At 70.9% G+C, this 112,471-nt stretch carries 111 protein-coding genes (2 of these 111 cut by a window edge); 56 read left to right on the plus strand and 55 right to left on the minus strand.

The genetic code is table 11. The annotated features are described in order from the left end of the window. The 6 genes from glgB to AB0C33_RS17755 form a co-directional block, all read left to right on the plus strand. Window positions 1–1,544, plus strand: the 3' portion of a protein-coding gene (gene glgB / locus AB0C33_RS17730) for a 1,4-alpha-glucan branching protein GlgB (RefSeq protein WP_358288760.1). The gene continues 652 nt to the left of window position 1, outside the view; the window shows 1,544 of its 2,196 coding nt (coding positions 653–2,196); the start codon falls outside the window, past its left edge; the stop codon is at window positions 1,542–1,544. Window positions 1,545–1,641: 97 nt separating this feature from the next. Beyond that, a complete protein-coding gene (locus AB0C33_RS17735; RefSeq protein WP_358288763.1) occupies window positions 1,642–3,531 on the plus strand; it encodes a S8 family serine peptidase in 1,890 nt (629 codons plus the stop codon). 162 nt (window positions 3,532–3,693) lie between these two features. Then, complete coding sequence (locus AB0C33_RS17740; protein ID WP_358288766.1) at window positions 3,694–5,073, plus strand: S8 family serine peptidase; 1,380 nt, start codon at window positions 3,694–3,696, stop codon at window positions 5,071–5,073. 162 nt (window positions 5,074–5,235) lie between these two features. Beyond that, on the plus strand, window positions 5,236–6,585 hold the full coding sequence (locus AB0C33_RS17745) for a S8 family serine peptidase (protein ID WP_358289069.1): 1,350 nt from the start codon (window positions 5,236–5,238) through the stop codon (window positions 6,583–6,585). A 98-nt stretch (window positions 6,586–6,683) separates the two neighbouring features. Then, window positions 6,684–8,381 carry a signal peptide peptidase SppA gene (gene sppA / locus AB0C33_RS17750; RefSeq protein WP_358288769.1) on the plus strand — a complete coding sequence of 566 codons (1,698 nt, stop codon included), beginning with the start codon at window positions 6,684–6,686 and terminating at the stop codon, window positions 8,379–8,381. 115 nt (window positions 8,382–8,496) lie between these two features. Then, window positions 8,497–8,901 carry a hypothetical protein gene (locus AB0C33_RS17755; RefSeq protein ID WP_358288772.1) on the plus strand — a complete coding sequence of 135 codons (405 nt, stop codon included), beginning with the start codon at window positions 8,497–8,499 and terminating at the stop codon, window positions 8,899–8,901. On the opposite strand, the gene AB0C33_RS17760 is transcribed toward AB0C33_RS17755, so the two are convergent. From AB0C33_RS17760 to AB0C33_RS17785, 6 genes are read right to left on the minus strand one after another with little or no spacing between them, the layout of a single operon-like run. Beyond that, on the minus strand, window positions 8,849–9,436 hold the full coding sequence (locus AB0C33_RS17760) for an NAD(P)H-dependent oxidoreductase (protein ID WP_358288775.1): 588 nt from the start codon (window positions 9,434–9,436) through the stop codon (window positions 8,849–8,851). The genes AB0C33_RS17755 and AB0C33_RS17760 overlap by 53 nt on opposite strands. Continuing rightward, window positions 9,437–9,919 (minus strand): flavin reductase family protein, encoded by a 483-nt coding sequence (locus tag AB0C33_RS17765; protein ID WP_352352263.1) that lies wholly within the window; start codon window positions 9,917–9,919, stop codon window positions 9,437–9,439. It abuts the gene before it with no gap. 37 nt (window positions 9,920–9,956) lie between these two features. Continuing rightward, window positions 9,957–10,883, minus strand: coding sequence for an ABC transporter substrate-binding protein (locus AB0C33_RS17770; RefSeq protein ID WP_357973381.1), 927 nt, complete (start codon window positions 10,881–10,883; stop codon window positions 9,957–9,959). A 40-nt stretch (window positions 10,884–10,923) separates the two neighbouring features. After that, window positions 10,924–11,616 (minus strand): ABC transporter permease subunit, encoded by a 693-nt coding sequence (locus AB0C33_RS17775; protein WP_352352265.1) that lies wholly within the window; start codon window positions 11,614–11,616, stop codon window positions 10,924–10,926. Next, a complete protein-coding gene (locus tag AB0C33_RS17780; protein WP_352322038.1) occupies window positions 11,613–12,290 on the minus strand; it encodes an ABC transporter permease subunit in 678 nt (225 codons plus the stop codon). The genes AB0C33_RS17775 and AB0C33_RS17780 overlap by 4 nt, the downstream gene beginning before the upstream one ends. After that, on the minus strand, window positions 12,283–13,335 hold the full coding sequence (locus AB0C33_RS17785) for an ABC transporter ATP-binding protein (RefSeq protein ID WP_352352266.1): 1,053 nt from the start codon (window positions 13,333–13,335) through the stop codon (window positions 12,283–12,285). Before AB0C33_RS17785 ends, AB0C33_RS17780 begins: the two co-directional genes overlap by 8 nt. Window positions 13,336–13,598: 263 nt before the next feature. On the opposite strand from AB0C33_RS17785, the gene AB0C33_RS17790 reads away from it, so the two are divergent. Beyond that, a complete protein-coding gene (locus tag AB0C33_RS17790) occupies window positions 13,599–15,245 on the plus strand; it encodes a sigma factor-like helix-turn-helix DNA-binding protein (protein ID WP_358288779.1) in 1,647 nt (548 codons plus the stop codon). 4 nt (window positions 15,246–15,249) lie between these two features. On the opposite strand, the gene AB0C33_RS17795 is transcribed toward AB0C33_RS17790, so the two are convergent. From AB0C33_RS17795 to AB0C33_RS17825, 7 genes are read right to left on the minus strand one after another with little or no spacing between them, the layout of a single operon-like run. Next, window positions 15,250–15,975 (minus strand): DUF981 family protein, encoded by a 726-nt coding sequence (locus tag AB0C33_RS17795; protein ID WP_358288782.1) that lies wholly within the window; start codon window positions 15,973–15,975, stop codon window positions 15,250–15,252. A gap of 40 nt (window positions 15,976–16,015) precedes the next feature. Further along, window positions 16,016–17,182: a lipid-transfer protein gene (locus tag AB0C33_RS17800; RefSeq protein WP_357973396.1), complete on the minus strand. Its 1,167-nt coding sequence runs from the start codon at window positions 17,180–17,182 to the stop codon at window positions 16,016–16,018. Beyond that, complete coding sequence (locus AB0C33_RS17805) at window positions 17,182–17,577, minus strand: MaoC/PaaZ C-terminal domain-containing protein (RefSeq protein WP_358288785.1); 396 nt, start codon at window positions 17,575–17,577, stop codon at window positions 17,182–17,184. The genes AB0C33_RS17800 and AB0C33_RS17805 overlap by 1 nt, the downstream gene beginning before the upstream one ends. Further along, the gene (locus AB0C33_RS17810; RefSeq protein ID WP_358288787.1) at window positions 17,574–18,536 is read right to left on the minus strand and encodes a bifunctional MaoC family dehydratase N-terminal/OB-fold nucleic acid binding domain-containing protein; all 963 of its coding nucleotides are present in this window, start codon (window positions 18,534–18,536) and stop codon (window positions 17,574–17,576) included. The genes AB0C33_RS17805 and AB0C33_RS17810 overlap by 4 nt, the downstream gene beginning before the upstream one ends. After that, a complete protein-coding gene (locus AB0C33_RS17815; protein WP_358288789.1) occupies window positions 18,533–19,687 on the minus strand; it encodes an acyl-CoA dehydrogenase family protein in 1,155 nt (384 codons plus the stop codon). Before AB0C33_RS17815 ends, AB0C33_RS17810 begins: the two co-directional genes overlap by 4 nt. Continuing rightward, window positions 19,687–20,700 (minus strand): acyl-CoA dehydrogenase family protein, encoded by a 1,014-nt coding sequence (locus AB0C33_RS17820; protein WP_358288792.1) that lies wholly within the window; start codon window positions 20,698–20,700, stop codon window positions 19,687–19,689. Before AB0C33_RS17820 ends, AB0C33_RS17815 begins: the two co-directional genes overlap by 1 nt. Further along, window positions 20,700–22,304: an AMP-binding protein gene (locus AB0C33_RS17825; protein WP_358288795.1), complete on the minus strand. Its 1,605-nt coding sequence runs from the start codon at window positions 22,302–22,304 to the stop codon at window positions 20,700–20,702. The genes AB0C33_RS17820 and AB0C33_RS17825 overlap by 1 nt, the downstream gene beginning before the upstream one ends. 187 nt (window positions 22,305–22,491) lie before the next feature. Between AB0C33_RS17825 and AB0C33_RS17830 the strand changes: the two genes are divergently transcribed. The 7 genes from AB0C33_RS17830 (at window position 22,492) to AB0C33_RS17860 (ending at window position 29,490) form a co-directional block, all read left to right on the plus strand. Then, a complete protein-coding gene (locus tag AB0C33_RS17830) occupies window positions 22,492–23,142 on the plus strand; it encodes a TetR family transcriptional regulator (RefSeq protein WP_358288798.1) in 651 nt (216 codons plus the stop codon). A gap of 67 nt (window positions 23,143–23,209) precedes the next feature. Continuing rightward, on the plus strand, window positions 23,210–24,214 hold the full coding sequence (locus AB0C33_RS17835; protein ID WP_358288801.1) for a sigma-70 family RNA polymerase sigma factor: 1,005 nt from the start codon (window positions 23,210–23,212) through the stop codon (window positions 24,212–24,214). A gap of 43 nt (window positions 24,215–24,257) precedes the next feature. Next, entirely contained in the window at window positions 24,258–25,373 is a 1,116-nt protein-coding gene (locus AB0C33_RS17840; protein WP_358288804.1) for a steroid 3-ketoacyl-CoA thiolase, read from the plus strand. Between the two features lie 38 nt (window positions 25,374–25,411). Next, window positions 25,412–26,437, plus strand: coding sequence for an MBL fold metallo-hydrolase (locus AB0C33_RS17845; protein ID WP_358288807.1), 1,026 nt, complete (start codon window positions 25,412–25,414; stop codon window positions 26,435–26,437). A 25-nt stretch (window positions 26,438–26,462) separates the two neighbouring features. Beyond that, window positions 26,463–27,137, plus strand: coding sequence for a FadR/GntR family transcriptional regulator (locus AB0C33_RS17850; protein ID WP_352322012.1), 675 nt, complete (start codon window positions 26,463–26,465; stop codon window positions 27,135–27,137). A 32-nt stretch (window positions 27,138–27,169) separates the two neighbouring features. Continuing rightward, on the plus strand, window positions 27,170–28,117 hold the full coding sequence (locus tag AB0C33_RS17855; RefSeq protein WP_358288810.1) for a DNA polymerase ligase N-terminal domain-containing protein: 948 nt from the start codon (window positions 27,170–27,172) through the stop codon (window positions 28,115–28,117). A gap of 101 nt (window positions 28,118–28,218) precedes the next feature. Then, window positions 28,219–29,490, plus strand: coding sequence for a S1 family peptidase (locus AB0C33_RS17860; RefSeq protein WP_358288813.1), 1,272 nt, complete (start codon window positions 28,219–28,221; stop codon window positions 29,488–29,490). Between the two features lie 35 nt (window positions 29,491–29,525). Here AB0C33_RS17860 and AB0C33_RS17865 read toward each other — a convergent pair whose 3' ends face one another. Genes AB0C33_RS17865 through AB0C33_RS17900 form a run of 8 tightly spaced genes read right to left on the minus strand, consistent with a single transcriptional unit; the run spans window position 29,526 to window position 37,133 of the window. Then, window positions 29,526–30,443 carry an aldo/keto reductase gene (locus AB0C33_RS17865; protein ID WP_358288815.1) on the minus strand — a complete coding sequence of 306 codons (918 nt, stop codon included), beginning with the start codon at window positions 30,441–30,443 and terminating at the stop codon, window positions 29,526–29,528. Further along, a complete protein-coding gene (locus AB0C33_RS17870) occupies window positions 30,440–30,745 on the minus strand; it encodes an L-rhamnose mutarotase (protein ID WP_358288817.1) in 306 nt (101 codons plus the stop codon). The genes AB0C33_RS17865 and AB0C33_RS17870 overlap by 4 nt, the downstream gene beginning before the upstream one ends. Continuing rightward, window positions 30,745–31,734, minus strand: a complete 990-nt coding sequence (locus AB0C33_RS17875; RefSeq protein ID WP_352352283.1) for an ABC transporter permease — start codon at window positions 31,732–31,734, stop codon at window positions 30,745–30,747. The genes AB0C33_RS17870 and AB0C33_RS17875 overlap by 1 nt, the downstream gene beginning before the upstream one ends. After that, a complete protein-coding gene (locus AB0C33_RS17880) occupies window positions 31,731–33,212 on the minus strand; it encodes a sugar ABC transporter ATP-binding protein (protein WP_358288820.1) in 1,482 nt (493 codons plus the stop codon). The genes AB0C33_RS17875 and AB0C33_RS17880 overlap by 4 nt, the downstream gene beginning before the upstream one ends. After that, on the minus strand, window positions 33,212–34,252 hold the full coding sequence (locus AB0C33_RS17885) for a sugar ABC transporter substrate-binding protein (RefSeq protein ID WP_358288823.1): 1,041 nt from the start codon (window positions 34,250–34,252) through the stop codon (window positions 33,212–33,214). Before AB0C33_RS17885 ends, AB0C33_RS17880 begins: the two co-directional genes overlap by 1 nt. Before the next feature lie 6 nt (window positions 34,253–34,258). Then, window positions 34,259–35,002, minus strand: a complete 744-nt coding sequence (locus AB0C33_RS17890; RefSeq protein ID WP_358288826.1) for an SDR family oxidoreductase — start codon at window positions 35,000–35,002, stop codon at window positions 34,259–34,261. Then, window positions 34,999–36,288 (minus strand): L-fuconate dehydratase, encoded by a 1,290-nt coding sequence (locus AB0C33_RS17895; protein ID WP_358288828.1) that lies wholly within the window; start codon window positions 36,286–36,288, stop codon window positions 34,999–35,001. The genes AB0C33_RS17890 and AB0C33_RS17895 overlap by 4 nt, the downstream gene beginning before the upstream one ends. Continuing rightward, window positions 36,288–37,133, minus strand: coding sequence for a fumarylacetoacetate hydrolase family protein (locus AB0C33_RS17900; RefSeq protein ID WP_358288831.1), 846 nt, complete (start codon window positions 37,131–37,133; stop codon window positions 36,288–36,290). The genes AB0C33_RS17895 and AB0C33_RS17900 overlap by 1 nt, the downstream gene beginning before the upstream one ends. Window positions 37,134–37,841: 708 nt before the next feature. On the opposite strand from AB0C33_RS17900, the gene AB0C33_RS17905 reads away from it, so the two are divergent. Continuing rightward, complete coding sequence (locus tag AB0C33_RS17905; RefSeq protein WP_358288833.1) at window positions 37,842–39,026, plus strand: cytochrome P450; 1,185 nt, start codon at window positions 37,842–37,844, stop codon at window positions 39,024–39,026. Between the two features lie 35 nt (window positions 39,027–39,061). Here the strand turns inward: AB0C33_RS17905 and AB0C33_RS17910 are convergent, their stop codons facing one another. The 4 genes from AB0C33_RS17910 to AB0C33_RS17925 all read right to left on the minus strand — a co-directional run bounded on the left by AB0C33_RS17910 (window position 39,062) and on the right by AB0C33_RS17925 (window position 42,399). Continuing rightward, window positions 39,062–39,883, minus strand: a complete 822-nt coding sequence (locus tag AB0C33_RS17910; RefSeq protein ID WP_358288835.1) for a DUF559 domain-containing protein — start codon at window positions 39,881–39,883, stop codon at window positions 39,062–39,064. A 164-nt stretch (window positions 39,884–40,047) separates the two neighbouring features. Continuing rightward, the gene (locus AB0C33_RS17915) at window positions 40,048–40,896 is read right to left on the minus strand and encodes a CU044_5270 family protein (RefSeq protein WP_358288838.1); all 849 of its coding nucleotides are present in this window, start codon (window positions 40,894–40,896) and stop codon (window positions 40,048–40,050) included. Beyond that, complete coding sequence (locus AB0C33_RS17920; RefSeq protein ID WP_358288841.1) at window positions 40,889–41,461, minus strand: RNA polymerase sigma factor; 573 nt, start codon at window positions 41,459–41,461, stop codon at window positions 40,889–40,891. Before AB0C33_RS17920 ends, AB0C33_RS17915 begins: the two co-directional genes overlap by 8 nt. A 98-nt stretch (window positions 41,462–41,559) precedes the next feature. Beyond that, window positions 41,560–42,399 carry an LLM class flavin-dependent oxidoreductase gene (locus AB0C33_RS17925; RefSeq protein WP_358288844.1) on the minus strand — a complete coding sequence of 280 codons (840 nt, stop codon included), beginning with the start codon at window positions 42,397–42,399 and terminating at the stop codon, window positions 41,560–41,562. Between the two features lie 76 nt (window positions 42,400–42,475). Here AB0C33_RS17925 and AB0C33_RS17930 point away from each other — a divergent pair, with 76 nt between their 5' ends. Next, window positions 42,476–42,958 carry a MarR family winged helix-turn-helix transcriptional regulator gene (locus AB0C33_RS17930; RefSeq protein ID WP_358288847.1) on the plus strand — a complete coding sequence of 161 codons (483 nt, stop codon included), beginning with the start codon at window positions 42,476–42,478 and terminating at the stop codon, window positions 42,956–42,958. A 10-nt stretch (window positions 42,959–42,968) separates the two neighbouring features. On the opposite strand, the gene AB0C33_RS17935 is transcribed toward AB0C33_RS17930, so the two are convergent. The 3 genes from AB0C33_RS17935 to AB0C33_RS17945 form a co-directional block, all read right to left on the minus strand. After that, the gene (locus tag AB0C33_RS17935) at window positions 42,969–43,805 is read right to left on the minus strand and encodes an SRPBCC family protein (RefSeq protein WP_358288849.1); all 837 of its coding nucleotides are present in this window, start codon (window positions 43,803–43,805) and stop codon (window positions 42,969–42,971) included. Further along, complete coding sequence (locus tag AB0C33_RS17940; protein WP_352324016.1) at window positions 43,798–44,355, minus strand: helix-turn-helix domain-containing protein; 558 nt, start codon at window positions 44,353–44,355, stop codon at window positions 43,798–43,800. The genes AB0C33_RS17935 and AB0C33_RS17940 overlap by 8 nt, the downstream gene beginning before the upstream one ends. 116 nt (window positions 44,356–44,471) lie before the next feature. Then, window positions 44,472–45,500 (minus strand): GDP-mannose 4,6-dehydratase, encoded by a 1,029-nt coding sequence (locus AB0C33_RS17945; protein ID WP_358288852.1) that lies wholly within the window; start codon window positions 45,498–45,500, stop codon window positions 44,472–44,474. 266 nt (window positions 45,501–45,766) lie between these two features. Between AB0C33_RS17945 and AB0C33_RS17950 the strand changes: the two genes are divergently transcribed. The 4 genes from AB0C33_RS17950 to AB0C33_RS17965 all read left to right on the plus strand — a co-directional run bounded on the left by AB0C33_RS17950 (window position 45,767) and on the right by AB0C33_RS17965 (window position 49,971). Then, window positions 45,767–47,038, plus strand: coding sequence for a glycosyltransferase family 4 protein (locus AB0C33_RS17950; RefSeq protein WP_358288855.1), 1,272 nt, complete (start codon window positions 45,767–45,769; stop codon window positions 47,036–47,038). 46 nt (window positions 47,039–47,084) lie between these two features. Then, window positions 47,085–47,795 carry a methyltransferase domain-containing protein gene (locus AB0C33_RS17955; RefSeq protein WP_352324013.1) on the plus strand — a complete coding sequence of 237 codons (711 nt, stop codon included), beginning with the start codon at window positions 47,085–47,087 and terminating at the stop codon, window positions 47,793–47,795. Continuing rightward, entirely contained in the window at window positions 47,792–48,847 is a 1,056-nt protein-coding gene (locus tag AB0C33_RS17960) for a prenyltransferase (protein WP_358288858.1), read from the plus strand. Before AB0C33_RS17955 ends, AB0C33_RS17960 begins: the two co-directional genes overlap by 4 nt. Before the next feature lie 155 nt (window positions 48,848–49,002). Then, window positions 49,003–49,971 carry a DUF1702 family protein gene (locus AB0C33_RS17965; RefSeq protein ID WP_358288861.1) on the plus strand — a complete coding sequence of 323 codons (969 nt, stop codon included), beginning with the start codon at window positions 49,003–49,005 and terminating at the stop codon, window positions 49,969–49,971. On the opposite strand, the gene AB0C33_RS17970 is transcribed toward AB0C33_RS17965, so the two are convergent. Continuing rightward, window positions 49,968–50,597 (minus strand): class I SAM-dependent methyltransferase, encoded by a 630-nt coding sequence (locus AB0C33_RS17970; protein ID WP_358289072.1) that lies wholly within the window; start codon window positions 50,595–50,597, stop codon window positions 49,968–49,970. The genes AB0C33_RS17965 and AB0C33_RS17970 overlap by 4 nt on opposite strands. 85 nt (window positions 50,598–50,682) lie before the next feature. Between AB0C33_RS17970 and AB0C33_RS17975 the strand changes: the two genes are divergently transcribed. The 4 genes from AB0C33_RS17975 (at window position 50,683) to AB0C33_RS17990 (ending at window position 52,916) form a co-directional block, all read left to right on the plus strand. Further along, a complete protein-coding gene (locus AB0C33_RS17975) occupies window positions 50,683–51,135 on the plus strand; it encodes a pyridoxamine 5'-phosphate oxidase family protein (protein WP_352324010.1) in 453 nt (150 codons plus the stop codon). Beyond that, window positions 51,132–51,323 carry a ferredoxin gene (locus AB0C33_RS17980; RefSeq protein ID WP_352324009.1) on the plus strand — a complete coding sequence of 64 codons (192 nt, stop codon included), beginning with the start codon at window positions 51,132–51,134 and terminating at the stop codon, window positions 51,321–51,323. The genes AB0C33_RS17975 and AB0C33_RS17980 overlap by 4 nt, the downstream gene beginning before the upstream one ends. 22 nt (window positions 51,324–51,345) lie before the next feature. Further along, window positions 51,346–52,434: a Zn-dependent alcohol dehydrogenase gene (locus AB0C33_RS17985; RefSeq protein WP_358288864.1), complete on the plus strand. Its 1,089-nt coding sequence runs from the start codon at window positions 51,346–51,348 to the stop codon at window positions 52,432–52,434. Window positions 52,435–52,595: 161 nt separating this feature from the next. Continuing rightward, entirely contained in the window at window positions 52,596–52,916 is a 321-nt protein-coding gene (locus tag AB0C33_RS17990) for a hypothetical protein (RefSeq protein WP_358288867.1), read from the plus strand. Window positions 52,917–52,965: 49 nt separating this feature from the next. Here AB0C33_RS17990 and AB0C33_RS17995 read toward each other — a convergent pair whose 3' ends face one another. From AB0C33_RS17995 to AB0C33_RS18005, 3 genes are all read right to left on the minus strand, one after another. Then, window positions 52,966–54,189 (minus strand): FAD-dependent oxidoreductase, encoded by a 1,224-nt coding sequence (locus tag AB0C33_RS17995; RefSeq protein WP_358288870.1) that lies wholly within the window; start codon window positions 54,187–54,189, stop codon window positions 52,966–52,968. Window positions 54,190–54,249: 60 nt separating this feature from the next. Further along, window positions 54,250–54,696, minus strand: coding sequence for a hypothetical protein (locus AB0C33_RS18000; RefSeq protein ID WP_358288873.1), 447 nt, complete (start codon window positions 54,694–54,696; stop codon window positions 54,250–54,252). Window positions 54,697–54,760: 64 nt separating this feature from the next. Then, complete coding sequence (locus AB0C33_RS18005) at window positions 54,761–55,279, minus strand: DUF2231 domain-containing protein (RefSeq protein WP_358288876.1); 519 nt, start codon at window positions 55,277–55,279, stop codon at window positions 54,761–54,763. A 118-nt stretch (window positions 55,280–55,397) separates the two neighbouring features. Between AB0C33_RS18005 and AB0C33_RS18010 the strand changes: the two genes are divergently transcribed. Both AB0C33_RS18010 and AB0C33_RS18015 read left to right on the plus strand, forming a co-directional pair. After that, on the plus strand, window positions 55,398–56,183 hold the full coding sequence (locus AB0C33_RS18010) for a helix-turn-helix domain-containing protein (protein ID WP_358288879.1): 786 nt from the start codon (window positions 55,398–55,400) through the stop codon (window positions 56,181–56,183). 98 nt (window positions 56,184–56,281) lie between these two features. Further along, window positions 56,282–56,770: a hypothetical protein gene (locus AB0C33_RS18015; protein WP_358288882.1), complete on the plus strand. Its 489-nt coding sequence runs from the start codon at window positions 56,282–56,284 to the stop codon at window positions 56,768–56,770. 40 nt (window positions 56,771–56,810) lie between these two features. On the opposite strand, the gene AB0C33_RS18020 is transcribed toward AB0C33_RS18015, so the two are convergent. The 8 genes from AB0C33_RS18020 to AB0C33_RS18055 form a co-directional block, all read right to left on the minus strand. After that, complete coding sequence (locus AB0C33_RS18020; protein WP_358289075.1) at window positions 56,811–57,818, minus strand: sugar phosphate isomerase/epimerase family protein; 1,008 nt, start codon at window positions 57,816–57,818, stop codon at window positions 56,811–56,813. Continuing rightward, window positions 57,815–58,966, minus strand: a complete 1,152-nt coding sequence (locus AB0C33_RS18025; RefSeq protein ID WP_358288885.1) for a Gfo/Idh/MocA family oxidoreductase — start codon at window positions 58,964–58,966, stop codon at window positions 57,815–57,817. Before AB0C33_RS18025 ends, AB0C33_RS18020 begins: the two co-directional genes overlap by 4 nt. Window positions 58,967–58,977: 11 nt before the next feature. Beyond that, entirely contained in the window at window positions 58,978–60,024 is a 1,047-nt protein-coding gene (locus tag AB0C33_RS18030) for an ABC transporter substrate-binding protein (protein WP_358288888.1), read from the minus strand. Further along, entirely contained in the window at window positions 60,021–61,028 is a 1,008-nt protein-coding gene (locus AB0C33_RS18035; RefSeq protein ID WP_358288891.1) for an ABC transporter permease, read from the minus strand. The genes AB0C33_RS18030 and AB0C33_RS18035 overlap by 4 nt, the downstream gene beginning before the upstream one ends. Then, a complete protein-coding gene (locus tag AB0C33_RS18040) occupies window positions 61,028–62,512 on the minus strand; it encodes a sugar ABC transporter ATP-binding protein (RefSeq protein WP_358288894.1) in 1,485 nt (494 codons plus the stop codon). Before AB0C33_RS18040 ends, AB0C33_RS18035 begins: the two co-directional genes overlap by 1 nt. A gap of 11 nt (window positions 62,513–62,523) precedes the next feature. After that, on the minus strand, window positions 62,524–63,681 hold the full coding sequence (locus tag AB0C33_RS18045; RefSeq protein WP_358288897.1) for an ROK family transcriptional regulator: 1,158 nt from the start codon (window positions 63,679–63,681) through the stop codon (window positions 62,524–62,526). Between the two features lie 178 nt (window positions 63,682–63,859). Next, window positions 63,860–64,732 carry an SDR family oxidoreductase gene (locus AB0C33_RS18050; protein ID WP_352352311.1) on the minus strand — a complete coding sequence of 291 codons (873 nt, stop codon included), beginning with the start codon at window positions 64,730–64,732 and terminating at the stop codon, window positions 63,860–63,862. 55 nt (window positions 64,733–64,787) lie between these two features. Further along, a complete protein-coding gene (locus AB0C33_RS18055; protein WP_358288900.1) occupies window positions 64,788–65,846 on the minus strand; it encodes an MBL fold metallo-hydrolase in 1,059 nt (352 codons plus the stop codon). A 46-nt stretch (window positions 65,847–65,892) separates the two neighbouring features. Here AB0C33_RS18055 and AB0C33_RS18060 point away from each other — a divergent pair, with 46 nt between their 5' ends. Next, window positions 65,893–66,738 carry a glutathione S-transferase C-terminal domain-containing protein gene (locus AB0C33_RS18060; protein ID WP_358288903.1) on the plus strand — a complete coding sequence of 282 codons (846 nt, stop codon included), beginning with the start codon at window positions 65,893–65,895 and terminating at the stop codon, window positions 66,736–66,738. On the opposite strand, the gene AB0C33_RS18065 is transcribed toward AB0C33_RS18060, so the two are convergent. Further along, window positions 66,686–67,975 (minus strand): MFS transporter, encoded by a 1,290-nt coding sequence (locus tag AB0C33_RS18065; RefSeq protein WP_358288906.1) that lies wholly within the window; start codon window positions 67,973–67,975, stop codon window positions 66,686–66,688. The genes AB0C33_RS18060 and AB0C33_RS18065 overlap by 53 nt on opposite strands. Continuing rightward, window positions 67,972–68,613 (minus strand): helix-turn-helix domain-containing protein, encoded by a 642-nt coding sequence (locus tag AB0C33_RS18070; RefSeq protein ID WP_358288908.1) that lies wholly within the window; start codon window positions 68,611–68,613, stop codon window positions 67,972–67,974. Before AB0C33_RS18070 ends, AB0C33_RS18065 begins: the two co-directional genes overlap by 4 nt. 75 nt (window positions 68,614–68,688) lie before the next feature. On the opposite strand from AB0C33_RS18070, the gene AB0C33_RS18075 reads away from it, so the two are divergent. The 5 genes from AB0C33_RS18075 to AB0C33_RS18095 all read left to right on the plus strand — a co-directional run bounded on the left by AB0C33_RS18075 (window position 68,689) and on the right by AB0C33_RS18095 (window position 75,075). Continuing rightward, entirely contained in the window at window positions 68,689–69,333 is a 645-nt protein-coding gene (locus tag AB0C33_RS18075) for a phenylalanine--tRNA ligase beta subunit-related protein (protein WP_358288911.1), read from the plus strand. A 204-nt stretch (window positions 69,334–69,537) separates the two neighbouring features. Further along, window positions 69,538–73,176 (plus strand): multifunctional oxoglutarate decarboxylase/oxoglutarate dehydrogenase thiamine pyrophosphate-binding subunit/dihydrolipoyllysine-residue succinyltransferase subunit, encoded by a 3,639-nt coding sequence (locus AB0C33_RS18080; RefSeq protein ID WP_358288914.1) that lies wholly within the window; start codon window positions 69,538–69,540, stop codon window positions 73,174–73,176. 91 nt (window positions 73,177–73,267) lie between these two features. Continuing rightward, window positions 73,268–73,447, plus strand: a complete 180-nt coding sequence (locus AB0C33_RS18085) for a DUF6104 family protein (protein ID WP_352323532.1) — start codon at window positions 73,268–73,270, stop codon at window positions 73,445–73,447. Between the two features lie 99 nt (window positions 73,448–73,546). Beyond that, on the plus strand, window positions 73,547–74,350 hold the full coding sequence (locus AB0C33_RS18090) for a DUF4097 family beta strand repeat-containing protein (protein WP_358288917.1): 804 nt from the start codon (window positions 73,547–73,549) through the stop codon (window positions 74,348–74,350). Next, entirely contained in the window at window positions 74,347–75,075 is a 729-nt protein-coding gene (locus AB0C33_RS18095) for a helix-turn-helix transcriptional regulator (protein ID WP_358288920.1), read from the plus strand. The genes AB0C33_RS18090 and AB0C33_RS18095 overlap by 4 nt, the downstream gene beginning before the upstream one ends. Window positions 75,076–75,093: 18 nt before the next feature. On the opposite strand, the gene AB0C33_RS18100 is transcribed toward AB0C33_RS18095, so the two are convergent. The 4 genes from AB0C33_RS18100 to AB0C33_RS18115 all read right to left on the minus strand — a co-directional run bounded on the left by AB0C33_RS18100 (window position 75,094) and on the right by AB0C33_RS18115 (window position 79,513). Continuing rightward, entirely contained in the window at window positions 75,094–75,960 is an 867-nt protein-coding gene (locus AB0C33_RS18100) for an oxygenase MpaB family protein (RefSeq protein WP_358288923.1), read from the minus strand. A 76-nt stretch (window positions 75,961–76,036) separates the two neighbouring features. Then, window positions 76,037–76,993, minus strand: coding sequence for a zinc-binding dehydrogenase (locus tag AB0C33_RS18105; RefSeq protein ID WP_358288926.1), 957 nt, complete (start codon window positions 76,991–76,993; stop codon window positions 76,037–76,039). A 71-nt stretch (window positions 76,994–77,064) separates the two neighbouring features. Next, entirely contained in the window at window positions 77,065–77,943 is an 879-nt protein-coding gene (locus tag AB0C33_RS18110; protein WP_358288929.1) for a hypothetical protein, read from the minus strand. Between the two features lie 130 nt (window positions 77,944–78,073). Then, complete coding sequence (locus AB0C33_RS18115) at window positions 78,074–79,513, minus strand: acetyl-CoA synthetase (protein WP_358288932.1); 1,440 nt, start codon at window positions 79,511–79,513, stop codon at window positions 78,074–78,076. Between the two features lie 283 nt (window positions 79,514–79,796). On the opposite strand from AB0C33_RS18115, the gene AB0C33_RS18120 reads away from it, so the two are divergent. After that, window positions 79,797–80,927: a serine protease gene (locus tag AB0C33_RS18120; RefSeq protein ID WP_358288935.1), complete on the plus strand. Its 1,131-nt coding sequence runs from the start codon at window positions 79,797–79,799 to the stop codon at window positions 80,925–80,927. 96 nt (window positions 80,928–81,023) lie between these two features. Here the strand turns inward: AB0C33_RS18120 and AB0C33_RS18125 are convergent, their stop codons facing one another. Next, window positions 81,024–81,266 (minus strand): SSI family serine proteinase inhibitor, encoded by a 243-nt coding sequence (locus AB0C33_RS18125; RefSeq protein ID WP_352323540.1) that lies wholly within the window; start codon window positions 81,264–81,266, stop codon window positions 81,024–81,026. Between the two features lie 346 nt (window positions 81,267–81,612). Between AB0C33_RS18125 and AB0C33_RS18130 the strand changes: the two genes are divergently transcribed. The 3 genes from AB0C33_RS18130 to AB0C33_RS18140 all read left to right on the plus strand — a co-directional run bounded on the left by AB0C33_RS18130 (window position 81,613) and on the right by AB0C33_RS18140 (window position 84,579). Continuing rightward, entirely contained in the window at window positions 81,613–82,710 is a 1,098-nt protein-coding gene (locus tag AB0C33_RS18130; protein WP_358288938.1) for a hypothetical protein, read from the plus strand. A 198-nt stretch (window positions 82,711–82,908) separates the two neighbouring features. Then, a complete protein-coding gene (locus tag AB0C33_RS18135; protein ID WP_358288941.1) occupies window positions 82,909–84,069 on the plus strand; it encodes a hypothetical protein in 1,161 nt (386 codons plus the stop codon). Window positions 84,070–84,384: 315 nt separating this feature from the next. After that, window positions 84,385–84,579, plus strand: a complete 195-nt coding sequence (locus AB0C33_RS18140) for a hypothetical protein (protein WP_358288944.1) — start codon at window positions 84,385–84,387, stop codon at window positions 84,577–84,579. A gap of 195 nt (window positions 84,580–84,774) precedes the next feature. Here the strand turns inward: AB0C33_RS18140 and AB0C33_RS18145 are convergent, their stop codons facing one another. After that, window positions 84,775–85,035, minus strand: coding sequence for a GntR family transcriptional regulator (locus AB0C33_RS18145; RefSeq protein WP_358288947.1), 261 nt, complete (start codon window positions 85,033–85,035; stop codon window positions 84,775–84,777). A gap of 140 nt (window positions 85,036–85,175) precedes the next feature. Between AB0C33_RS18145 and AB0C33_RS18150 the strand changes: the two genes are divergently transcribed. From AB0C33_RS18150 to AB0C33_RS18170, 5 genes are all read left to right on the plus strand, one after another. Continuing rightward, entirely contained in the window at window positions 85,176–85,391 is a 216-nt protein-coding gene (locus AB0C33_RS18150; RefSeq protein ID WP_358288950.1) for a DUF397 domain-containing protein, read from the plus strand. A gap of 184 nt (window positions 85,392–85,575) precedes the next feature. After that, window positions 85,576–86,370 (plus strand): inositol monophosphatase family protein, encoded by a 795-nt coding sequence (locus AB0C33_RS18155; RefSeq protein ID WP_358288953.1) that lies wholly within the window; start codon window positions 85,576–85,578, stop codon window positions 86,368–86,370. Between the two features lie 496 nt (window positions 86,371–86,866). Continuing rightward, the gene (locus AB0C33_RS18160; RefSeq protein ID WP_358288955.1) at window positions 86,867–88,450 is read left to right on the plus strand and encodes a hypothetical protein; all 1,584 of its coding nucleotides are present in this window, start codon (window positions 86,867–86,869) and stop codon (window positions 88,448–88,450) included. Window positions 88,451–88,889: 439 nt separating this feature from the next. Further along, the gene (locus AB0C33_RS18165; RefSeq protein WP_358288957.1) at window positions 88,890–90,485 is read left to right on the plus strand and encodes a hypothetical protein; all 1,596 of its coding nucleotides are present in this window, start codon (window positions 88,890–88,892) and stop codon (window positions 90,483–90,485) included. 181 nt (window positions 90,486–90,666) lie between these two features. Beyond that, window positions 90,667–92,250, plus strand: coding sequence for a hypothetical protein (locus AB0C33_RS18170; protein ID WP_358288960.1), 1,584 nt, complete (start codon window positions 90,667–90,669; stop codon window positions 92,248–92,250). A gap of 103 nt (window positions 92,251–92,353) precedes the next feature. On the opposite strand, the gene AB0C33_RS18175 is transcribed toward AB0C33_RS18170, so the two are convergent. Continuing rightward, on the minus strand, window positions 92,354–93,712 hold the full coding sequence (locus AB0C33_RS18175) for a hypothetical protein (protein ID WP_358288963.1): 1,359 nt from the start codon (window positions 93,710–93,712) through the stop codon (window positions 92,354–92,356). A gap of 277 nt (window positions 93,713–93,989) precedes the next feature. After that, window positions 93,990–95,198, minus strand: a complete 1,209-nt coding sequence (locus tag AB0C33_RS18180; protein ID WP_358288964.1) for an NADP-dependent malic enzyme — start codon at window positions 95,196–95,198, stop codon at window positions 93,990–93,992. Between the two features lie 263 nt (window positions 95,199–95,461). Between AB0C33_RS18180 and AB0C33_RS18185 the strand changes: the two genes are divergently transcribed. The 4 genes from AB0C33_RS18185 to AB0C33_RS18200 are packed head-to-tail and all read left to right on the plus strand — an operon-like array spanning window position 95,462 to window position 98,374. Further along, window positions 95,462–96,319 carry an ABC transporter substrate-binding protein gene (locus AB0C33_RS18185; protein WP_358288966.1) on the plus strand — a complete coding sequence of 286 codons (858 nt, stop codon included), beginning with the start codon at window positions 95,462–95,464 and terminating at the stop codon, window positions 96,317–96,319. 3 nt (window positions 96,320–96,322) lie between these two features. Next, a complete protein-coding gene (locus tag AB0C33_RS18190) occupies window positions 96,323–97,150 on the plus strand; it encodes an amino acid ABC transporter permease (RefSeq protein WP_358288969.1) in 828 nt (275 codons plus the stop codon). Beyond that, entirely contained in the window at window positions 97,147–97,890 is a 744-nt protein-coding gene (locus AB0C33_RS18195; protein WP_352352340.1) for an amino acid ABC transporter ATP-binding protein, read from the plus strand. Before AB0C33_RS18190 ends, AB0C33_RS18195 begins: the two co-directional genes overlap by 4 nt. A gap of 55 nt (window positions 97,891–97,945) precedes the next feature. Continuing rightward, window positions 97,946–98,374, plus strand: coding sequence for a CGNR zinc finger domain-containing protein (locus tag AB0C33_RS18200; RefSeq protein ID WP_352331380.1), 429 nt, complete (start codon window positions 97,946–97,948; stop codon window positions 98,372–98,374). Window positions 98,375–98,390: 16 nt separating this feature from the next. Here AB0C33_RS18200 and AB0C33_RS18205 read toward each other — a convergent pair whose 3' ends face one another. Next, window positions 98,391–98,684, minus strand: coding sequence for a S24 family peptidase (locus tag AB0C33_RS18205; protein ID WP_352331378.1), 294 nt, complete (start codon window positions 98,682–98,684; stop codon window positions 98,391–98,393). 89 nt (window positions 98,685–98,773) lie between these two features. On the opposite strand from AB0C33_RS18205, the gene sodN reads away from it, so the two are divergent. The 3 genes from sodN to AB0C33_RS18220 all read left to right on the plus strand — a co-directional run bounded on the left by sodN (window position 98,774) and on the right by AB0C33_RS18220 (window position 100,524). After that, window positions 98,774–99,175 (plus strand): superoxide dismutase, Ni, encoded by a 402-nt coding sequence (gene sodN, locus AB0C33_RS18210; protein WP_352331376.1) that lies wholly within the window; start codon window positions 98,774–98,776, stop codon window positions 99,173–99,175. Between the two features lie 126 nt (window positions 99,176–99,301). After that, window positions 99,302–99,727 carry an anti-sigma factor gene (locus tag AB0C33_RS18215; protein ID WP_352352342.1) on the plus strand — a complete coding sequence of 142 codons (426 nt, stop codon included), beginning with the start codon at window positions 99,302–99,304 and terminating at the stop codon, window positions 99,725–99,727. Window positions 99,728–99,744: 17 nt separating this feature from the next. Beyond that, complete coding sequence (locus AB0C33_RS18220; RefSeq protein WP_352352343.1) at window positions 99,745–100,524, plus strand: RNA polymerase sigma factor SigF; 780 nt, start codon at window positions 99,745–99,747, stop codon at window positions 100,522–100,524. On the opposite strand, the gene AB0C33_RS18225 is transcribed toward AB0C33_RS18220, so the two are convergent. Then, on the minus strand, window positions 100,521–100,904 hold the full coding sequence (locus tag AB0C33_RS18225) for a hypothetical protein (protein ID WP_358288974.1): 384 nt from the start codon (window positions 100,902–100,904) through the stop codon (window positions 100,521–100,523). The genes AB0C33_RS18220 and AB0C33_RS18225 overlap by 4 nt on opposite strands. Before the next feature lie 89 nt (window positions 100,905–100,993). Here AB0C33_RS18225 and AB0C33_RS18230 point away from each other — a divergent pair, with 89 nt between their 5' ends. Both AB0C33_RS18230 and AB0C33_RS18235 read left to right on the plus strand, forming a co-directional pair. After that, complete coding sequence (locus AB0C33_RS18230) at window positions 100,994–101,959, plus strand: diacylglycerol kinase family protein (RefSeq protein ID WP_358288977.1); 966 nt, start codon at window positions 100,994–100,996, stop codon at window positions 101,957–101,959. 275 nt (window positions 101,960–102,234) lie between these two features. Next, window positions 102,235–102,489, plus strand: coding sequence for a WhiB family transcriptional regulator (locus tag AB0C33_RS18235; RefSeq protein ID WP_113705541.1), 255 nt, complete (start codon window positions 102,235–102,237; stop codon window positions 102,487–102,489). A gap of 197 nt (window positions 102,490–102,686) precedes the next feature. Here the strand turns inward: AB0C33_RS18235 and AB0C33_RS18240 are convergent, their stop codons facing one another. Continuing rightward, a complete protein-coding gene (locus AB0C33_RS18240; protein ID WP_357985039.1) occupies window positions 102,687–104,156 on the minus strand; it encodes a histidine kinase N-terminal domain-containing protein in 1,470 nt (489 codons plus the stop codon). A 463-nt stretch (window positions 104,157–104,619) separates the two neighbouring features. On the opposite strand from AB0C33_RS18240, the gene AB0C33_RS18245 reads away from it, so the two are divergent. Further along, window positions 104,620–105,339 (plus strand): GntR family transcriptional regulator, encoded by a 720-nt coding sequence (locus tag AB0C33_RS18245; protein ID WP_125648113.1) that lies wholly within the window; start codon window positions 104,620–104,622, stop codon window positions 105,337–105,339. A 35-nt stretch (window positions 105,340–105,374) separates the two neighbouring features. Then, a complete protein-coding gene (gene bioD, locus AB0C33_RS18250) occupies window positions 105,375–106,082 on the plus strand; it encodes a dethiobiotin synthase (protein ID WP_358288980.1) in 708 nt (235 codons plus the stop codon). Here bioD and AB0C33_RS18255 read toward each other — a convergent pair. Continuing rightward, window positions 106,079–106,654: a hypothetical protein gene (locus tag AB0C33_RS18255; protein WP_358288983.1), complete on the minus strand. Its 576-nt coding sequence runs from the start codon at window positions 106,652–106,654 to the stop codon at window positions 106,079–106,081. The genes bioD and AB0C33_RS18255 overlap by 4 nt on opposite strands. 135 nt (window positions 106,655–106,789) lie before the next feature. Here AB0C33_RS18255 and AB0C33_RS18260 point away from each other — a divergent pair, with 135 nt between their 5' ends. The 4 genes from AB0C33_RS18260 (at window position 106,790) to AB0C33_RS18275 (ending at window position 111,080) form a co-directional block, all read left to right on the plus strand. Continuing rightward, window positions 106,790–107,950, plus strand: a complete 1,161-nt coding sequence (locus AB0C33_RS18260; RefSeq protein ID WP_358288986.1) for a histidine kinase — start codon at window positions 106,790–106,792, stop codon at window positions 107,948–107,950. Beyond that, window positions 107,941–108,594: a response regulator transcription factor gene (locus AB0C33_RS18265; RefSeq protein WP_352366075.1), complete on the plus strand. Its 654-nt coding sequence runs from the start codon at window positions 107,941–107,943 to the stop codon at window positions 108,592–108,594. The genes AB0C33_RS18260 and AB0C33_RS18265 overlap by 10 nt, the downstream gene beginning before the upstream one ends. Further along, window positions 108,591–109,370 carry a DUF4097 family beta strand repeat-containing protein gene (locus AB0C33_RS18270; RefSeq protein ID WP_358288990.1) on the plus strand — a complete coding sequence of 260 codons (780 nt, stop codon included), beginning with the start codon at window positions 108,591–108,593 and terminating at the stop codon, window positions 109,368–109,370. The genes AB0C33_RS18265 and AB0C33_RS18270 overlap by 4 nt, the downstream gene beginning before the upstream one ends. A 63-nt stretch (window positions 109,371–109,433) precedes the next feature. Further along, window positions 109,434–111,080, plus strand: a complete 1,647-nt coding sequence (locus AB0C33_RS18275; protein ID WP_358288993.1) for an acetolactate synthase — start codon at window positions 109,434–109,436, stop codon at window positions 111,078–111,080. A 4-nt stretch (window positions 111,081–111,084) separates the two neighbouring features. Here AB0C33_RS18275 and AB0C33_RS18280 read toward each other — a convergent pair whose 3' ends face one another. Next, a protein-coding gene (locus AB0C33_RS18280; protein WP_358288995.1) for a serine/threonine protein kinase crosses the window boundary here: on the minus strand, window positions 111,085–112,471 show its 3' portion. Its footprint extends 344 nt past the window's final position; the window shows 1,387 of its 1,731 coding nt (coding positions 345–1,731); the start codon falls outside the window, past its right edge — the gene reads right to left on this strand; its stop codon occupies window positions 111,085–111,087.

Consider the following 112,471-nt stretch of genomic DNA (forward strand, 5'->3'; position numbering starts at 1 on the left):
ACACCTGGGACGACGACGACTGGATGGCCGCGCGGCGCGACCGGCCGGCGCAGCTCGGGCCGATGAGCGTCTACGAGGTGCACCTGGGCTCGTGGCGGCCGGGGCTGTCCTACCTGGAGCTGGCCGACCAGCTCTCCGAGTACGCGGCCGACATGGGGTTCACGCACGTCGAGCTGCTGCCGGTGGCCGAGCACCCGTTCGGCGGCTCGTGGGGCTACCAGGTGACCTCCTACTACGCGCCGACGGCCAGGTTCGGCACGCCCGACGAGTTCCGGCACTTCGTGGACCGCATGCACCAGCGCGGCATCGGCGTGCTGCTGGACTGGGTGCCGGCGCACTTCCCCATGGACGAGTGGGCCCTGGCCCGCTTCGACGGCACCCCGCTGTACGAGCACGCCGACCCGGCCAGGGGCGAGCACCCCGACTGGGGCACCTACGTCTTCGACTTCGGCCGCAGGGAGGTCAAGAACTTCCTGGTCGCGAACGCCCTCTACTGGCTGAAGGAGTTCCACGTGGACGGCCTGCGCGTGGACGCGGTCGCCTCGATGCTCTACCTCGACTACTCGCGCCGCGAGGGCGAGTGGACCCCCAACGTCTACGGCGGCCGGGAGAACCTCGACGCGGTCGAGTTCCTCAAGGAGATGAACTCCGTCTGCTACCGGGAGGCTCCGGGCATCTCGACCGTCGCCGAGGAGTCGACGGCCTGGCCGGGCGTCTCGCGGCCGGTGCACCTGGGCGGGCTCGGCTTCGGGTTCAAGTGGAACATGGGCTGGATGCACGACACGCTCGAATACCTGCGCCGCGAGCCGATCTTCCGCCAGTACCACCACCATCAGATGACGTTCTCCCTCATCTACGCCTATTCCGAGAACTACGTGCTGCCGCTGTCCCATGACGAGGTGGTGCACGGCAAGGGCTCGCTGCTCGGCAAGATGCCGGGGGACGAATGGCAGCGGTTCGCCCAGCTCAGGGCGTTGCTGGCGTTCATGTGGGCGCATCCGGGCAAGCAGTTGCTGTTCATGGGCGGCGAGTTCGGCCAGGGCTCGGAGTGGTCGGAGGAGCGCGGGCTCGACTGGTGGGTGCTGGAGTTCGACGGGCACAAGGGCGTGCAGCGGCTCGTCCGCGACCTCAACAGGCTCTACAAGGAGACCCCGGCGCTGTGGGAGCAGGACGCCAGGCCGGAGGGGTTCCGCTGGATCGACGCCGACGACGCGTCGGGGAACACGTTCTCGTTCGTCCGGTACGCGGCCGACGGGTCGGCGGCGGCCTGCGTGGTCAACTTCAGCGGCGGGGCGCACGAGAGCTACCGGCTCGGACTGCCCTACGGCGGCCACTGGGCGGAGGTCGTCAACACCGACGCCTACGACTACTGGGGCAGCGGCGTGGGCAACATGGGCGGGGTCGAGGCCGAGGCCGAGCCGTGGCACGGGCTGCCGTTCTCCACGACGTTGCGGGTGCCGCCGCTCGGCGCGGTGTGGCTGACCAAGGAGGCGCCGACGGAGCCTTCGGAGTCCGCGGGGCCGGATGGGTCGTTGAACGTTTGAGGTGCGTGCGCTGAAAGTTCGGTGAGAAACAGGGCCGGGCTCTGTGCTGGCGGGATAAATCGCCCTAAACTCCGAGATCATCCCCCTCGGAGGACGCGTGCGATTTCGCCCCCTGATCGTGTGCTCGATCGTGCTGGCCCTGTCATCGGCCTCCGTCCCGGCGTTCGCCGACGACCCCGCGGCGACGCCGACGCCGGCGCCCTCCCAGAGCAAGCTGGAGGAGGGCCTCGCGCTCGACGGCGACACCACCCGCGCCATCGTGGAGCTGACCGACGCCGCGCAGCACGAGCCGGTGGCCGGCGTGGCGGCGGCCCAGAGCGTCGACGTGCTGCTGCAGCCGCAGAGCCAGTCGTTCATGGTGGTGGAGGGCACCGCCGAGGAGCTGGCGAAGCTGGCCGAGGACCCGCGCGTCACCTCCATCCACCGCGACCGGACGTACGCGCCGGCCGAGGTGGGGTCCAACATCACCCAGATCGGCGCGGACAAGGCCCACGAGAAGAACCTCACCGGAGCGGGCCAGAACATCGTCGTCCTGGACACCGGGATCGACCGCGACCACCCGTACTTCGGGGGCAGGCTCGTGGGCGAGGCGTGCTTCTCTGCCGTGGAGAGCGGCGTGGAGTCGCTGTGCCCGAACGGGCAGCCCCAGCAGACCGGCGAGGGCGCGGCCGACGCCACCACCGCCAAGTGCCTGTCCGGCGGCGTGAACCTGTGCGAGCACGGCACGCACGTCGCCGGCATCGCGGCGGGCAGCGGCGGCGTGGCCCCGGGCGCCGGGATCATCGCGGTGCAGGTGTTCAGCCGGGTGAACGACGAGGACATCTGCACGGGCGAGTCGTCGTGCCTGCTGGCCTTCGAGTCGTCGCTGCGGCTGGCCATGGACTACGTGGCCACGCTCACCCAGCCCGTCGCGGCGGTGAACCTGAGCCTGGGCGGCGCGTTGTCGGAGACCGACTGCGACGCCACCGAGGAGGGCGCGGTCTTCAAGCCGAAGATCGACGCCCTGCTGGCCAAGGGCATCGCGACCGTGGTCGCCGCCGGGAACGAGTTCTTCGAGGGCGCCTCCTACCCCGCGTGCGTCTCCTCGGCGGTCGCGGTCGGCGCGAACGACGCCGCCGACGCCATCGCCGACTTCTCCAACCGGGGCTCGCTGGTCGACTTCTTCGCCCCCGGCGTGGACATCCAGTCCTCGGTGCCGGACAACCAGATGGCCACGCACAGCGGCACCTCGATGGCGACGCCGCACGTCGCCGGCGCGCTGGCGTTGATGAAGGCGGCCGCGCCGCAGACGCCCGTCGCCGACCTGATCAACACGCTGAAGACCACGGGCCGGCCCTACCAGTACGAGGCCAACGGCGCCCAGGTCACCACCCCCCGCCTGGACGTGGGCGCCGCCCTGGCCGGCACCGGCCCCCAGCCGCCGATCACGCAGTCGCCGACGACCGGCCCCACGGACGACCCCGAGCCCGACCCCACGGACGGCAGCGGCCCGACGCCCCAGCCCGACCCCGACGACGGGCAGCCCGCGCCGGCCCCGACGTCCTCGGTCACGCCGGTCCCGCTGCCCACGGTCACGGTGACGGTGACCGTCACGCCGACCCCGGCCCCGTCGGCCGCCGCCGTCTGCACGCGCGGCACGGCCGGCGCCAGGATGACGGCCGGCAAGTGGGCCGTGGAGATCCACCGCAGCAGCGGGACGATCCCCGACAACACGCTGAACTGCTACCTGAAGCTGATCGGCAAGGCCAGCAAGGTGTTCCCCGAGCTGACCAAGGCGTCGTCGCTGGGCAAGGCGTACCGGGTGCTGAAGGGCACGAAGACGTCCCGCGACAAGCTGGACAGCGCGCTGCTGACGGCCTGGCTCAACTGGGCGCACGGCAGGAACGGCACCACCGTGCTGACCGCCGCCGAGAAGGTGCGGCTGAGCGGCGCGGCGTCGAAGGCGGCGCTGAGGAAGGCGACGAAGAACGTGCTCAAGTCGCTCTGAGGCGGCTTCACCGACGGAAGGGCCGGCTGCCCTTCCGTCTTCCCCGCCGCATGGCAAAAACCCGCTCAGCTTTCACTGGTTTCACATAGGCCACCGACATCACACTTGTCACACCAGGGGATGGACACCTCACACCGGACGGTCTGACCCTCGGAGGACTAAGTGAGGCTACGGTCCCTGCTCGCCTGCGCTGCCGCGCTGGCCACGACATCCGCCGTGCTCTGCGCGGCGCCACCGCTGAGCGCCGACGCGCGTGACACCGGCGACCCGGTCATCAGCCCCGCCCTCGTCGCGGAGGTCCAGGCCAAGAGCAAGGTCCGGTCGATCATCCAGCTCAAGCCGGGGCAGAACGTGCAGGCCGTGGCCAAGGATCTCGAACAGGCCTCCGAGGGCAGCCGGGTGCTGGAGGCGGCGCAGTCGCCCCACTTCTTCGTCGCCGAGCTGGACGGCAAGACGCTGGCCCAGCTCAGGAAGGACGACCGCGTCCAGGCCGTCTACAAGGACGAGCTGCGCCCGGCCGTCCTGGACAGGAGCACCCGGATCATCGGCTCCGACCGGGCCAACGCGGCCGGCTGGACGGGCAGGGGCTTCACGGTGGCCGTCCTGGACACGGGCATCGACCGCGACCACCCGTTCTTCGCCGGCCGGATCGTGGACGAGGCGTGCTTCTCCTCCTCCGACGCCAGTGACGGCTCGGTCTCGCTCTGCCCGAACAACCAGCCGAGCCAGACCGGCCCGGGGTCCGCGGACGCCGAGACCGCCCAGTGCGTCGTGAACGGCGTCAACGCCTGCTCGCACGGCACGCACGTCGCGGGCATCGCCGCGGGCCGGATGACGACCGGCGCGCCCTCCGACGGCGTCGCGCCCGCCGCGGGCATCCTGCCGATCCAGGTGTTCAGCCGCATCGACAGCGCGATGACGTGCGCGGTCATCGGCACCCAGGCGCCCTGCTTCCTCAGCTACACCTCCGACCAGAAGCTGGCGCTGGAGTACGTCGCGCGGGTGGCCGCGGCCCGGCGCGTCGCGGCGGCGAACCTGAGCCTGGGCGGCGGCGGGCCGTACCGCGAGAACTGCGACTCCGACCCGAGCGCGGCGAGCCTCAAGCCGGACTTCGACACGCTGCTCTCCCTCGGGGTCGCGCCCGTGGTCGCGGCCGGCAACAACGGCTTCCCCGACGGCGTCTCGGCGCCCGCCTGCATCTCCTCCGCCGTCGCGGTGGGGGCCACCGACGACCGGGACGCGCTGGCCGACTTCTCCAACCGGGGCCCGCTGCTCGACCTGCTCGCGCCGGGGGTGGGCATCAGGTCGTCGGTGCCGGACGACAGCTACGCCGACAAGAGCGGCACGTCGATGGCCGCGCCGCACGTGGCGGGGGCGTTCGCGCTGATGCGGCAGGCGTACCCGGACTTCACGGTGGCGCAGAGCCTGCAGCGGTTGCAGGCCACGGGCCGCAGCATCGGCTACGCCGCCGGCGGCGCCCAGGCGCGCACGGCCCGCATCGACGTGTTCAGCGCCACGGCCCCGAGCACTCCCAAAGCCTGACAACAGCGTCCAGGAGAGGGCCGGATCCGACGATCCGGCCCTTTCGCTTACCAAGACAAGAAGCGATAACAGAACACAAGCGCCTCTCTGACATCTCTTGTCCAATATCTACACTTCTTTACACAAACGCCCCCTGACCCCCCGGAGGATCAGTTGAGACTCATGTCTCTGCTGGCCGGTGCGATCACCCTCGCCGCCACCGCTGCGTCGCTGGTCGCCACCCCCGCCCTGGCCGACCCCGAGTCCAAGATCGACCCGGCCGTCACCTCGACAGGCGAGCACCGCGTCATCGTCCGCGTCCGCCAGCCCGCCCAGGTGCAGTCGGCCCTGGCCGGCGCGGAAGGGGTCAGGCAGGACAGGCGCAACGTCGTGGCCACGCCGCCCGCCGAGCTGGCCGGCAAGCTCGACTTCTTCGTCTACCGCGGCACCCGCGCCGAGCTGGAGAAGGTCGCCGAGCAGGCGGACGTCGTCTCGATCCGCAAGGACCGGCTCAACGAGCCCTCGCTGGCGCAGAGCGTGCCGCTGATCGGCGCCGACCGGGCGCACCGGCAGGGCTTCACCGGCAAGGGCACCGCCGTCGCGATCATCGACTCCGGCATCGACAACGACCACCCGGCCTTCGGCCGGCGCATCGCGGCGCAGGCGTGCTTCTCCGCCACCGACCCGGCCGACGGCTCGACGCCGCTGTGCCCCAACGGCAGCCAGTTCCAGATCGGCGACGGCGCGGCCAGCTCCGAGACCGAGGCGTGCCTGCGCAACGCCCCCCGGCCCGAGTACGGCCTGTGCTACCACGGCACCCACGTCGCGGGCATCACCGCGGGCCAGGCCACCAAGGAGTTCCCGAACCCCGGCGTCGCCCCCAAGGCCAAGATCATCGCTATCCAGGTCTTCAGCCGCTTCGACAACTCCCCCTACTGCGGCGCCGCGGCGTCCTGCGTGCTCGCCTACGACTCCTCGGTCCTGACCGGCATGGCGTACGCGAACGTGCTGGCCGACCAGTACGACATCGCCGCGGTCAACCTGAGCCTGGGCGGCGGCAAGTACGACGCCTACTGCGACGAGGGCGACGGCGCCGACTTCAAGGCCGAGGTGGACCAGCTCCAGGCCAAGGGCGTGGCCACCGTCGTGGCCGCGGGCAACAACGGCTTCGACGCCTCCGTCTCCTGGCCCGCCTGCGTCTCCAACGTCGTGACCGTGGGCGCCACCGACAAGCAGGACGCCGTGGCCTCCTTCTCCAACCGGGGCGCCATGCTCGACCTGTTCGCGCCCGGCGTCTCGATCACGGCCGCCATCAGCGGCAACGCCTACGCCACGCTGAACGGCACCTCGATGGCCGCCCCGCACGTCGCCGGCTCGTTCGCGCTGCTGCGGCAGAAGCGCGCGCACGCCACCTCCGACCAGCTCCTCGACGCGTTGCGGCGCACCGGCAAGCCGATCACGTACGCCAGCGCCGGAACCCAGCTCACCACCCCCCGCATCAACGTCTACGCCGCCCTGCACCACCACCGCTGACCCGGCATCGGCCCAGGTTCCAGGCGGACGCCCCTACCCGGGCGGCCGCCTGGCCCTGTTCCGGGCCCGACACGAAATGTGTCGCTTAGGGTGGCTATATGGACGCAGGCAGGGCGATCTTCGAAACCGTCGACAAGCTTCGCCAGCGGCGCACCGGCCCGCTGGTCCTGGAGCTCGATCTCACCGAGGGCCTCACGGAAGGACCGCCGTCCGACCCGGTCGCCGCGGTGTTGTCCATGCGCAAGACCCGTCTGTCGGACGTGCTGTCCGGCCTCCGGCGGGCCGGCCGGGACTCCAGGGTCAAGGCGCTGGTGGTCAAGCTCGGCGGCAACCCCATGGGCCTGGCCATGGTCCAGGAGCTGCGCGAGGCCGTCACCCGCTTCCGCGCCTCCGGCAAGCTGACGGTGGCCTACGCCGAGACGTTCGGGGAGTTCAGCGGCGGCACGGTGCCCTACTACCTGGCCACCGCGTTCGAGCGGGTCTACCTCCAGCCCAGCGGCGACGTCGGGCTCACGGGGGTGGCGATGGAGCAGCGTTTCCTCAAAGGCGCGCTGACCAAGCTGGGCGTGGCGGTCGAGGCCGGGCAGCGGCACGAGTACAAGACCGCGGTCAACACCTTCACCCAGGACCACATGACCGAGCCCCACCGCGAGTCGATGACCCGCATCGTGGAGTCGGTCGCCGAGCAGCTCGTCCACGGCATCGCCGAGGGCCGCAGGCTCGACCCGGCCAAGGTGCGCGAACTGATCGACCGCGGCCCCTTCACCGCCTCCGAGGCGCAGGCGACCGGCCTGGTGGACGCCCTCGCCTACCGCGACGAGGTGTACGACGAGGTCCGACGGGCCACGGGCGGCGAGGCCCACCTGCTGTTCGTCTCCCGGTACGCCAGGAGCGCGGCGGTGCGGAAGCTGCCGCACCCCATGGCCGACGGCATCGCGCTCGTGCACGGCAGCGGGCAGATCAGGAGCGGCCGCAGCGGCCGCAGCCCGCTAGGCGGGGGCGGCGCGATGGGCTCCGACACGATCAGCGCGGCGCTGCGCGCGGCCCGCCGGGACGAGCACGTCAAGGCCGTGGTCTTCCGCGTGGACAGCCCCGGCGGCTCGTACGTGGCCTCCGACACGGTGTGGCGGGAGGTGACGCTGACCCGCCGGGTGAAGCCGGTGATCGTCTCCATGGGCGACCTGGCCGCGTCCGGCGGATACTTCGTGTCCATGGGCGCCGACGTGATCGTGGCCCAGCCCGGCACCCTGACCGGCTCGATCGGCGTTTATGGCGGCAAGCCCGTCATGACTGACTTGCTCCAAAAAATCGGGATAAATACTGAACTGGTCGCCGACGGGGTCAACGCCGGCATGTTCTCCACCGCCCGCGGCTTCTCCCCCGAGCAGTGGGACCGGGTGAACGGGTGGCTCGACCGCATCTACGACGACTTCGTGGGCAAGGTCGCCGAGAGCCGCGGCCTGACCCGCGAGCGCGCCCACGAGCTGGCCAGAGGCCGGGTCTGGACCGGCGCGGACGCCCACGCCAACGGCCTGGTCGACGAGCTGGGCGGCCTTGAGCACGCCCTCGGCCTGGCCCGCGAGCGCGCGGGGCTCGCCGACGACGCCCCCGTGCGCGTCTATCCCAGGATCAACCCGCTGGAGCGGCTGCGGGGGCCGGAGTCCAGCGAGGACAAGTCCGCCGCCCTGGCCAGGATGCGGCTCGACGCCTGGGGGCCGCTGGCCCGCCTGTCGGCCGAGCTGGGCCTGCCCGCCGCCGGTCCGCTCTCTTTGCCCGGTTGGTACGTCATCAGATAATTTGATCTTGTACGCTCCCTGATCCACGGGGATCGGAGGAGTACACGTGATCGTCAACCTCGCCGCCCCGGACGGCCAGTGGGCGTGGAACCCGGCCGAGCGCGCCTAAGCCCGGGTGGACGGCGCGGTCAGCGTCTCCCCGGACGAGCGCCGGCAGGTGAAGCCGGCCCACCACGCGGGCGGCGCGCCGAAGGTGACCTTCCTGGACCGCCGGTCGGGCAAGGAGAGCGAGGTCGAGCTGCCCGTGCCGGAGGACCCCAGGCAGGCGGGCCAGTACCTGCAGACGCTCTGGCCCACCTGGTCGCCGGACGGCCGCCGCCTGCTGCTCAACGTGTTCGAGCCGGGCGGCGAGCCGCGCCCGGTGTGGGGCCCGACGCTCGGCTGGTACGACGAGCGGCACCTGCTCGCCCCGGTCAAGGACGGCGTGGGCGTCGTCGACCTCACGGGCCGGGTCGTCGAGACGCTGGTCAAGGCCGGGACGAAGGCGACCCTGTATCCGCACTTCGAGCGCCGGGGCTGAAGAAGGCCGCGGCCCGCTCCAGGGCGCCGGTGTCGCGCAGGATGTCGCCGGGGCGGTTGGCGTAGCCGATGAGCGCGCCGCCCCACGACCCGAAGTACTCCGCCGACAGGCGCAGCGTGCCGATCAGCGGATCGGCCACCGACTCGTCCTCCTCGCTGATCGTGGTGACCGCCCAGACGGTCTTGCCCGCCATGCGCGCCTTGAAGTCGTAGCCGGGGACGCGCATCCAGGCCGACCAGTGGTCGAGGTAGAGCTTGGTGGTGGCCGAGACGCTGTACCAGTAGAGCGGGGAGACGATCACCAGGTCGGTGGCGTCGAGCGTGGCCTCGGCGAGCAGCTTCTCCGCGCCCTCGGGGACGGGGTAGAGGCCGTCGCCGGTGTGGCGGATGTCCCGGAAGGGCGGCAGCGGGTGGTCGTCGAGGCGCAGCCAGCGTTGCCCGGCGTCCGGCGGCAGCGCGGCGGCGGCGTGCCTGGCCAGGGTCTCGGTGTTGCCGTCACGGCGGTTGCCGCCCAGGAGGAAGAGGAAACTGCGCATTCAGCATCCCATCGGCCGGTAGCGGGCGCGCAGCCGTACCAGCGGCTGGAGCGCGGGGGTGACATAGGGGACGGCGAGCACCTGGGCGACGAAGAGCGTGTGGTCGCCGGCCGGGACGACCTGGGTCGTCTCGGCCTCCAGGGCCGCCACACCGCCCTCGACCACCAGCGCCTCGGTGTGCGCCCCCCGGTGGTGGGGGGTGCCCGCCAGCAGGAGGCGGGCGCTGGGGCGGCCGGCGGTGGCGAAGCGGCTGGCGATCGCGGCCTGGCCGGAGGACAGCAGCGAGGCCGCCCACCGGTCCTGCCGGAGCAGCACCTCGCAGAGGTAGCCGCGGGAGGCCAGGCTGATCAGCACGAGCGGCGGCTCGGCCGAGACCGACATCAGCGCCGACACGGTCACGCCCAGGTCGTCACGCCCGTCCCGGACGGTGATCACCGCGACGCCCGCGGCCAGTTGCGCCATCGCCTCCGTGAACTCGCTCACAGCGGAGACCTCCGGCCGGAGGCCCCCGCCGCGGGCGTCAGGCGAGGCCGTTGGAGGTCAGCCATTCCTTGGCCACCGTGGCGGGCTCGTCCTTGTTGACGGAGATCTTCTGCATCATGTCGAGCAGGGACTGGGTGCTCAGCTTGGCCGAGATGCCGTTGAGCGTGGTGCGGATCGTGTCGTTCGCGCCGGACTTGAACAGCAGCGGCGTGACGTTCTGGGCGGGGAAGATGTTCTTGGTGTCCTGGAGCGGCACCAGGTTGTTGGCCAGCATCTTGGGGTCCGTGGTGAACACGTTGCCGACCTGGATCGAGCCGTCCTTCAGGGCGTCGGCCGTGGCCGGGCCCTTCGGCTCCCACTGCTTGAACTCCAGCCCGTAGACCTCCTTGAAGCGCGCCTCCCACCGCTTCTTGAACTCGGGCGGGCCGCCGACGACCATGTTCTTGGAGACCTTGGCCAGGTCCTCGATGGTGTTCAGCGACTGCTTGGTCTGGGTGTCCTTGGTGACCGAGAGGCTGTCCTTGTCCTCGGCCGGGGAGGAGTCGAGCACTTCGAGCTCGGCCGGGAGCTTCTCCTTCAGCGCCGCGTTGACCTCGTCGGTCGTCGAGGCGGTGTTCTTCAGGTCGACGAAGGCCAGCAGGTTGCCGTTGTACTCCGGAACGATGGTCAGGCCGCCGTTCTTGACCTGGTCGTAGACCGCCTCGCGGCTGCCGATGCGCGGCTTCTCCTCGACCTGCACGCCCTTGGCCTCAAGGGCCTGGGCGTAGATCGACGCGAGCAGCACGCTCTCGTCGAAGTCGAAGGAGCCGATGACGGCCTTGCCCCCGGCCGCCGCGGCCGACCCGCTGGGCGCCGCGCTCGTGGTGTCGAGCGGGTTGCCCCCACCGCCGCTCCCGCCACCGCAGGCGGCCAGCGCCAGCGTCGCCGACACGAGCACCGCCGCGGTGCCGATCATGCGTCTCATCTGTCAATTTCCCTTCTAAAGCGGCAGGTAATACCGGAGACTATCGAACCTTCAGTCTCTGGCTCACCCCCGGCGAAACGGTCACCCTCTGGATGAGGGCGAACACGATCTGCACGACAAGCGCGAACAGCACAATCAGTACTGAACCCCCCACAACGCTCGCATAATCCTTGGTCGCGAAACCGTCGATCACGAACCGGCCGAGCCCGCCGAGCCCCGTGTACGCCGCGACCGTCGTGGTGGAGACCACCTGGATCGCCGACAGCCTGAGCCCGAGCAGGATCAGCGGCAGCGCCACCGGGACCAGCACCCGGCCGAGCACCTGCCCGCCGCGCAGCCCCATCCCGTACGCCGCGTCGCGCAGCTCCGGATCGACGCCCTTGATCCCCTCGTAGGTGTTGACCAGGATCGGCGGCACCGACAGCAGCACCAGCGGGATGATCACCGGCCAGATCGAGGACGTGCCGAGCAGCAGCACGAACAGCACCAGCAGGCCGAGCGTCGGCAGCGCCCTGGCCAGGTTCGCCGAGATGACGACCACGACCTCGCCCCTGCCGGTGTGGCCGATGGCCAGCCCCAGCGGCACCGCGATCAGCATCGCCAGCACCAGCGCCAGGGCCGAGAACTCCAGGTGCTCCAGCAGCCGCGCCGGGATGCCGTCGGGGCCGGCCCAGTTCGCCCCGGTGCCGAAGAAGTCGGCCAGCCAGCCGAAGAACGAGCCCAACCAGCTCACGACGTCCCCTTCCGCGCGCGCACCCAGGGGGTGAGCAGGCGCTGGGCCAGGACCAGCAGGCCGTCGGCGACCAGCGCCAGCGCGACGATCAGCACGATGCCGGTGACCACCGGCGGCATGAACGGGTTCTGGTAGGCCCGGGTGAACAGCCCGCCGAGCCCGCCCTGGCCGATCAGCGCGCCCACGCTGACCAGGCTGATGCTGGAGACCGCGACCACGCGCAGCCCGGCCAGCACCACCGGTGTGGCGATGGGCAGCTCGACCTGCAGCAGGCGGCGCATGGGCGTGAACCCCATCGCGACGGCCGACTGGCGCACGTGGTCGGGCACCGAGTTCAGCCCGTCGACCACGGCCGGGATGAGCACGGCCATGCCGTAGAAGGTCAGCGGGATGATCACGGTGGTCTGCGACAGCCCGGTCACCGAGATCAGCAGCATGAACACCGGCAGCGACGGCAGCGCGTAGACGACGTTCATCAGGCCCGAGGTGGGCTGGTAGAGCCAGCGCCAGCGCACGCAGGCCAGCCCGAGCGGCAACGCCAGCACCAGCGCGGCCAGGATCGGCACCAGGGACATGGTCAGGTGGTCGGTCAGCAGGTTCCTGATGCTGTCGGCGCGGCCGGTGTCCCAGTTGCGGGCGATCCACTCCCAGATGCTGGGCGGACCCTCACGCATCGGCGGCCTCCGCCAGCGCCTCGTCCAGGGCCTCCCTGGTGGCCACGCCGACGACCCTGCCGTCCTCGTCCACGGCGACCGAGCAGCCGGAGGGCGACAGCAGCGCCGCGTCCAGGGCCGAGCGCATCGAGTCGCGGCCGAGCACGAACGTCCCGTACGGCTCCAGCTCCTCGGGCCGCGACCCGGCGAACCAGCCCACGGGCCGGTCGTCGTCGGTCACGACCAGCAACCACGGCTCGTCGCTCGCCGCCCGTTCGCGCACGGTCAGGTCGGTACGCAGCCGCAGCCCCTTCGTGGAGATGAACTGCAGCCGCCGGATCCCCCGGTCGTGGCCCAGGAACTCGCGGACGAAGTCGTCGGCCGGCTCCGACAGCAGCGTCTTGGGGTCGGCGAGCTGGGCCAGCCGTCCGCCGACGCGCAGCACGGCCACCCGGTCGCCGAGCTTGATCGCCTCGTCGATGTCGTGGGTGACGAACACGATGGTCTTGTTCAGCTCGGCCTGCAGCCGCAGCAGCTCGTCCTGGAGGCTGGTGCGGACGATCGGGTCGACCGCGCTGAACGGCTCGTCCATGAGCAGCACGGGCGGGTCGGCGGCCAGCGCCCTGGCCACGCCCACGCGCTGCTGCTGCCCGCCGGAGAGCTGGAAGGGGTAGCGGCCGGCGAAGGCCGGGTCGAGGCCGACGCGTTCGAGCAGCTCCATCGCCCGCGCACGGGCCTTCTTCTTGTCCCAGCCCAGCAGGTACGGGACCGTCGCGATGTTGTCGACGATCTTCCGGTGCGGGAAGAGGCCGGCCTGCTGGATGACGTACCCGATGCCGCGGCGCAGCGTGGGCGGGTCGATGCCGCTCACGGGCACCCCGTCGAGGAGGATCTGTCCCTCGGAAGCGTCGATCATGCGATTGATCATCCGGAGGGACGTCGTCTTCCCGCAGCCCGAAGGGCCCACCAGCACGGTGATCTCGCCGGTGGGCGCCTCAAGGGAGAGGGCGTCCACGGCGGTGGTGCCGTCTGGATAGCGTTTGGTGACAGCGTCGAATGTGATCACGCGTGACCTCTCGCTCGATGGCAGGGCCGCGGCCCCCCTGCCACGACCGCCGCATGATCTCGGTGGCCCACAAGACTACGGCGACCCTCACCCCCGTGTCCCCACGGGGGACGGCTTAAACGTTTCACTGACCAGGGAGATTTACCGGAATTTCCGATCAAGTGGTGCGCCGAGCCTGGGTGAGTTGGCATGATTACCTCCACAAACTCCAGACGCGTACCCCTCACCTCAGCGTCCGCACATTTAGCAAGAGGATCGGCCCCGTGTCCCAGCCGCTCACCGGTCAGCGCCCCCGCACAGAACTGATCGCAGAGCTCTACGACCGCCATGCCGCCGGGCTGTTCGCGTACTGCGCCGACCAGCTCGGCGATCCGGGCACCGCGTCCGACGTCCTGGCGTCCGTGTTGTCCGGCGTCCCCGACGTCGCCCCGCCCCGTGCCGCCCTGTACGCCTACGCCCGCCGCCAGATCCGCCGGCGGGACGTCGTCTACGCCCCGCCCGTCGTGGACCCGCTCATCGACCCGGCCTCGGCGCTGGTCGAGCGCGTGCTGCGCGAGCTTCGCCCGCAGCAGCGCGAGGTGCTGGTGCTGTGCGCGGTGTGCGGGCTGAGCCGGGCCGAGCTGGCCTGGGTGCTCGACGTCGCCCCCGACACCGCCGACGAGCTCGCCTTCGGGGCGGGCCACCGCTTCCGCGAGGTCCTGGACATGGCCCTGACCGCGCTGGCCGGCGGGCGGGCGCCGAAGCCGGTCGCCGACGTGTACGGCGCGCTCGCGGTCGCGCCGCTGCGGGACGTCCTGGGACGTCTGCCCTGGCCGGAGCCGCCCGCGATCCTGCGGGTGCACTTCGCCGGATCGGTACCGGCCGAGCCGGGGCCGCTGTTCGTCAAGCCGCTCTGGCCCGCGCCGCCGCAGTGGCCGCTGCCGCTCGCCGAGTCCGACCCGGCGACCAGCACCGGGATCTTCCCGGCGGACCTGCTCACGCCGCCGCCCGCCGGACGGCCGTCCGTGCACGAGGCGACGACCGCCCCGATGCCCAAGCTGCGCGACCCGCTCGGGGCGCTGGACTCGATAGGCCCGCTGCGGGACCCGGCCGCGCGGGCTGCGGCCGTACGACCGTTCCTGTCCAAGCCCCCACAGCCCGCGCAGCCCCCGCAGCCGCTGCCTGAGTCCGTACGGCCGTTCAGCACGGGTGACTTCACCGCGCCGCCCGCCGTTCCCCCGCCCGGGGAGCGGGCCTTCTTCCTGGCCGCGCCCATCCCCGCGGACGTGCTGGACGACGAGCCCATCACCCAGGAGATGCCCGCGATCAGGGACGTCCCGGCGCATCAGGACCCGGGCCGCGCCGCCCGGCGTCCCCTGGCGGCGGAGCAGCCGGTCAAGGAGGCGGCGCCGCTGTTCACCCCGAGGTCCAGGGCCGCCGCCGAACCGGTCTACCGCATGCCCGCCCCCGACCCGGCCCGCGCTCCCGGCCTGTCCGACCCGGCCCCGTCCGACCCGGCCCTGCCCGACCCGGCCCTGTCCCACCCGGGCCGGTCCGCCTCCGCCCTGTCCGACCCTGCCGTGTCCGATGCGGCGCCGTCCGGGCGCAGCCGCGCGGCGGACTTCGCCGTCGAGCTCGCCCGCGAGCTGGAAGCCGACCGCGCGCGCTACCCGGACCCCGCGCGCGACCTCCAGGGCCCGTCCCGCCGCAAGCCCGGCGCCGAACCGGCCCGCTCGCCGGGGAGAGGCGGCGCCAAGCCCGGCGCCCGCAAGCAGCCGGCGGGCAAGAAGAAGGCCGCGGCCAGGAAGAAGGCGCTCAAGCGGCGCCGCGAGCGGCACTACGACTGGGCCTGGGAGTTGATCGGGTTCCTGATCTGCGTGGCCATCGCGATGATCGTGTTCTTCTCCGTGCCGATGTTCATGGGCCCGTGAGCGCCTACATGGTGTTGACGATCAACCCGATGTGGGTGAAGTAGTTCAGCGCGCCGAACAGCAGGAACGCCGCCCCCGCGATCCCCCAGCACACCCCGGTCACGGTCGTGACCGGGCCGCCCCTGGCCCGCAGCGCGAACGGGAACAGCACCGCGCCCACCCCGACCAGCACGTACAGGCCGGAGATGAAGGTGGCCTCCAGCAGCGGCAGACCGGCGAAGGCTCCCGAGATCGGCTCCTGCGGCGGCGCGGCGAACAGCGTGTACGTCCACCCCGCCGCCGCGATGCCGAAGCAGGCCAGCCCCATGCCGAAGACGAACAGCGAGATCGGCCCGGCCGTGCGCGCCACGAGCTTGCGCCGGTCGGGCGCCACGGTGATCACGCCCCAGCGTTTCCACAGGTAGAGCGCGGCGGCCAGCAGCAGCACGCCGAACGCCAGCGAGGGCTCCCCGAAGATGATGTTGTCGAACGGGAAGCCCTGCCCGGCCAGCGGCCAGGTGAGCGTCATGTGCAGCCCGGTGACCGCCAGGACGGCCCCGACCGCGCCGAACGCCAGCGCCCAGCCGTCCACGTGCTCCAGCGGGTCGCCTCTGAGCAGCCGGCGGCCGAAGGAGACCACGAGCAGCAACCCGACGCCGGCGGCGACCGCCATGATCGTGTTGTAGGTGGGCATCCTGGCCCAGTCGATCTTCAACTCCGGCTGTGCCAGGATCCCCCAGAATCCACTCATGCAGGGATGATTACCCTGAGTGCTCCTTGTTAACTGATCGTCACGACGCCGACAGGATCAGGCCGCTCGTCGGCACGCCGGTTCCCGCCGTGACCAGGACGTTCCGCGCCCCGGCCACCTGGTTGGCGGCCGTCCCCCTGATCTGCCGGACGGCCTCGGCGATGCCGTTCATGCCGTGGATGTACGCCTCGCCCAGCTGGCCGCCGTGCGGGTTGACGGGCAGGCGGCCGTCCAGCTCGATGCCGCCGTCCCGCAGGTAGTCAGGAGCCTCGCCGCGTCCGCAGAAGCCCAGCTCCTCAAGCTGGGCCAGGACGAACGGGGTGAAGTGGTCGTACAGGATGGCCGTCTGGATGTCCGCCGGGGACAGCCCGGACATCTTCCACAGTTGCCGGCCGACGACGGACATCTCCGGAAGGCCGCTCATGTCGTCCCGGTAGTAGCTCGTCATCATCATCTGGCCCGCGCCCGCGCCCTGCGCCGCCGCCGTGATCACCGCCGGCGACCTGCGCAGGTCGTGGGCGCGTTCGGCGGACGTCACGACCAGGGCCACCGCGCCGTCGCTCTCCTGGCAGCAGTCGAGCAGGTGCAGCGGCTCCACGATCCACCGGGACGCCTGGTGCTCCGCCAGCGTGATCGGCCGCCCGTGGAACCAGGCGGCCGGGTTGGTGGCGGCGTGCCGGCGCATGGCCACCGCCACCCGCCCGAAGTCCTCCGACGTCGCCCCGAACTCGTGCATGTACCGCCGCGCGAACATGGCGACCCACGCGGCCGGGGTCATCAGCCCGTACGGCACGTGCCAGCTCATCTCCAGGCCCTGGGAGGTGGGCTCCCCGGTCAGCCGGGCGTTCGGCTGGCCGAAGCGGCGGCCCGAGCGCTCGTTGAAGGCCCGGTAGCAGACCACCGTCCTGGCCATGCCGGTGGCCACGGCCATCGCCGCGTGCGCGACCGTGCCACAGGCCGCGCCGCCGCCGTACTCGACGCGGGAGAAGAAGGTCAGGTCGCCGACGCCGGTCTCCCGGGCGACGGCGATCTCCTGGTTGGCATCCTGGGTGTAGGTGACCATGCCGTCCACGTCGGACGGCGGCACCCCCGCGTCGTCCAGGGCGGCGAGCACGGCCTCGGCCGCCAGTCGCAGCTCCGACCGGCCGGAGTCCTTGCTGAACTCGGTGGCCCCGATGCCCGCGATCGCGGCCCGCCCGCCCGGCATCACGCGCTCCCGGGCAGGACGAAGGTGACGGTTCCGGTGGCGTGGTCGCCCAGGCTCACCCTGCCGCGCACCTGCGCGGTGTACCGGTCGCCGTCGCGCTCGACGATCACGCCGCTGAAGCTCAGCCGGTCCCCCGCGTACGCCGGGACGCCCAGTTTGACGTTGATGCTGGTGATGACCGCCTCCGGGCCCGTCCAGTCGGTGACGTAGCGTTCCACCAGGCCCATGGTGGTGAGGATGTTGAGGAAGATGTCCTTCGAGCCCTGGGCGCGGGCCTTGGCGGTGTCGTGGTGCACGGGGGTGAAGTCCCTGGTGGCCAGGGCGGTGGCGATCACCGTCGTGGGCGTCAGGTCCACCTCCAGCTCGGGCAGGGCCGTTCCGGCGGCGGGGGTCACGGCTCCTCCGGCGTCCACATCGGCAGGACGAGCTCGTCGTCCATCGACCGGTACGTCACCCGCAGGGCCATCCCGACCTCCACCTTCTCGACCGGGCAGTCCACGACGTTGCCCACGATCCGTACTCCTTCCGGCAGTTCCACCACGCCCACCACGAACGGGACCTCGCGCCCCGGCACCGGCGGATGGTGGTGGACGACGTAGCTGTAGAGGGTGCCGCGGCCGCTCACCACGACGTGCGACCGGTTCCCCGAGCGGCAGTCCGGGCACATCGGACCGGGCGGATGGCGCAGCTCCCCGCAGTCCGCGCAGCTCTGGACGCGCAACTCGCCGTTCCGCGCCCCCTCCCAGAAGAACGCGGTGTCCGCGTTGGCCGCCGGCCGCAGCGGGTACGGCTCCCGCGCGCGCGGGGCGGGCGCCTTCGGCCGGAACTTCAGCACCCGGAAGAGCATCTCGGCGACCGGCTGGTCGTCGTCGCCGTACCAGGTGACGTTCCAGGTGGCGAAGTAGCCCTCGCCCAGGGCGGTGCGCTTCGGCCCGGCCAGCGACGTGAAGCGGGTCGCGGGGGTCAGCAGCTCGCCGACCCTGGCGTACCGGTGGTAGGTCTGCTCGCAGTTGGTCGCCACGACCCCGGTGAAGCCCGCGGCGTCGAGCGCGGCCAGCAGGTCGTCCACCGGCGAGCGGTCCTTGGCCTGCGAGCCCGGCCCCTGCATGGTCCACACCTGGGCCATCGCGGGCGGCGCCACGCCTTCCTCCAGGTAGCGCGGGTTGGCGTCGCCCATGGCCGCCAGCCAGTGGCGGATCATGGGCGCGTTCACCGGGTCGGCGGCGGGGGCGCCGCGCAGCTCCCCCATCGCCATCTGCTTGCCGGCCAGCTCGTGCAGCTCCGCGTCGGTCATCGCGCCAGTCGTCGTGCCGGACGTCGCGGCGGTCGTCGTGTCGGTCGTCGTGTCGGTCATCGCGGCGGCCTCGGCAGGTTCAGGCCGAGCATCGCGATCAGCTCGCGCTGCACCTCGTTGACCCCGCCGCCGAACGTCAGCACCACCGCGCCCTTGACGCCGTGGTCCATGCGCTCGGCCAGCTCGGCCGTCTCCGGGTCGGAGGGGTCGCCGTAGCGGGACACGACGTCGCAGACCAGCCGGCCGATCTCCTGCATGCGCTCGGAGCCGTAGATCTTGGTGGCCGAGGCGTCGGGCGCGCCCAGCCAGCCGAGGTCCATGTTCGCCGCCACCTGCCAGTTGAGCAGCTCGTTCGTGCGGAAGGCGGCCCACACCCGGGCGAGGGCGCGGCGTACGTCCGGATTGTCGGTCAGCCCGGCGTGCCTGGCCCAGGCGAGGAAGCGGTCGTAGGTCTGGCCGAGGTTGCCGGCCGGGCCGAGGGTGACGCGTTCGTGGTTGAGCTGGTTGACGATCAGGTCCCAGCCCTTGTCCACCTCGCCCACCACCATGTCCACCGGGACGCGCACGTCGGAGTAGTAGGTGGAGTTCGTGTGGTGGCGGCCGTCCATGGTGACGATCGGCGTCCAGGAGAAGCCGGGGTCGTCGGTGGCGGCGATCATCATCGTGATGCCCTTGTGCTTCTTGGCCTCGGGGTTCGTCCGGGCGGCCAGCCAGATGTACTGGGCGTAGTGCGCGCCGCTGGTGAAGATCTTCTGGCCGTTGACGACGTAGTGGTCGCCGTCCAGCACCGCCGTGGTGCGCAGGGAGGCCAGGTCGGTGCCGGCCTCGGGCTCGCTGTAGCCGATCGCGAAGTGGCACTCGCCGGCCAGGATGCGCGGCAGGAACCGGTCCTTCTGCTCCTGGGTGCCGTACTGCATCAGCGTCGGGCCCACCGTCTGCACGGTGATGATCGGGTACGGCACCCCGGCGCGGGCGATCTCGTTGGCGAAGATCTGCTGCTCCAGGGGGCCGTAGCCGCCCCCGCCGTACTCCTTGGGCCAGCCCAGCCCGAGCTTGCCGTCGCGGCCGAGCCGGCGGCAGTGCTCCATGTACGCCTCGCCGAACGGGTCGTCGGCGATCTTCGCGCGGTCCTCGGCGGTCAGGCAGCCGCGGAAGTACTCGCGCAGCTCGTCGCGGAGCGCGCGCTGCTCCCGGGTCAGGTCGATCAGCATCAGACGAGGGCTCCGATCAGGTCGAGCTGGGCGTCGGCGCCGCCGAGCAGGTGGGACAGGTGCTTGGCCTGCGCGAAGTGGCGGTGCAGCGGGTAGGTGACGTCGAGCCCGAGGCCGCCGTGCAGGTGCTGGCAGGTGTAGAGCGCCTTGACGGCCTCGCAGACGTGGAACGCGGCCAGCGCCACGTCCTCGTCGGCGGGCAGGCCCTCGGCCAGCCGCCAGGCCGCCGACCACATGGCCACGTCGAGGGCCCGTCCGGCGATGTAGACGTCGGCGATCTGCATGGTCACGGCCTGGAACTCGGCCAGCGCCCGGCCGAACTGCCGTCTCGTCCTGATGTAGGCGGTGGTCAGGTCGAGCGCCCCCGCCAGGACGCCGCTCGCCTGCGCGGCGACGGCCACGGTGAACAGGCGTCCGGCGTCGGCGGCCGCCTCGGGCCCGGCCACCGCCTCGGCGGGCGTGCCGTCCAGCGGGATCGTGGCGGCCGGCTCGCCGGTCGAGGTGAACTCGGGGCTCGCGGGCGGCGACGCCACCAGGAACAGCCCCTCGTCCGCGGTGACCAGGACGTCGTCCGCCGGGTAGGGCACCGCGACCTTGCGCCCGGTCAGCGACCAGCCGTCGCCCTCGCGGCGGGCGGCCGTCGTCGGCGGATCGGCCGGGGCCCGGCCGGGCTCGCGCCGGGCCAGGGTGCCGCGCGTGACGCGCCGCCGCTGGTCGGGGCTGCCGTGCCGGGCCAGGGCCAGCGTGCTCACCAGGACGGGCAACGCCGGCACGGCCACCGCCCGCGCACCCACCTCGCGCAGCACGACGGCCATCTCGACGGGGCCGAGCCCGGCGCCGCCCGCCTCCTCGGACGCGCACACGCCCATGAGCCCGGCCTGCCACAGCCCCTCCTCGGCCGCCGGGCCGCCCACTCGCTGCTTGGCCGCCGGGCCGCCCTCCCCTTGCTTGGCCAGCACTTCGGCGGTCAGCTTCTTCAGGTCCTGCTGGGTCTCGTCCAGGTTGAAATCCATCAGCTCTCCAAGAGATGGTGCCTGCCGTGCTCGACGAACTCGTCCTCGATCGCCTTGACGTCCACGCCGGTCAGGGGGCGCAATCCGGACGGGGAGCGCCACCAGACGGGGTCGCCGGTCCGCCACGCCTCCTTGGCCAGGATCCGCTTGATGACCTTGTGGGAGGGGGTCAGCGGAAGTTCCGGACAAACCCGGATATAGCGGGGTAAGGACTTGGGGCCCAGGTCGGTGCGCCCGGCCAGGAACGCCGCGAACTGCTCCGCGTCGAAGGGGACGTCCATGACCAGCGCCGCCATCACCTGGTCGCCGGCCGCCGCGTCCGGCACCGGATAGACGGCCGCCTCCACCACGCCCCCGAACTCCCGCAGGGCGGCCTCCACGGGGGCGACGGCCAGGTTCTCGCCGTCCACGCGCAGCCGTTCGGTGCCGCGTCCGGCGAAGAAGACGTGGCCGGCGGGGTCGGCGTAGGCCAGGTCGCCGGACCAGAACGCGCCGTTCCTGACGCGTTCGGCGTCCGCGTCCGGGTCGTTGTAGTAGCCCTCGAACAGGCCGGGGCCGGCGGTGTTGACCAGCTCGCCGACGGCCTCGTCCGGGTTGAGCAGGCGGCCGCCCTCGATGCGGGCGGGCGGGCACGGGCGTCCGGTGGCGGGGTCGAGGATCTGCACGCCCGCGCCCAGCCTGCCCAGGCTGCCGGGCGGGGCGCCGGGGTCGGGGCTGAAGGAGATGGCCGTCTCGGTGGAGCCGAACGCGTCGATCACCCGGCAGCCGAACCGCTCGCCGAACCGTCTGGTCGCGACCGCGCTGCCCTCGTTGCCGAAGGCGATCCTGAGGGGGTTGTCGGCGTCGTCCGGGCGTTCGGGGGTGGCCAGGACGTAGGAGAGCGCCTTGCCGACGTAGTGCAGGTAGGTGCAGCCGTGCCGCCGCACGTCCGGAAGCAGGCCGGAGGCCGAGAACCGCCTGCGCACGGCCAGCGCCGCCCCCGAGGCCACGGCCGGGGCGTAGGCGGCCATCAGGGCTCCGGAGTGGAACAGCGGCATCGAGCAGTAGACGACGTCCTCGGGCGTGAGCAGCGCGGCCAGGCTCAGCCCCGGCAGTGCCAGCTTGCGCTGCGTGATCCGGACGGCCCTGGGCCGCCCCGAGGTCCCCGACGTGAAGATCAGCATCACCAGGTCGCCGGGAGCCGCCTCACCGGGCGGCCCACCGCCTTCCCCCAGGGACGACACCAGGGACAGCGGCATGCTCTCCACGCCCAGCTCCTCGGCGACCGACGCGGCGAGGGCGGCTAAGGGGGCGTCCCAGAGCAGGAGGTCCACGTCGGTGGCGCGGGCGTCGCGGACCAGCTCCGCGGCCGGGCGCGTCGGGTTCAGCGCGACCAGCACGTGCCCGTCGAGCGCCGCCCCGCCGAGCACGAGGAGCAGCTCCGGGACGTTCTCCGCCAGCACGCCCACGTGCAGACCCGCGCCGAGCCCGCTCAGCCAGGCCCCCGCCGCCCGGCAGCGGGCGACGTGCTCGCGCCACGACGACACCGCGCCCTCGAACATCAGCCCAGGTCGGTCGTCCTGCGCCCGGTCGAGGAGCAGGGCCGCCAGCGTCTGCGCGATCATCGAGCCTCCAGCAAGCGCTAGGTAAGCCGAATGGCAAACTAGAACAGATTCTAATATCTGTCCAGTACCGGCCCTCCGCACATTGTTCCGACATAGTCCTGTAACGCCCTAGACATGCGCCGATACGGCCTGTTTGTGACTGGCGAGTAACAAGCCGCGTTGCCGAGAAATCAGATAACGTGTTCTTATGCGTACCTCGCCCGGGTCATTCTCCGCGCCCCCCAGCGACACCGAGGGGGCCGCCGAGGGCCGCGCGGCGGCGGGCGGTCGCAGCGTCCGCACCCGCAGCCAGCACCAACGCCGCAAGCGCATCGTCCAGGCCGCCGCCGCGCTGGCCTCACGCGGCGGCGTCGAGGCGATGCAGATGCGCACGGTCGCCGAGCGCGCCGGCGTGGCGCTGGGCACGCTCTACCGCTACTTCCCGTCCAAGATGGACCTGGTCGTCGCGGTCGTGGGCGAGGAGATCGACCTGCTGGAGAGCAGCATCGAGCGCCGCCCGCCCGGGGCGTCCACGCCGGCCAGCCGGGCCGTCGACGTGCTCATGCGGGCCACGCGGGGGCTGATGCGCGAGCCGGAGCTGGCCGACGCGCTGATCCGCTCGTTGATCATGGCCGAGGTCCAGACACCGTTCGGCGACCGCATGACGGGGCTGCTGCTGCGGGTCTCCGCCGACGGGCTGACCATCGACCAGGCCGGCGAGGAGCAGCTCGACCTCGCGGGCTCGCTGGCCAGCGTGTGGGTGCAGGAGCTGCTGGAGATGTTGCGCGGGCGGCGCACGTACGACCAGATCCAGCGGCGCATCGAGACCGCCGCGACCCGCCTCCTGGCCGACATCTAACTCCTTCCGGACATGTCCGCCATGCCCTAATCGGCTTTTTGTCGGTGGCGGAAGCTATACAGGGGGCATGAGCGACAAGCCGACGAGCGAAGACTTCCTCCGGCTGGCCGATCCGATGCGGCGCGAGCTGTTCGCACACTGCTACCGCATGCTGGGGTCGGTGCACGACGCCGAGGATCTCGTGCAGGAGACCTATCTGCGGGCCTGGCGGGGCTACGACGGGTTCGAGGGGCGGTCGTCGCTGCGCACGTGGCTCTACCGCATCGCCACCACCGCCTGCCTGACCGCGCTCGACAGCCGCACCCGGCGCCCCCTGCCGACCGGTCTCGGCGCCCCGAGCACCGAGGCGGCCGCGCCGCTGGTCCAGGACGGCGAGGTGCCCTGGCTGGAGCCGGTGCCCGACACGCTGGCCGGGGTCGAGGCGGCCGGCGACCCGGCCTCGATCGTGACCTCGCGCGAGAGCATCCGGCTCGCGCTCGTCGCCGCGCTCCAGCACCTGCCGCCCCGGCAGCGCGCCGTGCTGATCCTGCGCGACGTGCTCAGGTGGCGGGCGGCCGAGGTCGCCGAGGCGGTCGGCCTGTCCACGGCGGCCGTCAACAGCATCCTGCAGCGGGCCCGCGCGCAGCTCAGCGAGGTCTCGCCGAGCCTCGACGACCAGGTCGAGCCGCTCTCCGCCGAGCAGCGCCACCTGCTCGACCGCTACGTCGCCGCCTTCGAGAACTACGACGTCGACGAGCTGGTCTCGCTGTTCACCAAAGACGCGATCTGGGAGATGCCCCCCTACGTGGGCTGGTACGAAGGCCCCGACGCGATCGGCGAGCTCGTCTCCACGCAGTGCCCCGCCAGCCGGCCGCACGACCTCAGGCTGCTCCCCGTGGCCGCCAACGGCCAGCCCGCGTTCGCCGTCTACTTCCGCGAGCACGACGTCTACCGCCGCTTCGCCATCATGGTGCTGGCGTTGCGCGAAGAAGGCGTCAACCACGTCGCCATGTTCTTTGACCTGCGGCTTTTCGACACTTTCGGGCTGCGCGCCGAGTTCCCCGCCGGAAGCGAGGCTTCCACCACAAAGTAGAACGCGTTACAGTCGCGGCCAGAGCAACGTTCTGGAGGCGACTGTGGGCACACCTGTGATCGTCGAGGCCGTTCGCACGCCCATCGGCAAACGGGCGGGATGGTTGTCGGAGCTCAAGCCGCAGCAGGTGCTGGCCGCGGCGCTGAACGGCCTGGTCCAGCGCGCCGGCGTCGATCCGGCCACGGTCGGCCAGATGTTCGCCGGATGCGTCACGCAGGCCGGCGAACAGGGCGGCCACGTCGGCCGCCACTCGTGGCTCTACGCCGGGCTCCCCTACCAGACGGGCGTCACCACGCTCGACGCCCAGTGCGGCTCCTCGCAGCAGGCCGTGCACCTGGCGGCGGCGATGATCAGGGCGGGTGTCATCGAGGCCGGCGTCGGATGCGGGGTCGAGATGATGAGCAGGGCGCCGCTCGGCAGCAACGTGCGCCCCGCGCGGCCGCGTCCCGACGACTGGAGCATCGACCTGCCCGACCAGTTCACCGCGGCCGAACGCATCGCCCGGCGGCGCGGGCTGACCAGGGAGCGGCTCGACTGGTTCGGCGCGCGGTCGCAGCGCCTGGCGGCCAAGGCGTGGGCCGACGGGCGGTTCGAGCGGGAGATCGTGCCCGTCGGATCCGTCCGCAGGGATCAGGGGTTACGCGAGACCACGGTCGAGAGCCTGGCCGGGCTCAAGCCGGTCGCCGAGGGCGCCCTGCACACCGCCGGCACGTCGTCGCAGATCTCCGACGGCGCGGCCGCCGTGCTGGTGATGAGCGAGCAGGAGGCCCGCCGGCAGGGGCTGCGGCCCAGGGCGCGCATCCTGGCGCAGGCGCTCGTCGGCGCCGAGCCCTACTATCATCTCGACGGTCCCGTGGAGGCGACCGCGAAGGTGCTGACGGCGGCCGGGATGACCATGGGCGACATCGACAGGTTCGAGGTGAACGAGGCGTTCGCGTCCGTGGTGCTCTCCTGGGCCGCGGTGCACGAGCCCGACCTCGACCGGGTCAACGTCAACGGCGGGGCCATCGCGCTCGGCCACCCCGTCGGGGCCACCGGCGCCCGGCTCATCACCACCGCCCTGCACGAGCTCGAACGCTCCGACACCACCACCGCGCTGGTCACGATGTGCGCGGGCGGCGCTCTGGCCACGGCGACGATCCTCGAACGCCTGACCTGATCCACCATTCACACGCACGTGCTCGATCGGGGGAACCGGTGGGGAAGACCAGGCGCAGGCCGTACTCGGAACAGCGGCCGCAGGAGCTCGGCGGCGGGGTGTGGAGCGTGCCGGTGCCCATCCCGGGCAACCCGCTCGGCTACACGCTGGTCTACGCCGTCGAGTCGCCGCGCGGGCCGGTGCTGGTGGACGCCGGGTGGAACCATCCCGACGCCTGGCAGGCGCTCAGCGGCGGCCTGGCCGCGCTCGGGCTCGACGTCGCGACCGTGAGCGGCGTGGTCGTCACCCACTTCCATCCCGACCACGCCGGGCTGGCCGGGCAGGTCAAGGAGGCGTCCGGGGCCTGGATCGCCATGCACGAGGAGGACGCCGCGCTGGTCCGGCTCATGCACCGGTTCGCCGCGGAGGAGCACGCGAGCTTCCAGTCCGACATGCTCAGGCGGGCCGGCGCCGACCCCGGCGAGGTGCGCGAGGCGATGGGCGCCCGGCCGACGCCGCCCGCGCTGCCCGACCGCGAGCTGCGCGACGGCGACCTGGTGGAGCTGCCCGGCCGCAAGCTGCGCGCCGTGCACACCCCCGGCCATACGCCGGGCCACATCTGCCTGCACCTGGAGGACGCCGACCGGCTGTTCACCGGCGACCACGTCCTTCCCGACATCACACCGCACATCGGGATCTATCCCTACGACCGCGACGACATCGATCCGCTGGGCGACTTCCTGGACTCGCTCGACCGGGTCGGCGAGCTGGGCCCCCTGGACGCCCTGCCGGCACACGAGTGGATATTTCCCGATGTTGCCGCGCGCGCCGCCGAGATCCGCCACCATCACGAGGAGAAGCTGATCCGGTTGCGCACCCTCATGGCCGAGCGGTCGCGACCGCTGACCATCTGGGAGGTCGCCTCGATGATGACCTGGAACCGGCCCTGGGACGACCTGGCCCCCGTGCTGCGCAGCATGGCGGCCGGCGAGGCCGCGGCCCATCTGCGCACCCTGGAGACCCGGGGCATGGTCCGCCGCGTCCCGGACGTCGATCCCGTCCGCTTTCAGGCTCTAGACTCCTAGACATCCGATGTCTAGGGAGAAGAGTGTGGCGGTCACCGACGCGGCCATTGACAAGATCAAGCAGATGATCCTCTCCGGGGAGCTCACCCCGGGCGACCGTCTGCCGAAGGAGGCCGACCTCGCCGAGCGGCTCGGCCTGTCGCGCAACTCGCTGCGCGAGGCCGTGCGCGCGCTCGCCCTGATCAACGTCCTCGACGTGCGCCAGGGCGACGGCACGTACGTCACCAGCCTGGAGCCGCACCTGCTGCTCGACACCATGTCGTTCGTGCTCGACCTGCACCGCGACGACACGGTGATCCAGTTCTTCGAGGTGCGGCGCATCCTCGAACCGGCCGCGACGGCCCTGGCCACCGAGCTGATGCGCGACGAGGACATCGAGGAACTGCGGCGCATCCTCGACTCGCTGCCCGCGCAGCCGACGGTCGAGGAACTGGTCGCCAACGACCTGGAGTTCCATCAGCGCATCGCGCGCGGGTCGGGCAACAGCGTGCTCTGCTCGTTCATCGAGAGCCTGTCAGGTCCGACCACTCGGGCCCGGGTGTGGCGCGGCCTCACCCAGGAGGGCGCGATGGAGAAGACCCGCGAGCAGCACACCGCGATCTACGAGGCCATCGCCGCCCGCCAGCCGGACGTGGCGCGCTCGTGGGCCACCGTGCACGTGGCGGGCGTGGAGGCGTGGCTGCGCAAGGCCCTCGACTGATCGGCGCCCGTTCCCCGGGTAGTAACCGTGTCGTGGCCGACAAACTGGAGCGATACCGCAGCAAACGCGACCCCAGCCGGACCCCCGAGCCCGTGCCCGCCACCCCTCCCGAGGACAGTGGCGGCGCCGCGTTCGTCATCCAGGAGCACCACGCCCGGTCCCTGCACTGGGACCTGCGGCTGGAACGCGACGGCGTGCTGGCCTCCTGGGCGGTCCCCAAGGGCCTGCCCGCCGACCCCGGCACCAACCACCTGGCCGTGCACACCGAGGACCACCCGATGGAGTACCTCACCTTCCACGGCGAGATCCCCAAGGGCGAGTACGGCGGCGGCACCATGACCGTCTGGGACACCGGCACGTACGAGACCGAGAAGTGGTCCGAGCGCGAGGTCAAGTTCGTCCTGCACGGCCGGCGGGCCTCCGGGCGGTTCGTGCTGTTCCGGACGCGGGGCAAGAACTGGATGATCCACCGCATGGACGCCCCCGTCCGCGACCCGTTCCCTGACGTGGCGCCCATGCTGCCCACCGAGCGCGCCCAGCCGCCCAGGGACGCCGCCGCCTACGCCTTCGAGTTCGCCTGGGGCGGACGCCGGCTCCTGGTCCCCGTGGACGGCGGGCGCACGACGGCCGCCCGCGAGCATCCCTGGCTGCGCCCGCTGGCCGAGTCGTTCGGCAGCCGGACGGCGGTGCTGGACGGCGAGGTGGTCACGCTGGCCGGGACCGAGCTCCTGGTCGTCCAGGACCTGCTGTACGACGAGGGCCGCTCCCTGGTGGACGAGCCGTTCGCCGACCGGCGGGCCGCCCTGGAGTCGCTGGGGCTGGCCGGCCCCCGCTGGCAGACCGCGCCCTCGTGGCCCGGCGAGGCCGGCGCGGTCCGGCAGGCGGCGCGCGAGCAGGGCCTGCCCGGCGTGGTGGCCAAACGTCTGGACTCCCGCTACGAGTCCGGCACGTCCGCGTTGTGGTTGTTCATCCCCTCCTGAGGCCGCAAGCCCGCAAAGCACAGCGCGAAGCGGTACTTGGACGCGGTAGGCGTGCCGGATCGTCTGTTGTGCTGGCCCCTCATCCAGACATGGGGGGATCCATGCAGAACATCCGCTTACGCCGTACGGTACTGATCCTGGCGTGCGCCGTCGTGCCCTTCCTGGGCGCCGGAGCCGCCTCGGCGGTCACCGTCTCCGGCCCCGACCTCACCCGGCAGTCCGCCGACGCCGGGGGCAAGCCGCCGGCCAGGGACTCGACCGGCCCGCGCGGCCAGGTTCCCGGCGGCTTCGCGAGCTGGGACGCGCTCTTCGCCGAGCAGACCCGGCTGAACGCCGTCGCCGACCGCGTCACGGCCGTGGCCGAGACCTCCGACGGGTACGGCGGCGTGGTCGTCGCGCCCGAGAACCACGAGGTGCGCCTGTACTGGAAGGGCCAGGTGCCCGCGCCCGTGCGGGCCATGGTCGACGAGGGACGGCTGACCGCCCCGGTCTCCGTACTCCCGTCCGCCTTCTCCTACGCCGACCTCCTCGCCGAGGCCGACAAGTGGAGCGAGTCCGGACAGGTGACGGGCGCCGCCCCGCAGGCCGACGGGAGCGGCGTGCGGCTCTCGGTCCCGGACGACGACACCGCCCCCGACCAGCTCCAGCGGCCGAGCGGCGCCACCGCGCCGATCACGCTGGAGCGCGGCGAGCGCTTCGACCCGGCCTACAGCAGGCAGGACGACGTCCCGAGCTACTACGCGGGCGGCCGGACCTGGAACGCCAGGACCGGCTCCGGCTGCACCTCGGGGTTCGCCGTCTACGACAAGAACGGCAATCCCGGCTTCCTGACCGCCGCGCACTGCGGCGAGTTCTGGGACTCCTTCTACGACGGCGGCGGCTCGGGCAGCCCGGCGAACCGCATGGGCGACCTGCAGTGGCGGCTGCCCAAGCGGGACGCCGCGATCGTCCTGGCCGACGCCACGGCCGACGTCTTCGACGGCGGTCCGGCGGCCGCCACCAGCAACCGGGTGGTCGCGTTGTGGAAGGCGTACGTCGGCAACTTCGTGTGCAACTCGGGGGCGTCGCTGGGCGAGTACTGCCTGATCAAGGTGACCGAGACCGGGTGGAGCGGCACGTACACGAACGGGCAGTACGTCAAGCACATGGTCAGGGCCAAGAGCGTCGTCGGCGGCTGCGCCGTGGCCCACGGCGACAGCGGCGGCCCGGTCTACTCCTACACCAACTGGTTCGACGACGTCGCGGCACAGGGCATCACGTCGGCCATCAGCAAGCCGGTCGCCTGCGGCGGGCTGGACGGCGGCCGGGTGATCGTCTTCTCCCGGGTGTGGGACGTGGCGCTGGCCTTCGGCGCGTACGTACAGGTGCACTGAACGAGGCCGGCGGCCGGGCGGGGGCCCGGCCGCGGTCAGCCCAGCAGGCCCTCGCCGGCCAGTTCCAGCCACAGCTCCTCGGGGACCGGGCGGGCCCACAGGGCGGCGTTGGCCAGGACCTCCTCGGGCGCGCGGGCACCCAGCACGATCGAGGCGACCGCCGGATGGCGCAGCGGGAAGGCCATGGCCGCCTGCGGCAGCGAGACGCCGTGGCGCTCGCAGACGGCGGCGATCCGGGTGGCCCGGTCCAGCAGCGGCGCCGGCGCGGGCACGTAGTCGAAGGTGCCCGACGGGGCCGGCGTGGCCAGCAGGCCGCTGTTGAAGACCCCCGCGGCCAGCACCCGGACGCCGCGTTCGGCGCATTCGTCCAGCAGCGGCAGCCCCGACTGGTCGAGCAGCGTGTAGCGCCCGGCGAGCATGACGACGTCGACGCCGGTCTCCCGGACGAAGCGCAGCGGCGCCTGCCACTGGTTCATCCCGACGCCGATCGCCTTGACCACGCCCTGCTCCCGCAGCTCGGCCAGCGCCGGGTACGCCTCGGCCAGCGCCTGCTCCAGGTGGTCGTCGGGGTCGTGGATGAGCGCGATGTCGATCTCCGGCAGGCCGAGCCGGGCCAGGGAGTCCTCCAGGGAGTCGCGCACGCCGTCAGCCGAGAAGTCCCATTCGCGGCCCAGCCCGACCGGGACGTCGAACATCTCGTCGTCGTCGCGCACCCGCGAGGGCACCACCAGCCGACCCACCTTCGTGGACAGGACGTAACCCGACCGCTGCGCGAGCGCGGCGCCCAGGCGGCGCTCGGACAGCCCCAGCCCGTAGTGGGGCGCGGTGTCGAAGAGCCGCACGCCGCTCTCCCAGGCCGCGTCGACCGTGGCCCGCGCCTGCTCGCCGGAGACCGCCTGGTAGAGGTTGCCGAGCGGGGCGCCGCCGAGGCCGACGCGGGGCAGGTCGATCACGTCAGCTCCCAGACCTGGCGCAGGCCGCCCGCCGACTGGTCGAAGTCGCCGTCGAGCAGGCGGTTCATCTGGCGCTGCCAGGCCTGGTCGGCGGGGTCGTCCTTGAGCGCGGCCTGCAGCGCGGCGTAGTCCTCGACCTCCACGAAGTGGAACAGGTCGAGGCCGTCGCGGAAGATGCGCCACGAGATCACACCGTGGGCGCGCAGCGCGGACTCCAGGGCGGCCGGGATCGTGGCGTGCTCCCGTTCGTAGGTCTCCTCGCACCCGGGCCGGAGCCTGGTGCGCAGGGCGAGGCGTTCCATCAGTCCTGCGCCTTTCCGCCGGCGATCCTGCTGATGATCAGTGCGATGAGAATGATGCCACCGTAGATGACCGGTTGCCAGAAACCGGAGACCCCGATGAGGGTGAGGATGTTCTGGACCAGGCCGATCACCAGCACACCGGTCAGCGCGCCGAGGACGGTGCCCTTGCCGCCGTCCATGCTGACGCCGCCGATGACGGCCGCGGCGAAGACCATGAAGATCCAGCCGTCGCCCATCTCGTTGCCGATCGCGCCGAGGCGTCCGGTCTCCAGGATGCCGGCCGTGGCGGCCAGGATGCCGCCGAGGACGAACACGCCGAACAGCACGCGGTCCACCCGGATGCCGGCGGCGCGGGCGGCGTCGGCGTTGCCGCCGATGGCGTACAGGGAGCGGCCGAGCCTGAGGTAGGTCAGGCCGAAGACGCCGGCGGCGAACAGCAGCGCGGCGATCCAGATGGCGGCGGGCAGGCCGAGCCAGGTGGCGCTGCCGAGGTAGAGCATCGAGTCGGGGAGCTGGAACAGCGTCTTGCCCTGGGTGAGCCCCTGCTGGAGGCCGTCCACGATGATCAGCATGGCCAGCGTGACGATGAACGCCGAGAGCTGGAACCTGATGATCAGGAACCCGTTGAACGCGCCGATGGCCGCGCCCACGAGCAGGGCCAGCGGGATCACCAGCCAGCCGGGCAGCCCGAGGCCGAACCCGCCCGCCGAGGCCGGGACGACCAGCATCACGGCGATGCCGGGCGCGGTGCCGACCGTCGACTCCAGCGACAGGTCGAACTTCCCGGCGATCAGGATCATCGCCTCGGCCAGCACGAGCAGCGAGATCGCCGCCTGCTGCTGCAGGACGTTCGTGAGGTTGCCCGCCGTCAGGAAGGTCGGGTCGAGGAACGCGCCCACGACCAGCAGGAGCAGGATCACCGGCACCAGGGTCAGGTCGCGGAACCTGGCCAGCCTCAGCCGGGGGGCCGGAGCAGTCAAAGTGGTCACTCTTGTATGCCTTCCATCACGGCCACGAGCTCGTGGTCGGTCCAGCCACGCGGCACGTCCTTGACGACCCTGCCGTGGAACATCACCAGCACCCGGTCGCAGATGCGCAGGTCGTCGAGCTCGTCGGAGACCACGACGGCCCCCGCGCCCCGGCCGACCGCGTCCTCGACCGCGCCGAGCAGGGCCTGCTTGGCCTTGACGTCGACGCCCGCGGTCGGGTTGATCACGACCAGCGCCCTCGGGTCGTCCACGAGCGCCCGCGCGAACACGACCTTCTGCGCGTTCCCGCCGGACAGGTCGCCGACGGGCTGGTCGGGCCCCTCGGTCTTGATGTCCAGGCTCTCGATCATCTGGACGGCCCTGGCCCGGCGTCGGGCGGGCGAGACGATGCCGTAGGCGCCCAGCTTGTGGGCGATCGGCAGGGTCGCGTTCTCCCCCACCGACAACATCGGCACGAAGCCCTCGTGGTGCCGGTCCTCGGGCACGAACCCGAGCCCGGCGCGCATGGCGGCGGGCACGTCGCCCGGTCTGACCTGGGTGCCGTCGATCGTGACCACGCCCGTGTCCGGCTTGCGCAGCCCGACCAGGGTCTCGGCCAGGCCGACCTTGCCGCTGCTCGCCGAGCCCGCCAGGCCCACGACCTCGCCGGACCTGACCGAGATGTCCACGTCCTGGTAGCGGCCGGTCAGCGACAGGCCCGCGCCCGACAGCACGACCGCCTCGCCCGGCACGCGGTGCCGGGACTCGTAGGCGGCCGTGGCCTCGCCGGTCATCGCGTCCACCAGCTCGTCCTGGGGGAACCCGGCGACCGGCCGGGTCACGATGTGCCGGGCGTCGCGGAAGACCGTGACGCTCTGGCAGATCTCGTACACCTCGTCCAGGTGGTGGGAGATGTACATCATCGTGACGCCCTGCTCGCGCAGTGAGCGCATGCGGGTGAACAGCCGCTCGATGGCCGGGCCGTCGAGCCGGGCGGTGGGCTCGTCGAGGATGATGAACCGGGCGCCGAACGACAGCGCCCGCGCGATCTCCACGAGCTGCCGCTGCTCGACGCCCAGCTCGCCGGCCAGCGCCTGCGGGTCGACGTCCACCTCGTAGGTGTCCAGCAGCTCGCGCGCCTTGGCCCGCAGCGCCCGCCAGTTGATCATCCGGCCGCGGCCGGTCTGGCGGTTGACGAACAGGTTCTCCGCGACCGTCAGCGCCGGGATGATCGTGGACTTCTGGTACACGCAGGCGACGCGCTGCCGCCAGGCGTCGCGGTCGGCCAGGGCGGGCGCCGCCTCTCCGGAGAACAGCACCTCGCCCTCGTCCGGCCGCTGGAGCCCGGTGAGGATCGACACGAGGGTGGACTTCCCCGCGCCGTTCCGGCCGACGAGGGCGTGGGTCTGGCCCTCGGCGATGGCGATCTCCGCGCCGTTCAGCGCGGTGGTCGGACCGAAACGCTTGACGACATTTCGGGCTTCAACGTGATATTTCATCACTTGACCTGGTTACCCCAGAGGTTCTGGTCGTCCACGTTGTCCTTCGTCACCAGCGGCGCCGGGAGCTGGTCCTCGAAGCCGTTGGGCAGCTGGATGATGTTGCTGCCGTGGTCGGTCGGGCCCGGCTGGAACGTCTTGCCGTCGACCGCCGCCTTGGCGTAGAAGATCGCGTACCGGGCGTAGAGGTCGGCCGGCTGCGACACCGTGGCGTCGATGTTGCCCTTGCGGATCTCCTCGAACTCCTGCGGGATGCCGTCGTTGGAGACCACGAAGACGTGCTTGGGGTCGGTCGGCGGGACCAACAGGTTCTTCTGCTTGAGCACCTGCAGCGTCGGAGCCAGGTGCACGCCGCCGGCGTGCATGTAGATGCCCTTGATGTCCGGGTTCTGCTCCAGGCGGGTCTGCAGCATGGACGCCGCCTTGCTGCCCTCCCACTCGGTCGGCTCGCTGAACACCGTGATGCCGGGGAACTTGCTCTTCATGCACTCGTTGAACGCCTCGGACCGGTCGCGGCCGTTGATCGAGCTGAGCGCGCCCTCAAGCTGCACGACCTTGCCCTTGCCGCCGAGCTTCTCGCCGAGGAACTCGCACGCCTTGGTGCCGTACGCGCGGTTGTCGGCGCGTACGACCATGTAGACCTTGCCCTTGTCGGGCCGGGTGTCCACGGTGACCACGGGGATCTTCTTGTTCTCCAGCTGCTGGAGCGTGTTGGCGATGGCGCCGGTGTCCTGGGGGGCCATGACGATCGCCTTGGCGCCCTGGCCGACCAGCGCCTGCACGTTGTTGACCAGCTTGGAGACGTCGTTCTGGGAGTTCGTGGCAGGCATCAGGTCGGCCTTGAGCTCGGTCGCCATCTGCGGGACGTACTTCATGTAGGAGTTCCAGAAGTCGGAGTCGGCGCGCGGGTGGTCGATGCCCACCTTGCCGCCGCCTCCCCCTTCCGCCGTGGAGCCGCTGGAGCCGTTCGTGCCGCTGGAGCCGCAGGCGGCGACGACCGCCAGCAGGGCCGCGCTCGCGACCACCGGACCGATCTTCATGGGGGGTTACCTTCCTTGGTTGGTTGGCCGGAGCCGTAGCCCCTGCATGCCGCCGTCGACCGCGAGCGCGGTGCCGGTGGTCGCGGCGGACTCGGGACCTGCCAGATAGGCGATCGCGGCGGCGACCTCCTCGGCGCTGACCAGGCGGCCCATGGGCTGCCTGGCGTTCAGCGCCGCTCGTTCGGCCTCGGGATCGTCGGCCGAGTCGAGCAGCCGCCCCACCCACGGGGTGTCGGCGGTGCCCGGGTTGACGCAGTTGACGCGGATGCCTTCACGGACGTGGTCGGCGGCCATGGCCAGGGTCAGCGACAACACCGCGCCCTTGGTCGCGCTGTAGAGCGCCCGGTGCGGCAGCCCCGCGGTGGCCGCGATCGAGCAGGTGTTGACGATGGCCGGGTGCTCCGACCTGCGCAGGTACGGCAGCGCCGCCCGGCTCACCCGGACGATGCCGAACACGTTGACCTCGAAGACCTTCCGCCACTCCTCGTCCGGGTTGTCCTCGACCGTGCCCTGGGCGCCGACGCCCGCGTTGTTGATCACGATGTCGATGCCGCCGAGCCGTTCCGCGGCCTCGGCCACCGCCGCGCGCACGGACGCGTCGTCGGCCACGTCCGCCTTGATCCCCACGAAGGGGTCGCCGGGCGGGGCGAGGTCGAGGCAGGCGACCTGCATGCCGCGCGCCGCGAGCAGGGTGGCGGTGGCCAGGCCGATGCCTGAACCGCCGCCGGTCACGATGGCCTTGAGCGTCATGACGTGGCCCTCCATACCTGACCGTCGGGGAAGCTGTGGGCGGCGATCGACGCCGCGTGCATCTCGGCGCTGAAGCCGGGGGCCATGGGGGCGGTGTAGCGGCCGTGGTCGATGACGACCGGGTGCACGAAGTGCTCGTGCAGGTGGTCGACGTACTCGATCACGCGGCCGTCCATCGTGCCGGTGATCGCCACGTAGTCGAACATCGACAGGTGCTGCACCAGCTCGCACAGCCCGACGCCGCCCGCGTGCGGGCAGACCGGCACGCCGAACTTGGCCGCGAGCAGCAGGATCGCCAGATTCTCGTTGACCCCGCCGACCCTGGCCGCGTCGATCTGCAGGTAGGAGATCGCGCCGGCCTGGAGAAGCTGCTTGAAGACGATGCGGTTCTGGACGTGCTCGCCGGTGGCGACCGGGACCGGCCTGATGCCCTCGGCGATGGCGGCGTGGCCGAGCACGTCGTCGGGGCTGGTCGGCTCCTCCACCCAGTGCGGCCGGTACGGGCTCAGCGCGCTCACCCATTCGATGGCCGAGGCGACGTCCCAGCGCTGGTTGGCGTCGATCGCGATCGGGTAGTCGGGGCCGCAGACCTCGCGGGCCACGCGGAAGCGGCGCAGGTCGTCGTCGAGGTCGGCGCCGACCTTGAGCTTGATCTGGCCGAAGCCCTGGTCGAGGGCCTCCTTGCAGAGGCGTCGCAGCTTGTCGTCGTCGTAGCCGAGCCAGCCGGGAGAGGTGGTGTAGGCGGGGTAGCCGGTCTCGATGAGCCGCTGGATCCGCTCTTCCTTCCCTTCTTCCGCATTTTTCAGGATCTGGAGGGCTTCGTCCTGGGTGAGCGCGTCACTCAGGTAGCGGAAGTCGATCAGTCCGACGATCTCCTCGGGCGACATCTCCGACAGCAGCCGCCACACCGGCTTGCCCGCCCGCCTGGCCTTCAGGTCCCACAGGGCGTTGACCACGGCGGAGATCGCCATGTGCATGACGCCCTTCTCCGGGCCCAGCCAGCGCAGTTGCGAGTCGCCGACCAGCTCCTTGTACAGCGCGCCGAGGTCTTCGACGTCCCGGCCGAGCACATAGGGCTCAAGCGCCCGGATCGCTCCGGTCTGCACGTCGTTGCCGCGTCCGATGGTGAACGCGAACCCGTGCCCCTCGACCCCGTCGTCGGTCTTCAGCACCACGTAGGCGGCGGAGTAGTCGGGGTCGGGGTTCATCGCGTCCGAGCCGTCCAGCTCCCGCGACGTGGGGAAACGCACGTCGTGCGTCTCCAGCGCGACGATTCTGTACGCCATCAGGCCTGCCCCACCGTCTGCCGCTGGCGGCCGAGCCCGTCGATCTCCAGCTCCATCACGTCGCCCGCCCGCAGGTACGGCTGGCCGGGCATGCCCATCGCGACCCCGGCCGGGGTGCCGGTGTTGATCACGTCACCGGGTTCGAGCACCATGAACCGGCTCAGGTACCGCACGATCTCGGCCACGTCGAAGATCATGTCCTTGGTGCCGCCGTCCTGGCGCGGCTCGCCGTTCACCCAGAGGCGCAGCCCCAGGCTCTGCGGGTCGCCGACCTCGTCGGCCGTCACCAGCCAGGGACCCAGCGGGTTGAACGTCTCGCACGACTTGCCCTTGTCCCACTGGCCGCCGCGTTCGAGCTGGAACTCCCGCTCGGAGACGTCGTTGGAGATCGCGTACCCGGCGATCACGTCGAGGGCCTCGTCCCGGCTGTCGAGATAGCGGGCCCGCCGGCCGATCACGACCGCCAGCTCCACCTCCCAGTCGGTCTTCACGCTGCCACGCGGCACCAGCACCTCGTCGTACGGGCCGATCACGGTGTTGGCGGCCTTCATGAACACCACGGGCTCGGCGGGCGGCTCCGCGCCGGACTCGGCGGCGTGGTCGCGGTAGTTCAGCCCGATGCAGACCACCTTGCCCGGCCGGGCGATCGGCGCGCCCACCCGCAGCCCGGCGGCGTTGACGACGGGCAGGTCGCCGTGCTCCAGCGCGTCACGCACGCGCGCCACTCCCCCGGAGGCGAGAAAAGCCCCGTCGATCTCGGGCTCCCCGATGTCGCGCAGGGTGCCGGAGGCGTCCATCACCACCGGCCGCTCCTGTCCGACAGGTCCCACTCGCAGCAGCTTCACACCGCACCCTTCACTTATTCATCGGATGTCTGTGCCTCAGATGCTGCTGCGAGATGGCGGCGCATGTCAAGGGCGTCCAGCGGGATACATCCGATCCGTGACCCGGAACGACACCTCGAACCCCAACCAACCACCTCCCTCAGCCCTCATGGCTCCGAAGATTCCCCTCCATTGCCGATCCGCACCACCTCCAAAAACATCGGAGGTACCTCGCCCTTTCTCCCTCGCCACTTGCCCACTCCTGACGGCTCCGCCCGTTCGGCGTGACGTCCTTGGCGCCGCCCCAGACGATCCTCGCCAATCTGGACATCGGCACGGTCGCCGCCAAGAGCCGTGCTGATGCCGAGCTTGAGGGCCGGGCTTGAGGGCCGGGCTTGAGGGCCGGGCTTGAGGGCCGGGCTTGAGGGCCGGGCTTGAGGGCCGGGCTTGGGAGTGGGCTTGGGAGTGGGGCGAAGTCGGTTAGCGGTGGCGAGCACGGGGGACGGCACCGCTGTGGTGCTGGGCTGGGGCATGGGTGAGGAAGCGTCGGCGGGGAGGGGGTTGGCTGCTGTCGGTTATGGCGGGCGGGTGTCTGCTCCGGGGTTATGGCGGACGTGTCTGGAGGGTGGGGAGGGTGGCGGGGTGGGGCTACTTGACGGGCGTACAGTGGCGTAATAGAACACGTTTCAGTACGAATAAACCAAGCGCTTGATCAAGAGGTGACCGCGCGTGCATATCGACCTCGTAGACAGGGACCGTTACGCGACTTCCGGCCCACCCCACGAACAGCTCGCCTGGCTCCGCGCCAACTCCCCCGTCCACTGGCACGACGGCGAGCCCGGGTTCTGGGCGGTCACCCGCTACGAGGACGTCGTGCACGTGTCCCGCCACTCCGACCTGTTCTCCTCGGCCAAGAAGCTCGCCCTCTTCGACGAGATGCCCGAGGACCAGATCGCCCTCCAGCGGCTGATGATGCTCAACCAGGACCCGCCCGAGCACACCAGGCGGCGTTCCCTGGTCAACCGCGGCTTCACCCCCCGGACGATCGGCGCCCTCGAACAGCACATCCGCGACATCTGCGACGACCTGCTCGACAAGTGCTCCGGCGAGGTGGACTTCGTCACCGAGGTCTCCGCCCCGCTCCCCCTGTACGTGATCTGCGAGCTGCTCGGTGCTCCCGCGACCGACCGCGACAAGCTGTTCTCCTGGTCGAACCGCATGATCGGCGCCCAGGACCCCGACTACGCGGCGACCCCCGAGGAGGGCTCCGGCGCCGCCATGGAGGTGTACGCCTACGCCAACGAGCTCGCGGCGCAGCGCAGAGCCGCCCCCAAGGACGACATCATCACCAAGCTCCTCCAGCCCGACGACAAGGGGGAAACCCTCGGCGAGGACGAGTTCGACCTGTTCGTCCTGCTGCTGATCGTCGCGGGCAACGAGACCACCCGCAACGCGGCCTCCGGCGGCATGCTGGCCCTCTTCGAGCACCCCGACCAGTGGGACCGCCTGGTGGCCGACCCCACGCTGGCCAGGACGGCGGCCGACGAGATCGTCCGGTGGGTCTCGCCGGTCAACCTGTTCCGGCGCACGTCGATGGCGGACCAGGTGCTCGGCGGGCAGCCCATCAAGGACGGCGACAAGGTCGTGGTCTTCTACTCCTCCGCCAACCGGGACGCCTCCGTGTTCCCGGACCCCGAGGTCTTCGACATCGGACGCACCCCCAACACGCACATCGGGTTCGGCGGCGGCGGCGCGCACTTCTGCCTCGGCAACCACCTCGCCAAGCTGGAACTGCGTGTCCTGTTCGAGCAGCTGGCCAGGCGCCGGCCGCGCATCCGCCAGGCCGGCCCGGCCCGCCGCCTGCGCTCGAACTTCATCAACGGCATCAAGGAGCTCCCGGTCACGATCGCCTGACCTTGCCGACGCCCTCCGAGCCACCGGGGACGCTCTCACGAGAACCGCCGGCGCCGGGGATGGCGAGCGGTTCCGCGGCGGGCCGCGCGGATCTGGCGGAGGACGCGGACGGTGCCCTCCGGGCCGGGTTGCCAGCCGCGCTCGATCAACGCGTCGGCGACGTGCCGGAGAAGGCCGGCGATCTGGCCGGGGATGACGTCGCGGCGTACGGCGATCACCCGCCAGCCCAGCCGCCGCAGCTCCTCGCGGCGGGCCGCGTCACGCCGCCGGTCCGCCGGGGAGGTGTGGTGCTCCTGGCCGTCGTACTCCACACCCACCCGGTACGGCTCCCACCCCAGGTCGAGGTAGGCGTGTCGGCCGCCGCCCAGGGGCACGGCGAGCTGCGTGGTGGGCCTGGGGAGGCCACCGTCGACGAGGACGACCCGCAGCCAGCTCTCCCGGGGCGAGGCGGCGCCGCAGTCGGCCAGGCTCAGCGTGTCGCGCAGCCGCCAGGAGTTGAGCGGACGACGCCACAGCGCCTCCATGTCGACGCCCCGCCGCGCGAACTGGTCGAGCGCCGCCACCGCCTCCCGACGCGGCAACGACCGGGCGCAGTCGAGGGCCGTGCGCGCCATGGTGGTGAGCCGGACGCCCCGGTGGTCGGTGACGTCGTCGGCGGGCGGTTGGCCCACGTACGTGACGCAGCCGGGGATCGCCAGGTGAGCGGGGGCGATCACCTCCACCGGCCAGTCGGCCTCGGGGACGGAGAGCACGCTCAGGCCCCAGACGTGTGCGGCCGTCTGCCGGCAGACGACGGCCTGCCGGCAGGACCGGGTGATGCGCTCGGCGCGGCCGAGCAACGAGAGTGCGGCGTTCACGGGGTCCAGGCTGACGCCCTCACCCCGGCCCCCGCAGAGCCGAACCGCGTTCTGTGGACAACCGTCCGGCTACTCACTCAGCGGTTCACCGCGTCGTCGCGGAGGCTGATCATTGCGACCCGCCGGTGTCGGTGCGGCGCGAGGCGAACGACCGGCGGTCCGCGTCATCGCGGCGGCTGGTCGGTCCAGCCGGCCGTCACCCAAACGAAGTCTCTGCCCCACGACAGGCCCCCGTCGCCGCCGTAGAGGTAGTTCGTCCGGATCACCCGTGCGCTCTCGGGATCGACCACCATCCTGATCTCCGGCCCGCCGTCGGGGTTGGGGAAGCGCAGCTCCTGCCCGTCCTCGACCTCGCCGGCGTTCTCGACCCCGGGTGTCGCGGCGAGCGCCCGGAACGCCGCCGACCGGACCTCCGGCGGCGCGGGCAGCTCCGAGATGAGCGCGACCAGCGAGAACAGCGGATCGCCGCGCTGCTCGGAGGAGGTCATGGCACTGGCGAGCCCGGGCAGCGCGGCGATCCGGGACGTCAGCGCCGCCGGCTCCGTCGGCAGCTCTTCGAGCTCCTCGATGCTCACCTCGGCCCCCTTGAGCCTGAGGGGGTTCGGGTCGGGCACGACGACCTCGGCGGGGGCGTCCGGCCGGCCCCTGGACCAGCGCCGGCCGTCCCGCGTGGTCCAGCTCTCATGGGTGGGGATGTCCACGCCCCGGTACTCGCGTCTGACGTGCCAGTAGCGTCCGGCGCCCTCGGGCGTGCGCTCGGCGCTCGCCGCGGCCATGAACAGCACCTCCTTGCCCGAGGCCGGCGTGCCGGCGGGCGCGATCGCGCCCGTCGCGAGCACGGTGACGGCCGCCGCGGCGGCGGCCAGGGCGAGCGCGGGCGCGAGCCATCCGGTCCGCCGGCGGTGGGTACGGCCGCGCGCCCTGTCCAGGAGGCGGCTCCTGCTGCGCGCCATCGCCCCGGCGGCCGGTTCCGGCTTGGCCAGCAGGGTGGCGAGCTCCTTCAGGTCATCCACGAGCTGTCTCCTTGTCGACGAGGGCCTGGATCTTCGCGCGCGCCCGGCTGAGCCTGGAGCCGACCGTGCCGAGGGCGATGCCGAGCGCCTGGGCCACCTCGTCGTAGCCGAGCTGGCCGAGGGCCACGAGCAGCAGGACGTCACGCTCGCCCGGCGACAGCGCGGCGAGCGCCCTGGCCAGGTAGGGCTGCATGCCCTGGGCCGTGACGGAGGCCACGACCCGGTTCTCATGGCCTTCCATGACGGGTTCGGGGCCCAGCCGGGCCAGCGCCCGGTAGTGGCGGATCTCCTTGCGCCGGTGCCTGGCGATCAGGTTGGTGGCCAGGCCGAACAGCCAGGGCCGCAATCCGCCGCGCTCCGGGTCGAACCGGTCGCGGTGGTCGAAGGCCAGCAGGAATGTCTCGGCCGTGATGTCCTCGGCGATCTGCGTGTCCAGCCGGCCGGCCACGTACAGGTAGATGTCGCGGAAATGGCGATCGTGCACGAGGGTGAACAGCTCGGGGTCCCGCCGGTACCGGGCGGCCAGCTCGGCGTCGGTCAGCTGTTCGCCCGCTTCGGCGATCACGTTCTCGTCTCCGTCATCAGGCTGCCTTCACGAAGTGGTGGACGGTCACCCATGCTTCGCCGCAGGCCCGGATCGCCTTCCCGGCAGGCCGCCGCCGGTCAGGAGGCCGCCGCGCGCAGCGCGGGCAGGACGTCCTCGGCCAGGCGTTCGGCCTGCGCGCGCGGGTCGGGGCCGAGGGGCGTGAAGTTCATCGACGTGAACCCCAGGTCCACGAACGCCGCCAGGCGGTCGGTCACCTCCGCCGCCGAGCCGGCGACCACGCCGTCGACCTCTGCGGGGGACCCGATGCGGAAGGTGACGTTGTAGACGCACTCGACGGCGCGACCGGCCGACAGGATCCGGTCGCGCATGGCCGCCGCCCGCTCCGGCGGCGCGAACCCCAGGGACGGGATCCAGCCGTCCGCCAGCCGGCCGGTGGCGTCGAGGGCGCGTGGCCCGTACGTGCCCAGCCAGATCGGGATGGGGCTGAGGGGCTTGGGCTCGATGGTGGCCCGATCGGTGCGGTAGCGGGAGCCCTCGTAGGTGAAGTCCGACTCGGACCACAGGCCGCGGATGATGTGGACGGCCTCCACCATGCCGTCCACCTTCTCGCGGGGCGTCGGCACCCCGAGCCCGAACGCGCGGAACTCCTCGTCGGAGTAGCCGCCGCCGAGGCCGAGGATCAGCCGGCCGCCGGAGAGCCGGTGCAGCGTCTCGGCCATCTTGGCGACCATCGCGGGCGGCCGGTACGGCACCCCCAGCACTCGCGTCGCCACCCTGATCCGCGAGGTGGCGGCGGCCACCCAGGTCAGCATCGTCCACAGCTCGTACGTGGGCTCGACGCCGCACGGGTGGTCCGACGCCGAGACGAAGTCGAAGCCCAGCTCCTCCGCCGCGCGGGCGTCGCCCACGGGATCGGCCCCCGACGCCGCCGACGTCGATATGCCCAGTCCGAACACGACCCGCCTCCTCCACTTTGGTTTACATGTAAACCTAGAGCGGAGGTCGGTTACACGTCAACTAAACTGCCGGGTCATGGAGCCCAACTGGCTGGACGACGCCGAGTTCCGGGCCTGGATCGGCTACCGCAGGATGCGCCTGCTGCTGGACGCCCAGGTCAGCCGCGACCTCGCGAGCGACTCGGGGCTGTCGGCACCCGACTACGACGTCCTGTCGGCGCTGACCTCCACGCCCGGCCACCGGTGGCGGCTCACCGCGCTGGCCGACCGCATGCTCTGGTCGAAGAGCCGCCTCTCCCGGCACATCTCACGGATGGAGCAGCGAGGGCTGGTCACCCGCGAGGGGTTCGAGGGGGACGCGCGCGGGGCCGTGGTCGTGCTGACCGACGGAGGGTTGCGGGCCATCCAGGAGGCGGCGCCCGCCCATGTGGCGTCGGTGCGCAGGCACTTCATCGACCTGCTCTCGCGGGAGCAGATCGAGGTGCTCGCCACGATCGCCGAGACCGTCCTCGACCACCTGCCGGACGGCGGTCAGGACACACCGGGCCGACCCGGCTGACCCGGCGCGGTCAGGCGACCCACATCGGGCGCCAGTCCGGCACCTCGTGGTAACGCCGCAGCTCCGCCACCCCGGACAGCATCCCGCCCCAGGCCGCGTACGGCGGCCGCTCGGCGTCGAAGCCGCTCTGCACGAGCGTCAGCCGCGTCCGGCCGGCGGACCCGGCGAGCTCCCAGGAGCTCACCCCGGCGCCGCCCCAGTCGACGGAGAACCGCCGTTCCGGCTCCAGCTCCAGCACCTTGGCCGGCGACGGGTCGTTCGCGAACCCGCCCATGGCGAACCGGCCGCCGACGTACGGCTCGATGTCGATCGGCATCCCGAACCACTCGCTCACCGTCTCCGAGTCGACCAGCGACTCGAAGACCTGGGCGGGCGTCGCGTCGATGGTGACCTCGGCGCGCAGCTCGCGCGCGGTGAAGTCGGCGCGCGGCGTGAGCGGGCGGCCCTCGACGTGCTCGGCCAGGCTGGCCAGCACCTGGAACCAGTACGTCTGCAGCACGCCCCGGATGCTGGCGCCGGTGACGACGTCCTGGAAGTCGAAGTGCGACTGCGTCACCGAGACGATCGTCGCCGAGTCGCCGTCCTCCTCGACCGCGAGTTCGGCGGTCGTCTCGACGCCGTCCAGGAGCCAGGCGAACCGCACGCCGCGCTCGTCGGCCGACAGGACCCGCTGGTGCGGCGCGTCGCCCTCCGGCGTCGTACGGCCCCAGAACGCGAACCGGTCCGGCAGGTCCACCTCGACGTGCTCGGCCAGCCAGACCCGGGCCGCGGCCGGATCGGTGAGCGCGTGCCACACCTCCTTGACCGGCGCCTGGACGCGGACCTTCGCGATCATCGGCTCACTCATGCTCTTCTCCCTTGGGGTAACAGGCGACGGCGAGCTTGAAGGCGTCCCCCTCAGCGCCGCCGTAACGAGTGAAAAGCTCCTGCAGCATGCCCTGCAGGTCGTTCAGGAACTGCTGGCGGCTCTCCGGACGCACGTGGATCTCTCCGGACAATCCGATGGACGGCAGCTCGGGCGCGTCCCGGTCGAGCGCGGCGATGTCGGCCTGGACCTCCTCCATGAGGTCGAGCAGGTAGCCCAAGCTCAGCTCGTCGCGCGCCTTGCGCAGTCCGATCCGGCCGACCAGCCGCGGCGACAACCAGTACGACCGCGCGCCGGCCTGGTAGATGCCCTCGTGGACGCCGCGCACCTTGCGCTCGGACACCAGCTCCACGAGACCGGCCTCGACCAGCCGCTTGACGTGGTAGTAGACCCGCTGCGGCGTCTGCCCGAGGCGTTCGGCGACCTCCGAGCACGTACGCGGCTCGGCCAGCTGCCTGAGCACCTCGACCCGTTGCGGTTTGAGCAGTGCCTCGGCCTGCTCGATCTGTTCCAGATACAGGACATCTCTCATCGCAAAAACAATCTTTTACGTAAAAATCCTCTTTGTCAATGGGCCAGACCGAGAGCAGTCGTAAGCAGCAAAAGGCCCGCACCGGACCGGGCGGGCCAAGGAGGGCGGAACCGGCTCTAGGGCCAGGAGCTGTCCTGGTCGGGGTCGCCGCCGGCGGACAGCAGGCGCAGGTCGCTCTCGACCATCATCGCGACCAGCTCGTCGAACGACACCCGCGGCTCCCACCCCAGCTGCGCCCGCGCCTTCTTCGGGTCGGCGCACAGCAGGTCCACCTCCGCCGGGCGGTGCAGCCCCTGGTCGACCACCACGTGCCGCTCCCAGTCCAGCCCGGCGGCCGTGAAGGCGGCCTCCACCAGCTCCCGCACCGACTTCATCCGCCCGGTGCCGATCACGTAGTCCTCGGGATTGGCGGCCTGGAGCATCAGGTGCATCGCCTTGACGTAGTCGCCCGCGTAGCCCCAGTCGCGACGCGCCTCCAGGTTGCCCAGCCGCAGCTCCGTGGCCAGGCCGAGCTTGATCCGGGCCACCCCGAGGGTGACCTTCCTGGTCACGAACTCCGCGCCGCGCCGCGGCGACTCGTGGTTGAACAGGATGCCCGACACCGCGAACATCCCGTACGACTCGCGGTAGTTCTGCGTGAGGAAGTGCCCGTACGCCTTGGCCACCCCGTACGGCGAGCGCGGGTGGAAGGCGGTGCGCTCGTTCTGCGGCGTCTCGGTGACCTGCCCGAACATCTCCGAGGACGAGGCCTGGTAGAAGCGGATCTGCCCCGGGGACGACGATCCCCCGCCCCGCGACACGCCCGAACACACCCGGATGGCCTCAAGCATCCGCAGGACGCCCATACCGGTCACCTCGGCGGTCAGCTCGGCCTGCTCCCACGACATGGGCACGAACGAGATCGCCCCCAGGTTGTACACCTCGTCGGGCTGAACGCGTTCCACCGCGGAGATCAAGGACCCCTGGTCCAGCAGGTCGCCCCGCACCACCTGGACGTCGGCCAGCAGCTTGCGCATGCGCGAGACGCGCGGGTTCGCCTGCCCGCGGGCCAGCCCCCACACCTCGTAACCCTGGTCGAGCAGGTGCTCGGCCAAGTAGGAACCGTCCTGGCCGGTGATGCCGGTGATCAGAGCGCGCCTGGCCAAGGGGTCCTCCAACTATCACGTAGGTACGGTGGCCCGCACCGCGTCCCTTTGGGACGGGAATGTACAGCTAAGCGCCTGGACGCAGCACCAAAGCCCACTAGAACCTGTTCCACCGAACCACGCTCGGTTACCTTAATGTCGCAGTTCGCACGGCCTGTGGAGACTGTTGTGAACAATTCCAGGTGACCTACCGAATGGTAGCCTTCTCGGACTAAGGTCATCTTTCACGGTACACGCCCGCCTCTTGGGGCCTTACCGCAGAAAACATGGGCCTACCGGCGGAGAAAGGGGTGTCCGTGAGCGAGGCGCTGCGGATCGCGCTGCTGTCCTATCGCAGCAAGCCCACCTGCGGCGGGCAGGGCGTCTACCTCCGGCACCTGAGCCGTGAGCTGGTCGCGCTCGGCCACCACGTCGAGGTGTTCTCCGGACCGCCCTACCCCGAGCTGGACGAGGGCGTCGTCCTGCGCGAGGTGCCCAGCCTCGACCTCTACCGGGACGAGGACCCGTTCAGGACCCCGAAGCTGGCCGAGTACCGCGACTGGATCGACCTCCTGGAGGTCGGCACCATGTGGACGGCCGGCTTCCCCGAGCCGCTCACCTTCACCCTGCGCGCCTACCGCGAGCTGAAGAAGCGCGTCGGCGACTTCGACGTCGTCCAGGACAACCAGACCCTCGGCTACGGCCTGCTCGGCATCCAGAAGCTGTTCCCCGTGGTCGGGACGATCCACCACCCGATCAGCGTCGACCGGCGGATCGAGCTGGAGGCCGCCACGGGCTACAAGAAGCTCACCATGCGCCGCTGGTACGGGTTCGTGAAGATGCAGTCGCGCGTCGCCCCCAGGCTCAGCCCGATCCTCACCGTCAGCGAGTCGTCGCTGGCCGACATCCACCGGGACTTCAACGTCCCGCAGGCCAACATGCGGCTGATCCCGCTCGGCGTGGACACCCGCTACTTCCACCCGCGCCCGGACAAGCCCCGCCGCAAGGGCTCGATCGTCGCGGTGGCCAGCGCGGACTCGCCGATGAAGGGCGTGGCCACGCTGCTGCGCGCGGTCGCCAAGCTCGCCACCGAACGCGACGTGAACCTGACCGTGGTCAGCAAGCCCACCCCCGGCGGCCCGACCGAGCGGCTGGTCCAGGAGCTGTCGCTGCAGGACCGGGTGCGCTTCGTGCACGGCATCTCCGACGACGAGCTGGGCGATCTGATCGCCACCTCGGAGATCTCCGTGGTCCCTTCGCTGTACGAGGGCTTCTCGCTGCCCGCCGTCGAGCACATGGCCTGCGGCACGCCCCTGGTGGCCAGCCGTACGGGCGCTCTGCCCGAGGTCGTGGGCGACGCGGCCGTCCAGGTCCCGCCGGGCGACGCCGAGGAGCTGGCGGCCGTGCTGCGCCGCCTGCACGACTCCCCCGAGGAGCGCGAGCGGGTGGGCAAGGCCGGCTACGACCGGGTCATGGAGCGCTACACCTGGCACGTCGTCGCCAAGCGGACGGTCGAGGCGTACCGCGAGGCGATGGCGGCGCACAAGGCCCGCCGCTGACCCCCGAACGCAAAGCCCCAAGAGCTGATCAAGGAGAAGCGACAAAGTGCTGACCGTGGACTTCGACCGGCTCCCCGTGGGCCCCGGCGTGCGCGTGCTCGACCTGGGCTGCGGCGGCGGCAGGCACGCCTTCGAGGTGCTGCGCCAGGGCGCCGACGTCGTCGCCTTCGACATGGACCAGGCCGAGCTGGACAACGTGGCGGCCATGTTCGTGGCGATGGACAAGGCGGGCGAGGTGCCGCTGGGCGCGACCGGCGAGACCGTCCAGGGCACGGCGCTGGACATGCCGTTCGAGGACGGCGGCTTCGACCGGGTCATCGCGGCCGAGGTGCTGGAGCACATCCCCGACGACATGACCGCCATGCGGGAGATCTTCCGCGTGCTCAAGCCGGGCGGCACCGCGGCGATCACCGTGCCGAGCTTCCTGCCCGAGCGCATCTGCTGGGCCCTGGACGAGGACTACCACACCGCCCCCGGCGGCCACGTGCGGATCTACACGCTGGCCGAGCTGTCGGCCAAGCTCAAGTCCGTCGGCTTCGAGATCGGCCCGCACCACCACGCCCACGGCCTGCACGCGCCGTACTGGTGGATCAAGTGCGCGGTGGGCGTCAACAACGACGACCACCCGGTCGCCAAGGCGTACCACGAGCTGCTGGTGTGGGACATCATGAAGCGCCCGGCCGCCACCAGGATCGCCGAGGCGCTGCTCAACCCGCTCATCGGCAAGAGCGTGGTCCTCTACGTCAAGAAGCCATGATCTCCCGCGAGGAGGTCGTCCGCACGGCCCTCAGCATCGCGGCCATCCAGCAGGACGACGGCGGCGTGCCCTGGCCCGAGGGGCACGTGGACGCGTGGAACCACGTCGAGTGCCTGATGGGCATGTCCGTGGCCGGACTGACCGAGCCGGTGCGGCGCGGCTGGGAGTGGCTGGCCCGCCACCAGCGCCCCGACGGCTCCTGGCCGATGAAGCTGCTGGACGGCGTGGCCGCCGAGGCGGGCGGCGAGTCCAACCACGCCGCCTACGTCGCCGCCGGCGTCTGGCACCACCTTCTCGTCACCGGCGACCGCGAGCACGCCGAGCGCCACTGGCCCATGGTCAAGGCCGCGCTCGACTACGTGGTGGGCCTGCAGACCGAGCGGGGCGAGATCGTCTGGGAGCGGGACGCCCACGGCCGGGCGGCGGCGTACGCGCTGCTGACCGGGTGCTCCTCGATCCACCAGGGCCTGCGCTGCGGCGTGCTGCTCGCCGACCACCTGGGCGACCCGCAGCCGCACTGGGAGCTGGCCGCCGACCGGCTGGCCCACGTGTTGTCGGCGCACCCGGAGGCGTTCGCCGACAAGAGCCGGTTCTCGATGGACTGGTACTACCCGGTGCTGGGCGGCGCGGTGCGCGGGCGGCAGGCATTCGAGCTGCTGGAGCGCGAGTGGTCCACGTTCGTGGTGCCGGGGCTCGGCATCCGGTGCGTGTCCGACCAGCCGTGGGTGACCGGGGCCGAGACGTGCGAGCTGGTGCTGGCCCTGGACGCCATGGGCGACCGTACGCGGGCCGCCGCGCTCTTCGCCGACGTGCAGCACCTGCGCCACGAGGACGGCTCGTACTGGACCGGCTGGCAGTTCGTCAACCGCAAGCACTTCCCGCACGAGCGCTCCGGTTACACCGCGGCCGCGGCCATCCTCGCCGCGGACGCGTTGCAGCGCCTGTCCCCCGGTTCCGGGCTGTTCCGCGACATCGCGGGCACGTCGGTGTCGGATCCGGAGGCGTGCGGGTGCGTGGAGCGCCAGTCGTTCAGGTCGGCGCCCCCCGGCTGATTCGGCGCGGCGTCGGCGCAAGGGCTTTTGCGGGTTCTTTGCCGGGGACATCCGGTGCGCCGCCGGTGAACGGCGCAATGGGGTTACTAGCTTCGTGTCTGGCCGTAGGAGGCGTCTTCGGGGGAAGCGTGGGCGACACGGGCACAACAGCGTTCTTGGACCAGGTCAGGATCGAGCCGACACTGTCCCCGGCGAGGGGGCTGCGGAGGTTTCTGACCAAAGATCCTTCGGAGTCCGATCTGGGCCGGCGCAGGTTCCGGCTGCGCCCCGGGGCTCCCCGGACGGTCTTCACGGATTCCGAGCAGTCGTACGTGTTCGGCTTCAACGCGGTCATGTCGCGGGAAGTCGAGAAGATCGAAGACCTCTCACCCGAGCAGCGGCCGTTCGGCCACGAGGGCGCGGCGGCCGCCTGCACCGTGCTCGACCTGCTCACCTTGACCCGGGGCCGGCGTCTTCACGAGCTACTGGCCGGCCCCGCCCAGCATCACCGCCACGCCGCGTACGTCGGCGCCGGACGCGGCTACGCGCTGCTGCGGCTGCGTCCGGTCTGGGGCGCGCGGCGGGCGCACCCGCTGATGCGCTGGCTGGCCGTGGACGGGTTCGGCTTCCAGTGGAGCCTGTCGCGCGCGGACCGCATGGTGGGCCGCAGGAGCATGCCGGACCTGCTCACCCGCGCCCACTGCGCGGTCTTCGACCAGGGCCTCGGCCGGCTGCTGTGGTACCACGACTGCGCCTCGCCGGACGACGTCGGCGCGCGCATCGCGGGCTTCCCGGCGAGCCGGCGGGCCGACCTGTGGAGCGGCGTGGGGTTCGCGGCCACGTACACGGGCGGCGCCGACAGCGACGAGCTGTGGTGGCTGACCGAGCACGCCGGCGCCGACGGCTTCCGCGCCCACCTGGCCCAGGGCTGCGCCTTCGCGGTCACGGCGCGGCTGCGGTCGGGGGCGCTGCCGGACCACACGCGGCTGGCCGTGCCGATCCTGGCCGACGCCGCGCCCGACGAGGCGGCCGCCTGGACCGACCAGGCGCTGCTGGCCCTCGGCCACGACGCCCACACCCACGAGGACTTCCAGCGCTGGCAGGCCCACACCCGCCGGTCGTGGAACCGCCGCCACCGGCGCTAGACGCCCCGGCCGACGCGTTCGAGCACGCGCAGCGAGCCCTCGGCCGACACCTCGCGGAAGGCGCCCGACTCAAGGGCCCGCAGGTAGACCCGGTAGGGGGCCTGCCCGCCGTCGGCCGGGTCGGGATAGATGTCGTGGAAGACCAGCGCGCCGCCCTCCATGACGTGCGGCGCCCAGCCCTCGTAGTCGCGGGTCACCGGCTCCTCGGAGTGGCCGCCGTCGATGAAGAGCAGGCCGAGCGGCGTGTTCCACAACGCGGCCACCCGGTCGGACCGCCCGACGACGGCGATCACCTCCTCCTCCAGCCCGGCGGCGGCGATGGCGGCGCGGAAGAAGGGCAGGGAGTCCATCCGCCCGAAGCGCGGGTCCATCAGGGCCGGGTCGTGGTGGGCCCAGCCGGGCTGGATCTCCTCCGAGCCCCGGTGGTGGTCGACGGTGACGACCACCGAGCCGGCGTGCCGGGCCGCCGCGCCGAGGTAGATCGCCGACTTGCCGCAGTAGGTGCCGATCTCGCAGAGCGGCCCCAGGCCGCCGTACCGGCAGGCCGCCTCGAACAGGGCCAGACCCTCCTTCGGCGGCATGAATCCCTTGGCGTGCTCCGCTGCCTGCAGCAGCTCCGGCGGCATCGTCATAGGCATGCACCCTAGCCGAACCGAACAACATTCCAGGGACCTCTTGCCGTGCTTCTTTGCAACCTGTTCTACTTGGCACGTGAATCAGCGCGCTCGCATCGCGATGTCCGACGACGAGGTCACGGCGTTCCTGGAGGGTTCGCGCAAGGTCCAGCTCGCGACCATCAATCCCGACGGGACACCGCATCTGGTGACCATGTTCTACGGGCTGGACGAGGGCCGCATCGCCTTCTGGACGTACGGCAAGGCGCAGAAGGCCCGCAACCTGGCCCGCGACCCGCGGGTGAGCTGCCTGGTCGAGGCGGGCGACGACTACGACCAACTCCGCGGCGTCCTGGTGTACGGCGTGGCCGAGCAGGTGGACGACCGGGACCGGGTGCTCGCCATCGGCATGATGATCGCGCGCAGGATGACGCCGGGCGTGCCGGACGACCTGCTCACCCCCTACGTCGAGCAGACCGGCAGAAAACGGATCGCCTACGTCGTCGAGCGCACCAAAGTGGTCTCATGGGATCACAGGAGGCTCACATGAAGGTCAAGGTCGATGAACTGGTCTGCGAGGCCAACGCCGTGTGCATGGGGCTCGCCCCCGAGGTCTTCGAGGTGGACGACGACGACCAGCTGCACATCCTGCTCCCCGAACCACCCCCCGAGATGCAGGACCGCGTCCGCAGCGCGGTCAGGTCCTGCCCGAAAGCCGCCCTGTCGCTAGAGGACTAGCCGTAGCCGGAGGAGGAACCCCATGCGCGCCGCGATCCTGCACGCCGTAGGCAACGACAAGCTGGACATCCGCGACGACATCACCCTGGCCCCCGTCGGGCCGACCGATGTCCGCGTACGGATCAGAGCCACGGGCGTGTGCCACTCGGACCTGTCGGCCATGTCCGGCGTGCTTCCGCAGCCGGTGCCGCTGATCCCGGGCCACGAGGGCGCGGGCGAGGTGGTCGAGGTGGGCGAGCACGTCACCTCGGTCGCGCCGGGCGACCACGTCGTGATCAGCTGGCGGCCGGCCTGCCAGTCCTGCGACCTGTGCGTGGGCGGGCAGCCGTACATGTGCATGAAGTACGTCATCGAGTCCTTCAGCAAGGGCAACTTCCGCTTCGGCGGCGACAACGCGACGGCGTTCGGCATGGCGGGCTGCGGCACCTGGGCCGAGGAGGTCATCGTGCCCTGGCAGGGCGCGATCAAGATCGACGACGACGTGTCGTGGGAGGCGGCGGCGCTGATCGGCTGCGGCATCACGACCGGCGTGGGCGCCGCGATCAACACCGCCAAGGTGCGTCCCGGCTCCACGGTCGTGGTGATCGGCTGCGGTGGCGTCGGCCTGTCGGTCATCCAGGGCGCCCGCGTCTCCGGCGCCAGGACGATCCTCGCCGTCGACCCGCTGGAGTCCAAGCACGCCCTGGCCAAGAAGGTCGGCGCGACGCACGCGATCACGCCGGAGCAGGTCCCCGAGGCCCTGAACGAGCTGACCGGCGGCAGCGGCTTCGACTACGGCTTCGAGGTCGTCGGCAAGTCGGCGACCATCCAGAGCGCCTGGCAGCTCACCCGGGCGGGCGGCGACGTCATCGTGGTGGGCGCCGGCGCGGTGGACGACATGGTCTCCATCTCCGCCTTCAGCCTGCTGTTCGAGGGCAAGAGACTGCTGTCCAGCCTGTACGGCGAGGCCGACGTGCGGCACGACTTCCCCTACTTCGCCAAGCTCCACAAGGCGGGACAGCTCGACCTGGAATCGCTGATCAGCGCCCGCATCCGGCTCGGCGACCTGAACGACGCCGTCGCGGCCCTGCGCGGCGGCGAGGTGCTCCGCCAGATCGTCATCATGGACTGACCCCTGCCCCGGGCCGGAGAACGGGCTTCCGCTCTCCGGCCCCTGGCACGTCGGGCCGCGATCGGCCGAACCGGTCGCACACCCGTCGCCAAGGCATTGCTAAGGAAAGTTTCCTAACGGATACTCCGGGGTGAGTGCCCACCACCCCCCAAGGAGTATCCATGCTTCGTCGCGGCCTCGCCCTGCTCTCCCTCGCCGCCGCCGGCCTGCTCGCCCTCGCCGCGCCCGCCCAGGCGGCCGTCGTGGACGTGACCTTCGGGCCGCTCTCGATCGGCGACTACTGTCACGCCAAGGTCAGCTCGTCCTCGTGGATCGGCTTCTACGAGTCCGGCGGCCTGCGCTGCTACACCGGGGGCCCCGGCCCGATGACGTACGCGGGCTCCGGTGACCCGTACCTGGCCTGCAAGTTCCTCACCACGGACGTGGTGATGTCCGCGCTGCGCGGCACCTCCGACGCCCTGGTCTGCCGCGTCGTGCGCTGACCCTCCTCCGGTGCGGCACGGGACCGACCGTCCCGTGCCGCATCCGAGGTCAGGAGGGCAGGAGCTGGTCGAGAGGGGTGCCGGGGTCGGCGAGCGCGGCCCGGTCCACGGGCTTGCGGGACCGGATGAGTGCCTGGGTGTGGTCGGTGACGTCCCAGATGTTGACGTTCATCGCGGCCAGCACCCTGTCCTGCTCGTCCAGCCAGAAGGCGATGAACTCGCGGGCGTCCAGGTCGCCGCGGACCACGACGTCGGGCGTGCGGCCGGGCGGGACGTGGCCGACGTACTCCATGCCCAGGTCGTACTGGTCGGTAAAGAAGTAGGGCAGGTTGTCGTAGTCGCCGGCCCGGCCGAGCATCGCGCGGGCGGCGGTGGCGGGCTGGTTGAGCGCGTTCGCCCAGTGCTCGACCCGGACGTGGTGGCCCAGCAGCGGGTGGTAGGCGTTGGCGATGTCGCCGGCCGCGAAGATGTCGGGGTCGGAGGTGCGCAGGTCGGCCCCCACCTTGACGCCGTCCTCGACGGTCAGCCCGGCGGCCCGCGCGAGATCGGTGTCCGGTTCGGCGCCGACGCCGGCCACGACGACGTCCGCCTCGACGTGGGCGCCGTCGGCGAGCAGGACCCCGGAGCCGGTGATCTCGGCGGGACGGGCGTCGAAGAGGAAGTTCACGCCGTGCTCGCGGTGCAGCGCGGTGAACACCTGGGCGACGTGCGGCCCCAGCACGCGCAGCAGCGGCGCGGACGCCGTCTCGATCACGGTGACCTCGGCCCCCGCGGCGCGGGCGGCGGCGGCCACCTCCAGGCCGATCCAGCCGGCCCCGAGGATCGCGACGCGGCCCGCGCCGGCCAGGGTGGCGCGCAGGCGTTCGCTGTCGTCGACGGTGCGCAGGTACAGCACCTCGGGCCGGTCGGCCCCGGGGAGGTCCGGGCGGCGCGGCCGGGAGCCGGTGGCCAGCAGCAGCCGGTCGTAGCCGAGCTGCTCGCCGTCGCTCAGGGTGACCCGGTGACCGGCCGGGTCGATGCCGGTGACCTCGACGCCCAGCCGCAGCTCGACGTCGTGCTCGTCGTACCAGGAACGGTCGTGGACGAAGATCTTGTCGCGTTCGCCGGCGCCCTGGAGGTAGTCCTTGGACAGCGGCGGCCGCTCGTACGGCAGGTGCGTCTCCCTGCCGACCAGCACGAGCCGGCCGTCGAAGCCCTCGCCGCGCAGGGCCTCTGCGGCCTTGGCGGCGGCGAGGCCGCCGCCGGCGATCACGATGGTCGCGGGTGCAGGCATGGTCGGATCTCCTCTTTCTGTCCTGTTCCTGGGCGAAGGGCGTGGTGATCGCGGCGCACGTCAGCTCCCGCCCACGCCGAGCGCGGTGAGCAGCACCAGGACGACGGTCACGACCGCGAACAGCCCATGACCCGCCACCACCGCGACGGGGAAGTGCCGTTCGGCCGGAACCGGCGAGCCGGCCGCCGCCGGGCCGGAGCCGAGCCGGGCGACGCGCGCCCGATGGACCGGGATCCACCGCGCCAGCATGACGATCCCGAGCAGCGCGACGGGCACGAGCAGCCCGAACGCGAGCCAGGCCAGTCCATGGGCGTCGGCGAACAGGTAGATGATCCACACGACCAGGCCCGCCGCGGCGAGCAGGAAGTGCCCGAAGAGCACCGGCGCGGGCAGCCGGGACTCGCCGGCCTTCCGCTGGGCCACGCCGCCGCGGGCGATCCAGGTGCCGAGCATGTAGAAGCCGCCGACGGCGGTGACGAGCCAGGTGATCAGTGCCGCGATCTCCACGATCTTCCTTCTTTCCAGGATGAGCCGTTCGTATGTCAGAGGGCGGGTGTCCGAAGGCGGCGCCTCACCGTGGCGGGCCGGTGGTGAACCCCTCGGCCTGGGTGTCCTCGCCGGCGACCCGGACGCCGTAGCGGAAGGCGAGCTTGCCGCCCAGGTAGCCGGACACCCCGAGCACGGCCAGGCACACCGCCGACAGCACGATCTGCCCCACCGGCACGGGCCCCGGCGGCCCGTCGCCCAGCCGCCAGGCGAACCCGGCCGCGTACCCGGCGGTGACCGCCAGGTTGAGCGCCATGTGCACCAGACCGGTGCGGAAGGCGGGCGTGCGGGGCGGGATGGCGAACAGGTCCAGGAACCCGACGCAGGCGGCGGCCAGCGCGCCGAGGCCGCCGAGTGCGATCAGCCAGACCGACCCCTGCGCCAGGAAGCCGCCCGGCGACACCACGTGGGAGGCGACGTCGAAGACCAGGCTGGCCACCCATGCCCCGATCGGCACCGTGACCAGGATCGGGTGCGCCGGATGCCCGTACGGGCCCGCCAGCGCCGTCACCGGCCGCTTGGCCCGGCCGGTCAGCTCGTCCATGGCCCACCTCCTATTTCACCAACAAATCTTGGACATATTTGACGGTGGCGTCAACCTTCCCAGTACAAAGGCATGACTTCAGATGATTCACAAGTTTTCTAGGCGTTAAGGTGGATGCGTGACGTCCGACTCCACGAGCCTCGCGGCGGTCGCCGCGCTCAGCGACGACCTGCGCCGCAGCATGTACGAGTTCATCCGCCGCGCCGGGCGGGCCGTCACCCGCGACGAGGCGGCCCAAAGCGTCGGGATCTCCCGCAAGCTCGCCGCCTTCCACCTGGACAAACTGGTGGACGCCGGGCTGCTCGCCACCCGCTACGAACAGCCGGGCGGGCTGCGCCGCGTCGGCCGCGCCCCCAAGGTGTACGAACCCTCCGACCTCGACGTCCAGGTCAGCATCCCCCAGCGCGAACCCGTCCTGCTCGCCGACATCCTGCTCGACGCCGTGCTGGCCGAGACGCCCGGCGAGAGCGCCGGTCAGGCGGCCCGCCGCCTGGCCCGCGAGCGCGGCCACGACCTCGGCCACACCGAACGCGGCGGGCTGCGCGGCGCCCGGCTCGGCCCCGAGCGCGCCCTGACCTGCGCCCAGCAGGTCCTGGAACGTCACGGTTTCGAGCCCAGCCGCGACACGCCGACCCTGGTCCGGCTGCGCAACTGCCCCTTCCATCCCCTGGCCGCCAAGGCCCCCGAGCTGGTCTGCGGCATCAACCACGCGTTCCTGGCCGGGTTCCTCGACGGCCTCGACGCCCCGGCCGTCCAGGCCACCCTGATCCCGCGGCCGGGCCACTGCTGCGTCGAGCTGGGCGTCCCGCAGGGCACCGACAGCGCCTCCGGGGGCGCGGAGGCGGACGCGCCGGCGTGCGCCAAGGACGGGGACGGCCCGCCACCCGCTCCGCCAGGGTCCTGACCGGTTCCGGCAAGGGTTTCCCATGCGCCCGGCCACGACCCGCCGGGCGCTCTACCGTGGGACCGCCGGAGCGGTGACGTGGCAGGGGAAGGCGTCCGATGATCGCAGCCATCGCCAGGGGCCAGAAACTGTCGGCGGCGTTCGCGTACGCCGCCGCGGTGCTCACGCTGACCTGGCTGACCCAGGACGGCCGCCTGGGCGACGGCCTGTACGGCGACCTGGCCATGGCCGTCATGGCCTTCCCGCTCTACCTCGCCGCCGGCCCGCTGAACGGCGCGCTCCGCGCCCACGCGCCGGGGCCCGCCCACGTCTGGGACTTCGTCCTGATGGCCTGGCCGGGGATCGTCCTGGCGATCCTGCTGGCGTCGCTGCGCGCCCGCGTGGCCGGGCGGGCACTCGGGTGGCTCGCGGCGGCGGCCGTCACGCTGGTGGGGGTGGCGACCACCTTCGACGGCTGGGCGCCACGACGGCCCTACGGCTGGCCGTTCCTCGTCTGCGGGTTGATCATGATCGTCGGGCTGATGACCGCCCGCCGGCCCGCCCCGGACGCACGGCCCGCCCCGGACGCGCGGTCGCCCGGCCCGTGACCAGCAGGCCCTATGTGGTCCTACGTGGTCCTACGTGGTCCTACGTGGTGGAGAAGGCCGCGTCGAAGGCCGTGGCGGGCGGCGTGATGGAGTTCAGCCGCCGGATGTACCCCAGCGCCTCGCGGGCGCCGTCCAGCCGGTCCATCCCCGCGTCCTCCCACTCGATCGAGATCGGCCCGTCGTACCCGATCGAGTTGAGCGCCCGGAAGCAGTCCTCCCACGGCACGTCACCGCGCCCGGTGGAGACGAAGTCCCATCCCCGCCGCATGTCCGCCCACGGCAGGTGCGACGACAGCCGCCCCTTGCGCCCGTCGCCGATCCGGACCCGGGTGTCCTTGCAGTCGACGTGGTAGATCCGGTCCTTGAAGTCGAGGATGAACGCCACCGGGTCGAGGTCCTGCCACACCATGTGCGACGGGTCCCAGTTCAGCCCGAACGCCGGACGATGCCCGATCGCCTCCAGCGTCCGCTGCGTCGTGTAGTAGTCGTAGGCGATCTCGCTCGGGTGGATCTCGTGCGCGAAGCGCACCCCGACCTCGTCGAACACGTCGAGGATTGGGTTCCAGCGGTCGGCGAAGTCCTGGTAGCCGGCCTCCACCATCGACGCCGGCACCGGCGGGAACATGGCCACGGTGTGCCAGATCGACGACCCGGTGAACCCCACCACCGTGTCCAAGCCGAGCGCCGCCGCCGCCCGCGCGGTGTCCTTCATGTCCTCGGCCGCGGCCCGCCGCACCGACTCCGGGTCGCCCGAGCCCCAGATGCGCGCCGGCAGGATCGCCTTGTGCCGCTCGTCGATCGGATGGTCGCAGACGGCCTGGCCGACGAGGTGGTTGGAGATCGTCCACACCTTCAGGCCGTGCTTGTCGAGCTGGGCGCGCTTCTGCTCCACGTACGACGGGTCCGCCACCGCCTGCGCCACGTCGAAGTGGTCCCCCGAGCAGGCGATCTCCAGGCCGTCGTAGCCCCATTCGGCCGCCAGCCTGCACACCTCCTCGAACGGCAGGTCCGCCCACTGCCCGGTGAACAGCGTTACTGGTCTCATCAGTCCTCCACAGGGGTGTACCGGCCGCCGTCGGCCGCGCTCGCCTCCACCGCCGCCAGCACGCGCTGCACCCGCAGCCCGTCGGCGAACGACGGCGAAGGGTCGGCGCCGGTCGCGACGGCCTCCAGGAAGTCTCTGATCTCGTGGGTGAAGGTGTGCTCGTAGCCGAGCCCGTGCCCCGGCGGCCACCACGCCCCCACGTAGGGATGGTCGGGCTCGGTCACCAGGATCCGCTCGAACCCGCCCCCGCCCTCGCTGAACCACAGCTCGTTCATGGACTCGAAGTCGAACGCCAGGCTGCCGAGCTGCCCGTTGACCTCGATGCGCATCGCGTTCTTGCGCCCGGTCGCGAACCTGGTGGCCTCGAAGGAGGCCAGCGCGCCGCCCGACATCCGGCCGATGAACAGCGCGGCGTCGTCGACGGTGACCGTCCCCCTCTCCTCCGTACGGGACCCGCCCAGCCCCGCCGACTCCCCCGCCAGCGGACGCTCCTTGACGAACGTCTCCGTCAGCCCCGACACGCCCGCCACGCGCTGGCCGGTGACGAACTCGGCGGCGTCCACGATGTGCGAGCCGATGTCGCCGAGCGCCCCCGCGCCCGCCTTGTCCTTCTGCAACCGCCACACCAGCGGGAACTCCGGGTCCACGATCCAGTCCTGGAGGTACTGGGCGCGTACGTGCCGGATCTCGCCGAGCCTGCCCTCCTCGACGTACCGGCGGGCCAGGGCGACCGCCGGGACCCGCCGGTAGTTGAAGGCCACCATGCTCCTGCCCGGCGCCGCGGCCGCCGCCGCGACCATGGCCTCGGCCTCGGCGACGGTGTTGGCCAGCGGTTTCTCACAGATCACGTGCTTGCCGGCGCGCAACGCGGCGATCGCGATCTCGGCGTGCGAGTCGCCCGGCGTGCAGATGTCGACGATCTGCACGTCGTCCCGCCGGACCAGCTCCCGCCAGTCCGTCTCGACGTCGGCCCAGCCGAGCCGGGCCGCCGCGGCGGCGGTCTGCTCCTTCGACCGGCCCGCCAGCACCGCCATGCGCGGCGCGAGCGGCAGGTCGAAGAACGCGCCGACGCTCCGCCAGGCCTGGGAGTGGACGCGGCCCATGAACGCGTAGCCGATCATGCCCACGCCGATGGTGGTCTTGTCTGACATGCAACCCCCGATCAGGATTCGAATCCGAGCGCCAGATACTTCTCGACGTTCTCCTTGGTGATCGTCTCCGACGCGAGGGTGATCGACTGGGGAACCTGATTCTCCACGAGGTCACTCATGCCCTTGCCCTGCGCGATCAACCTGGCGAGCCTGATGGCCGAGGAGGCCATCGTCGGGCTGTAGGTGACGGTGGCCTTGAGCACCGACGTGCCGGCCTGGATCTCCTTCATGGCGTTCAGCGAGCCCGCGCCGCCCACCATGACGAACTCGTCGCGGTTGGCCTCCTTGATGGCGGCCAGCACGCCGACGCCCTGGTCGTCGTCGTGGTTCCACAGGGCGTCGATCTTCTTGTGCGCCTGCAGCAGCGAGGTCGCCACCTGGTTGCCGGTCTCGACGGTGAACTTGGCGTCCTGCTTGGCCGTGACGCTGAACCCGTACGTCTTCAGCGCGTCGGCGAAGCCCTTGCTGCGGTCCTGGGTCAGCGGCAGCGTGGCGATGCCCTGGATCTCGACGATCACCGGGTTCGCGACGCCCTTGTCCTTGAGCTGCTTGCCGATGTAGTGCCCGGCCGCGACGCCCATGCCGTAGTTGTCGCCGCCGATCCACGTCCGGTAGGCCAGCTTGTCGGGGAACACCCGGTCGAGGTTGATGACCGGGATGCCCGCCTGCGTCGCCTGCAGCGCGACCTGGTTCAGCTGCTGGCCGTCGTTCGGCAGGATGACCAGGGCGTTCACCTTGGCCGCGATCAGCGACTCGACGGCGGAGATCTGCTGGTTGATGTCGTTGGTCGGCTCGACGGCCTTGAAGTCGACGTCGCCGTACTGCTTGGCCGCGCTCTCGGCGTTCTTGGCGATGGCCGCGATCCAGCCGTGGTCGGCGGCCGGCGCGGAGAAGCCGATCGTCACCTTCTGGCCGGGTTCGTCGTTGCCGCTCGCGGCGGGGGCGGGCGCGGGCGCCGCCGACGAGGGAGCGGCCGCCGGCTCGTTGCTGGTGCAACCCGCCGCTAACAGCACAGCCCCGCCGACGAGGAATCCCCTGCGCGCGACGTTCTCACTCATGATGCTCTCGCTTTCAGGTTCCGCCGCTGGAGAAGGACGGCGACGACGATGATCAGGCCCTTGGCGATCAGCTGGTCGCTGGTGTTGAGCCCGTTGAGGATGAACAGGTTCGTGATGAGGGTGAAGATCAGCAGACCCAGGATCGAGCCGATGATCGTGCCCCGGCCTCCGGTGAGCAGGGTGCCGCCGATGATGACGGCGGCGATGGCGTCGAGCTCGTACAGGTCGCCGTGGGTGGACGAGCCTGTCGTCGTACGGGCCATGATGAGGATCGCGGCGACGCCGCAGCAGAAGCCGGACAGGGCGTACAGGAGCATCGTGTGCCTGCGTACGTCGATGCCGGCCAGCCTGGCCGCCTCGGGGTTGCCCCCGACCGCGTACGTGCGGCGGCCGAACGTGGTGCGGTTCAGGACGATCCACCCCAGCACCACGACCAGGGCGAACACGTAGACCAGCAGCGGGATGCCGAGCAACCGCGTGGTGGACAGCTGCACGATGCCCTCGACGTGGATGAGCTGGGTCTTCCTGTCGGACATGCGCTGGGCCAGGCCGCGGGCGGCCACCAGCATGGCCAGGGTGGCGATGAACGGCACCATCCGCCCGTAGGCGATCAGCAGCCCGTTGACCAGCCCGGCCCCGGTGCCGACGAGGATCGCGCAGACGGCCATCACCACCGGCCCGTACGACTGGGTGGCCAGCGTGGTCGCCCAGACGGAGGCGAGGGCCATGACGGCGCCGACGGACAGATCGATGCCGCCGCCGATGATCACGAACGTGGCCCCGACGGTGATCACGCCGATCGTGGCGGCCAGGGCCAGGATGCTGACCAGGTTGGAGGTGGTGGCGAAGTTGTCGAACCGGGTGACCAGGCCGACGACCACGAGCAGCGCCAGCGCGCCCAGCAGGCCGAGGTGGCGGATCTCGGCGACCCCGTTCAGCAGGGACGGTCTCGGCCGGGCGACCCCGGCGGCGGGTCGTTCGGGCGCCTCTATGGGCTCGCTCATCACGCGGCCCTCCCATCCATGATCATGTCCAGTACGCGGTGCTCGTCCAGGCCGGCCGCCTCGCCCTCGTGGATGACGGCGCCCTCGCGCAGCACGAGCACCCGGTCGGCGAGCCCCAGCACCTCGGGCACCTCGCTGGAGACCAGCAGCACGCCGATGCCCTGGTCGGCCAGGTCGCGGATGACGGCGTACAGCTCGGCGCGGGCGCCGACGTCGACGCCGCGGGTGGGCTCGTCGAGCAGCAGCAGTCTGCGTCCGCCGAGCAGCCAGCGGGCGAGCACGGCCTTCTGCTGGTTGCCGCCCGACAGGGTCCTGATCGGGCGTTCGGGGTCGGGCGGGCGGATGTCGAGGAGCTGGGCCAGGCGGGCGGCCTCGGCCCGTTCGCGGCCGCGGTCGATCCAGCCGAACCTGGCGAACTGCGGCAGGGTGCCGAGCGTGATGTTGGCGGTGACGCTCTGGTCGAGCAGCAGGGCCTGGGCCTTGCGTTCCTCGGGGGCCAGGCCCATGCCCTGCCGGACGGCGCCGGTCACGCGGCGGCGGGCCGGGCGGCCGGCGAGCGTGACGCGGCCGGAGGCGGGCCGGGCTCCGTAGACGGCCTCCAGGATCTCGGAGCGTCCGCTGCCGACGAGCCCGGCCAGTCCGACGATCTCCCCGGCGCGCACGGAGAAGGAGACGTCGGCGAAGACGCCGGGCGCGGTCAGGTTCTCCACGCGCAGCACCTCCTCGCCGGGCGGCCGGGTGGGGCGGGGCGGGAAGACGTACTCGACGTTGCGGCCGGTCATGAGGGAGACGATGCGGGCGGTGGGCGTGTCGCGGGCGGGCAGGCCGACGGCGACGGTGCGCCCGTCCTTGAGCACGGTGACGCGGTCGCCGATCTCGCGGATCTCCTCCAGCCGGTGGGAGATGTAGACGACGGCCACGCCCTGGGCGGTGAGCTCGCGGATGATGCGGAACAGGTTGGCGACCTCGTCGTGGGCCAGGGCGGCCGACGGCTCGTCCATGATGATCAGGCGGGCGTCGTGGGAGAGGGCGCGGGCCATCGAGACGACCTGTTTGGCGGCCGGTGAGAGCCGTCCGACCTCGGTGGCGGGGCGGATCTCGCCGTGGCCGAGGCGTTCCAGCACCTCGCGGGCGGCCCGGCGGCCGGCCTGGCGGTTGACGAACCCGAAACGGGCGTGCTCGTGGCCGAGGAAGATGTTCTCGGCGACGCTGAGGCCGTCGACCAGGTCGAGTTCCTGGTAGATGGTGGCGAAGCCGAGCCGGATGGCGTCGTTGGGGCTGGTGGGCCGGACGGGCGCGTCGTTGAAGACGATCGTGCCCTCGTCGGGCTGGTGGACGCCGGCCAGCACCTTGATCAGGGTGGATTTGCCCGCGCCGTTCTGGCCGAGCAGGCAGTGGACCTCGCCCGCCCGTACGTCGAGATCGACCCCGTCGAGCGCGCGCACGCCGGGGAACTGCTTGACGATGCCCTTCATGACCAGCATCGGGGTCCCCTTCAGGCGTTGACGATGCGGTTGATGTTGTCCGGTGACAGGTAGTGCTCGATGGCGAGCAGGCCCGCGCCGAGAGCGGCGGCGTTGATCCCGGTGCGGCTCGGGGTGATGGACAGGTGGTGGGTGGCCAGCGGCAGCGACCGGCGGTAGATGGTCTCCCTGACGCCGGCCAGGAGGTGCTCGTGGACGCGGGACAGCGCGCCGCCGATGACGATGACCTCGGGGTTGAAGAAGTTGACCAGGCCGGCCAGCACCTCGCCGATGAGCCGGCCGGCCTCCCTGACCAGCCGCAGCGCCTGGGTGTTGCCCGCCTGGACGAGCGCGACGACGTCGGCGCCGGTCTCGGCGGCCAGCCCGAGCTCGGCGAGCCGGCGGGCGATGGCGGCGCCGCCGGCCACGGCCTCCAGGCAGGCGCTGTTGCCGCAGCGGCAGCCGGCGTCGTCGTGGCCGCTGACGCGGATGTGCCCGATGTCGCCGGCCGAGCCCTGGGCTCCTCTGTGGAGCTTGCCGTCGGCCACGATGCCGCAGCCGATGCCGGTGCCGACCTTGACGAACAGCAGGTGGCTGGTGCCGGCGAAGGCGTTGCGGTGCTCGCCGAGCGCCATGACGTTGACGTCGTTGTCGACCAGCACCTGGATGCCGTCGAAGTATTCGGGGACGGGGTAGTCGTTCCAGCCGGGCATGATCGGGGGGTTGTTGGGGCGGCCGGTGGCGAACTCCACCGGGCCGGGCACGCCGATGCCCATGGCGCGCAGCGCGGCGCGGGGCCGTCCTGCCTCGCCGAGCAGCCGGTCGAGCCGCTGGTCGACGTGGGCGAGCACTTTGTCGGGGCCCTCGCCGATCTCCAGCGGGTCCTCGCACTCGGCCAGCAGGCCGCCGGTCAGGTCCATGAGCGCGACCCGGCAGTGGGTGGCGCCGAGGTCGACGCCGGCGAAGGCGTGCTCCTCGGTGTGCAGGCGGAGCTGGCGCGGGGGACGGCCGCCGGTGGACTCGCCGCTCTCGGTCTCCTCGACGAGGCCGCGCTCGATGAGCGCGTCGACCCGCTGGGAGATCGTGGATCTGGCCAGTCCGGTGAGGCGCGCGAGATCGGATCGGGTGGTCGCCGATCCGGCGCTGATGAGCGTCAGGACGTCGGCAGCCGAGCCCGGCTGGGGGGTCATGCGGGAACAATAAGATCACTCATGCGGCAAATCAAGAGTCTGATTCGACCGAACCTCGCAGACTTATGCCGAAGATCGAACAAAGCCTGGCATGAGACGTTCGCCGGAACCCTCCCGAACACGCGGAAGCCGGCCACCGCCCCGGCGGGCGATGACCGGCTTCCGGCAGGCTCCGGCGCTAGAGCATGGCCTTCATCGAGTCGCCGGCCGTCAGCACGTACGGCTGCTCGGCCATCACCGAGCCCCAGTTGTCGGCGATCGCCTCGGGGGTGAGGTCGTCGGCCTTCCAGCCGGGCCCCTCGGCCACGAACACGCGGGCCACCCGCCCGCCGCCGACGGTGAACACCTCCCCGCTCGACTCGCACGAGTCGTGCACGAGGTAGGCGACCAGCGCGCTCACCCGCTCGGGCGTGAACTTGGCCTCGAACTCGGCCGGCAGCAGCGCCTCGGTCATCCTGGTCCAGGCGATGGGGGCGATGGCGTTGGCCTTGATGCCGTTGCGCGCGCCCTCGATGGCCAGCGTCTTGGTCAGCCCGACCAGGCCCATCTTGGCGGTGGAGTAGTTGGCCTGGCCGAAGTTGCCGAACAGGCCGGCCGGGCTGGAGGTGTTGACGATGCGGCCGTACCCGGCCTCCTTCATCAGCGGGTAGGCGGCCTGGCTGACCAGGTACGACCCGCGTACGTGCACGGCCAGCACGCCGTCGAAGTCCTCGACGGTCATCTTCCCGAACGACTTGTCCCGCAGGATGCCCGCATTGTTGACGACGATGTCGACCCGGCCGAACGCGTCGACGGCCGTCTGCACGAGCGCCCTGGCGCCCTCGGGGGTGGCGACGTTGTCGGCGTTGGCGACGGCCTGGCCGCCGTTCTTGGTGATGAGCTCGACCACCTCGGCGGCGGGGCCGGTGGAGGCGCCGGTGCCGTCGAGCGCGCCGCCGAGGTCGTTGACCACGACCTTGGCGCCCCGCTCGGCGAGCAGGAGCGCGTGCGCCCTGCCGAGGCCGTGCCCGGCGCCCGTGATGATCGCGACCCTGTCATCGAACCGAAGCATCGAACCTCCAGAGCAAGAGAACAACATTCTGGTAGGAGTACGATAACCGACCGGCTCAGGCGCGTCTCCAGAGCTCGGGCTCGCCCTCCTCCCGGCGTACCCTGCCCCGTCCGGCCAGCCATACCAGGTGGGCCAGCGTCTCGTTGTTGGCCGCCCGGCGCATGAACGGCGGGATCGTCTCCCAGGGGCGCGACCAGCTCAGCCGGGTGGCGACGTCCCAGCAGGTCACGCCGTCGTCCTCGCCGACGACCCGTTCGATCTCGGCCAGCCGCTCGTCGTGGTGGGCCAGCACGTGGTCGACGCGTCCGGCCAGTTCCAGGAAGCGGTACTCGTGGCCGGGCAGCACCTCGTCCACCTCCAGCTCGCGGACGGCGGCCAGCGAGCCGAGGTAGTCGGCCAGCGGGTCGGGGCCCGACTGGGGGTGCACGGCCACGATCGGGGTGATCTTCGCCAGCACGTGGTCGCCGGAGAGCAGCAGCCTGCGCTCCGGCGAGACGAAGCACAGGTGGCCGGGCGTGTGGCCGGGGGTCCAGACGGCCCGCAGGTCCCAGCCGGGCAGGCCGAGGTCCTCGCCGTCCTCGATCAGCCGGTCGGGACGGGCCATCGTGACCATGTGCCTGATCATCATGGAGGCCCCGGCCAGCTCGTCCAGGCTCAGGTCGGGCACGCCGGAGCGCCGGAGCAGGGCCCGCTCCCGCTGGACGAGCGAGTCGATGGCGTCGTCGTCGTACCGCTCGCGCACGAGGTTCGCGTCGGCCGGGTGCAGCCCGATCCAGGCGCCCGACGCCTCGCGGACGCGTCCGGCCAGGCCGTAGTGGTCGGGGTGCAGATGGGTGACCAGGACGGCCCTGACGTCGGCGATCCCGTGGCCGGCCACGGCCAGCCCGGCGGCCAGGGCGTCGTAGGCCTCGTCGGTGTTCCATCCGGCGTCCACGATGGCCACGCCGTCGGGCAGTTCGAGGGCGTAGACCAGCACGTACCGCAGCGGGTTGACCGGGATGGGCACCGGGATCGACCACAGCCCCGGCCGGACCCGCTCGACCTCGGGAACCGCCCCGCTCATCCATGCCTCACGCTGGGCCACGCTGGAAGGAGTCACCACGAACTTTGCCATGGCCCCGAATATAGTTCTGGTCCCGAATCATGTTCTACTAGGGGTCATGAAGCTGAGCCGCGAGATCTCAGACGATGGCCGCTTCGTCCGGCAGCCGAACCGCTTCACCGAACGGCTCGGGCCGCCCGAGCCCGGCCGCTACCGGCTCTACGCCTCCTACGCCTGCCCGTGGGCACAGCGCGTACTGATCGTCCGCGCCCTGCTCCGTCTGGAGGACCTGCTGGACGTCACGATCGTCGACCCCATCCGCGACGAGAAGGGCTGGCGGATCCCCGACGGCGACCCGCCGTACCTGTCGGAGCTCTACCACGCGACCGAACCGGGCTACACGGGCCGCTACACCGTGCCGTGCATCTGGGACAGCCGGGAGGAACGCCTGGTCACCAACGACTTCCCGCAGATCACCCTCGATCTGGAGACGTCGTGGGGCAGCGCGCCCGACCTGTACCCCGAACGCCTGCGCCCGGACATCGACATCATGAACGACCGCCTCTACCACGGCCTCAACAACGCGGTCTACGAGGCCGGCTTCGCCCGCGGGCAGCAGGCGTACGAGGAGGCGGTCGCCCGCGTGTTCACCACGCTCGACCTGCTGGAGGTGCGCCTTGCCGAGTCGGAGTTCCTCTTCGGCACGCTCACCGACAGCGATGTGCGGCTGTTCACGACGTTGGTCAGGTTCGACACGGTCTACCACGGCCACTTCAAGTGCTCGATCAGGCGGCTGACCGACTATCCGGCGTTGTGGGCGTACACCCGCAGGCTCTACGCGATCCCCGCATTCCGTGACACCACGGACTTCGACCACATCAGACGCCACTACTACATGACCCAGACGAACATCAACCCGAGCAGGATCGTTCCGGTAGGACCGGAACTCGACTGGAGCCTGTGACCCCCGGCCTCGGCATCGCGACGAACAGCAGCGCCGAGGCCAGCACCACCCCCGAGGCCACCCACCAGGCGGCCGACGCGCCCGCCTGCCCGGCCAGGACGCCGAGCGTGGAGTTGGCCAGCACCCCGCCCGCCTGGAGCGAGAGCGAGGACGTCGAGGTGACCGTGGTGCGCTCGGCGGCGGAGACCGCGTTGTGCTGCATCTCCAGGCAGAGCAGCCCGGTCACCGACAGCCCGGCGAACATGACCAGATAGGCCAGCCCGGCCGTCACCAGGCCGGGCACGCCGTCCAGCCCGGTGGTGGCGGCCAGCGAGCCGACCGAGAGCGCGCAGAGCACCGCGCCCATGGCCGCGCCGCGGGCCGAGCCGCCCGCCAGGCGCGCCACGCGGGGCGCGATCGCGCTGCCCGTGGCGCTGGCGGCGTATCCCAGAGCCGCCACGACGGCGTAGGCCAGGCTGCCGCGCTCGGACGTGCCGGCCAGCTCGGCCAGGCGGCCGGGGGTCAGCAGCTCGATCGTCATCAGCAGCACGCCGGACGCGGCTGCGGCGAGCATCAGGCGGCGCAGCACCGCTCCCCCGGCGGCCAGCCGGATCCCGCCGACCACCGTCGAGGGCACCTCGCTCAGCACGCTCCCCAGCGACCGCCGCGCGTGGGCCGGCTCGGGCAGCGCGAACACCACCACGACCAGCAGGACGACGGCCGCGACGGCCCCCAGCAGCGGCGGCACGGCCAGCGGCGTGATCGTCCCAGGCGGCACCAGCAGCGGCACGGCGCCGCCGACCAGCACCCCGGCGCACATGGCCACCGACTCCAGCGCGCCGCCGCGCGCCAGGCCCGGCTTGAGGTCGGCGTCCTCGCCTTCGAGCTCGTGCAGGGTGTCGACGTACCAGGAGGTGGCCGGGCCGCTGGACAGCGCCCTGGCCACGCCCTTGATCACGCAGGTGACGAGGAACATCCCGAACGTCGTCGAGACGCTCATCAGCGCGAGCGCCGCCGCGGTGAACACCGCCGAGGCGGCCAGCACCATCCGCCGTCCGATGACGTCGGCCAGGCCGCCCGTGGGCAGCTCCAGGCTGACGGTGACGACCGAGAACACGGTCACGGCCAGGCCGATCTGGGTCAGGCCGAGCCCTCTGTCGGTCATCAGCAGCACCATGACGGCGGCCATCAGGCCCAGCGGCAGCCAGGTCAGGAAGCTGACGAGCATGTAGCGCCGTAACGCGGAACGAGCGGTCATCGGTCCTGCTCCTTGTCGCTGGGAAAACCGTCGGCGGGAGAACCGTCGCGGGAGGAACGGTCGCGGGGGGAATCGTCGCGGGGGGAATCGTCGCGGGGGAAGCCGCCCATCCAGATGTTGACCTGGCGGGCGTCGGGGTCGCCTGAGTAGCGGGCGGCGAGGTCGCGCAGCAGCTCCATGGCCCGGTCGTTGAACTCCCTCAGCCCGGCCGCGGGCAGCTCGACGATGTCGTCGCTCAGCCCGGCCGCCCGCACCCACTCGGGGGCCCACTCGCGCTCGTCGTAGTCCTGGTTGACGCGGGCGAGCGCCTCGACCTGGCGCATCCGCATGATCCGGACCGCCTCGCGGCCCTCCTCGGTGCCGGACAGCTGGCCGCTGTCCCAGGAGGTGTAGCGGTGGCGGGCCCGCCAGCGGCGCTCGCGGCCGTCGCGCCGGTCGGGGTCCTCCTCGATGAAGCCGTACTTGAACAGCTCCCGCAGGTGGTAGCTGGTCGAGCCGGAGCTCTCGCCGACCTTGCGGCCCAGCTCGCTGGCGGTGGCCGGGCCGTCGCTGCGCAGCAGCCCGAGCAGCCGCACCCGCAAGGGGTGGGCGACCACTTTGAGCACCTGCGGGTCACTGATCCTGTACTGCTCCTCCATGAGCACGACCCTAGACCGCAAAGGCTTTTTTGCAAAGTGATTTTTGCGAATTCGCCGGCCTTCTAAACTGGGCGGATGCTCGACGACATCCGCGTGGACGACGCCGTCCTCGCCCTGCGCCCCGACTTCGCCGTGCTGGTGATGCTGGCCCACGGCCTGCGGAACGGCCCCACCGACGACCGCACCCGCGCCTGGCTGGCCGAGGCGTCGGCGTGCGAGGTCCAGGCCGACAAGATCGACGCCTGGAAGGACGCCTACCGCGCCTTCGGCGCCAAGCCGCAGCGCACCAGGCCCTCGGTCGACGCCCTGACCCGGCGCATGCCGCTGCCCGAGATCAACCGGGTGGTCGACGCGTACAACACGATCAGCGTCAAGCACGCGCTGCCCATCGGCGGCGAGGACCTCGACCGCTACCAGGGCCCGGCCCGGCTGGTGCGGGCGACCGGCGACGAGCACTCCGAGGAGGCGCTCGGGCAGCCCGAGCCCGGCGAGGTGATCTGGCGCGACGACGCCGGCGCGACCTGCCGCCGGTGGAACTGGCGTCAGGTGGCGCGCACCCGGCTCACCGAGGAGACGACCAACGCGATCTTCCTCCTCGAACGGCTGGAGCCCATGTCGATGGAGGAGCTCCAGCAGGCCGGCAAGGAGCTGGCGGAGCTGCTGGAGGAGCTGTCACCCGGGGTGCGGATCACCAGCAGAATCGTGCCCGGAGGGAAATAAACCTGCCGGCCATACGTTGATACCAAACAGTAACAATGGCGGCTCTCCCTGGATTGACTAGGCGGGCGTGACCTCTTCGGCGTGTCCTGAGAGGATCGTTCGAGGCGGCGCGTGCTCTTCGGCGCGCGCTGCCGGTCCGGGCGAGTAGCCTTGGACAGGTTCTCTAACATCAACGCCGATCTGCGGAAGAGGGCGATTTCCGCCGTGTCGTCTGAGTCGTCGCGGACAAACCCGCTGGCAAGCTTTGGTCAGAACGAGTGGCTTGTCGACGAGCTGTACCAGAAGTACCTTCAAGATCCAGAGTCTGTCGACAAGGCCTGGTGGAACTTCTTCGCTGACTACAACCCTGATTACGGACCGGGCCGGACCCCGGTCAGGGAGGCGGCGAACGGCACTGCGACCGCGCCCGCACCTCCCAAGGCGCCCCCGAAGGCGCCTCCGGCAGCCGAGAAGCCGAAGCAGCCGGCCACCCCGGTGCCCAAGGGCGCCGAGGAGGTGAAGCTGCGCGGCGCCGCCGCACGCACGGCCGCCAACATGGACCTGTCCCTGACGGTTCCGACGGCGACCAGCGTCCGGGCCATCCCGGCCAAGCTGCTCATCGACAACCGCATCGTGATCAACAATCACCTCAAGCGGGGGCGTGGCGGCAAGATCTCCTTCACCCACCTGATCGGCTTCGCGATCGTCAAGGCGCTGAAGGCGATGCCGGAGATGAACTACTCCTACACGGAGGTCGACGGCAAGCCCACGCTGGTCAAGCCCGAGCACGTCGGGTTCGGCCTGGCGATCGACGTCCAGAAGAGCAACGGTGAGCGCCAGCTCCTCGTGCCCTCGATCAAGGGCGCCGAGGAGATGGACTTCCGCCAGTTCTGGGTGGCCTACGAAGAGGTCGTCCGCAAGGCCCGCGCGGGCAAGCTGGGCGTCGACGACTTCTCCGGCACCACGATCTCGCTGACCAACCCCGGCACGATCGGCACCGTCCACTCCGTTCCGCGCCTGATGCCCGGCCAGGGCACGATCATCGGCGTCGGCGCGATGGAATACCCGGCCGAGTACCAGGGCGCCTCGCCCGACACGCTGTCGCGTCTGGCCGTCTCCAAGGTCATGACGCTGACCAGCACCTACGACCACCGGATCATCCAGGGCGCCCAGTCGGGCGACTTCCTGCGCCAGATCCACCGGCTGCTGCTCGGCGAGGACGGCTTCTACGACGAGATCTTCGAGGCGCTGCGCATCCCGTACGAGCCGGTGCGCTGGGTCCAGGACATCTCGGCCTCGCACGACGACGACGTGGCCAAGTCGGCCCGGGTCATCGAGCTGATCCACGCCTACCGCGTGCGCGGCCACCTGATGGCCGAGACCGACCCGCTGGAGTACAAGCAGCGCAAGCACCCCGACCTCGACATCCAGTCCCACGGGCTGACCCTGTGGGATCTCGAGCGCGAGTTCGCCACGGGCGGTTTCGGCGGCCGTCCGCTGATGAAGCTCCGCGAGATCCTGGGCGTGCTGCGCGACTCCTACTGCCGCACGGTCGGCATCGAGTACATGCACATCCAGAACCCCGAGGAGCGGGCCTGGATCCAGGCGCGGGTGGAGAAGCCGCACGCCTCGCCCGAGCGCGACGAGCAGCTCAACATCCTGTCCCGGCTCAACACCGCCGAGGCGTTCGAGACGTTCCTGCAGACGAAGTTCGTCGGCCAGAAGCGCTTCTCGCTGGAGGGCGGCGAGTCCCTGATCCCGCTGCTCGACTCGGTGATCAGCGACGCCGCCGACGAGGGCCTCGACGAGGTCGTCATCGGCATGGCCCACCGCGGCCGGCTCAACGTGCTGGCCAACATCGTGGGCAAGTCCTACGCGCAGATCTTCGGCGAGTTCGAGGGCAACATCGACCCGCGCACCGCCCACGGCTCCGGCGACGTCAAGTACCACCTGGGCGCGAGCGGCGAGTTCACCGCCCCGAGCGGCAAGATGATCACGGCGTCCGTGGTGGCCAACCCCTCCCACCTGGAGGCGGTCGACCCGGTGCTGGAGGGCGTCGTCCGCGCCAAGCAGGACCTCCTGGAGCGCGGCGAGGAGGGCTTCACCGTCCTTCCCGTCCTCGTCCACGGCGACGCGGCCTTCGCCGGCCAGGGCGTGGTGGCCGAGACGCTCAACCTGTCGCAGCTGCGCGGCTACCGCACCGGCGGCACCGTGCACGTGGTGGTCAACAACCAGGTGGGCTTCACCACCTCGCCGGCCTCGTCCCGCTCGTCGGTCTACGCGACCGACGTCGCGCGGATGATCCAGGCGCCGATCTTCCACGTCAACGGCGACGACCCCGAGGCCGTGGTGCGCGTGGGCCAGCTGGCCTACGAATACCGCCAGGCGTTCCGCAAGGACGTCGTCATCGACCTCATCTGCTACCGCCGCCGCGGCCACAACGAGGGCGACAACCCCGCCTTCACCCAGCCGCTGATGTACGACCTGATCGACGCCAAGCGCTCCACCCGCAAGCTCTACACCGAGGCGCTGATCGGCCGGGGCGACATCACGGTCGAGGAGGCCGAGTCGGCGCTGCGCGACTACCAGGCCAAGCTGGAGCAGGCGTTCACCGAGACGCGCGAGGCGGCCAAGAAGCCCAAGGAGGCGGCCGCCATGCGGGTGCCCCCGGCCGAGGTCGTCAAGTGGTCCCACGCCGACACGCCGACGGCGATCAGCGACGAGACGCTCAAGCGCATCGTCGACACCCAGCTCAACCTGCCCGAGGGCTTCACGCCGCACCCGCGCCTGGCGCCGGTGCTGCAGCGCCGCGGCCAGATGGTCGAGACCGACTCGATCGACTGGGCGATGGGCGAGACGCTGGCGTTCGGCTCGCTGCTGATCGACGGCCACCCGGTGCGCCTGGTCGGCCAGGACTCCCGGCGCGGCACGTTCACCCAGCGGCACGCGGTGCTGGTCGACCGGATGACCGGCGCCGACCACACGCCGCTGAAGCAGTTCAACGAGGGCACCACGAAGTTCTACGTCTACGACTCGCTGCTCAGCGAGTTCGCGGCGCTCGGCTTCGAGTACGGCTACAGCGTCGTGCGTCCCGATGCCCTGGTGGCCTGGGAGGCGCAGTTCGGCGACTTCGTCAACGGCGCCCAGACGATCATCGACGAGTTCATCTCGTCCGGTGAGCAGAAGTGGGGCCAGCGCTCCTCCGTCGTGCTGCTGCTGCCGCACGGCTACGAGGGCCAGGGCCCCGACCACTCCTCGGCCAGGATCGAACGGTTCCTGCAGGTCTGCGCGCTCGACAACATGACGGTCGCGCAGCCGTCCACGCCGGCCAACTACTTCCACCTGCTGCGCTGGCAGGTGGAGTCCAACCGGCGCAAGCCGATGGTGGTCTTCACGCCCAAGTCGCTGCTGCGGCACAAGGCGGCCACGTCGAAGGCGTCCGACTTCACCACCGGCACCTTCCAGCCGGTCATCGGCGACACCACGGTCGACCCGGCCAAGGTCACCCGGATCGTCCTGGTCTCGGGCAAGCTCTACTACGACCTGGCCGCGCAGCGCGACAAGACGGGCCGCGACGACGTCGCGATCGTCCGTCTTGAGCGGCTCTACCCGTTCCCCACCGAGGAGCTCACCGCCGAGCTGGCCCGCTACGGGCAGCAGGCCGAGCTGGTGTGGGCCCAGGACGAGCCGGTGAACATGGGCCCGTGGCCCTACCTGACGCTGAAGCTGGCCGAAGACCCGCAGACGCTCGGCGGCCGGTCGCTGCGCCGCGTCTCGCGGACCCCGAACAGCTCGCCCGCGACGGGTTCGCACAACTCGCACGACACCGAGCTGGAGGAGATCCTCCACCAGCTCTTCGGCTGAGCAGGCCGCCAGTGAGCCCCCGGCCGTCCGGCCGGGGGCTTCTGCGTTGACCGGCAGGGTGAGGCCCCTGCCTGCACGAAGGAGAGAACCCATGTACTTCACCGATCGAGGGATCGAGGAGCTGGTCGATCGGCGGGGCGAGGAAGAGGTCAGCGTGCTCTGGCTGGGCGAGCGGCTGCGCGAGTTCGTCGATCTCAACCCCGAGTTCGAGACCCCGATCGAGCGGCTGGCCACCTGGCTGGCCCGCCTCGACGACGAGGACGACGACTGACGGGATTCCGCCGCCGAGACGCGATACATCTTGAGTTTTCGAGTAACGCGACATATCGTGTTCTCGTAGGAGACGTACTCGTCAAGGAGGCATACGTTCATGGAGAAGTGGACGCTGGACGCTCCCGAGCAGCTCACGTTCGGGCCGGTTGAGTCACTTGACGTGCGGATCGTCGCCGGCAGGCTGGCCGTCCTGGCCAGCGAGGGGCCGCCCACGCTGGAGCTGACGGAGATCGAGTCGGCCGCGCCGCTGCTGGTCAGCTACGACCCGCTGACCAAGGAGCTGGTCGTCACCTACGAGGGCCTGACCCTGGACGGGCTGCTCGGCTGGCTGCGGCGCGACAAGCGCAGGACCAACCTCACGCTCACCGTGCCCAAGGGCTGCCGGGTGAACACGGAGGTGGTCTCGGCGTCCACGGTGCTGGCCGGGTTCGAGCGGTCCACCCGGGTCAAGAGCGTGTCCTCCGAGGTCGTCCTCGACGGCGTGAGCGGCGAGGTGAGCGCCACCACGGTCTCCGGCTCGATCGAGAGCCGCGCCATGGAGGGCGACCTGGCGCTGAAGACCGTCTCGGGCGAGCTGACCCTCGCCGACGGCAGCCCGCGCCGGCTCAAGGCCAGCACGGTGTCCGGCCGCATCACCGCCGACCTGACGCTCCGGCCCACGAGTCATGTGACGCTCAACAGCGTCTCGGGTGCCATCCTGGTGCGGGTGCCGGAGAACGTCGAGTCCGACGTCAGCATGAGGTCCACCTCCGGCAGGCTGAGCTCCACGTTCGACGGACTGTCGGCGAACAACGGCCCCGGCTCCAAGGCGCTGTCCGGACGGCTGGGGGGCGGCATGGCCTCACTGTCGGCGTACACCGTCTCGGGCGAGGTCGCGCTGCTCAAGGGAGAGAAGGAATGAGCCCTGTCTTCGGTCACGGCCGGCTCCGGCTGTACCTGCTCAAGCTGCTGGAGGAGAGCCCGCGGCACGGATACGAGGTCATCCGGCTGCTCCAGGACCGCTTCCTCGGCGTCTACTCGCCCTCGCCCGGCACGATCTACCCGCGACTGGCCCGCCTGGAGGAGGAGGGCCTGGTCACGCACGAGGTGATCGAGGGCAAGAAGGTGTTCTCCATCACCGACAAGGGCCGCGAGGAGCTCAACGCCCGGCTCGACGAGCTCGACGACCTGGAGCAGGAGATCTCCGCCTCGGTGCGGGACATCGCCCGCGAGGTCAAGGAGGACGTCCGCGACACGGTGAAGTCGCTGCGCGACGAGCTCACCCGGATGGCCAAGGACGTGCGCACCGGCGCCCGCGACGACGCCAAGGCACGGGCCGAGGAGCTCAAACGGCTCAAGGAGCAGCAGAAGCGGCAGTGGATGGCGCACGCCAACCAGTGGCAGGTGGAGAGCGACCGGCTGGCCGGCGAGTGGCGGCGGATCTGGTCGGACATCTGGACCACGCTCGGCGGCGACACCGTGCGCCGGACCGAGCTCGACAGCGAGCTGGGCGAACTGCTGGCCGACTTCGTGGCCCAGGCCCGCACGGAGGCCGCCGACGCCGCCCTGACCACGCAGAAGCTGCACGAGCTGCACACCGTGCTCGACGAGGCGTCCGCCCGCATCCGCGACATCCTCCGCCGCTGAGCCGCCGCTGAGCCGCCGCTAGGCCGAGCGCAGCGGGCGTTGCGAGGGTTGCGGGCGGCCGTGGCCGCGGGCCGCTCTGCGGGCGTGGTAGGCGACCGGCATGTAGCGCAGGCGTTCGGGCAGGCGCGCGGTCAGCATCGCCACGGCGTGCCCGAGGTGCCGCAGCCGCCGCTCGTCCCGGGCCGTCCAGCGCAGGCCGAGCTTCCTGCGCGCGGCCGGCGGCAGGGTCCCGACAGTGACGAAGTGGTTGAACTCCCCCGACCCCAGCCCCACCGGCGTCCACAGCCGGCGCAGCGGCCTCGGCAGGCCGGGCGGGGCGGGCGTGCCGCGCATGACGGCGAGCACCTCCAGCGCCGTCGGGTGCGGCTCCAGCCGTTCGGCGATCATCGTGTCGAAGTAGCGCCAGAACGCCTCCAGGTCCGCCGGCATCTCCCGCTCCGGCACCTGCAGGATCGCGCCGAGCTGCCGCGACTCGGCGTACATGCGGCGCTGCTGCTCCTCGGTGTACGGGGTGCCGAAGTAGCGGTTGAGCGTGATGAACCGCTCGAACAGTGACAGGTGCACCCAGGCCCACGCCTCGCCGTTCAGGGCGTGGTAGGCGCGGCCGTGCTCGTCCACGCCGCTGATGGAGCGGTGCAGCTCGCGCAGCCGCCGCCCCTCGGCCAGACCGCCCTCACCGCCGTAGACCCACTTCTGGACGGAGGCGAGCGTGCGGTTGAGCCGCCCCCACGGGTCGTCCTTGTACGTCGAGTGCTCCGCCACGGCCGCGCCGACCGCCGGATGCATGGTCTGGAGGACCAGCGCGCTGCCGGCCACGAGCAGGTTGCGGTATTCGCCCGCGGTGTCCCAGTGCATCGAACCCGGGCCGAACGGCTCAACGTTCATGGTGAACGCCTCCAGGGTGATACGACGTCATTCTTCCTGTATCACCCGGAAGGCGGGCAAGTAACCCTTCACTTATTCAGCTGGTAAAGACGATTTTTCCGAAGATCTCGCCTTCGGCCATGGCCGCGAAGCCGTCCCGGGCCTCGGTCATCGGCAGCGTCCGGTCGATCACCGGCCGCACGCCCGTCTGCTCCAGGAACACCGCCAGCCGCTGGAGCTGGTCGCGGGTGCCCATGGTGGTGCCGACCACGGACAGCTGCAGGAAGAAGACGCGGTTGAGGTCGGCGGACGGGACCGCGCCGCTGGTGGCCCCGGAGACCACGATGCGGCCGCCCGGCCTGAGCGACTTGAGCGAATGGTCCCAGGTGGCCTGGCCGACCGTCTCCATGACCGCGTCCACCCGCTCGGGCAGCCGCGCGCCCGTCTCGAAGACCTGGTCGGCGCCGAGCTCGCGGGCCCGCTCACGCTTGTCCTCCGACCGGCTGGTCGCCCAGACCCGGAAGCCGCCCGCGCGGCCGAGCGCGATCAGCGCGGTCGCGACGCCGCCGCCGGCGCCCTGCACCAGCACGGTCGAGCCCGGTTCGAGCCCGGCCTTGTCGAACAGCATGCGGTACGCGGTCAGCCACGCCGTGGGCAGGCAGGCGGCCTCCTCGAAGCTGAGCGCGGCCGGCTTGGGCACGAGGTTGCGCCGCGGCACGGCCACCCGCTCGGCGAACGTCCCGTCGTGCACCTCCGACAGCAGGGAGCGCCTGGGGTCGAGCGTCTCGTCCGCGCCCGTGCCGATGACGGCGTGCACGATGACCTCGTTGCCGTCCTCGTCCACGCCGGAGGCGTCGCAGCCGAGCACGATCGGCAGCCGCTCCTGCCTGATGCCCACGCCCTTGAGCGTCCACAGGTCGTGGTGGTTGAGGGCGGCGGCGCGCACCGAGACGGTCGTCCAGCCGTCGGGCGCCTTCGGGTCGGGGTGCTCACCGAGCGTCAGCCCGGCGAGCGGATTGTCGGGATCGGTCTGTGTGGCGGTTACGGCGAACATGGCCGCACCCTACTAACCGACCCGCCGCCACCCACGACACCGCCCCGCCCGAGCGAGCCGCCGGCCGGGACTCAGCGCCTGACCGTCACCCGGATCCCGGCGAGGGCGCGGCGCCGGAACTCCTCGGGTCCGGCGACGGCGACCTCCACGTCCCCCCGGCACGTCCACTCCGCCGGACGCCCGCGTCCCTCGATCACCTTCGGCAGCCGGGCCTTCCTGACGCAGTCGGGCGTGGGCGCCAGCACGACCATCTCCCGCACTCCCCCGCCGAACCAGAGCTGCGGCCCGGCCGGCCCCTCCTGGGTCACGGCCCCCGGACGGGCCAGCCGCACCGATCCCTCGCCCGACAGCACCAGGTAGCCGTCCCGGGTCACCTTGCCGTGCAGATCCCGCGCCAGGGCCGCGCGCTGGTCGAAGGTCAGCCCCTCGCCCCTGTCCTGCATCGCCAGCCGCCAGCGTCCGAACGCGAAGAGCAGCACCTGCCCGCTGCCCCCGCCCGGCTGGCGCGGCCACAGGGTGACGCCGGGGCCGTAGCTCCTGATCGGCCGGCCGCCGCCGGTCACCTCGGCGACCCCGTTGTACGGCACGCTGAACTGCCGGAACCGCCCGTCGATCCACGCGCCCTGGAACGGCCGCACCCCCAGCTCGTTGAGGTCGAGGTCGGCCGGGTAGCGCACCTCGGCCTTCAGCCCGTCGGGGAAGACGACGTCGATGATCTCGTCGTGGCCCTTGGTCCTGGCCGGGATCCGCAGGGCGTTGGGGCCGTTCTCGATCGTGGTGAGCGAGCGGATGGGCGTGGTGGCGGACGGCGGGGGCGGCTCCTGCCGCGGGTCGCGGCTGAGCAGCAGGCTGACGGCCGGGATCACCAGCAGAGCCAGCACCACCGCGAGCCCGATCCACCGGCGGCGGCCTCGCCCCCCTGCCTCGATGACGTCGAACTGGTCGGACACGACGTGCCTCGCCGGGTTAGTGCGGGTTGCGCCCTTCACCCCCAGTTCAGTTGAGCGACATCCGCCCGCGCAAGCCCTCGAACCCGGCGAAGTCGCCGCATGAGGTCACAACTTCACAACCTCGGCGGGATCACCAGGTGGCCACGTTGGGCCCGTCGCCCGCGACCAGGCTGACCCGCTGCCCCACGAGCTCCCGGGACATGGCGTCGGCCAGCAGCTCCGGCTCCAGCACGTGCGCGTGCGCCCGCCCGCCGGCCGGCAGGTCGACGACGAGGATGCCCTTGTCCGGCTCGCCGTCCGGGCCGTGCGCGACCGTGTAGCCGGCCACGGTGGCGGGCCCGGCGTACGAGCCCACGACGGGCACCCCGGCCGCCGTGAACACCGGGACGGCGTCCCCGGGCGGCCCGCCGGGCTCGCTGGACCACACCGCGTACGTGTGCTTCGTCAGGTGCATCCCCACGCCGGTCACCAGCCCATGGCCCGACTGCGTGCGCAGCAGCCCGGCCATCGTGGCCGTCGAGTGCAGCACGTAGTCGCTGGCCGGGCCGCCGGCGTACGGCAGGCCGCCGGTGACCGTCAGGCCGCGCCGGTCGTACGGGGCGAGCCCGATCGCGTCGCACGCCTGCCGCAACGCGACGGCGAAGCAGCTGTACAGGTCGAGCGCGTCCATGTCGGCGAGGCCGAGCCCGGCGCGCCGGAAGGCGGCCTCGGCGGCGGCCCCGATCGCCTGCGACGAGCCGAGCGCGGGCCGCGCCGCCACCTCCCAGGTGTCCTCGGCGTACGCCCAGCCGCGCAGGTAGACCCGCCGCTCGTCCGGCACCCCCAGCCGGTCGGCCAGCTCCGCGCAGGCCAGGACGACGGCCGCCGCCTGGTCGACCTCCATGACCGCCACGGTGTTCCTGGTGTACGGCCAGCCGACGAACCGGTTGCCCTTCACCAGCTCCTCGGGCGTGCGCACGGCCCGCCGCCACGCGTACGGGTTGGCCGCGGCCACCTCGGTCATCGGCGCCATCATCCGGCCCCGGTCGAGCATCTCCTCCTCGACCGTCATCCCGGCCGCCGCCCGCCGCGCGGTCTCCATGATCGCGTACGTGTGCACGGGCAGGAACAGGTCGTGCGCCAGCTCGGCGGGGTGCGGGGGCCGTTCCCAGCCGTAGGGCGGCTTGGGATCGGCGGCGTGGCTCCACGGCACGTGCTCGCCCGCCCGCCGGTAGGCCCGCCGGGTGGCCAGCGCCTCGGCCCCGGTGATCAGCGCGCAGTCCAGGTCGCCCGCCGCGATCCGGGCCGCGGCCGCGCCGATGAGGAGCTGCGGAGCGGTGCCGCTGACCTTGGAGTAGGCGGTGTGGCGCGGCGTGGCGCCCAGGCGCTCGGCCAGCCGCCCGGTGGGCGAGTCGTACTGCCAGGAGTCGGTGTGGACGATCTGGATCGAGTCGAGCCACCCGGCGGGCAGCCGGGCGTCCTCGGCCGCCTCGCGGGCGACCGATTCCCACAGATCGAGCGGTTCCGGGCCGGGCTGTTCGCGCACGGTGCGTTGGGCGATGCCGATGAGACAGGGGGTGCGTGGATCCATACCGACATCTAACCAGAACAACATTCGGTTGATAAGCAGTGGCGTTTGATAATCAGCGTTACCGCTGGTGTCGCAGACTCTTCACGATGTGCCTGACCTGTGGAGATGCCTTTTTTGAATACATGTAATTTCGCTATTTCCATAACAAAACGGAGGCGGAACCGACCTTTTCGCATCGCTTTCTGGCTGACGGGTTGCGCCATTCATTAGCGTGCTCAACGTTTTCCTGGCCCACCGGGGCGCAGCACCCCGCTCTGGGCCGCCGAGAACCGAGAGGAGTTCCATGTATTCCCGAGCAAGGCGCATCGCGATCCCCCTCGCCGCGCTGGTGGCCGCCGCCCTGGCCGCCGGCACGACCACCGGCGCCACGGCGGAGGCGACCTCGGCCCCCGACGTCGTGTCCAGGAACGCGGCGACCCCCGCCGAGCAGGCCGTGCAGTTCTGGACGCCGGACCGCATCAAGCTCGCCACCGACCACGACGGCGCGCTCGACGTGTCGTCCAGGGGTGTCAGGGGCGGCACGGGCGGCGACCAGACCCCCGACGGGCCGCCCGGATCGGTCCCGCCGATCGGCGGGGAGAAGGCGAGGGCGGGCAAGAGCCGGCAGGTCAACCTGCCCGACACGGTCGGCCGCGTGTTCTTCACGCTGCCCCGGACCGACCCGCGCAACCCGAAGAACTGGCGGTACTGCTCGGCCAGCTCCGTACAGGGCAAGTACCGCAATCTGGTGGCGACCTCCGCCCACTGTGTCTACGACCCCCAGCAGAACACCTTCTACGACAACTGGATCTTCATCCCGTCGTACTGGGACGGCGACAACGTGCGGGAGGGCAAGGCGCCGTACGGCATCTACGCCGCCAGGACGTTCAACGCGCACGACGACTTCGTGGTGAAGGAGGACTACGACTTCGACTACGCGTTCGTCAACGTCTACAACGGCATCAAGGTGAGCTGGGAGAAGACCGGCAACCGGTGGCACTGGACCGTCAAGAACGCCGGCCGCCTCGGTGACAACGTCGGCGGCCAGGGCTTCACCTGGAACCGCGGCACGAAGCTGAACGTGTTCTCCTTCGGCTACCCGGCCGGCGGGCACCCCGACGGCGACAAGCCGTACACCGGCCGCACGCTGAAGTGGTGCTACGGCAGGACGGCTCCGATGCCCGGGGCCAAGAAGTACGACCTGCAGGAGCAGATCGGCTTCAGGTGCTCCTTCACCGCCGGCGCCGGCGGCGGCCCGTTCATATACGACTACCGGAACTCCACACGCACCGGCTACCTGGTGGGCGTGAACAGCGTCGCGTGGGACACCGACGGCAACGACCGCTACGACCACATCTCGTCGCCGTACTTCAACACCGACACCTACGACGTCTACAAGGCCGCCGCCAACCGCTGGACCGGCGACATGCCGTGATCCGGCCCGGCAGTCGAGGCCCCGGATCCTCCTCGGCGGGATCCGGGGCCTTCCCCGGTCGTCGATCTCTCGGGCGTACGCCTCCAGACCCGCGCCTCAGACGCGGAAGACCGGGCCCGTGGCGACGGCGAGGGCGCAGGCGTTGGGGAAGGTCTGCGAGTAGCGGTAGCGGTCGCCGTCCCAGACGCCCTCCGCCCGTACGTCCACCGGCTCGTAGTCGGCGGTGCAGGAGACCCCCGTACGACCGCTCAGACGGGCCGGGTTCCCGCCCACCTGTTCGAGAGCGGAACAGGCCGCGACCTGCCCCGGCGCGACCCGGCCGGGGGTGCACTCCAGCACGCCCTGCCGATCTCCGACGCTGATCCGGAAAAGCCTTTGGCCCTTGTGCGACGTCCGGACATCGGGCGGTCCGGTCGTGGCGTTCGCCACTGGAGCGGCGGCGAATGCGGCGCAGGAAAGCGCGATGATGCAGAGAATTCGATGCATAGGCGCAGCCTCTATCAGCCCTCTGACCTGGGGCAACGACCGACACGCGTGATCATTTACGCGTATCGGGAGGGATCGGCTGATGGCGTCCTTATCGCACACGGTGCACTCTTGATCAGGTAACGAATCCCTATCCGGGCTGCAATACAGGCAGTTGATCTGGAAAAATCCACCCTTACGACCCCAAGAAAGGCATTTCATGATCTCCCGGGCCAGGCAACTGGCGGCGGCCGCCCTGGGCGGCGCGCTGCTGTTGCTGCCTGCCTTCACGGGGATCGCGAACGCCGCGCCGGCGAGCCGGGTCTTCGGCGTCACGCTGGCCAAGACCGCCGCCGACATGAGGAAGGTCGCCGACTACTGGCGTCCCGACCAGCTCAAGCAGGCCGACAGCTACAGCCCCGCCACGCCGGGCGCGCAGGCCGCCCCGACGTCCTCGGCCGGCGCCGCCTCCGGGCCCGCCTCGCCCGTGACGGCGGTGCGGCGGACGTCCGCGACGCAGGGCATCGCGCCCGTGCCGCCCAAGCAGGGGGGCGCCGGCAAGACCATGGGCAAGGTCTTCTTCAAGTTCGGCGCCAAGCAGTACTGGTGCTCGGCCAGCGCGGTCGCCGCCCGCAACCGCAGCGTCGTGGCCACGGCCGGCCACTGCGCGTACGACTCCCGCCAGGCCAAGGCCGCCGAATACTGGATCTTCGTACCCAACCCCGGTCCCAACGGCGAGACGCCCGACGGGATCTACGTGGGGGCCGCGCTCAGCATGCACGAGGACTGGTCCGGCAAGGGCGACTACGACTTCGACTACGCGTTCGTGACCGTGCACCGCGGGTTCGTCTGGGAGCAGGCCAAGGACGGCACGTACACGATGAAGGACGTCGGCCGCCTCCAGGACAACGTGGGCGGTCAGGGGCTGGAGATCAACAGGAAGCCGGCGGCCGCCACCATGACGGCGTTCGGCTTCCCGGCCGGCGTGCAGCCCGACGGCACCCGTCCGTTCGACGGCAAGACGCTGCGGACGTGCCAGGGCAGCGTCACGTACTGGACCGCGGCTCCCGCGCTCGACCTGCAGAAGGGCGTCCGGCTCCAGCCGTGCGCCTTCAGCCCCGGCGCCAGCGGCGGCCCCTGGCTGGTCGACTACGACGCGGCCCGCGGACTCGGCGACCTGAACGGCGTCAACAGCCTGACCTGGAACAGGGACGCCAAGGGCACCTACGACGCCGTGTCGTCGCCGTACTTCGACACGACCACGGCGGAGGTCTACCGACGCGCCGCCGCACTCACCACGCCGGTAAATGTGACGTAAGTCACATGCAACCAGGTGATCACGGGACGTGATCAGCCGATCCTTTGATCTCGATACGGTAACGGCGCTGGCTGGGAGCGCTGACATGATCTACCGAAAATTTCCATTCGCCCTGTCAGCGTTATAGGTTCCGGGTCGTCCGTTTGCTGAATTTCGGGGTGCAAGAGGCGCCTCCTGTCAGCGCAACCTGGAGTTACCTTGAAGCGAATCCTCCTCCCCGTCGGCGGCGCGGTCGTGGCGACCGGCCTTCTGGCCGCCGGGCTCTCCGCCACCGCCCAGGCCGACGGCGGTGTCTCCAACGACCCGATGGCCGGCAGCAACTCCCAGGCCGCCTCGATCGCCTCCTTCTGGATCGCCTCCAACGGCGCCGCCCTCCGCCAGGCCACGCAGTACACCTGGGACTCCAAGGAAGTGCGGAAGGTCGTCTCCAAGGGCGGCTACGACCCCGACGGCCGTCCCGGCATGACCGCGCCGACCGGCGCGCAGAAGGGCGGCGCGTCCCAGAACGTGAACCTGCCCAAGAGCATCGGCAAGGTCTTCTTCGTCGACGGCTCCGGCAAGTTCCGCTGGTGCTCGGCCACCTCGATCCAGTCGGGCAACCGCAACCTGGTCGCCACCGCCGGCCACTGCGTGTACGACACGGACAGTAACAGCGACACGCTGTCCAACTGGGTCTTCGTCCCGGGCTACTACCAGGGCAAGGCCCCCTGGGGCATCTACGTGGGCAAGCAGGCCTTCACCCACTACGACTTCGACAACTACGAGGACTACGACCGCGACTACGCGTTCGTCACCGTCTACAACGGCATCCAGTTCGACGGCGTGAAGCAGGTGGACCGCAAGGACTTCGAGCGCTTCAGCGGCCCGAAGCGCGCCTGGGGCGGCCACTACTACATCCTGCTGTCCAAGGACGCCGGCCGGCTCGGCGACGCCGTGGGCGGCCAGGGCTTCGCCTGGAACCAGCCGACGGGCAAGTTCGTCCGCACCTTCGGCTACCCGGCGGCCCCGCACCCCGACGGCAACAAGCCGTACAGCGGTGTCACGCCGAAGCACTGCTACGGCAAGACGACGGCCAAGACCGTGGGCGCGTCGTGGCTCAAGATCGAGGAGCACGTCGGCCTGAAGTGCGCCGTCACCCCCGGCTACGACGGCGGGCCGTGGCTGCTGAACTACAGCAACGCCAAGCGCCTCGGCTACGTGAACGGTGTCACCAGCACCTTCGCCGACCAGGACGGCAACGACCGCATCGACTACATCACCTCGCCCTACTTCGACGGCGAGACGGCGGCCGTGTACAAGGCGGCCACCAACTTCCCGTCGGGGAAGATCGTGGGGCCTAACGGGGAGCTCTACAAGTAAGCCCTCACCAGGGGAGAGAGGGCCCCGGCGTTGCTCCTTGCCGCCGGGGCCCTCACCTGTCCGCCCCCCGAATCGACTCCCCCAGCAAAGGCGCTCCGCGCCCACAAGGGCTCAGACCCTTCCCGATCAGGCGCCTACCGGCGCACCCCACGCGCCTTCGGCGCCATGGAACTCCCGCCGTCACCGCCCACCCAACCGCGGACGGCATGCCCCACCCGCGTTCCCGACACTCCCACTGGAAGCTCGCTGGGCATCCGTCGAATCTGCAGCGTTTCGGGGCGTGATTCGCCAGCCCTTGTGGCGCAAGATGTCGGTATGACCGAGGATCAGGACGAGCCCGCGACCGCTCCCGCCACGACGGCCCCGGAGGTCACGATCACCCTCGACCCCCACGTCAAGGCGTACGTCGACCGAGCGGTCGAGGACGGCGAGTTCGCATCCGTGTCCGCGGCCTTCAACGAGGCGATGCTGGAACGCATGCGCCGCCGCCCCCGCGTCCGCAGCTGGTGACCAGGCAAGGTAGAACGAGCGGGCCGCACGCACGGCCGGCCCGCTGACTACCGGACGGCGACGCGGTCACCCGCCGGCGCCGTCACCGGCGAATGAGCGGCCAGATGGCCCAGACGCTTGACGGGCACGACCTCCCGGCGCCGCCGAGGCGGCGGCCCGCGCCCCCCGGAGCGAGCACCCCAGCGCCAAGCCCACCTACGCGGACCCGCGCGACACGAACGTCCCCCGCCCATGGACGACGACCAGCAGGCCGCGCTCCGCCAGATCCTTGACCGCGCGCCGGACCGTCACCCGGGAGACGCCGTACTGGCTCGCCAGCTCCAGCTCGGCGGGCAGCTTGGCGCCGGGGGCCAGCAGGCCGGAGGCGATGTCGGCCTCGACGTCCTTGGCCAGTTGCCGCCACACCAGGTTCGGCCCGACATGGTCGATGCGGTCGCTTTTGTCCACCAAGGCCATAGAAAAACGCTAAGGGACGCAGAACCTACGAGGACAAATGACTACCTCATTCAAGGTATGGAGAGGTCCTATCATGTCTAGTGCTTGTATCTTCCAAGCGATCCCCCCGCGGGCCGCTGACGAGACGAAAGGAAGCACTCATGACAGACCTGTACCGCGGCAACCTCGATGACGTGCCCTTCACCCAACTTCGCGGCGGCGGCCCACCGGGCGACCACGTGGAGACCTGCGTCCTGATCGCGCAGATCCCCGGCATCGACGACGCCTACGCACTCCGCGACTCCAAGAACCCCGACGCCGGAACGCTCCGCTTCACCGGCACCGAGCTGCGCGCCGCGGGAATCGCCACCATCTAGCAGAGACCGCGACAGCCGCCCCTGCCCGAAATCAAGGCCCAAGGACCGAAACGAGCAGGGGCGGCCCCGCCGACCACGGGGGAGCACCAGGCACTGGCACGTCTCCCATCCATGCCCGATCAACCGCACCCACGGACGAAGGCCCCCTTCAACCCCATAGCACCCGATGTCTAGCATGGGCCCCATGCTGATCGACGCGGTGACCGAGATCCTTCGCGAGACCGCCGAGATCGCGATCCTCCCCCGGTTCCGCGCCCTCGCCGCCGGTGACGTCTCGGAGAAGACACCGGGCGAAGTGGTCACCGTGGCCGACCGTGAGGCCGAGGAGCTGATCAGCCGCCGCCTCCGCGACCTCCTGGACGCCCCCGTCGTCGGCGAGGAGGCGGCCTCCGCGGACCCCGCGCTCCTGTCCGCCCTGCACGACGCCCCCACCGCCTGGCTGGTCGACCCCCTGGACGGCACGGCCAACTTCGTCGCGGGCCGCCCCGAGTACGCGGTGATGGCAGCCCTGGTCCGGTCGGGCCAGACGGTCGCGTCCTGGATCGTGCGGCCGGCCGAGGACGACGTCTACGTCGCCGAGCTCGGTTCCGGAGCCTGGCGGAACGGCATCCCCGTCCACCGCGCCGCGCCTCCCGCCGACCCCGCCCGGCTGCGCGGCGCCGTCCTCACCCGCTTCCTGGACGACGACGCCAAGGCCCACGTGGCGGCGGCCGAACCCCGCTTCGCCGCCCTCACCCCTGGCACGAAGTGCGCCGGCGTGGACTATCCCCGCCTCCTGAACGGCGACCAGGACTTCCTGCTGTTCCACCGGACGCTCCCCTGGGACCACGCGCCGGGCGTCCTGCTGCTGACGGAGGCCGGCGGCGCCGCCCGCCACCTCGACGCCACCCCGTACAGCCCGTCCGTCCCCAGACTGGGCCTGCTCAACGCAGCCGACACAGCCTCCTGGCGGACGGTCCGCACCATCCTTCTCCCCTGACGCTTCAGGGTCGCGGCTGCCGCCGCCCCTCGCTTCGCCATGCCCAAAAGCGACAAACACCCCAAATAGCCACATAGCACGCAGGGCATGTTGGGTCCGGACCCCCTACAAAAACGGGCAGATTGTCGAAACCTGAGGGATCCTGAGCCGAACCTGAAGATCACCTGTGAGTGACGGGCCGATTTAGACGGATGGGGCCCCAATCTGGTTCCTGTGATCTGGATCACATTCATCCAGTCACACAGCGCAACGAGCCCCTAACGGAACTTTCGTCCCGACCGCCGAATCCCCTACAGGTCCAGCGAAAACATCACCTTCCGGTAACGTCACGCCAAAGCCTCTGACAGATAACAGCACGATAACGGCGAAAACGCCCCTTACCGATCCCCTCAGAACGGCTTTCACCTGCGGAGATCACTGGCTATGTTCCTTGCTATCCCTTTACTGACGCATGGGACGCATGTTGCGACCCACGACAGACCAAGGAGCAGTTCCCTTGAAGCGCATCCTCATCCCCGCCGGTGGCGCCATCCTGGCTACCGGCCTCCTGGCCGCCGGCCTCGCCGGTACGGCCTCGGCCGACAGCGACATCTCCACCGACGCGATGGCGGCGAGCGCGGCCAACGCGAAGGCGATCGCCGGTTTCTGGGCCGAGAACAACGGTGCCGCCCTCCGGGCCGCCACCGAGTCCAACGTCTGGGACAAGGCGGACGTCGCCAAGCTGCAGAGCAAGGGCGGCTACAGCGCCGACACCAAGCCGGGCACCACTGCCCCGATTGGTGAGGAGAAGAAGACCACCGCCAAGACGCAGAACGTCAACATGCCGAAGACCATCGGCAAGGTGTTCTTCGTCAACGGCAAGGGCGAGAAGAAGTGGTGCTCCGCCACCTCGCTCCAGTCGAAGTACCGCAACCTGGTCGCCACGGCCGGTCACTGCGTCTACGACACCGGCGCCAACGCCGACGTCATGTCCAAGTGGGTCTTCGTCCCCGGTTACTACCAGGGCAAGGCTCCCTGGGGCATCTACGTGGGCAAGCAGGCCTTCACCCACTACGACTTCGACGTGTACGAGGACTACGACCGCGACTACGCGTTCGTGACCGTGTACAACGGCGTCTCCCTCTCGACCAGCGCGGTCCAGGAGAAGCAGGTCCTCAAGTCGGAGTTCGACAAGTTCGAGGGCAAGAAGGACGTCAAGTCCACCGAGCTCAAGGACATCCCCGGCGGCAAGACCGCCGAGCAGCAGTACAAGGAGGGCCTGGACAAGTACGGCCCCAACGGTGGCTTCCGCGCCGAGACCACCACGACCGAGGAGGCCTCCGGCGGTAACTTCACCGACGCGATCCCCACGGTCGACAAGGTCGAGGTGACCGAGGGCCAGTACAACGCCGCCCCCGCCGCCAACGAGAACCCCCGCCTGTGGAAGAACGGCGACAAGGGTGCCATCAAGAACACCCCGCTCACCGAGGCTCAGTACAAGCAGAAGCTTGACGAGAAGGCTGCGGGCAAGGTTCTCGGCAAGGTCTACAAGGACAGCCAGGGCGACTACTGGCTGACCCAGTACTACGTCGTCCAGTGGTACAAGGTCACCAAGACGACCCGGTACTACCACGACTCGTTCTTCATCTACACCGGTGGAGACGTCGCGGCCAAGGACGCCGGTCGCCTCGGCGACAACGTCGGCGGCCAGGGCTTCGCCTGGAACCAGCCCACGGGCAAGTACGTCCGCGTGTTCGGCTACCCGGCCGCGCCGCACCCCGACGGCCACAAGAACTACACCGGCATCACGCCGAAGTGGTGCTACGGCAAGACCACCAAGAAGCTGGTCGGTTCGGCCGCCAAGAAGATCGAGGAGCACGTGGCGCTCAAGTGCGCCATGACCGAGGGCGCCGACGGTGGTCCTTGGCTCCTCAACTACAGCAACTCCAAGCGCCTCGGTTACGTGAACGGTGTCACCAGCACCTTCAACGACCAGGACGGCAACAACCGCGTGGACTACATCTCCTCGCCGTACTTCGACGGTGAGACGAACGTCGTCTACAAGGCCGCTGCCAACGTTTGGTCCGGCAAGATCGTCTGATTGACGGCTTCCGACGGGCGGTCCTGACCGCCCGTACGAACCGTCAGCAACCGAAGGGCTCGGCATCCGCCGGGCCCTTCGGCCTTTCCGGGCCGGAAAGTGAAGGCGTTTGGACGCATGCGACGCCGAAACGGTGCCATCAGGCCGATGTGATCTGCGTCACACTGCTCTCGCGGACCCGATCAAGGCCGAGCGGCGACCCCGCAACCGGCGCCCGCCCCTCGTTCATGTTGATCAGGGCAAACGCCCTCAAGCCCGACTTCCCCTGACTCCTGCGCCACAACGCCCTAAACATCACAGAACGATAACGCCCGGCTTGTCGCATCTTTTCCTCTCAAAGCGGCTACCCGACTTCAAGATCGACACTGTATGTTCCTGGCTATCCCTTTACTGACGCATGGGACGCAAGAGGCGTTCCACGACAGCGCAAGGAGTTACCTTGAAGCGCATCCTCCTCCCCGCCGGTGGCGCCATTCTGGCCACTGGTCTGCTGGCCGCCGGCCTCGCCGGTGCCGCTCAGGCCGACCCGGACGTCGACGCCGCCGCTCTGGCTGCCAGCCAGCAGAAGGCTGCTGAGATCATCAACTTCTGGACCAAGTCCGACAACGCTGCCCTGCGGCAGGCCACGGCCTACTACTGGGACAACAAGGACGTCAAGAAGATCGTGCAGAAGGGCGGGTACGTCGCTGACGGCAAGCCCGGCTCCACCCCGCCGATCGGCGCCGAGAAGACCGTCACGGTCAAGTCCCAGAACGTGAACCTGCCGAAGTCCATCGGCAAGGTCTTCTTCGAGGGTCGCGACGGCAAGCTGTACTGGTGCTCCGGCACCTCCATCCAGTCGAACTACCGCAACCTGGTTGCGACGGCTGGTCACTGCGTGTACGACATCGCCGCCAACGACGAGGTCGTCTCCCGCTGGGTGTTCGTCCCGGGTTACTACCAGGGCAAGACCCCGTGGGGCATCTACGTGGGCAAGCAGGCCTTCACGCACTACGACTTCTCGAACTACGAGGACTTCGACCGCGACTACGCGTTCGTCACCGTTTACAACGGTGTCAACCTCAACTACAGCAAGGTTGAGTCGCACCAGGTCACCAAGGCCGAGTACGACAAGTTCGAGGGCAAGAAGGAAGTCAAGTCCACCGAGCTCAAGGACATCCCCGGTGGGAAGACCGCTGAGCAGCAGTACAAGGAGGGCCTGGACAAGTACGGCCCCAACGGTGGCTTCCGCGCCGAGAACGTGACCTCCAAGGAGCCGGCTGGCGGCAACTTCGAGGACTCCGTTCCCACCGTGGACGAGGTCGAGGTGACGGAGGGCCAGTACGCTGCCGCCCCCGCCGCCAGCGAGAACCCCGGCCTGTGGAAGAACGGCGACAAGGGCGCCACCAAGAACACCCCGCTCACCGAGGCTCAGTACAAGCAGAAGCTTGACGAGAAGGCTCAGGGCAAGGTGCTCGGCAAGGTCTGGAAGGACAACCTGGGCGACTACTGGCTGACCCAGTACTACGTCATCCAGTGGTACAAGGTCAGCAGCGCGACCAAGTACTTCCACGACTCGTTCTTCATCTACCCGGGTGGGGACCTGTCCCTGACCGACACGGGTCGCCTCGGCGACAACGTCGGTGGCCAGGGCTTCGCGTGGAACCAGCCCACCGGTAAGTACGTCCGTACCTTCGGCTACCCCTACGCCAAGCACCCCGACGGCTCGAAGCCCTACTCCGGCGTTACGCCGAAGTGGTGCTACGGCAAGACCGGCGCGAAGGCGACCAAGGTCCCGAGCCTGAAGATCGAAGAGCACATCTCGCTGAAGTGCGCCGTCACCGGCGGCTACAACGGCGCCCCGTGGCTCCTCAAGTACAGCAACGCCAAGCGCATGGGCTACGTCAACGGCGTGACCAGCGTTCTGTACGACACGGACAACAACGACCGCTGGGACTACATGTCCTCGCCGTACTTCGACGGTGAGACCAACTCGGTCTACGCCGCCGCGGCGAACGTGTGGTCGGGCACCATCCTTCCGAAGGCCGACAGCTGATCTTCGGACGGATACCGGGCTGAGGGTCCAAACCTCCGCTCAACCTAGCTTCACCCGAAGGGCTCGGCATTTGCCGGGCCCTTCGGCCTTTTCTGGCGAAAACTGAGACGATCCCTTACCAGAGTGACAAGAGGGTCGATAGGGTTTTGACGCCCTTCTTGACAACTTCGTGGAGCCTCCCTTGAAGCGCCTGCTCATCCCCCTCGCCGCCGCCGGCTTGAGCGCCGCACTCCTTGCCCAGCCGTCCAGTGCCGCCCCTGACTGGGTCACCGACAACCTGATGCCCAAGCCCGCCGACGCGTACAGCACCGCCAAGTTCTGGCTGGGCGCGAACGGCGCGGCCCTGCGCAAGGCGACGCAGTACAACTGGGACGCCAAGAACGTCTCCAAGCTGGTCGCCACGCAGAGCAAGGACGGCGTCCCCGACGGCAAGCCCGGCCTGACCGCTCCCACCGGCACGCCGAAGCCCACGGCCAGCAAGAACGTCAACCTGCCCAAGACCATCGGCAAGGTGTTCTTCGTCGACCACGCGGGCCGCTACCGCTGGTGCTCGGCCACCTCCATCCAGGCTCGCAACCGCAACCTCGTGGCGACCGCCGGCCACTGTGTGTACGAGACCGGCAAGGACGTCTACGCCAAGTGGATCTTCGTGCCCGGCTACTACCAGGGCAAGGCTCCCTGGGGCGTCTACGTCGGCGCCTACGCCTTCACGTCCTACGACCTCGACACCTACGACGACTACGACGGCGACTTCGCCTTCGTCGCGGTCCACAACGGCTTCTCCCTGGTCGCCGAACAGGCCGAGGGCAAGCAGGTGCTGAAGTCGGAGTTCGACAAGTTCGACGGCAAGAAGGACGTCAAGTCCACCGAGCTCAAGGACATCCCCGGCGGCAAGACCGCCGAGCAGCAGTACAAGGAGGGCCTGGACAAGTACGGCCCCAATGGCGGCTTCCGCGCCGACAACGTGACCTCCAAGGACGCGGCCGGCGGCAATTTCGAGGACTCCGTCCCCACCGTGGACGAGGTCGAGGTGACCGAGGGCCAGTACGCTGCCGCCCCCGCCGCCAACCAGAACCCCGCCCTGTGGAAGAACGGCGACAAGGGCGCCACCAAGAACACCGCCCTCACCGAGGCCCAGTACAAGCAGAAGCTTGACGAGAAGGCCGAGGGCAAGGTGCTCGGCAAGGTCTGGAAGGACAACCTGGGCGACTACTGGCTGACCCAGTACTACGTCGTCCAGTGGTACAAGGTCAGCAGCTCGACCAAGTACTTCCACGACGCGTACTTCATCTTCCCGGACAACGCCAAGGCCAAGGACATGGGCCGGCTCGGGGACGTCGTCGGCGGGCAGGGCTTCGCGTGGAACCAGCCGCGCGGCCAGAAGGTCACCGTCTTCGGCTACCCCGCCGCCCCCCACCCCGACGGCGACAAGCCCTACACCGGCGTGACCCCCAAGTGGTGCTCCGGCACGACCGGCACCAAGACGTACCAGGTCAACACCTTCCGGGTCGAGGAGCACCAGGTGCTCAAGTGCTCCATGACCCCCGGCGCCGACGGCGGCCCCTGGCTCATGAAGTACGACAACGGCAAGCGCACCGGTTACGTCAACGGCGTGACGAGCATGTTCCACGACCAGGACGGCAACGACCGGATCGACTTCATCAGCTCCGCCTACTTCGACGGCGAGGTGGCCGACGTCTACAACAAGGCCAACTACGCCGAGACCAAGAGCATCGTCGGCCCGAACGGCGAACTGCTCGACTAGCGACGCCGAAGCCCCGGGACCGCCGAAGAGACGGCCCGGGGCCTCGCCCGTCCCGAAGCGTCGCGAAGCCGTCCCAAAGCGGTCCTGAGCCGTCCCGGAGCCGTCACACGGACGTGAGCTCGCGCGTACGCTCCCGCAGCGCCATCACGGCCCGCTCGTTCTTGTAGGGCTCCAGCCGCCGCCGCAGGTCCGCCGCGTACGACCGCGACCGCGCCGACTGCAGCTCGCCCGCCAGCGCCAGCGCGTTGCCCGCCGCCTGGCACGCCTCCTCCAGCTCGCCGCACTCCAGCAGCCCGGCCGCCAGCAGGGACAGGTTGAACATGCGCCCCCGCACGTACCGGGTGTCCATGTCGAGGGAGCGCCGCGCCAGCCGCACCGTGCGCTCGCCCTCCCCCAGGTCGCGGAAGCAGTGGGCGAACTTGGCCGACAGGTAGGCCTCGTCGAAGTAGCTGAGCCAGCGCGGCTCCTCCGTGGGCCTGCGGGCGTCGAAGGCCAGCTCGGCCTGGTGCAGGGAGGCCCCGCAGGACCTGGGGTCGCCGAGGCCCGCGTGCGCGTGGGCCTCCAGCACCTGCGCGGAGGACAGCAGGGTCTGGACGCCGGCCCGCCGGGCGGCGAGCTGGGCCGCCCTGGCCAGGTCGAGGGCGTGGGCCGGCTGGCCCATGTAGATGGCCTGGTGGGCCATGCCGGCCAGGATCTCGCCGCCCAGGGTGTGGTCGTCGGCGCCCCTGGCCAGGCGGAGGGCCTGGATGAGGTAGCGCTGGGCCAGGCCGTGCTGCTCCATGTCGTAGGCCATCCAGCCGGCCAGGCGGGTCAGCTCGGCGGCCGCGGCGGCCAGCTGCTTGCCGGTGGACTCCCCGTAGCTGCCGTCCTTGAGCAGGGGGGAGACGGCGGTGTCGAGGTACTTCACGACGGACGAGCGCACCCGGCCGCTGCCGAAGCGGTTGTCGAGTTCGCCGAAGGACCGGGTCACCTCGTGGATCGCGGCGATGTCGGCCCTGCCCACCCGGCGGGCCCCGGTGCCGCTGGGACGCCCTTCCGGAGGCGCCGTCAGCCAGCGTATGGCTCCGACGGATCCTGCTCCGATCGCGAAGGTGGAGTCGATCAGAAACCTCCGTCTCTCCACGTCGGCCCGCCACAACGCCGTCACGGTCGCGACCCCCTCCTGCCACGTGTGGGTGAACTCCTGACCGAGATCGAGGGGCGTGATGTTGGTCGGCATGCCCAGGTCCTCCGAGCTCACCGGGCGGCCGAGCCGCAGCGCGAATATCTCCGTGAGCAGGCACGGGACGGGATCCCGTGGCTTCTGACCCCCGATCCACCGCAGCACAGAGCTGTGGTCGTACTTCAGGCCCGGGGTGCCGCGCGCGGCTCCCAGGTCGTTGAGGCGCCTGGCCAATCCCTTGTGGGAGAAACCCGCCTCGGCGATGAGCTGCTGGAGCAGTCGGTTAGGCTCGCGTTCCATCGCTCTCCTCGTCACAGGAGTCGGCGCCCACATCCTTACAGAGAGCTATTTTTATAGCACGTTGCGTAAAGGCTTTTCGGCAGTTCCCAAAGGTCACGCGAACTCCATCGCAATCCCTTCGCCAGTCCTGCTCGGGATCAGGATCTGGATCCGGCTCACCTGGACGGGGAACTCACCTACCCATGCCGCGGGCGGGAAACCGCAAGGCCTGCTGACCTGGGCGGAAGCGGGAGAACGAGCGAGCGGGGGCCGATCGGCCCCCGCTCGTGACGGTGGATCAGAGGCGCGCGACGCCGTCGGCGCGGGCCTGGGCGGCCACGGCGGCGGTCACCGCGGGGGCCACCCGCCGGTCGAACGGGCTCGGGATGACGTACGTGGCCGACAGGTCGTCGCCGACGACGGCGGCCAGCGCCTCGGCGGCGGCCACCTTCATGTTCTCGGTGATCGTCGTGGCCCGCACGTCGAGGGCGCCGCGGAAGACCCCCGGGAAGGCCAGGACGTTGTTGATCTGGTTGGGGAAGTCGGAGCGCCCGGTGGCGACCACCCTGGCGTGCCTGGCGGCCACCTCGGGATGGACCTCCGGGGTCGGGTTGGACAGCGCGAAGACGATGGCGTCGGGCGCCATGGACGCGATGGCCGCCTCGGAGACGGTCGAGCCGGACAGCCCGAGGAAGACGTCGGCGCCGGCCAGGGCCTCCTCGGTGGAGCCGGTGTGGCCGGCCCGGTTGGTCTCGCGGGCCAGGGCCTCCTTGACCGGGTTGAGCCCTTCGCGGCCCTCGTAGATCATCCCCTTGGAGTCGGCGACCGCGATGTCGCCGATGCCGGCGCCCAGCAGGATGCGGGTGACGGCGACGCCGGACGCGCCCGCGCCGGCCACGACGGCGCGCAGGTCGCCGAGCGCGCGGCCGGTCAGGCGGGCGGCGTTGCGCAGGGCGGCCAGGGCGACGATGGCGGTGCCGTGCTGGTCGTCGTGGAAGACCGGGATGTCGAGCAGGTCGCGCAGCCGGTCCTCGACCTCGAAGCAGCGCGGGGCGCTGATGTCCTCCAGGTTGACGCCGCCGAACGACGGCGCGAGGCGCACGACGGTCTCGACCAGCGCGTCGACGTCGGTGCAGTCGAGGCAGATCGGGACGGCGTCGACGTTTCCGAACTCCTTGAACAGCAGCGCCTTGCCCTCCATGACCGGCATGGCGGCCGACGGCCCGATGTCGCCCAGGCCGAGCACGGCGGTGCCGTCGGTGACGACGGCGACCACGTTGGAGACCCAGGTGTAGTCGTTGACCAGCGAAGGCGTCTCGGCGATGGCGGTGCAGACCCGCGCGACGCCGGGCGTGTAGGCGAGCGACAGGTCGTCGGCGTCGCGGACGGGAATGGTCGAGCGGACCTCCAGCTTGCCCCCGCGGTGGAGCGCGAAGGCCGGATCGAGGTCGAGCGGTTCGACGGAAGCAGAAGCGGGCGTGGCAGACACAGCGACCCCTGTATTCATCGGAGCGGAAGAGACCTTCGGCGTACGAGCGCGAGTGGGCTGGCTTCGGTAGCTGCCAAGCTCCCCCTCGTCGGTCGTCTCTGAGGGGTTACGGGGGTCACCCGTCTCCCCATAGTGCCACATGGTGAGATGGTCGATGGTGTCGGAGCCGACGCCGTTCCGTTGACGCATCGTTAAACGCGGGATGACGGACCGCAGCTAAACCCCATTTAAACTGCACAAAACGCAAGTTACGTGGCATAACTCTTTCGAGGAGGCCGTACATGGCCCTCAGCCCCAAGGGCCGCCGTGGCTACGCTGTCGGCGCGCTCGCCCTGACCGCCGCTCTCGCCCTCAGCGCCTGTGGCAGCGACAGCGGAGGCTCCTCCGGCAGCACGACCGGCGCGAGCGCCTCCGCGGCCGGCGGCGTGAAGCTCGTCCAGCCCGGCAAGCTCACGGTCTGCACGAACATCCCGTACGAGCCGTTCCAGTTCAAGGACGACAGCGGCAAGATCGTCGGGTTCGACGTGGACATCGTCGACCTCGCCGCGAAGAAGCTCGGCGTGACCCAGAACATCGTGGACATCGACTTCGCGGTGATCAAGAGTGGCGCCGCCATGGCCGCGGGCAAGTGCGACGTGGCCGCCGCCGGCATGACGATCACCGACGAGCGCAAGCAGAACATCGACTTCTCCGAGCCCTACTTCGACGCCACCCAGGCGCTGCTGGCCAAGAAGGGCTCGGGCGCCAAGTCCCTTGAGGACGTCAAGGCCAAGAACCTCAAGCTGGGCGCGCAGGCCAGCACGACCGGCCTCGACTACGTCAAGAAGCAGGGCCTCAACCCCACCGAGTACGCCGACTCGGCCAAGGAGCTGCTGGCCCTGCAGGCCGGGCAGGCCGACGTGATCGTCCAGGACCTTCCCGTGGTGCTGACCTGGCTGAAGAAGCCCGAGATCGCCGAGAAGTTCGAGCTGATCGCCAGCCTGGACACCGGCGAGCAGTACGGCATCGGCCTGAAGAAGGGCGCCGACCCGACCCTGCTCAAGACGATCAACGAAGAGATCACCAAGGCCAAGCAGGACGGGAACTACGAGAAGATCTACGTGAAGTGGTTCGGCAAGAAGCCCGGCGAGCTGGGCTGATCCATGGCCGACCAGCCGAAGACCGCTGAGCCCGGCCGGGCCGGGCTCAGCCCTCGGAAGAAACAGCGGATCACGCGGGCCGTCCAGTACGTCGTGCTGGCCGCCGTGCTCGTCGCTGTCGTCCTGTACGCCGACTGGGCCAGCCTCGCCCAGAACTTCGCCAAGGTCGACGTGGCCAAGCAGGCGCTGCCCGACCTGTTCACGATCGCGCTGCGCAACACGATCATCTACACGGTGGGCGGTTTCGTCTTCGCGTTCGTGCTCGGGCTGCTGCTCGCGCTCATGCGGTTGTCGCAGGTGCGGCCGTACCGGTGGATCGCGACCGTCTACATCGAGATCTTCCGCGGCCTGCCGGCGCTGCTCATCTTCCTGATGATCACCTTCCTGCCGCTCGCGCTGCCCGGGTTCGAGGTGCCGTTCGGCACGTACGGACAGGGCATCCTGGGCCTCGGCCTGGTCGGCGCCGCCTACCAGGCGGAGGTCTTCCGGGCGGGCCTGCAGGCGGTCCCCAAGGGCCAGACGGAGGCCGCCAGGTCGCTCGGCATGTCCGCGACCCGGGCGCAGGTGACGGTGGTCATCCCGCAGGCCATCCGCATGGTGATCCCGCCGACCACCAACCAGTTCGTGTCCCTGCTCAAGGACTCCTCGCTGGTGCTGTTCCTGGGCGTCTCCGGCGAGTACGTCGAGCTGGCCAAGTTCGGCAACGACCTGGCCTCCCAGTACGCCAACGCCACGCCCATCATGGTCGCCGGCGTGACGTACCTGATCGTCACGATCCCGCTGGGCTACCTCGCGTCCCGGCTTGAGGGGCGTAAGCGGAGGAGCCAATGACGCACGCCATCGAGCTACGAGAGCTGCACAAGTACTTCGGCCAGAACGAAGTGCTCAAGGGCATCGACATGACGGTCGAGCCGGGCCAGGTGGTGTGCGTCATCGGGCCGTCCGGCTCGGGCAAGTCCACGCTGCTGCGCTGCGTGAACCTGCTGGAGGAGCCCACCAAGGGCAAGGTGTTCGTGCAGGGCGTGGAGGTGACCGACCCCGACGTGGACATCGACGCCGTACGACGCCGCATCGGGATGGTCTTCCAGCAGTTCAACCTGTTCCCGCACATGACCGCGCTGCAGAACGTCATGATCGCCCAGCAGCGCGTGCTGAAGCGCGGCAGGCGGGAGGCCGAGGTCGTGGCCCGGGAGAACCTGGAGAAGGTGGGCGTCGGCGCCAAGTGCGACTCCTACCCGACCCAGCTGTCCGGCGGGCAGCAGCAGCGGGTGGCCATCGCCAGGGCGCTGGCCATGAACCCCGACCTGATGCTGTTCGACGAGCCCACCTCGGCGCTCGACCCCGAGCTGGTCGGCGACGTGCTCACGGTCATGCGCAAGCTGGCCGAGGAGGGCATGACCATGCTCGTGGTCACCCACGAGATGGGCTTCGCCCGTCAGGTGGCCGACCGGGTGGTCTTCATGGACGGCGGCGTCGTCGTCGAGGACGGCGACCCCGCCCAGGTGATCGGCGACCCGCGGCACGAGCGCACCCGCGCGTTCCTGCACCGGGTGCTGCACCCGGAGGAGTGAGCCGTCCGGGCCCCCGGAGGTGCCGGGGGCCCGGCGACTCGTGTAATACTCCCGCATGGACCTGACCTCTTACGCAGAGTGGGCGGTCCGACTGATCAACGATCCCGCCCCTCCCCCGGAGCTGACCGCCCTGCGCGCCGAGCTGGCCGCCGTGTTCGACGTCGCGGGCGACGCGCGCGCGGTGGCCGAGCGTCTCAACGCCCTGCTCGTGCGCTATCCGGTGCACCCGCGGCTGTCGGACCACGACGGCCAGGGCTGGCACCTCCACCTGGCCGAGGACTCCGCCGCCAGCGCGGTGATGGGCCTGGCGGCCGTCGTCGCCGAGGTGGGCGCCGACCGGCTGGGCCGCTGCCACGAGCCGCGCTGCGCCCGCGCCTTCCTCGACACCTCCTCCAACCGCTCCCGCCGCTACTGCTCCCCCCGCTGCGCCACGCGCGCCAACGTGGCGGCCTACCGGCGCCGCAGGAGCGCCCAGGAAGGCTGAGAGGGCCTCTGAGGGGTCACCTGCGGCGCACCAGCGGCCAGTAGCGCAGCACGACGCGCCCGACGATCTCCTCGACCGGCCCGAAGTCCCAGCTGTCGCGGCGCCCGCCGGCGCGCTGGTTGTCGCTCTCCAGCCACCAGCCGCCCTCGCCGTGCCACTGGGCGCGTTTCACGATGAGCTGATCGGGGTCGCCGGGCAGCCGGGCCACGACGAGGTCACCCGGATGGACGGCGGCCCCCCGGCGGACGAGGAGCCAGTCGCCGGGGACCAGCGCCGGACGCATCGAATCGCCCTCGACACGCACTCTCATGGGCAGAGACCCCCTACTCCACAGGCGTTGGGACCCGAGTAAGGTCGGTTGTGGACCAAGCTGATTCAGCATCAAGGAAGGACTTTCTGATGCTCGCACGACTGCTACGACCCAAGCATGTCGCTTCCGCCCACTGCGACCTGCCCTGTGGGGTCTACGACCCCGCCCAGGCCCGGATCGAGGCCGAGTCGGTCAAGGCGATCATGGAGAAGTACGAGGCCAGCGACGACCCGGTCTTCCGCACCCGCGCGCTCATCATCAAGGAGCAGCGGGCCGAGCTGGTCAAGCACCACCTGTGGGTGCTCTGGACCGACTACTTCAAGCCGCCGCACCTGGAGCAGTACCCCCAGCTGCACCAGCTCTTCTGGGAGGCCACCAAGCTGGCGGGCGCCGCGGCCGCCAAGGGCACCGTCGACGGCGGCAAGGCCGACGAGCTCCTGGCCAAGATCGACGAGATCTCCAAGATCTTCTGGGAGACCAAGGCCGCCTAAACGGCATAAAAGGCTCTGTGCGGTCCAGACCGCACAGAGCCTTTTCCGTTGATGGCGAGTCTGAATCCGCCAAGGACCTCCCGGGGGCGGTAAGTTGCAGTTGGCGTCGGAAACGCGAGGAGGAACGTGACCGAGGAAACCGAGACGCGTGCGGAGGGTGTAGCGGGCATCCGCGACGTGGTGAGCATCAGGCTCCCCGCCGCGAGTGCTTACCTGTCGGTGCTGCGCACGGCCACCGCCGGCCTGGCCGCCCGGCTTGACTTCACCCTGGACGAGATCGAAGATCTGCGCATCGCGGTCGACGAGGCGTGTGCCATGTTGCTGAGCGAGGCGGTTCCGGGCACCGACCTGACCGCCGAGTTCGAGCTGACCGGCGACGTGATGAAGGTCAGCGTCGAGGTGGCCACCGTCGGCAGCTCCGCCCCCAAGCGCGACGACTTCGCCTGGATGGTGCTGACCGCCCTGGCCGACGACGTCGACGCCGTGACCGACTCCCCCGACCGCATGGCGATCGTCCTGCGTAAGCGCCGAGGCGCAGCGAGGCCGGCGTGACGGAAAGGACTGGAGCCATGGCCACCAGCGAACACGCCGTGCCCGACAGGGTTCGCGCCCGCTTGCTCTTCGCCGAGCTGGCCGAGCTGGGTCCCGAGGAACCGCGACGCCAGCGCATCAGGGACGAGCTGGTCGAGCTTCACCTTCCGCTGGTCGAATACCTGGCCCGCCGCTTCCGCAACCGCGGCGAGTGGCTCGACGACCTCACCCAGGTCGCCACGATCGGCCTGATCAAGTCGATCGACCGGTTCGATCTCAAGCGCGGGGTGGAGTTCTCCACCTACGCCACGCCCACCATCGTCGGCGAGATCAAGCGGCACTTCCGCGACAAGGGCTGGGCGGTCCGGGTGCCGCGCCGCCTGCAGGAGCTGAAGCTCTCGCTGACCAAGGCGATCAGCGACCTGTCGCAGCGCGAGGGCCGCGCGCCCACGGTCGCCGAGCTGGCCGCCTACCTCAAGATGACCGAGGAGGAGGTGCTGGAGGGCCTGGAGTCGGCCAACGCCTACTCCACGGTGTCCCTCGACGCGCCCGACTCCGGCGACGACGACGCCCCCGCGGTGTCCGACTCGCTGGGCATCGTGGACGAGTCGCTGGAGGGCGTCGAGTACCGCGAGTCGCTCAAGCCGCTGCTCGAACGGCTGCCGCCGCGCGAGAAGCGCATCCTGCTGCTGCGGTTCTTCGGGAACATGACGCAGTCGCAGATCGCGACCGAGCTCGGCATCTCGCAGATGCACGTGTCCCGGTTGCTGGCCCGTACCCTCGCCCAGTTGCGCGAGGGGCTGACCGCGGAGGACTAACCGTCCCCGTAGAGCGCATGGGTGGTGGGGGGCGCGAACAGCGCTCCCAGCCCGGTCAGGGCCAGCACGATCAGCGGCACGCCGATCAGCGGCTGACCTGACTGGATGAGCGTGCCCCCGACGGGCAGCAGGAAGATCTGCGTCACCACGCCGGGCGACCTCCCCCACCGCTCCGCCCGCAGCAGGCCGCCCCAGGCGACCCAGAGCAGCCCGGCCCCGATCAGCAGCCCGAAGGCCGACTCCGCGATGGCCGTGGTGAGACTGTCAGGGGTGCTCACCACCGTCTCCACCGCGACGTAGATCCCGAGCCCGAGCGCGATGAGCCCCTCCAGGGCCACGACGACGGCGGCGACGAGCAAAGTCCACGGACGCTTCGACACAGCCAAACCCTATCCGCCCCCGGGTCCGGTCCCGCCGGGGATGTTCCCCCACCCCGAGCGAGTGGGCGATCAGCGACTACGCTGGCGATATGCGCGCAATGTTGCTGGTCAATCCCAAGGCCACCACCACCAACGCCCGCACGAGGGACGTGTTGATCCGCGCGCTGGGCGCGGCCGTGGAGCTGTCGGTGGAGGAGACCGGCTACCGGGGGCACGCCGCGACGCTGGCGGCCACGGCCCGCGCCAAGGGCTTCGACGTGGTCGCGGTGCTCGGCGGCGACGGCACGATCAACGAAACCGTCAACGGCCTGCTCAACCCGGTCGACGGCCACGACGTCCCGCCGGCCGACGATCCGAGCTCCGGCCGTCCCGGCCTCATCGTGATCCCCGGCGGCAGCGCGAACGTGTTCGCCCGTTCCCTCGGGCTGCCGAACGACCCGGTCGAGGCCACCGGCGCGGTCCTGGAGGCGCTGAGAGAGGGCCGGCGCCGGACCGTGGGCCTGGGCCACGCGCTCTGGGAGGGAGAGAGCCGGTACTTCACGTTCTGCGCGGGCATGGGGTACGACGCCGAGGTCGTACGGGCTGTGGAGGGCCTGCGCGGCACCGGGAGGAAGGCCACTCCCGCCCGGTATGTGAACACCGCTCTGCGGCACTATCTGGCCACGGACAAGCGGCACGCTCCGATGACCCTGACCGGGCCGGGCATCCCCGCGGCCGACGGCGTGTTCATGGCGATCATCTCCAACACCTCGCCGTGGACGTACCTGGGGGCCAAGCCGGTGACGCCGACGCCGTGGGCGAGCTTCGAGACCGGGCTCGACCTGCTCGGGCTGAGGCGGATGGGGCCCGTCCAGATCGCCGGGCTGATCCGGCAGATCCTCACGGAGAGTGACGCCGTCCCGTCCGGCAAACACCTCGTCCAGCTGCATGACGAGGCCGAGTTCACCCTCGCCGCCGACCGTCCCGTGGCCTTCCAGCTGGACGGGGACTACCTGGGCGAACGCGAATCCGTAACGTTCCGGTCTACCCCGAACGCGTTACAAGTTCTGGTCTAGCTGGTTACATTCGGTCATTGTGTGACGCATCCGACATCCATAACCGCCAAAACTTCGCCCCAACCCCCTTGCGTGCACTCTGCGTGGCTGGAAGGCTCAAGACTGACGTCGGAACGTAGGACCTTTAACAACCCCAAGGCCCTCCGGCCGTCAGGCGGACAACCCCGGTCCAACACCTGGATCCGGGTAATTGTTCGCGCGAGTTAGTGAAACTCTTCACAAAGTAGTAGCCGCACGGAGCCGACCAAAGGTTCCATCTACTAAGGAGTGGACGCATGGACTGGCGCCACCGAGCTGCCTGCCGTGACGTGGACCCCGAGCTGTTCTTCCCGATCGGCAACACCGGCCCTGCCCTGATGCAGATCGAAGAGGCCAAGCAGGTCTGCCGGTCCTGCCCGGCCGTCGACGCCTGCCTGAAGTGGGCGCTGGAGTCCGGACAGGACGCCGGCGTCTGGGGCGGTCTGAGCGAGGACGAGCGCCGCGCCCTCAAGCGCCGCACCGCCCGCGCCCGCGCCCGCGCCTCGGCCTGATCTGCCCAGCCTGATCTGCCTCACCTGATCTGCCCCGTCTGATCCACCTCCGATCGACCCTGCTTTCCCCGCAGGAGCCGCCCAGCTTGGCGTGATCGACGTTTCCGCCAAGACCCCGTCGCGTCGCGCACGCGGCGGCCAGGCTCGCACGGACCGGGCGCCGCCCTCGACGACGGTCGCCCGGCCCGGCGGACTCTTCAGGCGGACGGCAACGGGATCGACAACCCGACGTGCGTGCCGCCGCCCTCCCGCGGCTCGATCGTCAGCTTGCCCGACAGCTCCCCCTCCACCAGCGTGCGGACGATCTGCAGCCCCAGACTGGTGGACTTGTCGAGGTCGAAGTCCGCGGGAAGGCCGCGCCCGTCGTCCCAGACGGTGACGTTCAGCCGGTCGGGGGCGGGCTCGACCAGCACCTCCATCCGCTTGGGACGCCCGTGCTGCAACGCGTTCTGCAGCAGCTCGGTCAGCGCCATGGCCAGCGGCGTGGCGATGAGCGAGGGCAGCACGCCGAACGCGCCCACCCGGCGCGGCGTGACCGCCGCCTCGGCCGCCGACACCTCGCCCGCCATCGCGATCACCCGGTCGGCGATCTCGTCGAAGTCGACGAACTCCTCCGGCGCGTGCGACAGCGTCTCGTGCACGATGGCGATCGAGCCGACGCGGCGTACGGCCTCCTCCAGCGCCTCGCGGCCCTCGGGCACCTGCAGGCGCCGCGCCTGGAGCCGCAGCAGCGCGGCGACCGTCTGGAGGTTGTTCTTCACGCGGTGGTGGATCTCGCGGATCGTGGCGTCCTTGGTCATCAGCTCGCGCTCGCGCCGCCGCAGCTCGGTGACGTCCCTTATGAGGACGAGCGCGCCGATGCGACCGCCGCCGACGATCAGCGGGATGGCTCTGAGCTGCACGATCGTGCCGCCCGACTCGACCTCGGTCTCCTTGGCCGCCCGCCCGCTGGCCACGATCATCAGGTCTTCGTTGATCGGCTCGTCGGAGTAGCACAGCGTCGCCGTCACCCGGCCCAGCTCGGCGCCGACCAGGTCGGCGTGCAGGCCCAGCCGCCGGTAGGCCGACAACGCGTTGGGCGAGGCGTACGTGACCCGCCCGGCCCGGTCGAGCCGCAGCAGACCGTCGCCGACGCGCGGCGAGCGCACCAGGATCGGCTCCTCCCCCGAGAACGGGAAACGCCCCTCGGCCACCATCTGCGCCAGGTCCGACGCGCTCTGCAGGTAGGTCAGCTCCAGCCGGGACGGGGTGCGCGCCGAGGACAGGTTCGTGGAGCGCTGGATCACCCCGAGGAAGCGGCCCTCGCCGTTGTCGACCGCCCGGCGCACCGGGATCGTCTCCTCGCGCACCGGGACACCCGTGGACCAGTCGGGATCGCCCTCGCGGCAGATGCGGCGCTCGTTCCAGGCGGTGTCGATGAGGTGGCGCTCGCCCTTGGCGGCCACGCTGCCGACGATGTCGTCGTGGTAGACGGTGGGGCCGGTGGTGGGGCGCATCTGGGCGATGGCGATCCAGCCGTTCTCACCGAGCAGCGGCGCCCACAGGATGAGGTCGGCGAAGGACAGGTCGGCCAGCAGCTGCCAGTCGGAGACCAGCGAGTGCAGCCAGTCGAGGTCCGCCTCGTCGAGTGCGGTGTGGCGGGCGACGAGGTCGCTGAGAGTCGGCACGAGTGCATCATGCGTGCTTTCGCCGCCAACAGCCAAACCGACCCCCTGATCGAATGCGCAGCTCCTGCCCGGTGAAGACGCCACGGGCGGGCGGCACGGGTGCGTCGCCGTGCACCCGGCGCGACTTTCGGGGAATCTCGTACTGTGAGAACCGTCACACGGCGGGATCGCCCGATCCCCATGACGGGGCTTCACGGGCATTGCCGGAGGTGATCGACACGGGCGGGTGGCTCCTCGACGACGCGGGCCTGACACCGGCCTCGGTTGCGATCGCGCACGCAGCTGTGGATATCCTTCACAATCAGTCTGAGCTGCCCGGATTCGCGCGTACTTGGCGGTGTGCGCGCTCCGTGCGGATATGCCGTCCTCCCAGGTGGTTGACCGCTCGGGCCGATATGAGTTCCGATGATCTCGCGGTGATCAGACACGCCCTCACCGCCGTGCCAGAAGTGAAGGTGAGAGCGTGACCGACGACGGCCCCCGCGTTCCCAAGTACTACGACGTGAAACGCAGTCTTCTGGAGCTCACCAAGAGCCTGCCCGCGGGCACCGCCCTGCCTCCCGAGCGCACGCTGGCCGTGCGGTTCGAGACCTCGCGCACCACCGTCCGCCAGGCGCTGACCGAGCTGGTCGTGGAGGGCAGGCTGCTGCGCATCCAGGGCAAGGGCACGTTCGTGGCCCAGCCGAAGGTGGCGCAGGTGCTCCAGCTCACCTCCTACATCGGCGACCTGCGCACGGCCGGCCTGGAGCCGGACACGAAGATCCTGGAGATCGGCTACATCACCGCGGACGAGGCCCTGGCGCGGCGGCTGGCCATCAACCCCGGCGGCCGGGTGCTGCGCATCCACCGGCTCCGGCTGGCCAACGGCGAGCCGGTCTCGATCGACACCACCCACCTGTCCGCGCGGCGCTTCCCCCGCCTGCGGCGGGAGCTGGAGGTGCACGCCTCCCTGTACGAGACGCTGCACAACGCCTACAACGTACGGCTCACGGACGCCGAGGAGATCATCGAGACCGTGCTCGCCACCCCGTACGACGCCAAGGCCCTGGGCGTGGACGTCGGCCTGCCGATGCTGCTGCTGACCCGCCACGCCTTCGACGCCGACGGCCACCCGGTGGAGTGGGCGCAGTCCCTCTACCGCGGCGACCGGTACAAGTTCGTCACGCGCCTGCGGCGTCCCTGACCGGGATGGCGGGCGGCGGCTTCTAGGCTGGGACGATGAGCGTTCTCGTCGTGTCCGGCACCGACTTCGGCGTGGGCAAGACCGTCGTGACGTCCGCGGTGGCCGCCCTGGCCAGGGAGCGGGGGGCGTCCGTCGCCGTGGTGAAGCCGGCGCAGACCGGCGACGGGCGCGACCTCGACGAGGTGATCCGGCTCTCCGGGGTGAGCACCACGTTCGAGCTGGCGCGCTTCGGCGAGCCGCTCTCGCCGGCCGCCGCCGCGCGGGTGGCCGGGGTGCCGCCGGTGTCGCTGCCGGCCGCCGCCCGGTTCGTCGAGGAGCTGGCCGAGAGCAACCGGCTGGTCGTCGTGGAGGGCACCGGCGGCCTGCTCGTGCGCTTCGACGAGGACGGCGCGACGATCGCCGACCTGGCCCGACTGGTGGGCGCGCAGGTGCTGGTCGTGGCGGGGGCCGGGATCGGGGCGCTCAACCACACGGCGCTGACCCTGGAGGCGCTGGCGCACCGGGGGCTCGACCCGGCGGGCGTGGTGATCGGGCGCTGGCCGCGGGAGACCGGGATCATCGAGCGGAGCAACGTCGCCGACCTGGAGATGCTGGCCGCGCGGCCGCTGGCGGGAGTGCTGCCCGAAGGGGCCGGGCGACTCGGCCGCGAGGCGTTCGCCCAGCTGGCGCGCGAGGGGCTGGGCGCCACGCTGGGCGGTTCCTTCGACCCGTCCGCCTTCAAGCGGCGGGTGGGGGTGCTCTAGCAGGCGGCCTCGGGCAGGCGGCAGACCTTGACGGTCATCCGGCGCGCCTGGTCGATCAGACCCCGGAATCCTCTGAGCGGCAGGCTCTTCGTGGGCCAGGCCGACTCGCCGGCGATGTAGAGGGCCGCGCCGCGCCTGACCGCGACCGCGTGCTCGCCGCTCTCGAAGAACCGGCCGCCGGCGCGCAGGCCGTCGTCGCCCACCTCCAGGGGCTTGGTGAAGTAGCGGTGGCGGTTGACGCCCTTGCCCACGTCGGCGCAGCGCCGCAGGTCCGCGCGCAGGACGCGCATGGCGGCCTTGGCGTGCCGGACGCTCCGGTAGACGACGAGCTGCTCGTACTTCATCTCGTCCTCGCTGGAGTACAGGACGGCCCGCGCCATCAGCCGGCCGCCGTCCCGCCGCCGGTGCGACAGGCACGGGTCGAGCTGGAGCGGCAGCGTGGCGGAGTTCTTGACGGTGTAGGTCTCCCACTGCTTGGCGGGCGGGTGCTTCTCCAGGAACAACATGCCGTGCGGTAACCCGCCCAGGACCGTGGACGCGGCCGCCAGCGCGGCGACCCCTGCTGCGAACATCCGAACCTCCCCTTGGTCTGTTGGGGAGTGAGATGTTCGGTGCGCGGCAATTGTTCGAGGGTGGGGTTAGCTCTACCGTCCACCGGCACACCAGGCCCATTTCGTAGGGGTCTGGTGGGTCAATACCTTTGACGCATGAAAGTCCCCCGTCCCTGGTCGGCGCGTGCCTGGCTCGACACGTCCCACGTGATGACCGGGCTGCCGGTCGCCGTGGTGCTCGGCGGGCTCACGCTGCTGCTGGCCGTGGCCCCGCCGCTGCTGCGGCGCGGCGTCCCGGTGTTCACCCGGGTGCAGCGATCCAGGTTCGCGGCCTTCCTCGACGTCCGCATCCCGCCCCCGGTGGCGCCGACCGGCTGGCGCAGGGCGGCCACCTGGCGGCAGATCGCCTACCACCTGCTGTCGCCCTTCGTGGGCGCGGCGGCGGCCTTCCTCGTCGCGCTGGCGTGGGGCGGGGCCGTGGTGGGGCTGCTGTCGTTCGTGCCGCCGCGGGTGCAGGCGCCGCCGCTGGTGTTCCTCGTCGATCTGCGCGATCCGGTCATCGTGGGGATCTCCACGGCGACCGGCCTGGCGCTGCTGCTGCTCGCTCCGGTCCTGGCCAGGGGCATGGCGGCGCTCGACCTGTCGGTGGCGCGCACGCTGCTCGGGCCCAGCCGCACCGAGCTGGGGCAGCGCATCGAGACGCTGACCGAGAGCCGGGCCGGCGTGATCGACGCCGCCGACGCCGAGCGCCGCAGGATCGAGCGCGACCTGCACGACGGCGCCCAGCAGCGCCTGGTCTCGCTCGCCATGAACCTCGGCCTGGCCAGGGCCACCCTCACCGACCTGCCCGAGCCCGCCCGTGAGGCGATCGAGCGGGCCCACGAGGAGGCCAAGCAGGCGCTCAAGGAGCTGCGCGACTTCGTCCGCGGTCTGCATCCGGCCGTGCTCAACGACCAGGGGCTCGACGCGGCGCTGTCCGGCGTCGCGGCCCGCGCCCCTCTCCCCGTACGCCTGCGCGTCGACATCGACCGGCGCGCCTCCCCGACCATCGAGGCGGTGGCCTTCTTCATCGTGTCCGAAGCACTGACCAACATCGCCAAACACGCCGCCGCGACCAGGGCCGAGGTGACGGTCCGGCGCGAGCGCGACCGCCTGCACGTGCTCGTCCACGACGACGGCTGCGGCGGCGCCCGGCTGGACGGCGGCACCGGCCTGCGCGGCCTGGCCCAGCGCATCGACTCCGTGGACGGGACGCTGCGCCTGTCCAGCCCGTTCGGCGGGCCGACCACGATCGAGGTGGAGCTGCCGTGCGAGTAGTGCTGGCCGAGGACTCCGTCCTGCTGCGCGAGGGGCTGATCAGGCTGCTCGACGCGTCCGGCATGCGGGTGGTGGCGGCCGTGGACGAGGCCGAGGGCCTGCTGCGGGCCGTCGAGGAGCACCGGCCGGAGCTGGTGATCACCGACGTCCGGATGCCGCCCACGCACACCGACGAGGGGCTGCGCGCCGCTCTCGTGCTGCGCCGCCAGCATCCCGGCCTGGCCGTGCTGGTGCTCTCCCAGTACGTCGAGGAACGTTACGCCGCCCGCCTGCTGTCCACGGCGGCCGGCGGCGTCGGCTACCTGCTCAAGGACCGGGTGGCCGACGTGGCCGAGTTCATCGACGCCCTGCGCCGGGTCGCCGGCGGCGGCACCGCTCTCGACCCCGAGGTCGTCGCCCAGCTCCTGCTGCGCGGCGACAGCGACCCGCTGGAACGGCTGACACCCCGCGAGCACGAGGTGCTCAAGCTCATGGCCGAGGGCCGCTCGAACGCCGGCATCGGCCAGGCCCTCGTGCTCAGCGAGGGGGCCGTGGGCAAGCACATCGGCAACATCTTCACCAAGCTCGACCTGTCCCCCGCGGAGGGCGATCACCGCCGGGTCCTCGCCGTCCTGCAGTTCCTCAAGATCAGGAGCATGCCGTGAGGGCCATCTGGCTGACGGCGGGAACCGTGGCGACGGTGACCGCCCTGCTGCTGTCCGTGCTGCTGGTCTGGAACGGGTTCGCCCGCGCCACCGCGCCGCAGGAGACGCGGGCCAGGACGGTCCCGTTCGCGCTGGACACGCTGAAGGTCACCACGGGCAGCGGCGAGGTGAACGTCGAGATCGTGCCGGGCCCCGCGGGAGAGCTGACGATCTCCCGGTCCGTGAACTGGACCTCGATCGACCGGCCGGTGATCACCGAGGACTGGAACGGCGACACCCTGCGGCTGGACATCCGGTGCGGCACCGCACCCCGGCCGGACGGTCCGGTGTGCCGGGCGGACTACACGCTGCTGGTGCCCTTCGAGACCGGGGTCGAGGCCCGGACGACCGTCGGCGACCTCGGGGTCCACAGCGTGGTCGGCGCCGTGCGGCTGACGACCGTGTCGGGGAACGTGCGGGCCGAGGGGGTCACCGGCGAGGTCTGGGCCAGGTCCGGTTCCGGGTCCGTCTCCGGCGACGCGATGCTCGGCGGCCAGGCCGACGTCGAGACCGGCTCGGGCGACGTACGGCTCGACTTCGCCAACCCGCCGCTCACGGTCAGGGCCGTCGCGCGGGCCACCGGCGACGTCGAGCTGCGGCTGCCGCCGGAGACCTACGACGTGACGACCGAGGGCCGCCGTACCGAGGTGGAGGTCGACGCGGTGAAGGGCGCGCCGCGGAAGATCGAGGCGCGGGCGCCGCTGGGCTCGGTCCGCGTCTGCTGTGGACAGGGCTAGGACGCGGCCGGACACAACTCTTGAGATCTGTTTACTCTTATCACTGGTTGGTAAGTTCCCGGCATGGAGTCTGCGAAGCACGCCGGTGACGTCGCCGTCGCCGTGTCCAAGGCCTACGGCGTCGAGACCATGTTCACCCTCTCGGGAGGCCACGTCTTCCCGCTGTACGACGGCGCGGTCCACGAGGGCATGCGCATCCTCGACGTGCGCCACGAACAGAGCGCGGTCTTCGCCGCCGAGGCGACGGCCCGGCTGACCAGGAAGCCCGGCCTGGCCGTGCTGACCGCCGGGCCCGGCATCACCAACGGCGTCAGCGGCATCGCGACCGCGCACTTCAACGGCTCTCCGGTGGTCGTCATGGGCGGCCGCGCGCCGCAGTCGCGCTGGGGCAGCGGCGCCCTCCAGGAGATGGACCACCCGCCGCTGCTCGGCCCGATCACCAAGCTGTCGTTCACCGCCTCCGGCGCCGACTCGATCGGCCAGGACGTCGAGTCGGCCTTCCGCACCGCCGTCGCGCCCCAGCGCGGCCCGGTCTTCCTCGACTTCTACATGGACCACCTGTTCGCCCCCTCGCCCGCCCACGAGGTGCACACGCAGTCGCCCTCGCCGCTGGAGCCCGACCCCGCCGACCTGGCCGCCATCGCCCGGCTGCTGTCCGAAGCCGAGCGCCCGGTGCTGGTCTACGGCTCCGACGTGTGGATGGACCGGGCCGAGGAGGCCGCGCGCGACTTCGCCGAGACCTGGCGGCTGCCGGTCATCCCCAACGGCCAGGGCCGCGGCATCCTGCCCGCCGGGCACGAGCTGCTCGTCACCCGCGCCCGCGGCGTGGCCTTCTCCCAGGCCGACCTGGTCATCGTGATCGGCGCCCCGCTCGACTTCCGGCTCGGCTACGGCGGGTTCGGCGGCAAGGACGGCGCGCCCCTGGCCCGCGTCGTGCACATCGCCGACGCGCCCTCGCAGCTCGCCACCCACATGCAGCCCGCCGCCAAGGCCGCGGGCGACCTGTCGGTGGTGTTGTGGAGCCTCGGCACGGCCTGCGGCGACGCGGGCGTCAAGCCCAGCTCGTACGCCTCCTGGGCCTCCACGCTGGCCGAGGCCGCCGCCGCGGCGATCGAGGACGACGCCGAGCTGCTGGCCGCCGACACCGACCCGATCCACCCCATGCGCATCTACGGCGAGCTGGGCAAGGTCCTGGCCGACGACGCCGTGGTGATCGGCGACGGCGGCGACTTCGTCTCCTACGCCGGCAAGTACGTCGAGCCGAAGCAGCCGGGCAACTGGCTCGACCCCGGCCCGTACGGGTGCCTCGGCACCGGGCTCGGCTACTCCATCGCCGCCCGCCTGGCCCGCCCGTCCTCGCAGGTCGTGCTCCTGCTCGGCGACGGCGCCGCCGGCTTCTCCCTGATGGACGTCGACACCCTCGTCCGCCACCGGCTGCCGGTCGTCATGATCTGCGGCAACAACGGCATGTGGGGCCTGGAGAAGCACCCCATGCGGTTCCTGTACGGCTACGACGTGGCCGCCGACCTCCAGCCGCAGTGCCGCTACGACCAGGTCGTGACCGCGCTGGGCGGCGGCGGCGAGCTGGTCACCAAGCCGTCGGAGATCGGGCCGGCGCTGCGCAGGGCGTTCGACTCCGGCATCCCGTACATGGTGAACATCGCCACCGACCCGCAGGTCGCCTATCCCCGCAACACCACGGGGATCTGACCCCCTACGACTTCGGCGTCGCCGTGGGGGACGGCGACGGCGACGGCGTCGTGCAGATGCCGTCGATGACGTAGAGCGTGACCACCTTCGTCTCCGGGACGACCGTGCCGCCGGCCGGCACCGTCTTGGTGATCCTGCGGCAGGCGGGGTCGTCGGTGGTCACGGACGAGTCGCGGACGCGCACCTGCAGCCCCGCAGCCTCGACCATCTCCTGCCCCTTGAGGAAGGGCTGCCCGGCGACCTTGGGCACCGTGATGTTCTTGACCGTCGGCGTCGGCGTGCTCGACGGCGACTTGGTCGGTCCCTTCGTGGTGGTCGGGGTGGTGGTGGGCGTGGTCGTCGGCTCCTCGGTCTCCGTCGGCTCCTCGGTCTCGACGCGCGTGGGCGGCTTGGTGGTGGGCGTCGTGGGCGGCTTCGTGGGAGGCGTCGTCGAAGGCTTGGGCTTCTTGGAACCGGTCTTCGTCGGGCCGGGGATGTCGTCGCTGTTGCCGTCGTGGGTAGCCGTGACGGTCGGCGTCGGCGCGCCGGGCACCATGCCCGTCAGCGCGACCGCCCCCGCCCCCACGCCGAGCACCACCGCGACCGCGAGGCCGACGACCAGGCCGGTCCTGCGCGGCGCCTTGGCGGCGCGGCGGCCGCCCGGCCGGCGCTCGCCGACGGCGGCGGTGGTCTCCTCCGCCGAGGCCGGCAGGTGCGCCCCGGTCTGGAATCCGCCGGCTCCGGCCGGCGGCTGCCCTCCCGGGTAGGCGGGCGGCTGGCCCGGCTGGTGGGCGCCCGTCGGCTGGGAGTGGCCCGCCTGGTAGGCGCCCGTCGGCTGCGAGTGGCCCGCCTGGTAGGCGCCGGTCTGGTACGACTCGGGCGGCGCGGCCATCGTGGCGCCCGTGGCCGGCGGCGCGATCTCGGCCACCGGCGTGATCGCCTGGCCCTGACCGGCCGCGCGGGCCGCCTCGCTCATGGCCTTCGCCGTCGGGAAACGCCGGGCGGGGTCCTTCGACAGCGCCACCTCCACCAGCGTCCGGATCTGCGGCGGGATGTCGGCGGGCAGCGGCGGCGGGGCCTCGCGGATGTGCTTGAGCGCGATCGTGACCGCGCTGTCACCGTCGAACGGCCGCTGTCCCACCAGGCATTCGTAGGCGACCACGCCGAGCGCGTAGATGTCCACGGCCGGGGTGACGGGCGCGCCCTCGGCCTGCTCGGGCGCGCAGTAGGCGGCCGTGCCGAGCACCATGCCGGCGTCGGTCAGCCGGTTGGCCAGGTCGGAACGGGCGATGCCGAAGTCGGTGAGCACCAGCGTGCCGTCGCGCTGGACGAGCAGGTTGCCCGGTTTCACGTCGCGGTGCACGATTCCCTGGTCGTGCACCGCCTGCAGGGCCGAGGCGGCCTGCGCGATG

This window comes from Nonomuraea sp. NPDC048881 (genome assembly GCF_040649795.1).
GTDB lineage: Bacteria > Actinomycetota > Actinomycetes > Streptosporangiales > Streptosporangiaceae > Nonomuraea.

Coding starts and splice junctions, on each gene's coding strand:
- AB0C33_RS17870 (WP_358288817.1), bottom strand. CDS start 30,745: ATGGAACGCCTCGCCCTGCGCACCAGGCTCCGGCCCGGGTGCGAGGAG.
- AB0C33_RS17825 (WP_358288795.1), bottom strand. CDS start 22,304: ATGATCGCGCAGACGCTGGCGGCCCTGCTCCTCGACCGGGCGCAGGAC.
- AB0C33_RS17860 (WP_358288813.1), top strand. CDS start 28,219: ATGCAGAACATCCGCTTACGCCGTACGGTACTGATCCTGGCGTGCGCC.
- AB0C33_RS17745 (WP_358289069.1), top strand. CDS start 5,236: ATGTCTCTGCTGGCCGGTGCGATCACCCTCGCCGCCACCGCTGCGTCG.
- AB0C33_RS18155 (WP_358288953.1), top strand. CDS start 85,576: ATGCTGATCGACGCGGTGACCGAGATCCTTCGCGAGACCGCCGAGATC.
- AB0C33_RS18050 (WP_352352311.1), bottom strand. CDS start 64,732: ATGCTTCGGTTCGATGACAGGGTCGCGATCATCACGGGCGCCGGGCAC.
- AB0C33_RS18175 (WP_358288963.1), bottom strand. CDS start 93,712: ATGGAACGCGAGCCTAACCGACTGCTCCAGCAGCTCATCGCCGAGGCG.
- AB0C33_RS17760 (WP_358288775.1), bottom strand. CDS start 9,436: ATGCGCAGTTTCCTCTTCCTCCTGGGCGGCAACCGCCGTGACGGCAAC.
- sppA (WP_358288769.1), top strand. CDS start 6,684: ATGGACGCAGGCAGGGCGATCTTCGAAACCGTCGACAAGCTTCGCCAG.
- AB0C33_RS17970 (WP_358289072.1), bottom strand. CDS start 50,597: ATGCCGCCGGAGCTGCTGCAGGCAGCGGAGCACGCCAAGGGATTCATG.
- AB0C33_RS18065 (WP_358288906.1), bottom strand. CDS start 67,975: ATGACCGCTCGTTCCGCGTTACGGCGCTACATGCTCGTCAGCTTCCTG.
- AB0C33_RS18030 (WP_358288888.1), bottom strand. CDS start 60,024: ATGAGTGAGAACGTCGCGCGCAGGGGATTCCTCGTCGGCGGGGCTGTG.
- AB0C33_RS18025 (WP_358288885.1), bottom strand. CDS start 58,966: ATGTCAGACAAGACCACCATCGGCGTGGGCATGATCGGCTACGCGTTC.
- AB0C33_RS17895 (WP_358288828.1), bottom strand. CDS start 36,288: ATGGCGTACAGAATCGTCGCGCTGGAGACGCACGACGTGCGTTTCCCC.
- AB0C33_RS18185 (WP_358288966.1), top strand. CDS start 95,462: ATGGCCCTCAGCCCCAAGGGCCGCCGTGGCTACGCTGTCGGCGCGCTC.
- AB0C33_RS17815 (WP_358288789.1), bottom strand. CDS start 19,687: ATGCTGATCGACCTGACCCGGGAGCAGCGCGCGCTCCGCGACGAGCTG.
- bioD (WP_358288980.1), top strand. CDS start 105,375: ATGAGCGTTCTCGTCGTGTCCGGCACCGACTTCGGCGTGGGCAAGACC.
- AB0C33_RS17795 (WP_358288782.1), bottom strand. CDS start 15,975: ATGAGTGGATTCTGGGGGATCCTGGCACAGCCGGAGTTGAAGATCGAC.
- AB0C33_RS18105 (WP_358288926.1), bottom strand. CDS start 76,993: ATGTTCGCCGTAACCGCCACACAGACCGATCCCGACAATCCGCTCGCC.
- AB0C33_RS18100 (WP_358288923.1), bottom strand. CDS start 75,960: ATGAACGTTGAGCCGTTCGGCCCGGGTTCGATGCACTGGGACACCGCG.
- AB0C33_RS18090 (WP_358288917.1), top strand. CDS start 73,547: ATGGAGAAGTGGACGCTGGACGCTCCCGAGCAGCTCACGTTCGGGCCG.
- AB0C33_RS17995 (WP_358288870.1), bottom strand. CDS start 54,189: ATGCCTGCACCCGCGACCATCGTGATCGCCGGCGGCGGCCTCGCCGCC.
- AB0C33_RS18235 (WP_113705541.1), top strand. CDS start 102,235: ATGGACTGGCGCCACCGAGCTGCCTGCCGTGACGTGGACCCCGAGCTG.
- AB0C33_RS18180 (WP_358288964.1), bottom strand. CDS start 95,198: ATGAATACAGGGGTCGCTGTGTCTGCCACGCCCGCTTCTGCTTCCGTC.
- sodN (WP_352331376.1), top strand. CDS start 98,774: ATGCTCGCACGACTGCTACGACCCAAGCATGTCGCTTCCGCCCACTGC.
- AB0C33_RS17880 (WP_358288820.1), bottom strand. CDS start 33,212: ATGAAATATCACGTTGAAGCCCGAAATGTCGTCAAGCGTTTCGGTCCG.
- AB0C33_RS17950 (WP_358288855.1), top strand. CDS start 45,767: ATGGGCCTACCGGCGGAGAAAGGGGTGTCCGTGAGCGAGGCGCTGCGG.
- AB0C33_RS17800 (WP_357973396.1), bottom strand. CDS start 17,182: ATGCCGGGCGGGCGGGCCGCGATCGCGGGCATCGGGGCCACCGAGTTC.
- AB0C33_RS18015 (WP_358288882.1), top strand. CDS start 56,282: ATGATCGCAGCCATCGCCAGGGGCCAGAAACTGTCGGCGGCGTTCGCG.
- AB0C33_RS17940 (WP_352324016.1), bottom strand. CDS start 44,355: ATGAGAGATGTCCTGTATCTGGAACAGATCGAGCAGGCCGAGGCACTG.
- AB0C33_RS18115 (WP_358288932.1), bottom strand. CDS start 79,513: ATGGATCCACGCACCCCCTGTCTCATCGGCATCGCCCAACGCACCGTG.
- AB0C33_RS17980 (WP_352324009.1), top strand. CDS start 51,132: ATGAAGGTCAAGGTCGATGAACTGGTCTGCGAGGCCAACGCCGTGTGC.
- AB0C33_RS18255 (WP_358288983.1), bottom strand. CDS start 106,654: ATGTTCGCAGCAGGGGTCGCCGCGCTGGCGGCCGCGTCCACGGTCCTG.
- AB0C33_RS18035 (WP_358288891.1), bottom strand. CDS start 61,028: ATGAGCGAGCCCATAGAGGCGCCCGAACGACCCGCCGCCGGGGTCGCC.
- AB0C33_RS17770 (WP_357973381.1), bottom strand. CDS start 10,883: ATGAGACGCATGATCGGCACCGCGGCGGTGCTCGTGTCGGCGACGCTG.
- AB0C33_RS18055 (WP_358288900.1), bottom strand. CDS start 65,846: ATGGCAAAGTTCGTGGTGACTCCTTCCAGCGTGGCCCAGCGTGAGGCA.
- AB0C33_RS18200 (WP_352331380.1), top strand. CDS start 97,946: ATGGACCTGACCTCTTACGCAGAGTGGGCGGTCCGACTGATCAACGAT.
- AB0C33_RS17890 (WP_358288826.1), bottom strand. CDS start 35,002: ATGACGCTCAAGGCCATCGTGACCGGCGGCGGTTCAGGCATCGGCCTG.
- AB0C33_RS18085 (WP_352323532.1), top strand. CDS start 73,268: ATGTACTTCACCGATCGAGGGATCGAGGAGCTGGTCGATCGGCGGGGC.
- AB0C33_RS18150 (WP_358288950.1), top strand. CDS start 85,176: ATGACAGACCTGTACCGCGGCAACCTCGATGACGTGCCCTTCACCCAA.
- AB0C33_RS18275 (WP_358288993.1), top strand. CDS start 109,434: ATGGAGTCTGCGAAGCACGCCGGTGACGTCGCCGTCGCCGTGTCCAAG.
- AB0C33_RS18140 (WP_358288944.1), top strand. CDS start 84,385: ATGACCGAGGATCAGGACGAGCCCGCGACCGCTCCCGCCACGACGGCC.
- AB0C33_RS18220 (WP_352352343.1), top strand. CDS start 99,745: ATGGCCACCAGCGAACACGCCGTGCCCGACAGGGTTCGCGCCCGCTTG.
- AB0C33_RS17935 (WP_358288849.1), bottom strand. CDS start 43,805: ATGAGTGAGCCGATGATCGCGAAGGTCCGCGTCCAGGCGCCGGTCAAG.
- AB0C33_RS18075 (WP_358288911.1), top strand. CDS start 68,689: ATGCTCGACGACATCCGCGTGGACGACGCCGTCCTCGCCCTGCGCCCC.
- AB0C33_RS18120 (WP_358288935.1), top strand. CDS start 79,797: ATGTATTCCCGAGCAAGGCGCATCGCGATCCCCCTCGCCGCGCTGGTG.
- AB0C33_RS17930 (WP_358288847.1), top strand. CDS start 42,476: ATGGAGCCCAACTGGCTGGACGACGCCGAGTTCCGGGCCTGGATCGGC.
- AB0C33_RS18205 (WP_352331378.1), bottom strand. CDS start 98,684: ATGAGAGTGCGTGTCGAGGGCGATTCGATGCGTCCGGCGCTGGTCCCC.
- AB0C33_RS18190 (WP_358288969.1), top strand. CDS start 96,323: ATGGCCGACCAGCCGAAGACCGCTGAGCCCGGCCGGGCCGGGCTCAGC.
- AB0C33_RS18130 (WP_358288938.1), top strand. CDS start 81,613: ATGATCTCCCGGGCCAGGCAACTGGCGGCGGCCGCCCTGGGCGGCGCG.
- AB0C33_RS18260 (WP_358288986.1), top strand. CDS start 106,790: ATGAAAGTCCCCCGTCCCTGGTCGGCGCGTGCCTGGCTCGACACGTCC.
- AB0C33_RS17885 (WP_358288823.1), bottom strand. CDS start 34,252: ATGAAGATCGGTCCGGTGGTCGCGAGCGCGGCCCTGCTGGCGGTCGTC.
- AB0C33_RS18230 (WP_358288977.1), top strand. CDS start 100,994: ATGCGCGCAATGTTGCTGGTCAATCCCAAGGCCACCACCACCAACGCC.
- AB0C33_RS17960 (WP_358288858.1), top strand. CDS start 47,792: ATGATCTCCCGCGAGGAGGTCGTCCGCACGGCCCTCAGCATCGCGGCC.
- AB0C33_RS18045 (WP_358288897.1), bottom strand. CDS start 63,681: ATGACCCCCCAGCCGGGCTCGGCTGCCGACGTCCTGACGCTCATCAGC.
- AB0C33_RS18070 (WP_358288908.1), bottom strand. CDS start 68,613: ATGGAGGAGCAGTACAGGATCAGTGACCCGCAGGTGCTCAAAGTGGTC.
- AB0C33_RS18040 (WP_358288894.1), bottom strand. CDS start 62,512: ATGCTGGTCATGAAGGGCATCGTCAAGCAGTTCCCCGGCGTGCGCGCG.
- AB0C33_RS17780 (WP_352322038.1), bottom strand. CDS start 12,290: ATGCGTGAGGGTCCGCCCAGCATCTGGGAGTGGATCGCCCGCAACTGG.
- AB0C33_RS17835 (WP_358288801.1), top strand. CDS start 23,210: ATGAGCGACAAGCCGACGAGCGAAGACTTCCTCCGGCTGGCCGATCCG.
- AB0C33_RS18005 (WP_358288876.1), bottom strand. CDS start 55,279: ATGGACGAGCTGACCGGCCGGGCCAAGCGGCCGGTGACGGCGCTGGCG.
- AB0C33_RS18060 (WP_358288903.1), top strand. CDS start 65,893: ATGAAGCTGAGCCGCGAGATCTCAGACGATGGCCGCTTCGTCCGGCAG.
- AB0C33_RS17985 (WP_358288864.1), top strand. CDS start 51,346: ATGCGCGCCGCGATCCTGCACGCCGTAGGCAACGACAAGCTGGACATC.
- AB0C33_RS17810 (WP_358288787.1), bottom strand. CDS start 18,536: ATGACCGACACGACGACCGACACGACGACCGCCGCGACGTCCGGCACG.
- AB0C33_RS17830 (WP_358288798.1), top strand. CDS start 22,492: ATGCGTACCTCGCCCGGGTCATTCTCCGCGCCCCCCAGCGACACCGAG.
- AB0C33_RS17820 (WP_358288792.1), bottom strand. CDS start 20,700: ATGGATTTCAACCTGGACGAGACCCAGCAGGACCTGAAGAAGCTGACC.
- AB0C33_RS17990 (WP_358288867.1), top strand. CDS start 52,596: ATGCTTCGTCGCGGCCTCGCCCTGCTCTCCCTCGCCGCCGCCGGCCTG.
- AB0C33_RS18095 (WP_358288920.1), top strand. CDS start 74,347: ATGAGCCCTGTCTTCGGTCACGGCCGGCTCCGGCTGTACCTGCTCAAG.
- AB0C33_RS18195 (WP_352352340.1), top strand. CDS start 97,147: ATGACGCACGCCATCGAGCTACGAGAGCTGCACAAGTACTTCGGCCAG.
- AB0C33_RS18145 (WP_358288947.1), bottom strand. CDS start 85,035: ATGGCCTTGGTGGACAAAAGCGACCGCATCGACCATGTCGGGCCGAAC.